This is a genomic window from Nitrospira lenta (assembly GCF_900403705.1).
GTDB lineage: Bacteria > Nitrospirota > Nitrospiria > Nitrospirales > Nitrospiraceae > Nitrospira_D > Nitrospira_D lenta.
The window spans coordinates 115,343-230,685 of the sequence record NZ_OUNR01000018.1 but is presented as its reverse complement, the minus strand read 5'-3'; the positions used below and the strand labels follow the sequence as shown (position 1 = coordinate 230,685).

General features: G+C 56.4%; 98 protein-coding genes and 1 pseudogene (2 of these 99 running past the window's edge). 85 read left to right on the top strand and 14 right to left on the bottom strand.

Going from position 1 to position 115,343, the window contains the following annotated elements; translation table 11 throughout:
• From NITLEN_RS14625 to NITLEN_RS18585, 37 genes are all read left to right on the top strand, one after another.
• Positions 1-263, top strand: the end of a protein-coding gene (locus NITLEN_RS14625) for an SGNH/GDSL hydrolase family protein (RefSeq protein ID WP_121990370.1). The gene continues 1,216 nt to the left of window position 1, outside the view; 263 of the gene's 1,479 nt are visible here — the last part of the coding sequence; the start codon falls outside the window, past its left edge; the stop codon is at positions 261-263.
• Between the two features lie 163 nt (positions 264-426).
• Positions 427-1,368, top strand: a complete 942-nt coding sequence (locus NITLEN_RS14620) for a phytanoyl-CoA dioxygenase family protein (RefSeq protein ID WP_121990369.1) — start codon at positions 427-429, stop codon at positions 1,366-1,368.
• Between the two features lie 27 nt (positions 1,369-1,395).
• Positions 1,396-2,331: an NAD-dependent epimerase/dehydratase family protein gene (locus tag NITLEN_RS14615; protein ID WP_121990368.1), complete on the top strand. Its 936-nt coding sequence runs from the start codon at positions 1,396-1,398 to the stop codon at positions 2,329-2,331.
• Complete coding sequence (locus tag NITLEN_RS14610; RefSeq protein ID WP_121990367.1) at positions 2,328-3,293, top strand: glucosamine inositolphosphorylceramide transferase family protein; 966 nt, start codon at positions 2,328-2,330, stop codon at positions 3,291-3,293. The genes NITLEN_RS14615 and NITLEN_RS14610 overlap by 4 nt, the downstream gene beginning before the upstream one ends.
• 28 nt (positions 3,294-3,321) lie before the next feature.
• The gene (locus tag NITLEN_RS14605) at positions 3,322-4,770 is read left to right on the top strand and encodes an SGNH/GDSL hydrolase family protein (RefSeq protein ID WP_121990366.1); all 1,449 of its coding nucleotides are present in this window, start codon (positions 3,322-3,324) and stop codon (positions 4,768-4,770) included.
• 56 nt (positions 4,771-4,826) lie between these two features.
• Positions 4,827-5,666, top strand: a complete 840-nt coding sequence (locus tag NITLEN_RS14600) for a nucleotidyltransferase family protein (RefSeq protein WP_121990365.1) — start codon at positions 4,827-4,829, stop codon at positions 5,664-5,666.
• 100 nt (positions 5,667-5,766) lie between these two features.
• The gene (locus NITLEN_RS14595) at positions 5,767-6,720 is read left to right on the top strand and encodes a glucosamine inositolphosphorylceramide transferase family protein (protein ID WP_146216209.1); all 954 of its coding nucleotides are present in this window, start codon (positions 5,767-5,769) and stop codon (positions 6,718-6,720) included.
• A complete protein-coding gene (locus NITLEN_RS14590) occupies positions 6,717-8,000 on the top strand; it encodes a glycosyltransferase family protein (RefSeq protein ID WP_219999466.1) in 1,284 nt (427 codons plus the stop codon). The genes NITLEN_RS14595 and NITLEN_RS14590 overlap by 4 nt, the downstream gene beginning before the upstream one ends.
• A gap of 133 nt (positions 8,001-8,133) precedes the next feature.
• Entirely contained in the window at positions 8,134-8,670 is a 537-nt protein-coding gene (locus NITLEN_RS14585; RefSeq protein WP_121990363.1) for a serine O-acetyltransferase, read from the top strand.
• Between the two features lie 62 nt (positions 8,671-8,732).
• A complete protein-coding gene (locus tag NITLEN_RS14580; protein WP_121990362.1) occupies positions 8,733-10,727 on the top strand; it encodes an HAD-IIIC family phosphatase in 1,995 nt (664 codons plus the stop codon).
• Complete coding sequence (locus tag NITLEN_RS14575; protein ID WP_121990361.1) at positions 10,714-10,950, top strand: acyl carrier protein; 237 nt, start codon at positions 10,714-10,716, stop codon at positions 10,948-10,950. Before NITLEN_RS14580 ends, NITLEN_RS14575 begins: the two co-directional genes overlap by 14 nt.
• Positions 10,951-11,021: 71 nt before the next feature.
• On the top strand, positions 11,022-12,122 hold the full coding sequence (locus tag NITLEN_RS14570; RefSeq protein WP_121990360.1) for a glycosyltransferase family 2 protein: 1,101 nt from the start codon (positions 11,022-11,024) through the stop codon (positions 12,120-12,122).
• A gap of 129 nt (positions 12,123-12,251) precedes the next feature.
• Positions 12,252-14,222 (top strand): asparagine synthase (glutamine-hydrolyzing), encoded by a 1,971-nt coding sequence (asnB, locus tag NITLEN_RS14565; protein WP_121990359.1) that lies wholly within the window; start codon positions 12,252-12,254, stop codon positions 14,220-14,222.
• A 13-nt stretch (positions 14,223-14,235) separates the two neighbouring features.
• Positions 14,236-15,552: a glycosyltransferase family 4 protein gene (locus NITLEN_RS14560; RefSeq protein ID WP_219999465.1), complete on the top strand. Its 1,317-nt coding sequence runs from the start codon at positions 14,236-14,238 to the stop codon at positions 15,550-15,552.
• A 39-nt stretch (positions 15,553-15,591) separates the two neighbouring features.
• Positions 15,592-16,848, top strand: coding sequence for a glycosyltransferase family 4 protein (locus NITLEN_RS14555; protein ID WP_121990358.1), 1,257 nt, complete (start codon positions 15,592-15,594; stop codon positions 16,846-16,848).
• 494 nt (positions 16,849-17,342) lie between these two features.
• The gene (locus NITLEN_RS14550) at positions 17,343-18,518 is read left to right on the top strand and encodes a glycosyltransferase (RefSeq protein WP_181416887.1); all 1,176 of its coding nucleotides are present in this window, start codon (positions 17,343-17,345) and stop codon (positions 18,516-18,518) included.
• A 16-nt stretch (positions 18,519-18,534) separates the two neighbouring features.
• On the top strand, positions 18,535-19,854 hold the full coding sequence (locus NITLEN_RS14545) for a glycosyltransferase family 4 protein (protein ID WP_121990356.1): 1,320 nt from the start codon (positions 18,535-18,537) through the stop codon (positions 19,852-19,854).
• Positions 19,851-21,017 carry a glycosyltransferase family 4 protein gene (locus NITLEN_RS14540; RefSeq protein WP_121990355.1) on the top strand — a complete coding sequence of 389 codons (1,167 nt, stop codon included), beginning with the start codon at positions 19,851-19,853 and terminating at the stop codon, positions 21,015-21,017. Before NITLEN_RS14545 ends, NITLEN_RS14540 begins: the two co-directional genes overlap by 4 nt.
• 41 nt (positions 21,018-21,058) lie before the next feature.
• Entirely contained in the window at positions 21,059-22,906 is a 1,848-nt protein-coding gene (locus NITLEN_RS14535; RefSeq protein ID WP_121990354.1) for a carbamoyltransferase family protein, read from the top strand.
• 319 nt (positions 22,907-23,225) lie between these two features.
• Entirely contained in the window at positions 23,226-24,230 is a 1,005-nt protein-coding gene (locus NITLEN_RS14530; RefSeq protein WP_121990353.1) for a UDP-glucuronic acid decarboxylase family protein, read from the top strand.
• 56 nt (positions 24,231-24,286) lie between these two features.
• The gene (locus tag NITLEN_RS14525) at positions 24,287-25,606 is read left to right on the top strand and encodes a nucleotide sugar dehydrogenase (protein ID WP_121990352.1); all 1,320 of its coding nucleotides are present in this window, start codon (positions 24,287-24,289) and stop codon (positions 25,604-25,606) included.
• 39 nt (positions 25,607-25,645) lie between these two features.
• Positions 25,646-26,881 carry a glycosyltransferase gene (locus NITLEN_RS14520; protein WP_121990351.1) on the top strand — a complete coding sequence of 412 codons (1,236 nt, stop codon included), beginning with the start codon at positions 25,646-25,648 and terminating at the stop codon, positions 26,879-26,881.
• Positions 26,882-26,922: 41 nt separating this feature from the next.
• Entirely contained in the window at positions 26,923-27,957 is a 1,035-nt protein-coding gene (locus NITLEN_RS14515) for a FemAB family XrtA/PEP-CTERM system-associated protein (protein ID WP_121990350.1), read from the top strand.
• On the top strand, positions 27,954-29,207 hold the full coding sequence (locus NITLEN_RS14510; protein WP_121990349.1) for a DegT/DnrJ/EryC1/StrS family aminotransferase: 1,254 nt from the start codon (positions 27,954-27,956) through the stop codon (positions 29,205-29,207). The genes NITLEN_RS14515 and NITLEN_RS14510 overlap by 4 nt, the downstream gene beginning before the upstream one ends.
• Positions 29,208-29,213: 6 nt before the next feature.
• Complete coding sequence (locus NITLEN_RS14505; protein WP_245924501.1) at positions 29,214-30,362, top strand: glycosyltransferase family 2 protein; 1,149 nt, start codon at positions 29,214-29,216, stop codon at positions 30,360-30,362.
• A gap of 31 nt (positions 30,363-30,393) precedes the next feature.
• Positions 30,394-30,792 carry an SxtJ family membrane protein gene (locus NITLEN_RS14500; RefSeq protein ID WP_121990347.1) on the top strand — a complete coding sequence of 133 codons (399 nt, stop codon included), beginning with the start codon at positions 30,394-30,396 and terminating at the stop codon, positions 30,790-30,792.
• A gap of 27 nt (positions 30,793-30,819) precedes the next feature.
• The gene (locus tag NITLEN_RS18190) at positions 30,820-30,972 is read left to right on the top strand and encodes a DUF5989 family protein (RefSeq protein ID WP_181416886.1); all 153 of its coding nucleotides are present in this window, start codon (positions 30,820-30,822) and stop codon (positions 30,970-30,972) included.
• Between the two features lie 68 nt (positions 30,973-31,040).
• Positions 31,041-32,090: a polysaccharide deacetylase family protein gene (locus tag NITLEN_RS14495; protein ID WP_121990346.1), complete on the top strand. Its 1,050-nt coding sequence runs from the start codon at positions 31,041-31,043 to the stop codon at positions 32,088-32,090.
• A 132-nt stretch (positions 32,091-32,222) separates the two neighbouring features.
• Positions 32,223-33,347, top strand: a complete 1,125-nt coding sequence (locus NITLEN_RS14490; protein ID WP_146216208.1) for a carboxylate--amine ligase — start codon at positions 32,223-32,225, stop codon at positions 33,345-33,347.
• Positions 33,344-33,994: a low molecular weight protein-tyrosine-phosphatase gene (locus tag NITLEN_RS14485; RefSeq protein ID WP_121990344.1), complete on the top strand. Its 651-nt coding sequence runs from the start codon at positions 33,344-33,346 to the stop codon at positions 33,992-33,994. Before NITLEN_RS14490 ends, NITLEN_RS14485 begins: the two co-directional genes overlap by 4 nt.
• Entirely contained in the window at positions 33,991-35,136 is a 1,146-nt protein-coding gene (locus NITLEN_RS14480) for a glycosyltransferase (protein ID WP_121990343.1), read from the top strand. Before NITLEN_RS14485 ends, NITLEN_RS14480 begins: the two co-directional genes overlap by 4 nt.
• Entirely contained in the window at positions 35,123-36,505 is a 1,383-nt protein-coding gene (locus NITLEN_RS14475) for an O-antigen ligase family protein (protein WP_121990342.1), read from the top strand. Before NITLEN_RS14480 ends, NITLEN_RS14475 begins: the two co-directional genes overlap by 14 nt.
• A gap of 120 nt (positions 36,506-36,625) precedes the next feature.
• Entirely contained in the window at positions 36,626-37,789 is a 1,164-nt protein-coding gene (locus NITLEN_RS14470; RefSeq protein WP_146216207.1) for a glycosyltransferase, read from the top strand.
• 94 nt (positions 37,790-37,883) lie between these two features.
• Entirely contained in the window at positions 37,884-39,917 is a 2,034-nt protein-coding gene (locus NITLEN_RS14465; RefSeq protein WP_121990340.1) for a Gfo/Idh/MocA family oxidoreductase, read from the top strand.
• Positions 39,918-39,928: 11 nt separating this feature from the next.
• Complete coding sequence (locus tag NITLEN_RS14460; RefSeq protein ID WP_121990339.1) at positions 39,929-41,146, top strand: glycosyltransferase family 2 protein; 1,218 nt, start codon at positions 39,929-39,931, stop codon at positions 41,144-41,146.
• Complete coding sequence (gene asnB / locus NITLEN_RS14455) at positions 41,082-43,085, top strand: asparagine synthase (glutamine-hydrolyzing) (RefSeq protein WP_121990338.1); 2,004 nt, start codon at positions 41,082-41,084, stop codon at positions 43,083-43,085. The genes NITLEN_RS14460 and asnB (NITLEN_RS14455) overlap by 65 nt, the downstream gene beginning before the upstream one ends.
• Positions 43,086-43,100: 15 nt before the next feature.
• The gene (locus NITLEN_RS18585) at positions 43,101-43,646 is read left to right on the top strand and encodes a DapH/DapD/GlmU-related protein (RefSeq protein WP_121990337.1); all 546 of its coding nucleotides are present in this window, start codon (positions 43,101-43,103) and stop codon (positions 43,644-43,646) included.
• Between the two features lie 390 nt (positions 43,647-44,036).
• On the opposite strand, the gene NITLEN_RS14445 is transcribed toward NITLEN_RS18585, so the two are convergent.
• Positions 44,037-44,243, bottom strand: a complete 207-nt coding sequence (locus tag NITLEN_RS14445; protein WP_121990336.1) for a transposase — start codon at positions 44,241-44,243, stop codon at positions 44,037-44,039.
• 194 nt (positions 44,244-44,437) lie between these two features.
• Between NITLEN_RS14445 and NITLEN_RS17930 the strand changes: the two genes are divergently transcribed.
• The 3 genes and pseudogenes from NITLEN_RS17930 to NITLEN_RS18915 all read left to right on the top strand — a co-directional run bounded on the left by NITLEN_RS17930 (position 44,438) and on the right by NITLEN_RS18915 (position 46,813).
• Positions 44,438-45,064: a hypothetical protein gene (locus NITLEN_RS17930; RefSeq protein ID WP_146216206.1), complete on the top strand. Its 627-nt coding sequence runs from the start codon at positions 44,438-44,440 to the stop codon at positions 45,062-45,064.
• Positions 45,065-45,280: 216 nt separating this feature from the next.
• On the top strand, positions 45,281-45,763 hold the full coding sequence (locus tag NITLEN_RS18920) for a glycosyltransferase (RefSeq protein ID WP_121990335.1): 483 nt from the start codon (positions 45,281-45,283) through the stop codon (positions 45,761-45,763).
• A gap of 85 nt (positions 45,764-45,848) precedes the next feature.
• Positions 45,849-46,813, top strand: a pseudogene (locus tag NITLEN_RS18915) (IS3 family transposase).
• Positions 46,814-47,054: 241 nt separating this feature from the next.
• Here the strand turns inward: NITLEN_RS18915 and NITLEN_RS18335 are convergent.
• The 4 genes from NITLEN_RS18335 to NITLEN_RS18910 all read right to left on the bottom strand — a co-directional run bounded on the left by NITLEN_RS18335 (position 47,055) and on the right by NITLEN_RS18910 (position 50,695).
• On the bottom strand, positions 47,055-47,186 hold the full coding sequence (locus NITLEN_RS18335) for a transposase (RefSeq protein WP_219999464.1): 132 nt from the start codon (positions 47,184-47,186) through the stop codon (positions 47,055-47,057).
• Between the two features lie 133 nt (positions 47,187-47,319).
• The gene (locus tag NITLEN_RS14430; RefSeq protein WP_146216205.1) at positions 47,320-47,850 is read right to left on the bottom strand and encodes a polysaccharide lyase; all 531 of its coding nucleotides are present in this window, start codon (positions 47,848-47,850) and stop codon (positions 47,320-47,322) included.
• Positions 47,851-48,151: 301 nt separating this feature from the next.
• A complete protein-coding gene (locus tag NITLEN_RS17925; RefSeq protein WP_146216204.1) occupies positions 48,152-49,036 on the bottom strand; it encodes a heparin lyase I family protein in 885 nt (294 codons plus the stop codon).
• A gap of 93 nt (positions 49,037-49,129) precedes the next feature.
• The gene (locus tag NITLEN_RS18910; RefSeq protein ID WP_425464146.1) at positions 49,130-50,695 is read right to left on the bottom strand and encodes a BACON domain-containing protein; all 1,566 of its coding nucleotides are present in this window, start codon (positions 50,693-50,695) and stop codon (positions 49,130-49,132) included.
• A gap of 1,166 nt (positions 50,696-51,861) precedes the next feature.
• On the opposite strand from NITLEN_RS18910, the gene NITLEN_RS14415 reads away from it, so the two are divergent.
• From NITLEN_RS14415 to NITLEN_RS14340, 16 genes are all read left to right on the top strand, one after another.
• Positions 51,862-53,157, top strand: coding sequence for a nucleotide sugar dehydrogenase (locus NITLEN_RS14415; RefSeq protein WP_121990330.1), 1,296 nt, complete (start codon positions 51,862-51,864; stop codon positions 53,155-53,157).
• A 419-nt stretch (positions 53,158-53,576) separates the two neighbouring features.
• Positions 53,577-55,745, top strand: a complete 2,169-nt coding sequence (locus NITLEN_RS14410; protein WP_181416883.1) for a secretin N-terminal domain-containing protein — start codon at positions 53,577-53,579, stop codon at positions 55,743-55,745.
• Positions 55,742-56,248, top strand: coding sequence for a type II secretion system protein (locus NITLEN_RS14405; protein ID WP_181416882.1), 507 nt, complete (start codon positions 55,742-55,744; stop codon positions 56,246-56,248). The genes NITLEN_RS14410 and NITLEN_RS14405 overlap by 4 nt, the downstream gene beginning before the upstream one ends.
• Entirely contained in the window at positions 56,223-56,624 is a 402-nt protein-coding gene (locus NITLEN_RS18720) for a prepilin-type N-terminal cleavage/methylation domain-containing protein (RefSeq protein ID WP_121990327.1), read from the top strand. The genes NITLEN_RS14405 and NITLEN_RS18720 overlap by 26 nt, the downstream gene beginning before the upstream one ends.
• A gap of 8 nt (positions 56,625-56,632) precedes the next feature.
• Positions 56,633-57,478, top strand: coding sequence for a LysM peptidoglycan-binding domain-containing protein (locus NITLEN_RS18325; protein WP_219999462.1), 846 nt, complete (start codon positions 56,633-56,635; stop codon positions 57,476-57,478).
• Positions 57,479-57,516: 38 nt separating this feature from the next.
• The gene (locus NITLEN_RS14390; RefSeq protein WP_121990326.1) at positions 57,517-58,731 is read left to right on the top strand and encodes a type II secretion system F family protein; all 1,215 of its coding nucleotides are present in this window, start codon (positions 57,517-57,519) and stop codon (positions 58,729-58,731) included.
• 61 nt (positions 58,732-58,792) lie between these two features.
• The gene (locus NITLEN_RS14385) at positions 58,793-60,517 is read left to right on the top strand and encodes a GspE/PulE family protein (RefSeq protein ID WP_245924499.1); all 1,725 of its coding nucleotides are present in this window, start codon (positions 58,793-58,795) and stop codon (positions 60,515-60,517) included.
• Positions 60,518-60,520: 3 nt separating this feature from the next.
• On the top strand, positions 60,521-61,510 hold the full coding sequence (locus tag NITLEN_RS14380; protein WP_121990325.1) for a type IV pilus biogenesis protein PilM: 990 nt from the start codon (positions 60,521-60,523) through the stop codon (positions 61,508-61,510).
• Positions 61,507-62,130, top strand: coding sequence for a PilN domain-containing protein (locus NITLEN_RS14375; RefSeq protein ID WP_121990324.1), 624 nt, complete (start codon positions 61,507-61,509; stop codon positions 62,128-62,130). Before NITLEN_RS14380 ends, NITLEN_RS14375 begins: the two co-directional genes overlap by 4 nt.
• The gene (gene pilO / locus NITLEN_RS14370) at positions 62,131-62,700 is read left to right on the top strand and encodes a type 4a pilus biogenesis protein PilO (RefSeq protein ID WP_121990323.1); all 570 of its coding nucleotides are present in this window, start codon (positions 62,131-62,133) and stop codon (positions 62,698-62,700) included. It abuts the gene before it with no gap.
• Positions 62,701-63,291 (top strand): hypothetical protein, encoded by a 591-nt coding sequence (locus NITLEN_RS14365; protein ID WP_121990322.1) that lies wholly within the window; start codon positions 62,701-62,703, stop codon positions 63,289-63,291.
• Positions 63,292-63,295: 4 nt separating this feature from the next.
• Positions 63,296-63,925, top strand: coding sequence for a hypothetical protein (locus NITLEN_RS14360; protein WP_121990321.1), 630 nt, complete (start codon positions 63,296-63,298; stop codon positions 63,923-63,925).
• A gap of 156 nt (positions 63,926-64,081) precedes the next feature.
• A complete protein-coding gene (locus tag NITLEN_RS14355) occupies positions 64,082-65,416 on the top strand; it encodes a glutamate-5-semialdehyde dehydrogenase (RefSeq protein ID WP_121990320.1) in 1,335 nt (444 codons plus the stop codon).
• Entirely contained in the window at positions 65,417-67,189 is a 1,773-nt protein-coding gene (locus tag NITLEN_RS14350; protein WP_121990319.1) for a hypothetical protein, read from the top strand. It begins immediately after the preceding gene.
• A 54-nt stretch (positions 67,190-67,243) separates the two neighbouring features.
• Positions 67,244-67,936 carry a hypothetical protein gene (locus NITLEN_RS14345; protein ID WP_146216203.1) on the top strand — a complete coding sequence of 231 codons (693 nt, stop codon included), beginning with the start codon at positions 67,244-67,246 and terminating at the stop codon, positions 67,934-67,936.
• 82 nt (positions 67,937-68,018) lie between these two features.
• Positions 68,019-69,215 (top strand): response regulator, encoded by a 1,197-nt coding sequence (locus NITLEN_RS14340; protein ID WP_181416881.1) that lies wholly within the window; start codon positions 68,019-68,021, stop codon positions 69,213-69,215.
• A gap of 120 nt (positions 69,216-69,335) precedes the next feature.
• Here the strand turns inward: NITLEN_RS14340 and NITLEN_RS14335 are convergent, their stop codons facing one another.
• On the bottom strand, positions 69,336-70,103 hold the full coding sequence (locus tag NITLEN_RS14335; RefSeq protein ID WP_146216202.1) for a hypothetical protein: 768 nt from the start codon (positions 70,101-70,103) through the stop codon (positions 69,336-69,338).
• A gap of 286 nt (positions 70,104-70,389) precedes the next feature.
• Between NITLEN_RS14335 and NITLEN_RS17920 the strand changes: the two genes are divergently transcribed.
• From NITLEN_RS17920 to NITLEN_RS14285, 11 genes are all read left to right on the top strand, one after another.
• Positions 70,390-70,836, top strand: coding sequence for a hypothetical protein (locus tag NITLEN_RS17920; protein WP_146216201.1), 447 nt, complete (start codon positions 70,390-70,392; stop codon positions 70,834-70,836).
• 406 nt (positions 70,837-71,242) lie between these two features.
• Complete coding sequence (pyrR, locus tag NITLEN_RS14330; protein ID WP_121990315.1) at positions 71,243-71,785, top strand: bifunctional pyr operon transcriptional regulator/uracil phosphoribosyltransferase PyrR; 543 nt, start codon at positions 71,243-71,245, stop codon at positions 71,783-71,785.
• 13 nt (positions 71,786-71,798) lie between these two features.
• Positions 71,799-72,719, top strand: coding sequence for an aspartate carbamoyltransferase catalytic subunit (locus tag NITLEN_RS14325; protein ID WP_121990314.1), 921 nt, complete (start codon positions 71,799-71,801; stop codon positions 72,717-72,719).
• 3 nt (positions 72,720-72,722) lie between these two features.
• Positions 72,723-74,009: a dihydroorotase gene (locus NITLEN_RS14320; protein ID WP_121990313.1), complete on the top strand. Its 1,287-nt coding sequence runs from the start codon at positions 72,723-72,725 to the stop codon at positions 74,007-74,009.
• A 3-nt stretch (positions 74,010-74,012) separates the two neighbouring features.
• Positions 74,013-74,549, top strand: a complete 537-nt coding sequence (locus NITLEN_RS14315) for a DUF4149 domain-containing protein (RefSeq protein ID WP_121990312.1) — start codon at positions 74,013-74,015, stop codon at positions 74,547-74,549.
• On the top strand, positions 74,546-75,724 hold the full coding sequence (carA, locus tag NITLEN_RS14310; RefSeq protein WP_121990311.1) for a glutamine-hydrolyzing carbamoyl-phosphate synthase small subunit: 1,179 nt from the start codon (positions 74,546-74,548) through the stop codon (positions 75,722-75,724). The genes NITLEN_RS14315 and carA overlap by 4 nt, the downstream gene beginning before the upstream one ends.
• Complete coding sequence (sppA, locus tag NITLEN_RS14305) at positions 75,717-76,682, top strand: signal peptide peptidase SppA (protein ID WP_245924497.1); 966 nt, start codon at positions 75,717-75,719, stop codon at positions 76,680-76,682. Before carA ends, sppA begins: the two co-directional genes overlap by 8 nt.
• Positions 76,683-76,725: 43 nt before the next feature.
• Positions 76,726-77,688 carry a M48 family metallopeptidase gene (locus tag NITLEN_RS14300; RefSeq protein WP_121990309.1) on the top strand — a complete coding sequence of 321 codons (963 nt, stop codon included), beginning with the start codon at positions 76,726-76,728 and terminating at the stop codon, positions 77,686-77,688.
• Between the two features lie 27 nt (positions 77,689-77,715).
• Entirely contained in the window at positions 77,716-80,997 is a 3,282-nt protein-coding gene (carB, locus tag NITLEN_RS14295) for a carbamoyl-phosphate synthase large subunit (protein WP_121990308.1), read from the top strand.
• A gap of 15 nt (positions 80,998-81,012) precedes the next feature.
• Positions 81,013-81,489: a transcription elongation factor GreA gene (greA, locus tag NITLEN_RS14290; RefSeq protein WP_121990307.1), complete on the top strand. Its 477-nt coding sequence runs from the start codon at positions 81,013-81,015 to the stop codon at positions 81,487-81,489.
• A 1-nt stretch (position 81,490) separates the two neighbouring features.
• Positions 81,491-82,282: an SAM hydrolase/SAM-dependent halogenase family protein gene (locus NITLEN_RS14285; RefSeq protein ID WP_121990306.1), complete on the top strand. Its 792-nt coding sequence runs from the start codon at positions 81,491-81,493 to the stop codon at positions 82,280-82,282.
• Between the two features lie 7 nt (positions 82,283-82,289).
• Here the strand turns inward: NITLEN_RS14285 and lhgO are convergent, their stop codons facing one another.
• Together lhgO and bioA are read right to left on the bottom strand one after the other, a co-directional pair.
• Positions 82,290-83,489, bottom strand: a complete 1,200-nt coding sequence (gene lhgO / locus NITLEN_RS14280; RefSeq protein WP_121990305.1) for an L-2-hydroxyglutarate oxidase — start codon at positions 83,487-83,489, stop codon at positions 82,290-82,292.
• Between the two features lie 25 nt (positions 83,490-83,514).
• On the bottom strand, positions 83,515-84,918 hold the full coding sequence (gene bioA, locus NITLEN_RS14275; RefSeq protein WP_121990304.1) for an adenosylmethionine--8-amino-7-oxononanoate transaminase: 1,404 nt from the start codon (positions 84,916-84,918) through the stop codon (positions 83,515-83,517).
• Between the two features lie 155 nt (positions 84,919-85,073).
• On the opposite strand from bioA, the gene lepA reads away from it, so the two are divergent.
• The 9 genes from lepA to plsY all read left to right on the top strand — a co-directional run bounded on the left by lepA (position 85,074) and on the right by plsY (position 94,608).
• Positions 85,074-86,873: a translation elongation factor 4 gene (gene lepA / locus NITLEN_RS14270; protein ID WP_121990303.1), complete on the top strand. Its 1,800-nt coding sequence runs from the start codon at positions 85,074-85,076 to the stop codon at positions 86,871-86,873.
• The gene (lepB, locus tag NITLEN_RS14265; protein ID WP_121990302.1) at positions 86,870-87,628 is read left to right on the top strand and encodes a signal peptidase I; all 759 of its coding nucleotides are present in this window, start codon (positions 86,870-86,872) and stop codon (positions 87,626-87,628) included. The genes lepA and lepB overlap by 4 nt, the downstream gene beginning before the upstream one ends.
• Positions 87,629-87,749: 121 nt before the next feature.
• Positions 87,750-88,760 (top strand): D-glycero-beta-D-manno-heptose-7-phosphate kinase, encoded by a 1,011-nt coding sequence (gene rfaE1, locus NITLEN_RS14260; protein ID WP_121990301.1) that lies wholly within the window; start codon positions 87,750-87,752, stop codon positions 88,758-88,760.
• Entirely contained in the window at positions 88,753-89,553 is an 801-nt protein-coding gene (kdsB, locus tag NITLEN_RS14255) for a 3-deoxy-manno-octulosonate cytidylyltransferase (protein ID WP_121990300.1), read from the top strand. The genes rfaE1 and kdsB overlap by 8 nt, the downstream gene beginning before the upstream one ends.
• 11 nt (positions 89,554-89,564) lie before the next feature.
• Entirely contained in the window at positions 89,565-91,166 is a 1,602-nt protein-coding gene (locus tag NITLEN_RS14250; protein ID WP_121990393.1) for a CTP synthase, read from the top strand.
• A 187-nt stretch (positions 91,167-91,353) separates the two neighbouring features.
• Positions 91,354-92,181 carry a 3-deoxy-8-phosphooctulonate synthase gene (kdsA, locus tag NITLEN_RS14245; protein ID WP_121990299.1) on the top strand — a complete coding sequence of 276 codons (828 nt, stop codon included), beginning with the start codon at positions 91,354-91,356 and terminating at the stop codon, positions 92,179-92,181.
• Entirely contained in the window at positions 92,154-93,188 is a 1,035-nt protein-coding gene (locus tag NITLEN_RS14240) for a KpsF/GutQ family sugar-phosphate isomerase (protein WP_121990298.1), read from the top strand. The genes kdsA and NITLEN_RS14240 overlap by 28 nt, the downstream gene beginning before the upstream one ends.
• Positions 93,189-93,339: 151 nt before the next feature.
• Positions 93,340-93,936, top strand: a complete 597-nt coding sequence (pgsA, locus tag NITLEN_RS14235) for a CDP-diacylglycerol--glycerol-3-phosphate 3-phosphatidyltransferase (protein WP_181416880.1) — start codon at positions 93,340-93,342, stop codon at positions 93,934-93,936.
• Between the two features lie 66 nt (positions 93,937-94,002).
• On the top strand, positions 94,003-94,608 hold the full coding sequence (plsY, locus tag NITLEN_RS14230; protein WP_219999461.1) for a glycerol-3-phosphate 1-O-acyltransferase PlsY: 606 nt from the start codon (positions 94,003-94,005) through the stop codon (positions 94,606-94,608).
• 142 nt (positions 94,609-94,750) lie between these two features.
• Here the strand turns inward: plsY and NITLEN_RS14225 are convergent, their stop codons facing one another.
• On the bottom strand, positions 94,751-101,011 hold the full coding sequence (locus NITLEN_RS14225) for an AAA family ATPase (protein WP_146216200.1): 6,261 nt from the start codon (positions 101,009-101,011) through the stop codon (positions 94,751-94,753).
• Between the two features lie 333 nt (positions 101,012-101,344).
• Here NITLEN_RS14225 and NITLEN_RS14220 point away from each other — a divergent pair, with 333 nt between their 5' ends.
• The 8 genes from NITLEN_RS14220 (at position 101,345) to amrB (ending at position 109,738) form a co-directional block, all read left to right on the top strand.
• Complete coding sequence (locus tag NITLEN_RS14220) at positions 101,345-101,605, top strand: hypothetical protein (RefSeq protein WP_146216199.1); 261 nt, start codon at positions 101,345-101,347, stop codon at positions 101,603-101,605.
• Positions 101,602-103,437, top strand: coding sequence for a glutamate mutase L (locus tag NITLEN_RS14215; protein ID WP_121990295.1), 1,836 nt, complete (start codon positions 101,602-101,604; stop codon positions 103,435-103,437). Before NITLEN_RS14220 ends, NITLEN_RS14215 begins: the two co-directional genes overlap by 4 nt.
• Before the next feature lie 139 nt (positions 103,438-103,576).
• Positions 103,577-104,707: a hypothetical protein gene (locus NITLEN_RS14210; protein ID WP_121990294.1), complete on the top strand. Its 1,131-nt coding sequence runs from the start codon at positions 103,577-103,579 to the stop codon at positions 104,705-104,707.
• A gap of 223 nt (positions 104,708-104,930) precedes the next feature.
• Positions 104,931-106,094: a DUF6754 domain-containing protein gene (locus tag NITLEN_RS14205; protein WP_181416879.1), complete on the top strand. Its 1,164-nt coding sequence runs from the start codon at positions 104,931-104,933 to the stop codon at positions 106,092-106,094.
• Entirely contained in the window at positions 106,091-106,741 is a 651-nt protein-coding gene (locus NITLEN_RS14200) for a hypothetical protein (protein ID WP_121990293.1), read from the top strand. Before NITLEN_RS14205 ends, NITLEN_RS14200 begins: the two co-directional genes overlap by 4 nt.
• Before the next feature lie 19 nt (positions 106,742-106,760).
• On the top strand, positions 106,761-107,606 hold the full coding sequence (locus tag NITLEN_RS14195; protein WP_245924495.1) for a hypothetical protein: 846 nt from the start codon (positions 106,761-106,763) through the stop codon (positions 107,604-107,606).
• Positions 107,607-107,621: 15 nt separating this feature from the next.
• Positions 107,622-108,371, top strand: coding sequence for a hypothetical protein (locus NITLEN_RS14190; RefSeq protein WP_245924494.1), 750 nt, complete (start codon positions 107,622-107,624; stop codon positions 108,369-108,371).
• A gap of 125 nt (positions 108,372-108,496) precedes the next feature.
• A complete protein-coding gene (gene amrB / locus NITLEN_RS14185) occupies positions 108,497-109,738 on the top strand; it encodes an AmmeMemoRadiSam system protein B (RefSeq protein WP_121990291.1) in 1,242 nt (413 codons plus the stop codon).
• A 207-nt stretch (positions 109,739-109,945) separates the two neighbouring features.
• Here the strand turns inward: amrB and NITLEN_RS14180 are convergent, their stop codons facing one another.
• The 5 genes from NITLEN_RS14180 to modA all read right to left on the bottom strand — a co-directional run bounded on the left by NITLEN_RS14180 (position 109,946) and on the right by modA (position 113,365).
• Positions 109,946-110,362, bottom strand: a complete 417-nt coding sequence (locus NITLEN_RS14180) for a response regulator (RefSeq protein ID WP_121990290.1) — start codon at positions 110,360-110,362, stop codon at positions 109,946-109,948.
• Positions 110,359-110,757, bottom strand: coding sequence for a hypothetical protein (locus NITLEN_RS14175; RefSeq protein WP_121990289.1), 399 nt, complete (start codon positions 110,755-110,757; stop codon positions 110,359-110,361). The genes NITLEN_RS14180 and NITLEN_RS14175 overlap by 4 nt, the downstream gene beginning before the upstream one ends.
• 4 nt (positions 110,758-110,761) lie before the next feature.
• The gene (locus NITLEN_RS14170) at positions 110,762-111,007 is read right to left on the bottom strand and encodes a hypothetical protein (protein ID WP_121990288.1); all 246 of its coding nucleotides are present in this window, start codon (positions 111,005-111,007) and stop codon (positions 110,762-110,764) included.
• Positions 111,008-111,352: 345 nt separating this feature from the next.
• A complete protein-coding gene (locus NITLEN_RS14165; protein WP_181416878.1) occupies positions 111,353-111,805 on the bottom strand; it encodes a CBS domain-containing protein in 453 nt (150 codons plus the stop codon).
• Between the two features lie 723 nt (positions 111,806-112,528).
• Positions 112,529-113,365, bottom strand: a complete 837-nt coding sequence (gene modA, locus NITLEN_RS14160) for a molybdate ABC transporter substrate-binding protein (RefSeq protein ID WP_181416877.1) — start codon at positions 113,363-113,365, stop codon at positions 112,529-112,531.
• A gap of 391 nt (positions 113,366-113,756) precedes the next feature.
• Between modA and NITLEN_RS14155 the strand changes: the two genes are divergently transcribed.
• A protein-coding gene (locus tag NITLEN_RS14155; RefSeq protein WP_121990285.1) for an efflux RND transporter permease subunit crosses the window boundary here: on the top strand, positions 113,757-115,343 show its start. The gene runs 1,593 nt beyond the window's last position; the window shows 1,587 of its 3,180 coding nt (coding positions 1-1,587); the start codon lies at positions 113,757-113,759; its stop codon lies beyond the right edge, outside the window.

The following is a 115,343-nucleotide window of genomic DNA, read 5'->3' as shown; positions in this document are numbered from 1 at the left end:
GAGGCACTATGACATTTGTTTATCTGCCTCAATGGGAACGGTATGCGGATGTCCAGTATGCGAGCAAGGATAGGGATCGTATCATAGAGGTAGTGAAGCAACTGGGTATTTTCGTCGTTGACCTCCATCCGGCCTTCATCAAGCATGGGGATCCTGTCAGTCTCTTCCCGTTCCGTCGTTATGGACACTATACCGAAGAGGGCAATCGACTGGTTGCGGAAGAAATCCTAAAGGCGCTTGCCGGCGTAAATCATGAGGCGTGATCGGTTCAGATGACCGTAAGTTGAGGAGTGCGCCGTTACTTGATGGCATTGATTCGCGGGGGTTGCTGGAGTGCTGGTGCGTATAGGGGAGTAGTGAGTAAATGACGTTAGTAATGTCACCTGAAATCTTGTCCCAGGCAGGCCGGAGAACCGGAGGAAACTCATGAACAACACCGTGTATTTTGACCTCACGTGCGACGACGAATACCGACGACAGTTGTTGTTTGAGGGGCAACTGTTGGTGTATTCGCCCAGGAAGAGTACGCTGGCCTTCGTGGGTTTTGCCAGGCAGCTCATTCAGGAGGCGTTTGCGCCGCTGGACCCAGAAACGGCGCAGTATCATCTGTCCGTTGAGCAATACGCCGACATTCTGTTGAAGCTGAAACCGGGATTTATCCATCACCCGGAATCCAAGCGCTTGATCCGCGCTATGTTCGAGGACTTGGGGTGCGATTTGGACAAGACATATTTCGACGTACCGAAAATGCGCAGTTCGACGAGCGACAACTATCTGACGACCGGGATCGCGTATGCCTGGCATCCCCACCGCGACACCTGGTATTCGGCGCCTCCCTGTCAGATCAATTGGTGGTTGCCGATCTATGACATTCAGGCGGACAACGCGATGGCGTTTCACCCCCAGTACTGGAATCGCCCCGTTAAAAATAGTTCCAAAGGCTACAACTATTATCTGTGGAACCAACAGAATCGGGGGGCGCATGTCGCCAAATTTTTAAAAGAGGATCCCAGGCCGTTGCCGAAGCCGACGGAGCCCTTGGAACTGGATTCCCAGATCCGACTCATCGTTCCAGCCGGCGGGATTGTCTTTTTCTCCGGAGCGCAGATGCACTCCAGTGTGCCGAATACGTCGGGGAAGACCAGGTTCAGTATTGATTTTAGGGTGGTGCATCTGGACGATGTGAAGGGAAGAAAAGGGGCCCCGACTGTGGATGAGGAATGTACTGGAACGACCATGCGCGACTATCTGCGCGGAACGGACTTTTCCCATATTCCCGATGAACTCGTGGCTCTCTATGACGATGGAACGGGCGAGGCCGGGGAGCTTTTGTACAAGCCGAAAGATCTTGATCCAACTTCGCGGTAATGGCGAAGCGAAACGAACGACATAACCATGACGTTTTGGAATAACCAGAGGGTATTAGTGACCGGCGGAAGCGGGTTTCTTGGAAGCCATCTCTGCCGCCGTTTGAAGGAACAGGGCGCGCAGGTGCATGCCACCTCGCGGGCGCCGAAGCCAGAGCCAGATAGCGGGATTCGCTGGTGGCGAACGGATTTGGGTGACATGAACGCTTTTCGAGACCTGTTGGACTCCGTGAAGCCGGAAGTCATCTATCATTTGGCCGGAGCTGTTGGCGCCAGCCCGGCCCGAGAGTTAGTACTGCCGACATTTCATAGCCTTCTCGAAAGCACGGTCAATCTGCTGACGGCGATCACGGAAACGGGGTGTCGCCGGCTGGTCTTGACCGGGTCGTTGACCGAGCCGAGAACGGGCGGGCGCGAGGCTACGCCGGTTTCCCCTTATGCTGCGGCGAAATGGGCGGCGAGCGGGTACGGCAGAATGTTTCATGCGCTCTATCAGACGCCGGTGGTGATTCTAAAGCCATTCATGACCTATGGGCCGGCCCAGGATACCCGCAAGCTCATTCCTTCCATCATTCTGTCTCTGCTGGAAGGGAAGGCACCTCAATTATCCAGTGGGCAGTGGCAAGCAGACTGGATTTTTGTCGACGACGTGATCGACGGATTTTTGGCGGCCGCGGAGCGTCCGGGGATCGAAGGCCAGACACTTGATCTGGGATCCGGGTCGTTGGTGTCGGTGCGGGCATTGGTCGAGCAGTTGGTTACCATCATGCGCCCTTCGGCGCAGCCGATGTTCGGCGCACTGCCGGACCGGCCTATGGAGCCGGTGTGTGTGGCTGATGTGATTCGATCGGAATCGCAATTGGGATGGTGCGCGTCGACGCCCCTTGAGCGTGGCTTGCACCAGACGGTCGAATGGTACCGGAGCACGCTGAATGCACCAAACGGAAGCGGAGGAAGAGGATGAGACGCCTCAAGACTTCGTTCAAGGACTTGGTCTCACGACTCACTCGCTCCGGCAACCATCTTTTGTTCGAGGCCGAACACTTCGAGCATCTCTGGTCGATCGGGATCTATACGGGGACTTCTCCACTTGCACTCGCGCCGGTACCAGGGCTCACCCAGCCGGTGCTCACGCGTGACGATGTGACGGATGTGTGCGCCTTGATGGTGGCTGATCCGTTTATGATCAATGCCGGCGGCATGTGGTACATGTTTTTTGAATTGTACAACCGGGCTAGCCACGGAGAAATTGGTTATGCGACCAGCTTGGACGGACTGACGTGGACCTATCAGCGCGTTGTACTGGCCGAGCCGTTCCATCTGTCTTATCCCTACGTGTTTGAATGGGCGGGGGAGTATTACATGATTCCGGAGTCGCATCTGACAGGAGAGGTGCGGCTGTATCGAGCTCGCCGATTTCCGGACCAGTGGGAGCAGGCGGGAGTATTGCTCAAAGGCCATGCCTATTCCGATAGTTCGATCATCCGTCACGAGGGCCGGTGGTGGATGTGGACGGAATCCAGTCAGGGACGCTTTGACACACTGCGGCTTTATATGGCGGAAGAGCTGTTGGGACCCTGGGAGGCGCATCCGAGAAATCCGATCATTGAATTGAATGCGCAGAGAGCCCGACCGGCCGGACGGGTGATACAGGTGGGAGCTAGGTTGATCCGGTTTTCGCAGAACTGCTATCCGACGTATGGTGTGGATGTGCGGGCCTTCGAAATTACAGAGTTGAGTCCCACGGCCTACCAGTCGGAGGCAACGTCAGACGGCCCGGTCCTCGGGCCGAGCGGAAGCGGGTGGAACAAATGTGGCATGCATCACATTGATGCGCATCTCCAGGAGGACGGGCAGTGGTTGGCCTGTGTCGACGGATGGACGGCTGTCCCCAGTTTACTTGAGAATTTGAAACCAATGAGATGATCTCATGCGCGACGGAAAGGATATCTAGATGAAACAGCTGACGTGTTTGGCCGACTGGACCCTTGCATGCCTTGGAACCGGCATGCTGCTGTTGCTAGTTTACCTTGTCGCCACTCATGGGATGGCGACAAGGTATGTCGTTCTGGCGGGGGTTGCATTGGGGTTGTTTGCCGCGCGCTGGCTGCCTCCTATCGTAAAGCTCAATCTTGTGCTCGTTGTCGTCTCGACCGTCGTGGCTCTCTACGTTGGGGAGATCGCGCTCTCGCTAGTGGCGTCGGCCCGCGCAGACTTTGCCGCAACCCAGTGGCTCACGTTTCCCAGCGATGATACGCTAGAATCGACGCAAGAGAGGCTGGCGGCGAATGCGAAAGAGAAGCCGACGTTTGATCGTCGGAATAAAATGCAGGTTATTCAGGATTTCGAACGACAGGGCATTGCCGCCTATCCAGCCGTGTTCCCACACGCCACGCTGAGACCTGTTTCGCTCGATACGAAGCATTTACAAGCGTTGTCCGTCAAGGGAATCGAAACTCTGCCACTTGGAGGCATTTCCAATGTGCACACGGTTTTCTGCAATGAGAGTGGGGAGTATGTCACGTATCAGAGCGACGAACATGGGTTTCACAACCCGCCGGGCATCTGGAACCTGCCGCAATTTGACATCCTGGCGATAGGAGATTCCTTCACCCATGGTGCCTGTGTTCCATCGAGCGAGAATTATGTGGGCGTAATCCGTGAGCAGCTTTCTGGGACCGTCACGCTCGGAATGGACTCAAACGGTCCCATCACCATGTTGGCCTCCTTGAAGGAGTATGGGCCGCAACGCCGACCCAAGGTGGTCCTGTGGTTCTACTACGAAGGCAATGATTTGCAGGATATGGAGCATGAGCAGCTGAGTCCTTTGTTGATGCAATACGTCAACCGTCCTTTCTCTCAGGGGTTGTTCGATCGGCAGCCAGAGCTCGACCGAATTCTGCGGGAGTATGTCAGCGTGGCTCGGCAAACGCGCGGCGAACGGGCGGGATGGGAAGATATGCTCAAGCTACATCATCTTCAGAAAGCCGTGGCGGCTTGGTACGCTGGGCAGACCCGCGAGGATGCGGAGCGTGTCCGGTTGACCTATTGGTCTCACGAGGTGAGTCCGGAGAGCATGAAGCTCTTTCGAGACATTTTAACCGAGGCGGACTCTATGGTGCATGGATGGGGCGGGCAACTGTATTTCGTGTATTTGCCGCAGTGGGAGCGTTACGCCAAGCCCGAGTTTGCCAACAAGAATCGCGAGTCTGTCCTCCGATTGATCAATGATTTGAAGCTGCCGTTCATCGATCTCCATCCGGCTTTTTCCCAGCATCCGGATCCCGTCGGGCTATTCCCATTCCGGCAGTCCAATCATTACAACACCGCCGGCCATCGGCTGGTTGGCGAGCAGGTGCTTCGAGTGGTGCGAGGGACTCCTCTCCCTCTCCGCACTCAGTAACGGTATTGCGGCCGTCAATCAGGTTGTGTCCCGCATCCGAGGGATTTAACTGATTCATGCGCGATTCAACTCAACATACCCGCGTCATCGTAGGCGTCATCCCCGCGGCTGGCCAAGGGGCCAGGATTGCGCCCTTGCCCTGCAGTAAAGAGGTCTATCCGATCGGGTATCAGCCGGCAGAGTCCGGGAACGGGGTACGGCCGAAAGCGGTCTCCCAGTATTTGCTTGAAAAGATGTGCCGGGCGGGGATTCGGACAGCCTACGTCATTCTGCGTGACGGGAAGTGGGACATTCCCCGATACTTTGGCGACGGAACGTCGGTGGGGATGCATCTCGGCTATTTGATGATGGGGCGACCATTCGGGACCCCGTACACACTCGATCAAGCCTTTCCGTTTGTCGGGGAGGCGATTGTCGCGTTCGGGTTCCCCGATATTCTCTTCGAAGGTGAGGAGGCGTTTAGCCGTCTTTTGGAATGCCAGGCTGCCACTGGGACAGATGTGGTCTTGGGCCTGTTTCGAGTCGATCGTCCAGAGACGATGGATATGGTGGAGTGCGATGTTGATGGAGCGGTCCGGTCGATCCACATCAAGCCTGCGGTGACGTCACTCGAATATGGCTGGATCCTGGCGGTATGGAGGCCGTCATTTACGGAATTTCTCCACGAGTATCTAGCTCTGTCGGGACGCTCTGACCAGACGGCTGGGCCGGATGCCGTTGCGGATGCGCCCGAGTTGTCGGTCGGACACGTGTTTCAAGCCGCACTCAGGCATGGGTTGCGATTTCACTCCGTCTGTTTTGCCGATCAGGCGTATGTGGATATCGGGACGCCCTTGGGATTGCAGCAAGCCTTGCAGGATCCACGATTCACAGGAATGGCGACCGGAAGCCGATGAGGTGATGGGGAAGGCGGGGCGCGGTCGCGCATCGAAAACGTTGTCTGGTCGGGTAAACCCTGTGGCGATGCCGACGTAATATTGTCAGGAGAAAGATGTGATGCTGACTCGGGTATTCACACGAATGGCCCATGGGCTTCAGAATTTCAGGCAGCGGGATAGCTATGCCCGGATCGCTGGGGAGCATAAGTGGTCGATCGGCATGCTCGCCGGGCCGTCCCCATTGCAGCTTGGGCCGGCAGGGTTTGCCAACCCCGTGTTGGAGGCTCAGGATGTCATGGATTGCCGTGCGGCGTATTTGGCTGATCCCTTCATGCTCAAGGCCGCCGGGCAATGGCATATGCTATTCGAAGTTCTCAACCTGGATTCCACCAAGGGCGAGATCGGATGGGCGACGAGTGAGGATGCGAAAACCTGGACCTATCGTCAGATTGTGCTGGCCGAATCTTTTCACCTGTCTTATCCCTATCTGTTCGAATGGAACCACGAATTCTACATGATCCCGGAGAGCACCGGGGCAGGAACGCTTCGACTGTATAAAGCCTTTGAGTTTCCTCTCCGGTGGTCGCTGGTCGGGATTCTCTTACGTGGATATTTTGCCGATCCCTCAATCGTTCATCACAATGGGAAGTGGTGGCTTTTCGCGGAAACTGCCAGCGGCGGGCAATGCGACACGCTCCGTCTCTACTGGGCCGACGATCTGTTGGGTCCCTGGCAGGAGCATCCGCGCAGTCCGCTCATCGCAGGCGATTCGCATATCGCGCGGCCTGCCGGACGAATCGTGCCGGTTGACGGTTGCCTGATGCGCTTCGCTCAGGATTGTTATCCCGAATACGGCACGGCGGTGCGGGCGTTTGCCATTTCGGAGCTCACTCCCACGGGTTATGCCGAATCCGCATGCTGCCAGGGCGCTCTCCTTGCCGGCAGCGGGGTAGGTTGGAATCGGTTGGGGATGCATCATATTGATGCGCACTGTATTGGAGATCAGCAGTGGATCGCCTGTGTCGACGGGTTTCGCCGAATTGCCGGGGCGCCCCAGGAGGTTGGAGCATGAGACCCGTTCATGCGAGAGCGAGCTGGATCCAGGCACTGAAATCATCCAAGCCCTATGTCCTTGCAAGCGTCATGAAGAGCGCCCTGGCGCGGAGCCGACAGGATTTGGGACAGGAGATGGTCGACCGCGTGGTTGTATCGCTCGAACCGGACGGCCCTTCCAAGGGCACAGTTTTGCTGTCGCATGTCGTTCGAGCGTTCTTGTTGGACCCGGGACAGCCGATTCCGATGGAGCACCACAACTATTGGGTGGCGCTTCAGATGGCCAAGACATTCTTGGACCTCGGGTACGGTGTCGACGTGATCAATTTCAATAACTCGAACTTTTGGCCTCGGAAACCGTATGCACTGTTTGTCGATACGCGGTGGAACTTCGAACGACTGGCCACAGTGATGAATCCGGATTGTATTAAGGTATTGCATATCGATACAGCCCATCCCCTGTTCCACAATGCGGCGGAGGCTCGTCGCCTGCTGGAGCTCCAGCAACGCCGGGGCGTGACCCTGAAGCCCTGGAGGTTCATGATGCCGCATCTTGGAATCGAGCATGCCGACTATGCAACGATGAATGGCAATCAATTTAGTATTGATACCTTCGCCTATGCAAAAAAGCGGATATTTCCGGTCCCTGTAGCGGCTCCTGTGCTATATCCATGGCCAGGCGGGAAAGATTGGGAAGGCTGCCGCAACCACTTTCTGTGGCTCAACAGCGGGGGGCTTGTACACAAGGGGCTCGACCTGATCTTGGAAGCGTTTGCGGATATGCCGGAATGCCATCTGACTATTTGCGGGCCTGTGAAGGGCGAAAAGGATTTCGAGCGTGTGTATCACAAGGAGCTGTACGAGACAGCTAACATCCATACGGTCGGCTGGATCAAGGTCGATAGCGCTCGGTTTGTGGAGTTGGCTGACCGCTGTGCCGGGATTCTTTCCGCCTCCTGTTCAGAATCGAGGAGCGGATCGGTGATCGGTGGCATGCATGCAGGGTTGATTCCGATCGTCAGCTATGAAAGCGGGGTCGACGTTGATGATTTCGGCGTCGAGTTATCACGTTCTTCGGTAGACGACATTAAGAGTGCGGTACGAAGGGTTGCCGGTCTTTCTGGAAGTGAACTGCAAGGGATGGCCCGACGTGCCTGGGAGTCGGCGCGGGCCCACCATACACGAGATCGGTGGACCCATGTCTACCGCAATGCGATTGAGACTATTCTTGACCTGCATCGGGAGCAAGGGCGGATCGGAGAATCTTCAAGGTTGCCGAGGACATTTCCGGTCCAATAAGCCATGGGGGCTCCGGCCGTCGGGAGTGCGTTTCTTCGACCCCGTACGGTGGTTACGATGTCCCGATTCAACTGATGCGTTCGAGGTTGCGTCACTCCAGTAAGGGGGTGAGCGTGTGTGAGGTAAAATCCGGATGAAACAATATGAATTGATTAAGCGTCTTCTCCTTCAGATCCAAGAGGACTGGATCGCGAATAACCGGGACTGGACCGAACCGGGTTTCCGCGCGCTGACGGTTCATCGGGTTGGGTTCTGGGCCTGGGAGCGTAGCGAAGGCGTGTTCCGGTCGAGCTTGTTGTTCTTGTACAGGATCGTGTGGCGATATATCCGGAATCATTATGGAATTGAAATCCCTCACACGACTGTCATCGGCAGGCGGTTTCGAATTGCGCATCAGAGCGGGATCGTCATCCATCCCATGACCGAGATCGGGGACGACTGTATCATCCGCCAGAATGTGACAATCGGCGCGGTGACCTGGGAGCGTTTCAAAGACGGCCCCAAGCTGGGGCATCGCGTCGACGTCGGTGCCGGTGCGGTTATCCTAGGCAAGGTCACGATCGGCGAGGGCGCCAAAATCGGTCCCAATACCGTCATTATGACGAATGTTCCTGCCGGTGCGACGGTGTTTGTGGAAGCGCCTAGGATGATTCAGATGAAACGGCCGTAGTGGCGGGGAAAGCCTCTGCGAACATTCACCAGTGAGAAGGACGCGGTTACGCGAGGAGGATGATGGCTGAATATCCACATGCCCGGATGGGCGACGGAACGGCATGTATTGTCCGCGCTGATGAGTTGCGGAAGTCGGGCAAGGTCGAGGAGGCGATAGCGCTTTATTTGGATGCGCTGTCAGAACCTCCGCAGGCGGCGCTATGTTTGAAGCTCGCACGGAGTTATGAAGAACTGGGGAATATCTCTGAAGCCTGCCGCTGGGCTTTAATGGTGGTGGATGCTGAGGATGATTTCACGTCATGGCAGGCGGCTGCCAGGCTGGTTCACCGATATGCGAAGACCCCCGGCCAGAAGCTCCGTTCTGCCAAGGTCGCAATTCTGGGAAGTTATACGACGGCTCAATTGGGGCAGATGTTGACGCTGGCCGCAGGCCGGCGTGGGATACATCTAGAGGTTCTCGAGAGTCAGTATGGCCAGTATGAACAGGATATTATCGATCCGAACAGTCGACTCTATGCGTTCGATCCTGATTTCATCGTGCTGGCGGTACATGAGGGAGATCTTCGGCTTCCGGAATTTAGTGCCGCACCGCAGGCGTTGGTTCGCGCGGAGGTCGCGCGTTGGACCTCGCTCTGGCGAGTTGTGAGGGAACGTTCTAGAGCGCGGGTCGTGCAGCACAATTTTGCGCTCCCTTGTGAAGTGCCGACGGGTCATCTTGCGGTACGTCTTCCGGGGTCTCGCTACATGATGGCGCAGGCTGTGAACATACGGCTGGGCGAAGAAGCGGGCAACACGGTGTCAATCGTCGACTGCGAGCGCCTCTCTTCATTTGTGGGAAAGTCACGATGGTTCGATCCCCGCTACTGGCATCTGGCCAAACAAGCCGTCGCGCTTCAAGTGGTCCCGCTGCTTGCTCGCCATACGGCTGCAGTCATTGGAGCCGATCTGGGGTTGAGCCGGAAGTGCCTCGTCCTTGATCTGGATAATACCCTCTGGGGCGGAGTGATTGCGGAGGATGGCCTTGCCGGCATCAAATTGGGGAACGGTGTCGATGGTGAGGCGTTCGTCGCATTTCAGGAGTACATTCTCAAGTTGAAGAACAAGGGTGTAATTCTAGCGGTCTGTTCGAAAAACAATCATGCCGACGCGATGCAGCCATTCGAAAAACATCCCGAGATGCGTTTGAAACGTGATGATTTTGCGGTGTTTGTTGCCAACTGGGAACCAAAGCCCCAGAATATCCGCATGATTGCCCGGGAGCTTGGTATAGGTGTGGATGCGCTGGTATTCGTGGATGATAACCCGGTTGAACGTGCAGCCATGAGGCAGTTCGCTCCTGAAGTCGAAGTGATCCCGCTTTCCGAAGATCCTTCCTACTATGTCAGGGCATTGTCGCAGTGTCTCTCGTTTGAAACTAGTTCGTATACGCAGGAAGATATTGCGCGAGCTGAACAATACCAGGCACGGGCGCAAATTCGGGAACTCGAATCGACGACCGGATCAATTGAGGAGTTCTATCAGAGCCTGCACATGCAAGCGATTGTGGCTCCGTTCGATGCGTTTCATCTTCCTCGGATCGCGCAGCTGATTGGTAAGACAAATCAGTTCAATCTCACCACGAAGCGCCATGGGATGCCGCAGTTGGAGAGCTTCATCCGTGATCCGAAGTGTGTTCATTTGTACCTGCGACTGCGTGATCGGTTCGTCGATCATGGATTGGTGGCCTTGATCATTGCCCTACAAGAGGGAGAGGTGCTTGATATCGATACCTGGCTGATGAGCTGTCGGGTGATCGGACGGACTGTCGAGGCGACACTGATGGAACATCTCTGCCGGCGGGCTATGGAGGCAGGGTGCACGTCGCTTAGGGGAACGTATGTTCAGACCGAGAAGAATGCCATGGCCGAAGATGCCTACGCGAAGCTGGGGTTTGACTTGGCAAGCAAGAGTGACGGACGCGTTAGGTGGACATATGACATGCGGGTTAACGGCCCTATCGTCAACAAGTTCATCAAGACTGTCGATGGGTGGGAGGCGACGAATGGAGCTGCATGAGCGGTTAGAAGCATTGTTTCGAGAAGTCTTTGATGATGAGCGGTTGGTTCTTACCGATGAGACTACCGCTCGTGATATTTCGAAGTGGGACTCCCTGGCGCACATCAATCTGATGTTCAGCCTTGAGCAAGCCTTCGGGGTGCGATTTAAGGGCAATGAGCTCGCAGACATGAAGAATATTGGGGAGCTCAAGGCGTTTCTCCAGGCACAGCAGCTCCGATGAGGGAAAAGCTTTGTGTGGCAGAGGGGGTGCGTCGGTAGTCTGCATGAGAGGAGGCGAACCGGTGACAGGGAATGGTGGCAGTTCATGCGGTTTTGCCGGCTGAGCAGAGTAACGGATGGTTTATGGGTGGGAAGTCGATATATCGTGATGGGAGTCGTGTCATGATGCCGCTGGTGACAGTCGGTATTCCGGTATATAAGCGGCTCAATTTTTTGCCGCTCTCTCTGGCGTCTGTTGAGGCGCAGGACTATCCACACATTGAGTGTCTCATTTCCGACAACGGCCTCAATGGTACGCAGGTTGAGGACATCGCCACACGACATTACGCCAAGCTGTTCCGTGTCAGAAAGAATTGTGTCACGGTGGGGCAGAGCGAACACTACAATCAGATTGCGAAGGATGCCTCGGGGAAGTATTTTCTTCTTCTGAACGACGATGACGAGATCAGTCCTAGCCTGGTGTCCGAATTAGTTAGTCTTCTCGAACGGTATCCTGCCGCGGCTGTGGCCATTCCGAAGGAAGAAACCATGGATTTGTCTGGACGCACAATGCGAGGCTCTGCAGATATCGTTCCGGAGCTGATGTCGGGGGAGGAGTTTGTGCGAGCGTGGTGTCGCGGCATTTATCGGTACGAAACTTTTACCACAATTCTGACGCGGAGAGAGGCCGTCGTGGCTTGCGGGGGCTATCCGTCGTTTCCGACTGGAAACGGAATCGATGACGCTTTGTTGGCCAAGTTGTGCCTTGGGAATCAGGTCGCCCTCACAGCGAAATGTGTTTTCCGGAAGCGTACGGATGAAGGGAGCCTAGGATTTTCCTGCGACTACCGCGCGCTCACGAAGGCGGCGAGAGGGTTTCTTTCATTTCTTCGCGTCGATCCAACGATTCAGCGTTATGCCATCGCGTATCCGACTCGGTGGCAGGAAGTCAACGACCTCCTGGTCAAAATGATCTGGAAAACCTGCTTTGAGCGATGGAATGGAATGTATAGGGCGAGGCTTTCGGTTATCGGATGGGTACGCGCCGCGTTTACGATGCCCTACATTCCAGACTATTACGCAGCCGTGGGCGGGACTTTGGTGGACGCATTCAAAGCCGCCGTGTTTGATGCGGGGAAGAAGTTGTTCCCCTGGGCCCATCGCTTCTGCTCACGGAACCGCAACGCGCCATAATCGCCTGCCAGGGTTCCGTCGAATTGCCGCACGGTAGTGTGCCTGCAAACGGGCTCGGGGTCGGCGGCAGGAATCAGGAATGAACGGGGATGAGAGGGCTGACAAGGTCCTCAGGGAGGCGAATAGAATATGTGCGGGATCGTTGGTGTTGCAGGGCCTCATACGGTGGCTTGGGTTCAGAACATGAACGATATGATCGTTCATCGGGGCCCCGATGACCAGGGGATTTATACCAGTCCGGACGAAAACGTCTCTCTTGCCATGCGCCGGCTTAGCATCCTCGATCTCGAGGGCGGCCATCAGCCCATGAGCAGCCAGGACCGGTCTGTCTGGATCGTCTTCAACGGTGAGATCTACAATGCGCCCCAGTTAAGAGCGGAGCTCGAGTCCCGCGGCCATACGTTTGTCACAGCCCATTCTGATACGGAGGTGCTGCTTCACCTATACGACGAGAAAGGCGACCGTATGGTCGACGACTTGAACGGCATGTTCGCGTTCGTCATTCACGACCAGCGTCGCAACCGGCTGTTCGGCGCCCGCGATCGCATGGGGATCAAGCCATTGTATTACACACGGGAGAAGACCTCCTTCGCGTTCGCGTCGGAGTTGAAGAGTCTGCTTGCAGCTCCCCCGATTTCCTCGCGGCGCGTGAACCAGCAGGCTCTCAGCCACTATACAACCTTGTTGTATGTGCCGGGTCCGGAAACCATTGTCGACAATGTGCTGCGGGTTCCTCCAGGACATTCGTTTGTTTACGATCTGACGCAGCATCGGTTTACGCTCAGCCGGTACTGGCGGATTGATGGCACACAGTTTGAAGACTATGACCTTCAGGAGTGGACGGAGCGGTTGCGCTCAGAGCTCCGGTCGGCTGTGAGTCGTTGGACACTGAGCGACGTCCCGATTGCCTGTTCGTTGTCCGGAGGTATTGATTCTTCGGCCATTATCGGGCTGTTGGCTGAGCAGGGATTTCCTCAGGTGCGAACGTATTCCCTCGGATTTGCGGGCGAGGAAGAGCAGGCCTGGAACGAGTTGCATCTGGCGCGTCAGGTCGCTGAGCGATGGGGTACGCGTCACCACGAGCTTATCCTCAATCCCGAGGATCTCCTCAACGATCTGGTCGAGATGGTGTGGCATCTGGACGAACCGTATGGAGGCGGCCTCCCTGCTTGGTATGTATATCGGGAGATGAGTAAGGATGTGAAGGTCGGGCTCAACGGGATGGGTGGCGATGAGTTATTTGGAAATTATCAAAAATTCCTCCGCTACGAAGAGGATCCGGTTGTCTATGCGGCAGTGACTCTTCGTCAGCATTTCCGGACAGGGGCCTCGGCATTGGCGGCATGCGCCCAGCCGCTGGCTTCCATCAGCAACAGTCTCCCTGCCTCGATTCCCATGGCTGGAAGAGGCCGGTTGCTGTCAAAGTTGCCCGAGCTACTGCGTACCCCCTTCGGCTCGTACTACCAGGCCAACCAGGATTTTTGCTCTAGTGGGGAAAAGCACCAGTTTGTGCTCCAGGATGGTAGGGGGCACAAGTGCCAAGAAACAACTGAGTATCTGCAGGCGATATTCGACAATTCTAAAACCACGGATCTCCGGACCGGTCTGGCCGTGGTGGATTTTCAGACGCAATTGGCTGAAGAGTTTCTGTTCATGACGGATCGGTTTTCTATGGCACATAGTCTTGAAGCCAGGACCCCGTTTCTAGATCATCACCTGGTGGAGTTTGTGTTTCGAATCCCCCCCTCGGTGCGGACAAAGCCGCGCGATCCTAAATATCTGCTCAAGCGGGCCGTCAGCGACTTGCTTCCCCCCGATCTGTTGACGGCCAGAAAGCGTGGATTTTCCATTCCGATCGGACCGTGGTTACGAGGGCCGCTTCGACCCTTAGCCGAACGACTGCTGTCGCCGGATCGGTTGGCCAAACAGGGCCTGTTCAAACGGGAGTTTTACCAGCGATATGTCGTGACGCATCTGGAAGGGCGGGCTGATTTTACTCTGCAGGTTTGGGCTGCACTGATGTTTCAGCTCTGGCACCTGGTCTATATCGAAGAGGCCTGCACGAGGAAACCCACGTTCACCTGGAAAGACTTGTGTTGACCAGGGTCGTTGAATGGGGCAAGCGTCTGGGGTTGGCATGAAGATCGTCCATGTGAGTACGGAGGACATCAGTGGCGGTGCCGCTCGCGCGGCCCACCGTCTTCATACCGGTCTCCGAACGATGGGGCACGATTCATCCATGTTCGTGGTGAACAGGCGGAGCAAGGATCCGTATGTAACGGCCTTTGATGCTTCGATGGATTGGGGGAGCCGCATCAGACGGAGAATCCGCCGTGAGCAGGTGAGGCGCGATTTTGTGCGCTATGCTGCATCCCGGCCTGCGGGAATCGAAATTTTCAGCGATGATCGTAGTGAATTCGGCAGTGACGTGGCCAAGCATCTGCCGTCTTGCGATGTGCTGAACCTGCATTGGGTTGCACGGTATGTGGACTACGAGGGGTTTTTCTCGACGGTGCCGGAACGGACGCCGGTGGTATGGCGAATCGCTGATATGAACCCCATTACGGGCGGGTGTCATGTCGATGAGGGGTGCGGTCGGTTTCTCAGCGGGTGTGGGGCGTGTCCCCAGCTCGGATCTACTCAGGCGGATGATCTGTCCTCCCAAGTGTGGGGGCGCAAGCGGAAAACGTTTGAAGCGGTCGATGCCCATCGATTGCATCTAGTGGCGCTCAATCGGTGGATGAAGGGGAATCTGGCCGATCACCCGTTCTTGCGGAAGTTTCCCGTTACGATCATCCCCAACGGTGTCGATACGGAAATGTTTGCACCGCGGGATCGTCGGTTTGCCCGAGAGATACTTGGCCTCCCGCAGGATGCGACGATTCTGCTTTTCATCGCAGTCATGGCCGAAATGCCGTACAAAGGGTTTTCAATGTTGGCTCAAGCCCTGGCCGGACTCTCTGACGTGAAGAACCTCTGTGTCGTGTCGGTGGGAATCGGGAAACCCGAGCTCGGCATCCCGATTCCGCACGTACATTTAGGATATGTGACTGACGATCGGGTCCTTGTGCTTGCATACAATGCTGCCGATGTGTTCGTCGTTCCTGCCTTGTACGATAACTCACCGAATACCATTCTTGAGGCGATGGCCTGCGGTATTCCTGTTGCGGCCTTTGCAACCGGAGGAATTCCGGATATGGTGCGAGAGGGTACCACGGGATTGCTGTCGCCGCGGTACGATGTGGAGGCGCTCCGTGCCGCGATCAAGGATCTACTTGTTCGTCCTGACAAGCGGCAGGGGATGGGAGCTCGCAGTCGGGAGGTTGCTGTGCAGGACTATACCCTCCCGCTTCAAACAAGCCGATATGTTGAATTGTATCGGTCGCTTCTATCGCCTGTTAAGTGGAGTACGGATAATGTTTCCGGGTAGTACAAGACCGGTAAATCGGTCGGGTCTGGAGCACGAGACATGAAGCTGCTTTTCATTTCAGCGGCGTTTCCTCCGATGCGGGCAGGTGAGTCCGAGCATGCGTATCATCAATGCACTCGGCTTGCGGCACGCGGGGTGGAGGTGCATCTGTTGACGGGGCAGGTGAATGCCGGCTCACTTCCAGTGCCATTCACGGTCCATCCGACGATGAAGAATTGGTCGTGGAGCGATTTGCCACGATTCGTGCGGATCATGCGCAAGCTCAAGCCTGATGCAGTGATGTTGATGTATAGCGGCTGGATTTACAATGCACACCCGATGATCACCTTTGCTCCTTCGATCGTTCGGCGCGTATTGCCGGGGGTGCCGTTTGTGACGCAAATGGAAATTGAAGTCGGAGAAAACTGGCGGTCGCCGAGCACACGCGCTGTGCGGAAGGTCGCTCAATATCTGGTGGGCGCCTCAGGCGTGGATTATTCGTTTGGCACGCTGTTGCGCGACAGCACCCATGTCATATGTCTGAGCGAACATCATCAGGCGACACACGCGTCTCTATTGCCGGGGCTGTTGGAGAAGAGCGTCGTCATCCCGCCGCCACCGCTATTGCCCTTCTGCGCTGATGGCCCGATAGCGGCCAGGGAAAGGGGTCGGGCAGCGCTGGGGCTGAAGCCGGAGGATTTGCTCCTGGTGTTCTTCGGTTATGCAGACAAGAACAAGGGGATTGAGACCCTGTTTAAAGCCGTGCAGATTGCGAGAAAGGCAACGCCACATATCAAGCTGGCTATGATCGGTGGTGGTCGGGGGGCTACGACTCAGGGCACAGATGATCGAGCGCAGAGTATTTCAAAGTATGAGAAGGAGATACTGGCCCTTCCTGATCACCTGGGAATCGCTAATGCCGTGAGCTGGCTAAGTGGATATGATTCCAACAGCGATGCGGCCTCCATGTATCTGTATGCTGCGGATGCCTGTGTTCTGCCATTTGATCAGGGTGTGACGCTCAGCCGAAGTTCTCTGGCGGCCGCCTTGGGTCATGGAATTCCGGTGATCACAACCCGAGGGGCTTCTTTGGAGTCACCCTTCCGGCATGGCGAAAATGTATTCCTCTGCCCTCCGAAAGATCCGGAGGCGCTGGCAGAGGCAATTAGCTATGTCATGAGGAGCCCTGATATTCGTCTGAAGTTGAAGGAAGGGGCTCAGCGGTTGGCCTGCGCATGGTTTTCCTGGGATATGGCCGTCGAGCGTATCATGGAGGCCGTCCGGCCCTCTTCGTCAGGAGTGGCTCGACAGATTTGAGTTGGGCAAAGAGCCTTTAAGGCATTCCAGGGGTGATAGAGGGTATTCGGTGTAGTGTGTCATTGAGCGGATGTGGAAATGGTCGAAGTAAGGGCCTCTCGATCGGGGAAGATCATCAGAGGGCTCACAAGAGTTTGGATATTGATGGGTTGTTACTTGGCTTGCACTATCCATATGAGCCTTCTCTGCTTCTTGTCTTGCTGACGTCATATGTGACGGTACTGAACCCAATGTTCATGTGTTTTCTGCTCAATCGGCCAGGGTATTTGATGGATTTGTATTTCTGAGGACATTGTGGCTCCAATCTATTGGGGCGCTTTTGAATGGAAGCAGTCATCTCCGATAGGATCAACTTCTCGCTTGTTGAGTTAGGTTCTGAGTAAATAATGGCTCACCCAGTTTCTACAGCCTCTTGTCAGATTCCCCTCCTTCGGGTCGGAATTTTTGATCATGTTTCACTTCGTCTCGGTGGAAGCCAGCTAGTGGTGGCTGCTATGGCTGCTCGATTGTCGCAACACTATGCGGTCGATGTGATCCACAGTGGAAAGGGCTACACAGTGGCCGGGTTAGCTAAAGCTTTCGGACTCGATTTGAGCCGGGTCAACGAACGGATCGTGTCGAATTCGTTAGGGACCTTCTCGCTGCCAGGGCTCACCCCCAGCTATGTGCGGGAAAGGCTGGAGTTTGATCGCCGACTCACCGAGCCTTACGACTTGTTCATCTATTCAGGACACGGAACTCCGCCATTTTGTGCTGCCAAGCATGGGATGGTCTACTGCCACTTTCCTTTTGAATGGCATCCAAGCGAGGAACTTTCCCGCACGGAGGGATGGGCCGCGCGAAGCGCGCTTAGTCGCTGGGCCAGGACACAGGGCTATTCGGCTCTCTGGCATTGGCGCATGCGAGGCTATCGCACGGTGATCGGCAATTCTCAGTTTACTTCGTCGTGGGTTCAGCGGCGGTGGAAGCGGTCGGCCGAGGTGCTCTATCCCCCTGTCGCGGTGACAACGGTCTCGTTGCCGAAAGAAAACATCATCGTGTCGCTCGGACGATTCATCGTGACCGATGGGAAGAATCATGGGCTGCAATTGGAAACGTTCCGGAAGTTTGTGTCCATGAATGGAGGGGCTTGGCGCTTGTGCTTGATCGGGTTCTGTACCGACTTGCCGCAAGATCTGGCGTATCTCGATAAGCTCAAATCCCTCGCCGCAGATCTCCCCGTGAGCTTTGTTGTGAATGCCTCCCGGGAGACGGTATGGACATATTTGGCGAGGGCCAAGCTCTATTGGCATGCGACGGCTCTTGGCGGTGATTCCAATGTCCCCCCGGAACGGATGGAGCACTTCGGAATTGCGACCGTCGAGGCCATGGGGGCAGGTTGTGTCCCTCTGGTACCGATGAGTGGAGGGCAGCCGGAGATTGTTGAGCATGAGAAGAGCGGGTTTCTTTGCCGGGATGCCGAATCGTTGCTTCAGTATACAAACCGCGTGGCCAGCAGTGAATCACTGTGCCAAAGCATGGGGCGAGCAGCCCGTGAGCGGAGTGCGGCGTTCTGCCCGGAGATCTTCAATCAACGGTTAAGTCAATTAGCTGCGGAGTTGTTGCACGATGGTCGGCTCACGTCTCAGTTAGGAGCCAACGCGGTTGGGGCAGGCGAGACTTCCGTATGACGGGATTGAGGACGATATGAAAATTCTGATGGTCAGTAATTTCTACCCGCCCCACTATCGAGGTGGGTACGAGGTCCGGTGCAAGCAGGTCGCTGAAACCATGCAGCAGCGTGGTCATGAGGTTCGTGTGCTCACGAGTGTTTATGGTTTGCCGATGGATTTCTCGGGGGGATTTCATCGGGCTACCGAAGAGATTGAGGGAGTGCGGGTGGATCGGTGGCTCGATATCTATGCGTATGGACCACAGCCTCCCAGTCGGCCTTGGACGCTTGTGCATGCGAGACGGCAACTTGCGGATGCTCGTCGGTTTGCCAAAATTTTGTCTGGATTCAAGCCGGACATTGTGAACTGGTGGAGTATGAACGGGCTCTCAATGAACTTGCTGCCGATGCCAGCAGAAAAGCATATCCCGGATATTCATTGGATCGAACATCCGTGGATGATCAACGAGTATGGAGTGGCAGGTGAAAAGGTGGCGCCGTTTTGGGAGGGCCTATGGGATGGGAGTTGGGGGGCGAAGCCGATACAGCCGTTGTTGAGATGGTTCGGACGTAGGTGGGAACGACAGATTGCCTCCGAAGGGATTCCGACAAGGCAGTTCCCGAACCAACCTCGTCACATGGTGTTTGTCAGCGAATTCCTTCGGACGCTGTATCGTGATGCTGGTCTCACGTTCCTCTCTTCTGAAGTCATTTTTGGCGGTGTGCCGATTGACCATTTTCTAGCCCCCGTGCGTCGCCATGGCATGGAAGGCCCGATACGACTTCTCTATGCGGGGCAAATTACTCTAGACCGTGGGTTGCATACGGCTGTGGAAGCATTTGGGCAAGTACCTCCGCAGCTCCGTTCCCGCCTGACGCTCTCAATTGCCGGGGATAATCCCGGTGAGTATCTTGACGGCATCCGAAGGCGTGTTCAGGAATTGGGCTTGACCGAGGCTGTCACGTTTCTTGGAAAGGTTCCGCACGATCGCATGCCAGAAGTGTACAAATGTCATGACATTCTGGTTTTTGTGAGTACCAGAGAAGAAGGTCTTCCCCTTGTGATGGTTGAGGCGATGTTGGCCGGTTGTGCGGTTCTGACCACGGGGAGTGGCGGTGCAATCGAGGTCGCCAAGCTTGCCGATTTGCCACTCATTCCCAAAGCAGACTCTGGCACGCTCGCGCGCCGTCTCACGGAGTTTATTAGCAACCCTGCAGTATTGGATGACGTTGCCTTACGCGGGCAGGAGGTTGCTCGCAAGGAGTTCGGTTTGGATGTGATGATCCAACGGTGGGAGTCAACGATTGCAGAGGTAAAACGGTCTCCGATAAATCCGCGCGGAGAGTGCCGATGAATGTGCTGCTGGTCGTGCCATGGGATCAAGAGGTTGGCGGCGTGGCCTCGGTCGTGGGGAATGTGGCTCGTCAGCTGCAGAAGGCCGGGCACCATATCTGGTTTCTTCATCCCGGGGAAGCGTCTTCGTTGAAAGCGACTGTTACAAAGTGGAATTTCCCGGGATACGAACTCAATCTTCGGAATCCCTTTGTTCCTGAATCTCCAGTAAAATCTGTTTTGGGATTTGCATTCTATCTCTTCCATACCCTCCATCAACTGAGGACGTTACTGGCTCGACATGATATCGATATCGTAAATATTCACTACCCTATTGGGTCCGGGGTCTACTTCTCGTTGCTTCGCCATTTTTGCCGGTTCAAGCTTGTGATCTCGGTACATGGTGGTGATCTTTTCCCGAGGGGAGCGCCGGAAAGGCGGTATCCAAAGGCACTTGAGATCCTGATCACTTCCGCTGATTGGCTTGTCGCTCCATCCAAGAGCACTCTGGATGCTGCGTTGGCAAGGTTTCCTGGATTCCGTACCAAGTCTTCTGCCATTCATAATGCGGTGGACCTCACTGAATTTGGCACGGAGGAGTGGGATGTGTTGCAGAGCGGGCGTTTTGTTTTGTGTATTGCTCTGCTGCAGCCAAGAAAAGCGGTGGACGTGCTGATCAAAGCGTTCCAGCTGCTTGGCCAGGCTCATCCTGAGATGGAATTGTGGCTGGCCGGAGATGGTCCTCTTCGAGGGCAGCTTGAGGATTTAGTTTCTCGGTTAAACCTGACGCAGAAGGTGAAATTTCTGGGCTCGCAAGACCGAATCGGTGTCAAGAAGCTGTTACGCCAATGTACGCTTCTGGTATTGCCGTCTCGCGCGGAACCCTTTGGGATTGCCATATTGGAGGCGTTCTCCAGTATGAAACCGGTTGTGGCATCCGCCGTTGGTGGGATTCCTGAAATTATTGAAGACGGCCGTAACGGGATTCTGGTAGAACCCGAAAACCCTCAAGCCTTGCGTGATGCAATCAGTAAGGTCTGGATTGATCCTGTTCTGGCAGAACAGCTGGGCCGTGCAGGTTATGAAACCGTGAGAAAGCATTTTCAATGGGAAGTGGCTTCTGCCCGCTACGAAGCAATTTTCCTGAATCTGCTTGGGCGAAATGATCGACCCACCGTAGGATAGGACAATTCCCGGCTTCAATCGGTAATTCTTGGAGAAAACACATGGCATGCATTCTTGGGGTATCAGCTTACTATCACGATAGTGCCGCGTGTTTGGTTCGTGACGGCGAGATAGTCGCCGCGGCACAAGAGGAGCGATTCACTAGGAAGAAGCATGATCCTGGATTTCCTCACCGTGCCATCGACTATTGTTTGCGCGAAGGCGGGATTCGCTTCGGAGATATCACGCATCTGGTGTTTTATGACAAGCCGCTGGTGAAGTTCGAGCGTCTGTTGGAAACCTATTTGGCGTTCGCTCCGGCCGGCCTCCAATCGTTTCTTGCGGCGATGCCGGTGTGGATGAAAGAAAAGCTTTTACTGAAAACTCTTCTGCGGGATGAGTTCCTCAAGCATGGGGAGGGAATGGCGAAGAGCGATCTGCCTCAGCTGTTGTTCTCCGAGCATCACGAGTCCCATGCAGCGTCTGCATTCTTTGCCTCCCCCTATGACTCGGCCGTGGTGTTGTGCATGGATGGAGTGGGGGAATGGGCGACGACATCTGCCTGGCAAGGTCAAGGGAACACCCTTACGCCTTTGTGGGAGATTCCGTTCCCGCATTCCTTAGGTCTGTTGTACTCCGCGTTCACCTATTACACCGGATTCAAGGTCAATTCGGGTGAGTATAAAGTGATGGGGCTTGCCCCGTATGGCGAGCCGAAGTATGTGAAGGCTATCTATGAGCATTTGATCGATGTGAAGCCCGACGGGACGTTTCGGTTGAACATGGAGTATTTCAACTACTGTACTGGGCTGACGATGACGAGCCGGAAGTTCGACCATGTGTTCGGTGGTCCTCCGCGCACGCCTGAAGCCAAGTTGGGGCAACGTGAGATGGATTTGGCGCGATCTGTCCAAGAGGTGACGGAAGAGGTCATGCTCCGATTGGCCCGGACGCTTCATCGAGAGACGGGTGTGGAAAACTTGTGCCTTGCCGGAGGGGTTGCGCTCAACTGTGTGGGAAACGGCCGAATCTTGCGAGAAGGGCCGCACAAAGGACTCTGGATTCAGCCAGCGGCCGGTGATGCAGGAGGCGCGCTCGGCGCGGCCTTATCTGTGTGGCACCAGTTTGAGGGCAAGCCCCGGGTTTCAGACGGCAAGCGCGATAAGATGAAGGGGACCTATCTAGGCCCAGCATTCACCAATGCCGAGATTGAGGAGTTTTTACGGGCGAAAGACGCGCCGTATATCCGGCTTGATGATGCAGCGCTGGCCGAGCAGGTGGCAAAAGATCTTGCGGCAGAAAAGGTTGTGGGATGGCTGCAAGGCCGTATGGAGTTCGGTCCGCGATCCCTCGGTGGGCGGAGTATCCTAGGAGATGCCCGCAGTACCAAGATGCAGTCAGTGATGAACCTGAAGATCAAGTACCGCGAGTCGTTTCGACCCTTCGCTCCTTCAGTGCTTCGGGAGCGGGTTGCGGACTACTTTGACTTGCACTCTGATAGTCCCTACATGCTCATTGTGGCCCCGGTTAACGAAAAACGGCGTTGTCCCAAGACGATCGCGCAAAAAGATTTATGGGGTATCGATCTCTTGAACGTTCAGCGCTCAGACATTCCCTCGGTTACGCACCTGGATTATTCGGCGAGAGTCCAAACGGTCCATGAGGAGACCAACCCTCGCTATCATAGTCTGCTGAAAGCCTTTGAAGCGCAAACCGGCTATGCCGTGCTGGTGAATACCTCATTCAATGTTCGAGGTGAGCCGATTGTCCATACTCCTGAAGATGCGTATCGCTGTTTTATGCGAACAGAGATGGATGTGCTCGTGCTGGAGAACTGTGTGCTGTACAAGACGGATCAGAAACCGCTCGAAGGGGATTCTGATTGGAAGAATGAGTTCGAACTCGACTAGAGGGATTGTGCGGGGCGAGTATTGGCGTATCCCTTCAGCCCGAGACTCCAGCCGGACTTTTTATGCCAGGTCTGTTAGAAGCAAGTTAAAAACGGCGGCTTCCAAATCCCTTGGCTCTGTCCCGGGGAGCACCTCAGTAAAGGCTATCCGCAAATAGGGTTGCGAGAATCGGGCTGGCTTTCGAAAATGCAGAATAGAATGGTGCATCCGCTGCCACGCGTGTAGATTGTTCACAAGCTAGCGATCTCTGTGATTGAGCCTATCGTGGCTGCTTATCGAACATAACTGAAGACGCTTCCAGAAGAAGGAGTGTAGCTGTATGCGCATACTGATTACGGGCGGAGCGGGATTTCTGGGAAGCCACTTAAGCGATTTGCTGATCGGCAAAGGTCATGAAGTTGTGGCCATGGACAACTTGATTACCGGTCGTGTCGAAAATATCTCTCATTTAATGGGGAACCCAAAGTTCAGTTTCATTAAGTACAACATTTGTGACTATATCCACATAGACGGTAAATTAGACGCTATCCTGCACTTCGCTTCTCCGGCGAGTCCGCAAGACTATCTTGAGATGCCTATTGCTACGCTCAAAGTGGGAGCTCTGGGTACCCACAAGGCATTGGGTTTGGCTAAAGCCAAGGGAGCTCGTCTGCTCTTAGCCAGTACCTCTGAGGTCTATGGCGATCCCTTGCTTAATCCGCAGCCGGAGTCCTACTGGGGGAATGTAAATCCGATCGGCGCGCGCGGTGTGTATGATGAAGCAAAGCGCTTTGCCGAAGCCATGACGATGGCCTACCACCGTTACCATGGTGTGGATACCAGGATTGTACGTATCTTCAATACCTATGGTCCGCGGATGCGGCCGCACGATGGCCGGGTCGTTTCGAATTTCGTCGTGCAAGCGCTCCAAGGGAAAGCGTTGACCATTTTTGGTGACGGAAACCAGACGCGAAGCTTCTGCTATGTCGATGATCTTGTGCGTGGCATTACGGAGCTCCTACTCATCGATTCGGACAAGTCTGTGGCTGAACGGACGGACCGATCAAGCTTTCTGACCAAGTCAGACCAGCCTCTGAAGGAAACGATGCACGACCCTGTGAATATCGGCAATCCACGGGAGTTGACCGTCAAGCAGATTGCTGAGTTGGTACTTAAGCTTACGGAGTCGAAGAGCCAGATCGAGCATAGACCCTTACCTGTGGATGATCCGAAAGTGCGTCGGCCGGACATCCGTCGCGCTAAGGAATTTCTCAGATGGGAACCGAAGGTTGAGCTGGAGGACGGTTTGCGAAAGACGATCGAATACTTCCGTCAGGTGATCTGATCGCACCCTGTCGGCGTAGAGAAACGAATGAGTGAGTCTAGAGTGAGGAGAGAGTGATGGCGAAGAAAATCAGTGTCTTCGGTCTGGGCTATGTGGGGACGGTTTCGGCAGGCTGTTTGGCTTCCAGTGGGCACACGGTCTGGGGTGTCGACGTCAATGCCGACAAGGTGGCCTCGATTAATTCAGGAGCCGCTCCGATCGTCGAGCCTGATATCTCTGAGTTCATTGCCAAGGCTCAGAAGCAAGGGCTGTTAAAAGCCACGGTGTCGTCAGCCGAAGGAATTCAGAACACGGATGTCTCATTTATTTGTGTGGGGACGCCGAGTCAAGCCAATGGCAGTCTTGATCTGACCCATATGAAGCGGGTGTGTGAAGATATCGGCGTGGCTCTGCGCGATAAAAAGACTCCGCACACCGTGGTGTTCCGCAGTACGACGTTGCCGGGAACAACGGAGGACGTGGCTATTCCGATCCTTGAAAAGCATTCAGGAAAGACGGTCGGGGACGGATTATTTGTCTGTTACAATCCTGAGTTTCTTCGAGAAGGCACTTCGGTGAAAGATTATTATCATCCTCCGAAGATCGTGATTGGTGAGCGGCAAGCCGGCGAGGGGGATGTGGTGGAAGAAATCTATGCCGGCATCGTCGCGCCGACGATTCGGACATCGATTCGCGCTGCGGAGATGGTGAAGTATTCCGACAATGCGTTTCATGCTTTGAAAGTGACGTTTGCGAACGAGATTGGAAATATCTGCAAGCGGCTTGGTATCGACAGTCATGCCGTTATGGACATCTTTTGCCAAGATACAAAGTTGAATTTGTCAAAAGTGTATTTGAAGCCTGGTTTTGCATTTGGAGGATCCTGCCTTCCCAAGGATCTTCGCGCCCTCTCTTATCAGGCAAAACGGACGGATGTTGAGGTGCCGGTGTTGAACGCGATTCTTCAGAGCAATGGGGTCCATATTAAAGGTGTTATTCAGCGAATCGTGGGTCTGGGAAAGAGGAAAGTCGGATTTCTCGGCATGACATTTAAGCCGGATACCGACGATCTTCGAGAAAGTCCATTGGTTGAGGTTATCGAGACGCTTCTTGGAAAAGGCTTTCAGGTAAAAATCTACGATAAGAATGTCGCGACCAGTCGTTTGATCGGCGCGAATAAGCGGTTCATTGAAGAGCACATTCCACATCTTTCTTCTTTGTTGGTCGAGCGGGCGGAAGATCTCGTGGATGCAGCCCAAGTCGTTGTCGTCGGATATGCCTCGGCCGAGTTTCTGCCAGCGTTGAAACGCATGCGCCAGGACCAGCTCATTATCGATTTGGCTCGGATTGAAGGCCGGGAAGGTCTAACCGCGTCCTATGATGGTATTTGCTGGTAATGAGGCGAGGGCGGCGCGTTGTTCGGCAAGTAGTTTGCGATGAAAATACTAGTACTGGCTCCAGATATTCCCGCGACGTCGAAGATGCCCGGGTCTCCGCGTCTCTTCAATCTCTGCCGGGAGCTCTCTCGGCAGCATGAGTTGTATCTACTTACCTATTGTTCTTCCGGCGAGCGACATCAGTCTTTTCTGAACGATCCAACGGCAGCCAAGGTGTTTTCAGCGATTGAGGTATTGGCTGATCCTCCGGCCATGACTTGGTGGGGCCAACAGTGGCACAGGCTGCATTTGGCCGCTAGTTTTGAAACCCGCTTCCGATTCCCGGAGTATTACCGGGCGATTTGCAGCAAGGTTCACGAGATGTATGTGCGGAATCGCTGCGATCTCATCTATGTCGACTTGCTTCCAATGGGTCAGTACGTTGACCAGGGACTCGCGGTCCCCGCCATGATCGATCTGCATGATTCGATGACGCTCATGGCCAGGAGAGTGCTCACGACCACCCGAGGCTGGCGGGGGCGTCTCTCGATCTACAGTCACCTAATGCGAATACAGCAGCTTGAAGGCGCGCTTGGACGGAAGTTCGACCTTGTCGTCACGAATTCTTCCGTGGATGAGCAAGTGATCCGCGAAGTCTCGTCGGCAAGCAATGCCATGACCATTACGAATGGCGTTGACATGGGATACTTTGCCCCGGACCATTCACGGGTCGATGCCGATAAGCTGGTTTTTACCGGGGTGATGGGGTACGGCCCCAATGAAGACGCCGCCGTATTCTTTGCCCGAGAGATCTTTCCGCGCGTGCGGAAAGAACGCCCCAACGCAGAGTTCTGGATTGTCGGCAGTGAACCGACGGATCGAGTCAAAGAGTTGGGGGCCATCGCCGGCATCTATGTGACCGGGCAGGTTGAAGATGTGCGGCCTTATCTGAGCCAAGCTTCAGTGTTTGTGTGCCCGCTACGGTATGGCACGGGCGTGAAGAACAAGCTGCTCGCCGCCATGGCCATGCAGAAACCGATCGTGGCGACGTCGCTGAGCATCGACGGATTGGATCTCGCCGACAATCGCGAGGTGCTCCTTGCCGATGAACCTCAGATATTTGCAGAGAAAGTTGTAGGATTGCTTGCAGATCAGGAAGCAGTCAGCCGGATCGCGGGCAATGGATTGGCCCGTGTTCAAAATCAGTATTCGTGGGCTGCGATGGGTCAGGCATTAGAGAAGTCTATTCAGACAATCATGGAGTCTCGCAAGGCCCGTGGGCGGCAGGCGATCTAGTTTTTCTTCACGTTTCAGAATACGCGACAAGGCAGGATCTCGTGAACATCGCATTCATCCAGGACTCCTATGACGAAGCCTTGTGGGATCAGTACGTAATAAATCACCCGCAGTCGTCAGGCTATCATCTGCTTGCTTGGCGGAGTGTCATTCAGAATGTCTTTAGCCATCCCACGCCTTACCTAATGGCCAAGGATGAAGAGGGAAAAATCCGCGGCGTCCTCCCTCTTATCTTCACGAAGAGTCCGATGTTTGGGAGATTTCTCACGTCGATGGCATTCTTCAACTATGGCGGAGTGTTGGCTGATGATGCGGATACGGCTCGCGCGCTGCTGAGCGCCGCAGCGGTTGCGGCTCAGGAGATGGGAGCGGCTCATATCGAATTGAGACAGGATGAGCCGCTTGCAACTGAGTGGCCCGTCCGATCGAAGAAAGTATCGATGCGACTGGCGTTACCACCGGACTATGAAACCTTATTAACGGCATTTCCCTCCAAGCTACGCAGCCAGGTGCGGCGGGCGCAGAAAGAGGGCATGGACGTCAAGGTCGGCGGAACGGAATTGCTTGGTGACTATTATCGTGTATTTGCTCGATGTATGCGGGACCTCGGTACGCCGGTGTACGAGAAGGGTTTCTTTGAAGCCATTCTTGAGACGTTTCCCAAAGAAGCGCGATTGTGCGTAGTCTATCTCAAAGGAAATCCACTTGCGTCAGGGTTCCTGTACGGCTTTCGGAATAGACTTGAAATCCCCTGGGCTGCGTCAGACAAGCGCTTTAGCCGACTGTCTCCCAACATGCTTTTGTACGGGGCTGTCCTGGAGTTTGCCTGTCGAGAGGGATTTCGAGAGTTTGATTTTGGCCGATCCTCTATCGACAGTGGAACGTATCGTTTCAAAGCGCAATGGGGCGCGCAGCCGCACCAGTTGTACTGGTATTACTGGCTCTCTGAGGGACGCGCGCTTCCGGAATTGAATCCGGACAACCCCAAGTACAAGGCGGTTATTGCCCTGTGGAAACGACTTCCGATACCCATCGCAAATCTGGTTGGTCCACATGTGGTGAAGTATTTGCCATGACACCGCAGCGAACTATTCCACCGACAGCAGCTCCACTTCCGTTTGGGAATCTCCTGTGTTCCGTCGGTAGTCTCTGGGGTGGCAAGAAGTACCGAGCGCGTCTGGTCAGTGAGCTGAAGGCCCATTATGCCGTGCGCGCGGCCTTTCTTGTGTCGTCCGGGAAAGCGGCTCTGACGGTCATTCTCAAATCGCTGGCTGGCGTGAGTGAAAGGCGGCAGGTGATCATTCCTGCCTATACGTGTTTTTCCGTTCCGTCCGCGGTTGTAAAAGCCGAATTGGAGGTCGTGCTGTGCGATGTGGATCCGAATACGCTCGACTTCAACTTTACCGAGCTTGAGGGATTACTCAACGCAAACGTTCTCTGTGTCGTATCGACCCATCTGTTTGGCCGTCCCGCGGACACCGAGCGAGTGAAGCAATTGTGTGGAGAGAAAGGCATCCTTGTGGTTGAAGATGCCGCCCAGGCGATGGGGGGGCAGGCAGGCGACCGGTTGCTTGGAACGATCGGGGATGTCGGATTTTACAGTCTGGGGCGGGGAAAGAATATGACCTGTGGCACAGGAGGCATCATTCTGACCAGCTCTGCCCCGATTGCGGAGGCGATCGAAGCGGAATACGCGAATTTGCCAGAAACTCCTTGGTTTGATGTCTTTCGCAATTGGCTAGAACTTCTCGTGATGCGCATTTTTATCCATCCGGTGCTGTACTGGTTTCCCGTAGGGCTTCCCTTCCTTGGGTTGGGGGAGACCAAGTTTTACACGGACTTTCAGATGTTTCGAATGGATGATGTTCGAGCACATTTGCTCGATGGTTGGCAACGGAGATTGGGGCAAGCCAATCAGGACCGGTCTTCTCGTGCGCGATGGCTCGTTGAAGGGCTGGATTTCGTCCGGAAGGGTGTACAGCCGATCATGGGAAAGGGCTCGCTCTATCTCCGGCTGCCTGTGCTAGTGAGAGACCGAAAAGCCAAAGAGGTGGTCTGTCGGCTAAGTCGTGAGCAGGGGGCGGGGTTAAGTCCTAACTATCCGGCTACCGTTCAGGACATACTGGAATTGGCCGGACAATTGGCCGGGCGGAGGTACCCCGGGGCTCAGGAAGTCGTTGATCGATTGGTGACTTTGCCCACGCACCAGTTTGTGTCGGCGCAGGACCGTCTAAAGATCGAACAGGTACTGGCGGCCCAGGTGGAGCCCTCAGTTTCAAGTGGTACGGTGAAGGCAGGTCCTCCTCACGCCCAGGCCAAACACTAGCGTCTCATGACACTATTTAATTGCATGCTCTCGATATTCTGGGTGTCGGTCACATTCGTATTCTATGCCTATGTGGGATATCCGCTGCTGCTGATGGCGATTGGAATCTTGCGTGATCGTCCTGTGCGCAAAGCTCCGAGCCATCCGATGGTCTCCTTGATTATCACGGCCTACAATGAGGAGAAACGGATTCGGGAAAAATTGGAGAATACCCTTCGGCAAGATTATCCCCGCGAGCGCCTCGACATTGTCGTGGCCTCCGACTGCTCCACGGACGGAACCGATGATCTAGTCCGCTCGTATGGGCCGTCTGGAGTTCGACTTGTTCGGTCGGTTGTGAAGGGCGGGAAGGAGGCGGCGCAGAAACACGCCGTCGAGTCGACGACCGGAGCGATTCTGATATTTTCTGATACGGCCACGATGCTCGAACCGCAGGCCATTTCCACGATCGTGCGGAACTTCGCGGACTCAACGGTCGGTTGCGTCAGCAGCGTGGATCGGTTTGTCGATGTGGACGGATCGGTGAGTGGAGAAGGCGCGTATGTGCGTTACGAGATGTTTCTCCGGAATCTCGAAACGCGGGTCAACACGTTGGTGGGGTTGAGCGGGTCTTTCTTTGCTGCTCGTCGAACCGTGTGCCAGAATTGGGCGCCGGATCTCCAAAGTGACTTCAATACCCTGCTCAATAGTGTCAGGCTAGGGCTTCGTGGGGTAGCGGACCCGGAGAGTATCGGGTTCTATAAGAATTTGGTAGACCCAAAGAAAGAATATGAGCGCAAGGTCCGCACGGTAGTCCGAGGGATCTCCGTATTTATGAAGAGTTTGTCTCTTCTCAATCCGTTTCGGTATCACCTGTTCGCTTGGCAACTGATCAGTCATAAACTATGTCGGTGGCTGGTGCCTTTCGCAATGATTGGGGCGTTGGGAGCCAACGCCGTGCTGGCGTCATCATCTCGGTTCTATCAAGGAACATTGATAGCCCAAGCGGGGTTTTATGCTGTGGCGGTTGCCTATCTTGTCACCACGCGCTTGCCGAGTGTAGGTATACTGCGGATTCCGTCATTTTTCGTGATGGTGAATGTCTCGATACTCGATGCCTGGGTCCGCTATTGTCGTGGGGAGCGTATCGTGTCGTGGACTCCATCTAAGCGATAACGTGTTTTGGCTGTACAGAAAGGGATAACCAATGGAAAATGTTGAAGTAACGAACAAAACGCTCCGCCAGTTCGGTCTCATGGTCGGCGGGGTCTTTCTCGTGATCGGGTTGTGGCCCTTTCTCTGGCGACAGGAGGCAATGCGAGAGTGGGCCGTTGTGCTGGGTGCGCTCTTGTCTGTGGTGGGACTCGTTGCCCCAGCCATCCTGAAGTATCTGTATCAAGGGTGGATGTGGATCGGGCATGTGATGGGCTGGATCAACACCCGCATTATATTGGGCATCCTATTTTACGGGATTGTGACGCCAATGGGATTGGTGATGAAGCTAACAGGGCGTGACCCCATGTGCCGTGGATTTGAACCCGATGCCCCAACGTACCGAGTGATTCGTAACCCTAGACCGGCCACGCATATGAAGAACATGTTCTGAACAGATCTACTTTCAGGAGGATGACCGATGGGCGATTTTATTCAAGAGTTGTGGGCCTTCATGAAAGAGCGGAAAAAGTTCTGGCTCCTGCCGATTATTCTCGTGCTTGTTTTGCTCGGCAGCCTGATTGTCTTGACCCAGGGGTCGGCCGTCGCCCCCTTTATCTATACGCTGTTCTAAGCCTGGGAGTCTGTCAACAATGTGGAACCCTGGGAAGAATGATCTGATGGCGCAGCGAGGGTGATGGTGTGATCGCACGTCTCAAGGCCGCAACCTGGAGGGCATTAGGCGGATTCTATTCTGTTTCCGGGCTTTCACGGTTCCGGCATCAGGGGCGCGTGATTGTGCTGACCTATCACCGGGTAGTGCCTCAGAAGGTGGTTGAGCGTCAGCACATTCAGCCTGGCATGTATATGCTGGAGGAGTCGTTTGCTGCTCACATCGCCTATTTTCGTGAGCACTTTACCATTCTCTCCTTGGATGAGCTGCTGGAGCTATGGCGGACGAACCAGTTCAAGCGCGATGAGCCCTACTGTGTCATCACGTTTGATGATGGATGGAGGGATAACTATCAGTTCGCCTTTCCCATCCTGAGAAGGTATGCGGTTCCGGCGACGATCTTTCTTGCGACCGATTTCATTGGAACAACTCGATGGTTTTGGCCCGATCGAATGATGTTGGTTTTGGAGCGGGCCAGAGTGCAGACGAGTGGCTCGACTATCCGTGATGAAGTATCAGCGATGTTGGCCGATGCAGTCGGAGTCCGTCTGTCCGCTGATGAGGGGAGTTTTCTGTCTCTGCAGTCAGGCCGGCCGATTGACTCCGGTGCGATCATTGAACTCTGTAAAGCAGTAGAGGTCGAGGAGATTGAAGCTCTCATCGACCGTCTCGGTCATGTCCTTGGTATGGACCTTCTTTCGGAGCGGGTCCTTCTTGATTGGACTGAGGTGCGCGAGATGGCCGCTCAGGGCGTGTCCTTCGGATCGCATTCCTGCTCGCACAGGATTTTGACTGCCATTCCGTTGCCGGAGGTCAGTCGCGAGTTAATCGAGTCACGAAATACGATGCTTCAACATGGAGTCACGCCATCCTCGGCATTTTGCTACCCCAATGGGAATTTCAATCCGAGCATTCAGAAGCTGGTTGGGGAGAGCGGGTATCGCGCGGCTGTTGGTTGTGAAATTGGCCTGGAGGGTGTTTGCCCAGAGGATCCGTACGCATTGAAAAGGGTCAGCCTGCATGAGGACAGTAGCTCATCAGACTCATTACTCGCGTTGGCGCTGTCCGGTATTCGCTAAGCCGATGGCGGAGTCACGGATTTGTAGAGGACCAAAATCGTAATGGAGTCGAAGTCTTGCGTACTAGTAACAGATGGTCAGGAGCGTGCCGCTCTTGCGGTGACCCGAAGCTTGGGGCGGGCAGGCATCCCGGTGGTAGTTGGATCAGAAACGCTGAAGTCCTTGGCAGGGGTTTCGAAATACTGTCATCGGACCTGGCAGTATCCGTCGCCGCTGGGAGATCCTTTCGGGTTTGTGGCGAGCTTGATCGATGCGGTCGGCCGGTTAGGCATTACCGCTATTATGCCGGTAACGGACTCCACAACTCAGGTACTCGCAGCCAAACGAGATCAATTTCCTGCTGCTGTCTTAAATGCTGTCCCTCCGCTGGAAAGTTACGAATTAGTATCTGACAAATACCGGTTGATGAAAGTTGCCCAAGCGTTAGGCGTGCCGATTCCCACAACGGTCTATGTCCCCGACGGGGATCTCTCGTCCGTGCTCGATCAGGTGACATCATTCCCTGTAGTGGTCAAGCCGGGGCGATCGCTGTTGATGACCGACCGTGGATGGGGCAAGACCAGCGTGCATTTTGTGTCATCTGCGGAAGAGTTGATTGATCTGTATCGACGGGTGCCCTATTTGAAGAATCCCTCGCTCATTCAGCAACGGGTTGAGGGGGAGGGCCAGGGAGTATTCGGGCTTTTTGATCATGGACGGCCCTGCGCGCTCTTTGCGCATCGGCGAATCAGGGAAAAGCCGCCGGCTGGTGGAGTGAGCGTGTTGAGAGAAAGCATCGAACTCCCCAAGCCCATGACCGACTACGCGGTCAAGTTATTGGAACATGTGAAATGGCATGGAGTGGCAATGGTCGAGTTCAAGGTTGACAAAGCATCCAAGATCCCGAGACTCATGGAGATCAACGGGCGATTCTGGGGATCCTTGCAGTTAGCGATTGATGCGGGACTCAACCTTCCCTATCTCCTCCATCAGATCCTGAGCGGATCGCCGGTGGCTGTACCGAATAATGCCTATCATGTCGGGACGCGATCCCGCTGGCTCCTGGGAGATCTTGATCACCTGTTGCTGCGGTTGACACGGTCGAATACGGCTCTCCATCTGGGGTCAGAGGCCCCATCCCGGTGGCGTTGCTTGGCTGATTTTTCGAGGCTGTTTCAGAGAAATTTGCACTATGAAGTGGAATCGCTAAGCGATCCTCGCCCGGCATTGATGGAATATCGTGCGTGGATTAGCCAGTTAGTAGAAGGAGCTCGATGACCATGGGTGACACGCCAAGTGTAGGAGCGCATTGCTGGACTTTTCTGCGGGCGCTTCGTGCGACGGGGGGATATATCGTCGGCAAGCTGAACTTCATTCGTCATCCGTATGAGCGGTGGGCGACGGTCCGCTTGCCGGACTCCGTGCAGTCTGTCCTCTTTGTCTGCAAAGGCAATATCTGCCGGAGCCCCTTGGGCGAGGTGTGTCTGCGTGCGCTTGCCTTGCAAGCGGGGCGACCACTCACCATCAGTTCGGCGGGACTTGAAACAACTCCTGGGAAACCCGCCCATCTTAAAGCTCAAGCCACGGCGCTCGAACACGGGCTATCGCTTGAGAAGCATACGACGACCCAAGTGCACGCGGAATTACTCGAGAAGTCAGACCTGATTGTCGTTATGGAGGTGGCTCAAAAAGATCGGATTCATGGGCTGTACCCAAAGGCGATCGGGAAGGTTGTCTTATTGGGTCGCTTTGATTCTACCGGTCCTCTTGAAATTGCAGATCCCTACAGTGGGACCAATGAAGATTTTCGGTCCTGTTATCAGCAAGTAAAGCGATGCTGCCAGGCTCTGGCTGTCCGATTGGATATGAGAGCCGGCGATCAGAAAGCACGCCCGCTATTTTCAGATACCTCGGCAGTTAAATGACAGTCGGCACACATAGGACGACGGTGCTGCATCTGTCGACCAGCAGTGGCCCCGGCGGAGCCGAACGAATGATCAGCACGCTTGCGGCGGCGTTGAATCAGGGCCAAGTGCGAGTCATTGTCGGACTGTTTCGAGCAGGCTGGTTGCAGACGGAGTGTGAGCGCTTCGGGGTTAGAACCATCGTCATCCCAATTGCGGGAGTCTTAGGTCTGCAATGGTTCTTGGGATATTGGGAGCTGATCCGTAAGGAACGGGTGGCGCTCATTCATGCGCATGAGTTCAGCGCGATCATGTGCGGTTGGATTCTGGCTAAGATGGCAGGTGTGCCGCTTGTTGCGACGGTGCATGGGAAGAATTATTTCTGGGAGAAGTGGCGCCGGCGAGTGGCCTATCGACTCGTCAGCCGGTACGGCAGCCTGGTGGCGGTGTCGGCAGACTTGAAGCGGTTTATCTGTGACAAGGTGGGTATTGAGGAGGGGCGGGTTCACGTTATCTATAACGGTGTTGCTGCGGCCCAGCCGGTTGCAGATGAAGAGGCTCACACGTGCAAGGCGGAGCTTGCGATTGTCGGACGCTACCCTGTGTTGGGGGTTGTCGGCAGTCTCTATCCGGTCAAGGGGCATCGGTTTCTCGTCTCGGCGATGCCGGAGATCATTCGGCGATGGCCCCGCGCGGTCTTGTTGGTGATTGGGCGAGGGGAGCTGGAAGCCTCGCTTAAGGCGCAAGCAGAGCAGCTGGGCATTGCGGACAATATTCGTTTCTTGGGGATGAGATCGGACGTTCCGAGACTCCTGTCAGTGTTGGATGTGTTTGTCTTGCCCTCATTATCTGAGGGGTTGTCCTTGGCGTTGCTTGAGGCGATGGCATCCGGACAACCGGTGGTGGCGACCGCCGTCGGTGGGAATCCCGAGTTAGTCGATCAAGGCCAGACGGGATTTTTGGTTGCTCCTGAAGATGCCGGAAGTTTGGCCATCAAGCTGGTTGAGCTCTTAGAGGATCCTCTCATGATGCACCGCTTCTCTGCGCAGGGAGCAACACGGGTTCGTGAATTGTTTAGTTTGGAACAGATGGTGATTCAGTATCGAGCGCTATACGCGAGTCTTTCGCCTGGTAACGGTGAGGGGAGTCATGAAGGGGTTTGAGGCTGGCGGAGCATCACTTACTGCAACGCCCAAATGGAAACCGAAGGGGCTCGCACCTCTGCGTCAAGCTCAGGAGAGCAAGGCCGGATTTTACCTTGTGCTGGCGTACCTCCTCTTTGAGTTCGGTCGTCCGCAAGAAATAATTCCTGGGCTACGGGCCATTCCATTCGGAACGGGCCTCTCCGTCTTAATCCTTTTGAATGTGGTGATGTCTGGGAAGCTGGACTTTTCTAGAGTGCAGACCAAATTATGGATCCCACTATTTGCGGTTATGGTGGTTCACGTGCCGCTCGCGGTGAATAACTATTGGGCGCTGATGACCTTTAAGGACATGTTTCTTTTGTTTTGTGTCTATCTCGGTATCGTGATCTTCGTCAACTCTCTCGAAAGAATGATGACGGTGATGAAGTTGTGGATGGGAATTCATACCTTTCTCGCCATCATGGGGATTGCCAAGGGCGGAGTCGGTATTGGGGCATGGATGGGTGACGAGAATGATTTCTGCATGGTCATGGATATGGCCGCGCCGTTCGGGTATTTCCTGTTTTTCGGTGCGGAGGGAATGTCGCAAAAGCTGAAGTATTTGGGGATGCTGGGAACATTTATTCTTGCTGCAATGGCCAGCTTGTCGCGCGGTGGGTTTATCGGATTGGCTTCAGTGGGAGCGTATTGCTGGTATCGGTCACCGAAGAAACTGAACGCATTAATCTTAGTGGTCGTCGCAGTTGTGTTTATGTTGATTCTGGCGCCTGACAAATATTGGGATGAAATGAGCTCGGCAACCAGCGAAGAGACGATGGCAATAGGGACAGGCGCTGAACGGCTGTATACCTGGGGGATTGGGGTGGAGATGTTCTTCTCGAATCCGATTATAGGAATCGGACAGAGTAATTTCCCGTGGACCTTCAATCAGTATGAGGCTGGCCGGACATTCAATACGAAGTCGATCGCGGGCCGCCAAGCCCACTCTGCCTGGGTTACCCTTCTTTCAGAATTGGGACTCGCGGGGATTCTGATTATCGGCGGAATGTTGCTCCAGTGCTACAAGGATCTGAAGTTTGTAAGGACTAAGTTTACGCCTGCGTTGTCCAGGCAAAAGCATGGCCAAACAATTGGTGCAAAAGAAGACATTCGTGTGTATCTGGCCATGGCCATGGAAGGAAGCTTGATTGGGTTTATCGTGAGCGGGGTGTTTATTTCGACTCTCTGGTATCCCAGCTTGTGGATTATGATGGGGTTGGTAGTAGCCCTCAGGAATATTGCTGATGGCAAACCTTCAGATCCGTCGGTGCCAGTTCTACAGCGTGGGGGTGTAAGCGGAAACCGCTTGGCCACAATAGGTCAGGGACATATCTCCCGTCCATGGTGAGCGCATCAAAATTTCGAGTGTTTTCGTGATGTTCCTATCCGTGGGCAGCCCATTCCGGTCCTCAGTTGGGGGAAAGGGGAAGTGCTCAATGTACTGTACCATTTGTATGTATAGGATTAGTTGCTCGTCCTCACTACGAATATGTCTCAAGTAAATCGTATTTCGGTCTGTCATGTGGCGGTAGGAGATCTCTGGGCGGGAGCTGAAGTGCAGCTCAAGGTGCTGCTCTCGAAGCTTGTGCTGAGGCCGGAGTTGAACCTATCCGTCATTCTGTTTAATGGCGGGAGACTGTGCAAAGAAATTGAGGCACTTGGTGTTCCGGTTACAGTCTTTCCTGAGGCTGAATGGGGAAGTGGCAAGTTATTCCTGGAGTTGGCCCGCAAGTTCAAGCAGTCGAATGCGAAGATCATTCACACGCATAAATACAAGGATACGATTCTCGCAGCACCGGCTGCTAAGTTGTGCGGTATCCCGTACGTTGTTCGAACGGTGCATGGGCTCCGCGAACCATTTGAAGGCCTACGGGCCTTCAAAATGAGTCTCTATGAGTCGATTGAGCGCACGGTTCATCGATGGTGTGTGAATTCCATTATCGGTGTGTCATCGCAAATCGAACGCAGATACAGGGCTGAAGGAGCCGTTTCCAGAGTTGTCTGTATTCGAAACGGCATCGATCTAGACGGGAGGCCAACCCCAGTTGACCGGAACCGCATACGCAGGGATTTGGGCGTCGATACGGGGAGTTGCCTAATCGGCACAGTTGGCCGGCTTACGCCGGTGAAAGGCCTCTCTTACCTGCTTCAATCGATTTCCATTCTCCTTCGCCAGCGGGCGAATGTGAGATTGTTGATCGTGGGGGATGGAGTAATCCGCAAGGATCTTGAGGCGCAGGCGCGCGACTTGGGAATTAGCGAAAACGTTGTCTTTTTAGGACATCGAGAGGATACTGAAGAACTATTGCAGGCCTTGGATATTTTCGTTCTTCCTTCTTTGAACGAGGGCATTCCCATGGCGCTTCTCGAAGCAATGGCAGCGTCCCGGGCTGTCGTGGCAAGTCGAGTAGGAGGGATTCCTGAAATTGTTGAGGATGGAGTCGAGGGAATTCTCGTTGAGCCGATGGATGTGAACCAACTTGCTGAGAACTGCAGACGATTGATCGAGTTCCCAGAGACCGCCATGAAAATGGGTGAGCAGGCTCGGAAGAGAGTGGTGCAGGAATTTTCCGCGGCGGCCATGGCGGATCGGGTCGCAGGGCTCTATAAAGAACTGGTGATGTCTCGATGAGAGCGATAGATAGACTCAATAGTTTAGCGCGGAAAGATCGCGCCGATCTAGGTCTAACGCTGGCCGAACTCTATTCTTATCGGTTAGGTATCTTGTGACATCTTCTAATCCTAAAGCGTCACCGTCAAGTTCACTTCGCATAGCGCTGTTCGGCGCTGGCCGCCATGCTCAGCATCATGCCCGTGCCATCTTGAGATGCGCTGGTGTCGAACTGGTTGCGGTGGCCGATCCTTCTGATATTGCCCAGGCGGCGATGCGAAGCATTGTCCCCGGGATCAAGAGTTATGGCACCCCTGAAGAGTTACTAGCTGCTGAACGACCTGACGTGGTGCACATCTGTACGCCTCCGGCTTCCCATGGGCCGCTCGCGCTCTCAGCGCTGAAAGCTGGTAGCCATATCTACGTAGAGAAACCATTTACGGAGCGAGTCGAGGATGCACAACAGATTCTAGACGAAGCCCGGGCAAAGAATCTTCTGGTCTGTGCCGGTCATCAATTACTCTATGAGTTTCCGACTGCAGTCCTTACCCAATACCTGCCTTCCATCGGCCGGGTCGTGCATGTCGAGAGCTATTTTTCCTTTCGCACGGTTCGACATGCGCCGGGCGGGCGCACCGTGCTCCGTGCGGATCATCAATTGCTCGATATCTTGCCCCATCCGGTCTATCTGCTGCTGCGGGTCCTCGAACAGTCGGGGGATGGACGCATTGAGCTGGTTTCGCTTGAAGTGAGTCAAGCCGGGACGGTGCACGCACTGGTCCGGCGTGGTGGAGTGACCGGGACGTTGGTCGTGACACTCGAAGGCCGCCCTGTTGAAAGCTATCTGCGGGTGATCGGGAAAAACGGCTCACTCTTCGCTGACTACGTCCGGAGTACCACGCAGCGGGCTATCGGTCCGGGCTCATCGGGCGTCGACAAGCTCTTGGCTCCCTACCGACAGGCCTGGCAACTCCTGACGGGGACTACGTCGGCCATGGCGCGCCGGTTTCTCAAGAGCCAGCGCAGCTACCCGGGATTGGCCGAACTCTTTGCTGCCTTCTACGAGTCTGTGCGGACAAAAACCCCTTCCCCGCTCTCTCCTGAAAGTCTGCTTGAAACCGTTCGCATATGTGAGCGGGTGGCAGAGGCTCTCAAGGTCGGAGAGGCAAGGGCTTTGGCGTTGGCAGCCCCGAGGCCTGTCGATAGCCGGGGTGTGCTTGTGACAGGCGGAACCGGGTTTCTCGGGAAGGAGATCGTCCGTGCCTTGCTGGGGCGCGGTCGTCCTGTTCGTGTGGTGGCGCGACGCGAGCCTTCGCCATGGGAGCGGATTGCCGGCGCTGAATATGTTGTGGCGGATGTGGCAACAGGCGCGGGCGCGCATTTGTTCAAAGGAGTTGATACGGTCATTCATGCAGCAGCAGAGACTGCCGGCGGGTGGCCTGAACACCAGCGAAATTCCCTTGATGCCACTTCCCATATGGTCAGGGGAGCGGCTGCTGCCGGCATCGCGCATTTCATTCATGTGAGCAGTCTGGCGGTGTTGGCACAGGGGCAGGGAGGACCGATCGGCGATCATCATCCATTGGAGCTGAACAGCAAGGGGTCGGGGCCCTATGTGTGGGGCAAGCTGGAATCGGAACGGCGTGCCGTTGATTTGGGAGAGGAGCTTGGCTTGTCGGTCAAGGTGATTCGTCCTGGCGCCTTGGTGGACTATCGGGATTTCGATCCTCCAGGCCGTCTCGGCAAGCGGCTGGGAAATTTCTTTGTGGCGGTTGGTTCCCCGCGCGATAGGCTGGGTGTTGTAGATGTGGGATTTTCAGGTCGGTTCTTGGCTTGGATGACTGACATGTGGGAGAGCGTGCCGAGTCCGTTGAATCTGCTCGACCCCGTCTCGCCGACCAAACGCGAGTTGTTGGATCATCTTCGCAAAGCCAACCCGGATCTCACTGTGATCTGGCTCCCGACATTCGTGTTGGTGCCGCTCTCGTGGGTGGCGACTGTATTGCAAAAACTTCTTCGTCCCGGCAAACCTGCGATGAATGTGGCTAAAGTGTTCAGCGCGTTGCCATATGACACCTCAGCGATCGCCATACTGGCAAAACGCATGGATGGCGTGACGGACGCGCTCCCTAGTTCCCAGCTTCGGTAACTGTATAGTTCATGGCTACTATCATCGGGATATTGGTTCTTCTGGTATTGCTCCCTCTCACGCTGCTGGTCCTGTATCAGTGGTTCCTGGCCGTGAGTTCTTTTTTCTATCGTCCTCCCGCGAGTCATTCCGGGGACAGACAAGCCCGGTTTCTCATCTTGATCCCTGCCCACAATGAAGAAGTGGGAATCGCGAGTACATTGGAGAGTCTGCGCAATCTGAATTACCCATCCTTGCAGTATCGAATATTGGTTGTCGCTGATCGCTGCACTGACGGGACAGCAGCCGTTGCCAAACGTTGGGGGGCTGAGTGTTTTGAACGAGTCGACGGGCAGCCTGGAAAAGGGGCTGCGCTTGCCTGGGGTATCCAGCAAGCGCGGAGCGCTCGGATTGCTTTTGAAGCGGTGGTCATTGTTGATGCCGACACCCTTGCGGATCGGGACCTTCTCTTGGCGTTTAACGCGGAGCTTCAGGCTGGTCGACAGGTGCAGCAGGGCTATAACTACATCTCCAATCCCTGGGCCAGTCCATTTACCCGAATTATTGCTGTGACGGGTGTGCTGCGAAACGGCCGCTATTATGCGGGGAAGACGGCTCTCGGCCTCCAGGGAATGCTGACCGGTACTGGGATGTGTTTGAGCGCAGGGGTGCTTGAACGACGCGGGTGGACGGCTTTTTCAGTCGGAGAAGACTGGGAATTCTCGGTTGAGCTTTTGCTGGGTGGGGATAAGATTTACTTTAATCCTATGGCGAGGACCTTTGCCAAGGAATCCCAGTCCTTCAAGCAGGCTTCCCATCAACGATTGCGCTGGGCCAGCGGTCGCTATGCCGTCATGGGCAGCAAGGTCTGGTCGCTGATTAGGCGGGGGATCGCTGCAAGATCCTTTTCGTTGTTCGACTCCGCCGTGACGCTGGTCGCCCCCAATTACTCAAGCCAGGCTTCGCTCACGCTGTTGTGCCTCGTGGGAAGCGTTGTCAATTCGAGTGATCTGGTCTGGGGATTTTCCTTCTACTGGGCCGCGGGGCTTCTTGCAGCGATCGCTGGTTATTTTCTGCTGGGAGTATTCTCCACGGAATCACCGGGGAAAGCGCTGGCAGGGCTGGCGCTGGTTCCGGTCTTTTTGCCGTGGCGTCTAGTCATCGAGTTACTGGGAATGCTGGGGTATGGTCGGCGATCTTGGGGGCGAATCGCCCGCGCCGATGATTCTTCCCGGCACGTCAATCACTGAGGGATTGCTCATGTGCGGGATTGTCGGCAGTGTTCATGCAGAGCGCGGACAGATCGATCAGCAATTGGTCCGTCGGATGTGCGCGCTGATCCGGCGGCGCGGTCCTGACGACGACGGATTCTTCTTCGACGGGCAGGTCGGGTTGGGCATGCGCCGACTGGCGATCATCGACGTCAACAGCGGCCGGCAACCGGTCTTTAATGAAGATCGTACGGTGGCGGTGGTCTTCAACGGAGAGATCTACAATTACCAAGAGCTTCGGGAGGGCCTCTTAAAACGAGGGCATGTTCTGACTAGTCACTCGGATACGGAATGTATCGTCCATCTGTATGAAGACTTCGGTGAAGATTATGTCACGCATTTGCGTGGGATGTTTGCGATTGCCCTTTGGGATCTGCGCCAAAAAAAGCTGTTGCTCGCCAGAGATCGTTTCGGGATTAAGCCTCTGTATTATTGGCAGGATGGGCGAGATCTCTATTTCGGATCTGAGCTAAAGTGTCTGCTGGCAGTCGATCGCTATGAACGGCAGATGGATCTCCAGTCTGTCTCAGACTTTTTCACCTTCAAGTATGTGCCAGGGCCGCGAACTATCTATCGGGGCATCGCGGAGTTGCCACCCGGGCATACCGCGGTGTGGAAAAACGGAGAGCTGACGACACGGCGATACTGGCAGCTGAAGTATTCTACGGATCCCAATAAATCGATCGACTATTATCGTGAAGGTCTGCTGCATCATCTCGAAGAAGCAGTGCGTTTGCACCTGGTAAGTGAGGTGCCCCTCGGCTCGTTTTTGAGCGGCGGCATTGATTCTAGCGCCATCGTGGCGTTGATGGCCAAGATTTGCCCGGGAAATGTGAAGACGTTTACTGTGGGGTTTGGGGAGGGCCAGCCGGGAGCTGATGAGCGCCCCTATGCAAGAGCGGTTGCCGAGCTGTTCAAGACAGATCATTCAGAGTGTGTCTACGACAATCCTCAGACGCAAGTTGAATCGATTCTCCCCTTGATGCTTGAGGCTTTTGATGAGCCGTTTGCAGACTCTTCGATGATCCCCAACTATCTCGTATGTCAGGCGGCCCGGCAGTGGGTCACCGTCGCGATGTCCGGGATCGGAGGGGATGAGTTATTTGCCGGATATGAGCGATATAGGGGTGCCCTTGCGGCCAATACCTACCAGCGATTGCCCGGGGTGCTCAGGCATAGCCTTCGCGCGCTGATTCACTCGCTGCCGCAGTGGGATATGGCGGGGCTCTGGATTGATCGGATGAAGCGATTTGTCGATGGTGCGGCTCTGCCTCTGCCCGAACGGTATCAACAGTACCTCTCGGCGTTTACGGAGCCGGACAAGGCCAGCCTTTTTAGTCAGGATTTCTTGAATGAGCTGAGGAAGGCTCATGTGGGCAGCGCAGAGCTGGCGATGCATAAGGTCGAGCAATGCCGAGATCCGCTTGAATGGATCTTGCTTACGGATATGGAGACCTATCTGCCGGATGATGAGTTGCGGAAGGCAGACCGAATGAGTATGTGGCATTCGTTGGAAGTACGAGTGCCTTTTCTCGATCACAAGCTTGTCGAATTCGTCTCGACAATTCCCTCTGGGCTGAAGTTGAAGGGGTGGGAGAAAAAACATATCCTCATCAAATCGTTGGAAGGGATTCTTCCAGACTCGATCTTGCGTCGTCGGAAACAAGGATTCTCAATTCCACTCGGGGCCTGGTTGCGTGGGCCTCTACGTGAATTGTTATGGGCAAACCTTACTGGTGATGCGTTGCGAGACCTAGGGCTGTTTAACTTGCAGGCAGTTGAGCGTATGCTCGACGAGCATGATCGTGGTGTGAGAAATCATGAGACGCAGCTGTGGGCAGCAATGATGTTTGCTATCTGGCACCGGACATACATGAAGGTGGACGGATCACGTGCTGCTAACGCGACGGTTCTTTAGTAGCTAGGGGGGAGCATGCGTGAACTTCTGGCGTGGGTGCTAGCGAAGTATCATCGACGAGATCCAGTCGCTTGGTTGGTGAAGCAGGGGTTGGTGGTCGGTCATAATTTCGCCATGTTGGAGGATGTCTTCATTGATCCTAGCCACCCATGGCACATTGTAATCGGCAATGATGTGACGTTGGGGCCACGAGTGCAGATTTTGGTGCATGACGCAAGCACCAAGCGGCACCTCGGCCGGACACGAATTGGGAAAGTGGTGATCGGGGACAAGGTGTTTGTCGGAGCATCGAGCATCATCCTTCCCGGAGTCACCATAGGTTCAGACGTCATCATCGGAGCTGGAAGTATTGTCACCAGGGATATTCCTGTTGGGGTAGTTGCGGCGGGGAATCCAGCCAGAGTGCTGTGTCCTCTCAGCGAGTTTCTTGAGCGGCGGAGTGCGGAGGTGGCCTCTTCGCCTAACTTTGGAATAGAGTACACAATCCGAGGCAATATCACGGAGCAGAGGAAAGATGAAATGAATGCCATGATGAAGAATCGATTTGGATACGTTGTCTAAGCTGTATGTCTTTCACCTAACATTCCCCCAATTCCGTGGACACCTGGTTAAGCAACTGCCGTTCTCGCTTCATGCTGGTCGGGGAGTGATAGCCGAGGGATGGCCCTGTTTGACCAGTGCGTTCCAGATGCGGGGGATTGCCGTAGGTTTCCCGCGACTCCTGGTGGATCACTCGAATGGCCGAGAGCAGTGTATGCGTCTGGATGGACCTGGCACTCTCAGGTCGTGTCGCTACGCGCAATAGCCCGCCGTCGAAACGGTCAGGGCGCGGTACATCAGGCAGATCGGATAGCGACGGTCGTGCTCCTGGATCGCCCGGTATCTTATTGCGATTCCCTCGCGAAGAACGCTGCCGCACGTTCTGGAAAATCCCGCTCCTTCTTCAGGGGCTCATTTCCCCCGCTTCAGCCGGGCCAGTTCGTCTTTCGCGGCGCGCATCGACTGGCCCGTGCCGCCTTGGGATTCGACCTGCTGCTGTTCACTCCGCCACCGATACAGCACATTGTCTGAGATCCACAGGTCCCGCGCCATCTGTGCCACAGGCCGCCCCGATTCCCGCGTGAGGCGAACGGCCTCGGACTTGACGCGTCGGTAAATTGACGTCGTGTGGGTGTTGCCATGCGACCTCCCATTTCACCATTTTCCCACTTGTGGAGGTGTCTGTGAAATCAGGGGAAGGTCAGCCCCCTCTTAAGGCGGGCTGTGTTGTGACGCGTAAGCGTGTATCCTTCCCTCACTCATCGCATGTCAAATGTTGAACCTGCCTGTTTCTTTTCCTTACGATTCTCAAGATGAAAGTTCTTTGGCTTGGACATAATCTTGCCTTTCCTCCCAAAGGCGGGGCGCTGCAGCGCAACTATAATCTACTCTTAGAGGTTTCAAAGCAGTGCGAGGTACATGTCCTTGCATTTGATCAACCAGCCACGCGCCCCTCGACGGTAACCGCCGACGATTGCGTGAAGGCACTGACCAAATTTTGCGCCACGGTTGAATGGGTACAATTGTCTAGTCCATCATCAAGATGGCGGACTAGTTGCCGCATCTTGGGATCATGGTTTGGTTCCGATCCCTATGAAACACGTTGGCTCAGGCATTCAGAAATGGCTGACCGACTATATTCATTTCTATCTCATGTGTCCATTGACGGGATTCATTTTAACACCATTGGGCTTGCGCAGTATCTCCCTATCGTGAGACGGCTCGGGGTTAACAAACGTATGGCAGCCGTATTGAACCATCATGATGTTCAGTCCGCACAATTATTGCGACGAGCAGCCCATGAAACTAACTATCTGTCTCAGGCTTTATTGAAACGAGAGGCACGGAATGTACGTCGCGCCGAGCAGTTTTGGTGTCCCCTTATGGATCTCAATTTGACGGTTTCAGAGGAGGAAAAATCCCTCTGGATGACGCTGTGAATCATAGGGCAAAAGTAGAAGTTGTTCCCAATGGGGTGGACCCTACCTACTTCGCGACAAGGAGTGATCCCCAAGGAAAGACAATCATTTTTGCGGGAAATTAGACAAGTATTCAAATAAGTCAGGAATCAAGTACTTCTTCCAGAAAATATGGCCATTGTTGACAATCCTTGATCCGCGCATTGAGATCGCAGTCATGGGCAGAGATCCTCCCCTTTGGCTCAAGAAGTTAGGCAAGCTGATGGCCGTATCCATGTAACCGGCTTTGTCGATGACGTGCGGCCTTATTTCAAGAAAGCCGTAGCTTTCGTATGTCCGGTGTTTGACGGAGGTGGAACCCAACTTAAAGTTTTAGATGCTCTCGCTATGGGAGTTCCTACTGTGGCTACAACCTTTTCTGTGATGGGCTTGAATCTTAAACATGAAATCCATGTGCTCTTAGGTGATACACCCGAAGAATTTGCCCGTCACGTTATGTCTGTAATAAGTGATGTTGAGTTGCGATGCCGCCTTACGGCAGCAAGCGCACTGCTCGTTCACGAAGCGTTTTCGTGGTCACAGATTGGCCCAAAGATTAACGCTGCATATCAACAGGCGTTTGACAGCGTCCAACCGTGCGAAAGCGTTCCGGGGTACAAATTCGCAAACGATTCGGACGTGATTTTTTCGAGGCAGCCTAGGCTTATTAGGTGGGATTAGGCCAGAACTTCCATGCAAGCATTCCTGAGCGAGGCTCAAAAAAGTGGGCGCCTTCAACCGATGATCTGAGGTTGAAAGGTGTGGGATGGAACGGTTACCGCGGCAGAAGTATACGAAGGAGTTCCTGGAGCAAGCTGTGGGGGTGGTGCTCGATCAGGAGCTGACAATTCCCGAGGAGACAAGACGACAGACGATGTTAGAAAGACGCTCGCGAACTGGGGTGTTTCTGGCGTGGCAGGGGCGGCTGGCGGGGAAGTGTCCCGAAGCGGCTACGATGCCTGGCAGCACTAGTGTCCCTCGATACGCGCCCAGGAGAGTGCGCGGCTGGAAGTGGCGATCCAGGCTGCGCATGTGTGCACGCGTCAGACGTATGGCCCCGGAACGGCTGCAAGCCGAACTGCGTGAGGACGGTTTCCCGGCGGGTGTCGGCCGCATTAAGCGGCTGTGCAAGAAACTCGGGCGGCGCTGTTCCTGGTGCGCCGGTTCAAAACCACCACAAATTCGAATCCCGCGCTACCCGTTGTGGACAACCGGTTGGCTCAAACGTTTGCGACCATGCGACCGAATGAGACCTGGGTCACCGATATCACGCATGTTCTCACAGCGGAAGGGTGATTGTATGTAGCCGGGATCAAGGATCTGAGGTGATCGGCCATGCGAGGGAGGGCCGGATGACGACGGACTTGGTGAGTCAGGCCCTGGCATGGCGGTGGGGCGAAACGTCCGCGACCGGGACTGATTCACCACTCCGATCGCGGCTCGCAGTATTGTGCCCAAAAGTATCAAGATCGATTACGCCTGTTCGGCATGACCGCGTCCATGAGTCAGAGAGGCAATTGCTACGACAATGCCCCGATGGAAAGTGTTTGGGGCACGCTGAAGAACGAACTGGTACATCACCGGTGCTATGGAACGCGGGAATAGGCCCGACGGGAGATCGCGAAGTACATTGAGGTCTTCTACAACCGTCAGCGGCGCCATTCGAGACTGAGGAATCGCTCGCTGGAGGCATTGGCCCAACAGTGGGCCCGTCAACAGCCTGCGGCATGAGGCTGCAACGTATGGCGTCTACTATTGACGACCGAGCTCAATTTGCGAAGTCTGGCCCCTAGCGTCCTTGAAATAGCAAAGCCATATCGGGGGAACGCCGAAGAGTTCAATGTCTAGGGTATGCGGTTACCGGCCGAGTACAAGATCATGGGCACATTTGCCACCAGCCGTTTGAGCCGGGCATTTTCCTCTTTCACCGTGAGCGAGTTCAGCCGGTTGCGTACGTCCAGATGCGCATACGTCATTTTTCGGTGTAGAAGGTTACTTCGCCGATGCCGAGCTGCCGGCAGAGGTCGTCGATCGGAGTACTGCTTTTGGCTGGCCGGATGTCATAATCGATAATCTGCTCCTCGGAGAATTTCGACCGATTCATCGGTCCACTCCGTTAGTCGAGGACCGCCGAAGCCGTCATTCTACCCTGGTTGCAAGAGGCAGTCGTTTCCCAAGTAGACATCAATGGGAGCTGTAGTTGCCTACAGGCCACTTCCCCAGGGGGATCCCCGCTACTACCGGGCTGTAAAACCACTGGGAGTTGCCGGGGGGGTAGTATCGTTTGAAGGCGGCGGTGTTCCTGAGCAGCCGATGCGGGTGTCACCGACGGCCACGCGATCAAACCAAATTGAGCCTAGTCCAGTCTGTCGATACAGCCGATTGTTGTAGTAGAGAGCATTGTCCCCGGAAGCTCTGAATGGAATGCCTGTCTGATTGAGGACTTGCGTACCATTCACCCACGCTTGCTGCACGCCGTTTGCTATACCGGGAGTATTGAGTTGTTCATAGGTCTCGACGCAATACCAGGTTGCGTCTGACATCGTGAAATTCGCGTAGTAGACCGAGGTCGTGCCCACCGGCACATTTTGGTCGTGCACTTCGAGCTGCTTGCTGCCGCAACATCCCAGCGTCCACCAGTTGCTTGTCTGCCCATTGGTATCCGACCGCATCAGCTTCGTAAATACGTCAGACACAGTAAATCCTGAACTTAACCGGATATAGAAACGGCGGTAGAACGTCCCCGTCGGGGTGAACGTGCGATCCATGTATCCACCGCAGTTGTTCTGTGCACTGGAATCCGGATAGCAGACGGACGGATAATCTAACCGGACGGATCCGTTACCACTGAACTTCACGGAAGTATCAAATGACATGGCCCCAGAGATAAGGTTGTAGCCGGTGTTGCCGGACTCCATCTCATCATCCCAGAAGACGGCGGAATAAGAGATTATGGGGTGCCCTAGGATCAGCCCCGCAAGCAGAACCGTGAGGCCTGTGATTCTGAGATTGCTTGGCGATGGAAGTTTGTACGCTATCATGTGTTTCTCCTCACTGAACGCGAATTGGTTACCTTATAAACAGCCCATTAGGGGTTGGTGGTGGGACTAAGGATGGGACAGTGGGTTGGGGAGCCGGTGGAGCTGGAGCTGGCGGAGTGGGTACCAGCGGAGCGGGCGGCGGCGGTTCAACCTGTGGGGGTGTGCCCGAACAGCCGATTCGCTGATTTCCGACGGCCATACTATCAAAATACATTTCTCCCTGTCCGTATTGTGCGTACAGACGATTGATGGTGAATTTCCGGTTGGGGTCATGATTGCCGATCTGAGTTGCTTCTCGCAATTTCAAATTGGGGTAGTAGAGAACTTGCTGACCGTCTTTCCAGGCTTCGATGAGTCCGTCTGCGACACCTGGAGTATTGTGCTGGATATGGAGTTCCACGCAATACCACTGGCCATTCTGAAAGCGAGCGTTGCCTTGATTTGGATAGAAGACTTTCGTTCCGAGGGTGCCATCGGGCAGTAAGACAAGTTGAGCGTGAACATTAAGTTCTGGGTTGCCATTGGACATGTTCCACCAGTAGCTAGGGCCTGAGCCCGTTGCATAATCTGTGAATTCCACGATTTTGGTCTGATTCGCAACCGTAAAGTTGTCTAACCGAAAATAGAATCGACTATAAATATTGGTGGTAGATGGGAATTCGCGGTCGGTGAAAGTCCCTGCTTGCACATTTATCGAAGGGAAAAAAAGTCGCAGTGAATGGGAGCCATATGCCACGACACTGTTGGAAAAGTTCATCCCTCCAACTGCCGTATATCCTGTATTCCCTGGCTCGAGCCCATCTTCCCAAAATACAGCTGCATTCGACCATGATGGCGATACCGCCATACAGCTTAGGAGCAGGCAGGCAACTAGGCCTACAGTTTCTAAACGGCTGCTGCGAACACTTTCCATTCTCATATACCTTTCCTACGCTGTGAATTTTGCCCGAGTCCACCAGAGACATGGAAAGTTCTACCACACCTAACCTGGCTCTCAGAACGGTTATTAATAGACGCTCTTACTTGTTTCGCTCGAGTAGGGACTTTCATTCCCTGCCTCGTCATAGGCTGTGATCACGAAAAAGTAGGTGAATCCTTTCGCCAGACCGCTCGATACATATTGATTTGTTCCTGCTGTCAAAGTGGCGATGGGTGCGCCATATCCCCCCGAGGATGTCGCACGATACACTTTATATCCTGCGAGATCTGATTCGCTATTGGGAACCCAGGATAGTGTAACCGTTCCGGTCGTCGGTTGTGTAGCCGCCGCTATGGTCAATGTCACTGGCACCGCTTGAGGAGTGTTGGTAGCCCCGGATGCAGACACGGTAATGATGCCGCTATAGCTTCCTACCGCCAGTCCAGCAATATTGATACTCGCTACCACTGAGTTGCCTGATTGGGTTGCCGTGAGCCAGTTGGCGTTGTCTGTGACGGTCCATGTCAGGGTTCCTGTGCCGGTATTGGTTATTGCGAGGCTCTGCGTCGAGGGGTTGCTCCCTCCAGCGGTGGCATTAAACGAGAGATTTGTGGGGCTCATGCCGATGGTTGCTCGAGCTGCTGGAGCAGTTATCGTAAAGGTGATTGGCACATTTACGGTTGTGGATCCGGTAGCGTAGAGGGTAATTATGCCGTTGTAGGTGCCGGCAGTTAGGCTTCCGGTGATAGGACTAATCGTCACCACGCTATTTCCAGTACCGGAGGTTGGGGAATGCGACAGCCACGCCGAGTTGTTGCTGACGGTCCAAGTCAAGGTGCCGCCTCCAGTGTTTCTGATGGCCAGTGACTGTGGCGTTGGGTTTCCGCCTCCCTGCTGTGCGGTGAAGGTCAAGCTCCCAGGAGTGACCCCTATAGCCGGAGGAACCGCGGCCGCTGTGATAGTGAGCGAGACGGTCACGGTTTGGGGTGTGTTTGTAGATCCGGAAGCGGCAATCGTAATGGGAGAGCTGACAGTACCAGCGGATAAACCAGACGTATTGACCGCGACTGATATCGTTCCGGATCCGGCTCCCGAAGCAGGGCTCAGGCTGAGCCAGCTAGCGTTTTCAGTTGCCGTCCAGTTTAAGGTCCCACTCCCGGAGTTGGAAACGGAGATCGTCTTGTTTGCCGGGTTGCTCCCTCCCTGAATGGCCGAGAACGATAACGTTGTCGCGCTTAGGCCGATGGTGGGAGTGGGGGCAGCCGTGACGTCAAAGCTCACACTGACTGTCTGCGGAGAGTTGGTCGCACCGGTTCCGACGATGGTGATCAGGCCACTATGAGTTCCAACAGAGAGGCCGGCAGGATTTACTCGTACGCTTATCGAGCCGAGATTGGTCCCCGAGGTTGATGTGGCGCCATTCAATGTCAGCCAGGCGCTATTTGCGGATGCGATCCATGTCAGCGTTCCGGGCCCTGTGTTGGTTACTGTGAGGGCCTGGGCTCCCGGACTGGATCCGTTCTGAATAGCGGAAAATGATAAGACGCTTGGATTGCGAGTGAGTGTGGGGGTAACCACAGTTGGGTCAGGATCTTCTTCTTGATAGGCAACGATTTGTGCTGCCCCTGGGAGCTCGGACAGAAGCCGCTGCATTCGGCCAGGAGGGTTTGGTCCACGCGCTCCGGACGGAGTTGCCGCAGCAACTCTCGTCGATGGCTGCGCGCTTCCCATCAGTGCGGAAGGTGCTGCTGCTGCAGCGGTTACCGGTGTGGTCTGCATGAGTGCAAGCGGCCCTGCAATCGGTGCCGCGAAGCTGATCTGGGGAGTCTGCTTTTCTGATGCTACCCCTCTGGTCGATGTTGTTCCTGGCTCTGGGGGCACCGTCTTTACAGAGGGGGGGGTGTTGATAGCAGGTGTCGATGGGGCTTGATTCAGGGTAGCTGTGCCAATTGTCCCGGCCTCGCTGCTCCCCAAGAGGGCCGGGCGGCGGACCAGACGATGCGACTTTCGTGTCCCTGCCGGTGAAGATTTTACAGTAGGGGAGAGAGCTTTCGTTGACGAGTTGTGGGGCTGCAATGATGAATTCTCTTGAGTTATAGCGGCTGCGCCGGTGGCCATTGGTATCTGAGTCTCTATTGATATCAAACTAGCCAAAGTGATGCCGAGTAGTAACCGTTTCGATATCTTGGCGCTCAAAGGTTTCGTTGGAGAGTACATGGTAAGGGGCCTCCGTGTTGCTCGACCGCCCTGCGCGCCGACCATCTATCTCACGGTGGATGCTCGGCAACCGTAGGGAGTTAAAGCAAGATGGGTGCCCTGTTGAGGTGATTCAAGTGTTGTATTGATATCTTGTAGAGTCGGCGTGCTTTCAAATGGTTAGCCTCTCTGATCGAGGCAGGTGCTGAGCAGGGTGTTGCACTTATAAGGGCAGATGCGTAGGGAGGAGAGGACATACTTGAGCTTGTATTAGGAGAGAGGCTCTTTGGGTACGAGATCGCACGGAAGCTCCTTACGACCTCTACTGTCGGTTCGATTTTCCCTCTGTCCTCGTGTGGTTATCTCTGATTCAGTTGGAGGGTGGCTCCGTGGTGGTAGTAAGAAGGGGGGATCTGTTGTGTGGATCTTTCTTATTTAGGTGGAGGTTACGCAGATGTCCTGTTGTCTGGTGTTATACGTGAGCACAGTAACCGGCTGTGGTTTTCTGGACGTCTTCACGGCGTGTGGCCTGAAGGTATATCTAACCTTTGGAAAGAACCGCGTACTTTCTTGACTGGTTTTAGGGCTTCTGCCATGTTGCTTGAATATATTGGGGGGGATGTATGGGTAAAGAGCGGACTCGGTCAATTGCTGTCGTAGGGTTGGGGTATGTAGGACTTCCCATTGCCGTGGCATTTGGCAAGCAAGGGCCGGTGGTTGGCTTCGACATTAATAAGGCCAAGATTGATGAATTACGCCGTGGGGTTGATCGAACAGGGGAAGTTTCATCTGCTGACCTCAAGGCTTCGCAGGTGCAGTATACGTGGGAGCCGGCGGAGCTCAAGGCTGCTGATTTTATTATTGTCGCGGTCCCGACGCCTATCAATGAGGCGCTTCAGCCTGATTTTACAGCCTTGCAGAAGTCATCTGAGCTGATTGGCTCGAATTTGGCTCCAGGGACCATTGTTGTGTATGAGTCGACGGTCTATCCCGGGGCCACGGAAGAAGTGTGTTTGCCCATCCTCGAAAAAATGTCTGGGATGAAGGCCGGAGTCGATTTCAAGATCGGATATTCTCCGGAGCGCATCAATCCCGGAGACAAAGAGCATACGCTTGAGAAAATCATCAAGGTCGTTTCGGCTCAGGATGCTGAATCGCTGGAAGTTGTTGCAAAGACTTATGAGACAGTGGTGAAAGCTGGAATCCATCGTGCGTCAAGTATCAAAGTCGCCGAAGCTGCCAAGGTAATTGAGAATACACAACGCGACCTCAATATTGCGCTGATGAATGAGCTGGCGCTGATTTTTCATCGGTTGGGAATCGATACGAAGTCGGTCTTAGAGGCCGCAGGTACAAAATGGAATTTCCTGAGATTTTCACCTGGCCTCGTCGGTGGCCATTGTATCGGGGTTGATCCCTATTACCTGACGGCGAAGGCTGAGTCGGTGGGTTACCATCCCCAGGTGATTCTTTCAGGCCGTCGGATCAACAATGGCATGGGGAAGTTCGTCGCTGAACAGACAATGAAGCTTCTGAGTCAGCTTCCTCGGCCCGTCAATGAACTTAAAGTTGCAGTGCTTGGATTGACCTTTAAAGAGAATGTGCCTGACCTTCGCAATAGTAAAGTCCCGGATATCATCAATGAGCTTCGCGAGTATGGCGTGCAAGTGATTGTGCATGATCCGATCGCTGAATCGGAGGAAGCCGTGCATGAGTATGGGATCAAGCTGATCGATTTGAAACAGATCAAAGATGTTGATGGCGTAATTGTGGCGGTGGCTCACCGGGGTTTCCTTGAGATGGGGCTTAGTGAGCTGCTAAAGCCCTTGCGTGATCAGAAGAGTGGAGTCTTGATCGACGTGAAAAGCATTTTTGATCCTTCAAAAGTCCCTTCCTCAATAAAATACTGGCGTCTCTAGTTCAGTGGGGGGAAACCAGGGCGGCTTTCAGCCGCCCTACCCCCTCAATCATGCTTCAGCCAACGAGCGGGGATAGACCTGTAGGTTCCACCCTTCAGAGGGTCCATCAAGCTACTGCCTATTGACAAGATCTTTCTGAACTTCTCAATATGTAGTATAAGTACCGTGACGTGTCTGGTATCAAACTTCCATCATTCCGGGCTGTTCTTCTGAGGGGCTAAAGAAAGGCTGCTGGCGTTGTGATGCGAAGTCTACTGATTCGGGTCGATAGGTTTTCCCCCCACTCTGGGCAAGTTGCCTCATTGCTTCTGTCTTTTGTTCTTCTCTCAGGCTGTCTTGCCTCTCAGGATGCGAAGCGTGGTGATCAGCATCTGGCTGCCGGAAATTGGGAGGAAGCTAGTCTTGCCTACAAGGAGGCCTTGAAGAACGATCCATTTGACCCAGGGCTCACCGGCAAGTATGCGATGGCGCGGGAACGGGCAGCAGGCCTCTACCATGACCGTGGGCAGGCGTTTCTCAAAGAACGGCAAATGGATCTGGCGATTGAGCAGTTCAAGCGGGCGTTGACGATTGAGCCTGCCAATCTTGCTCATCAGGCCGGCCTGGCGGAAGCAACCAGATTGAAAGAGGCTCGCTCGCATTTTCGTGAAGCTGAACGGTTGGCCCAGCTCGGTCGAATAGACGAGGCGATGAGAGGCTATACCAGGGCTGCTGAGCTTGATCCTACGTTCAAGGATCCTCTTGAAAGCATCAGCCGATTGACGGAAGAGCAGCAAGCGTCCATGCGCAGCGATCGCTTGAAGCAGCCGGTGACGATGCGATTCAAGAATGCAGGGATCAAAGAGGTATTGGAGGGAGTGGCCAAGGTCGGCGGGTTTACTCTGATTTTCGATAAAGATGTTCGGAACGATCCGATTTCTATCGGGGTTCAGGATACGCCATTTGAGGATGCGCTGAACTTGATTCTGAACAGCAATAGCCTCTTTTCCAGGCAGGTTTCGTCCGGAGTTCTCATCATCAGCCCGAACACAAAGCAGAAGCAGGAACAGTATCAGGACCTGATGATCCGCACCTTTTATCTGTCGACGGCTAAAGCGAAGGACATGTTGGTGCTGCTCAAAAGCATGTTGGACTCCAAACGCATGCATGCCAACGAACAGCTCAATGCCATCGTGATTCGCGATCAACCGGAGAAGCTGGATTTGGCCGAGCGGATCATTCTTTCCAATGACCGGCAAGAGCCGGAAGTCCTGTTTGACCTTGAAGTGCTGGAAGTCAATCGTACCAAGAACCAGACCTACGGTTTGAATTATCCCAAGCAGGCCGGCGCCGGGCTCATTCCTCCTGGGTTTACGGGGGCCTTGGCGGCAGATCCTGTCCAAATGACGTATCGCCAATTGACGAGTCTTGGGCCGGACAGCTATCTGTTTCGTCTTCCCACAAGTGTCTTGCTCGATTTCTTCAAGCAGGAGTCTGATGCTAAGACGCTGGCTGCGCCAAAAGTGCGTGTGGTGAACAATAAGAAGGCTGAGATCAACATCGGAGACAAGCAGCCGATCCTCTTGTCGACCACCAATGTGTTGCCTGGGCAGGCGGCAACTGGGGCGGTGCCGACGACATCAACCGTCACGTCGATTGAGTTTCGGGACACCGGGGTCAAACTCACGGTGGAGCCATCCATCCGATTGGGCAATGAACTTTCCTTGAAGATGAAAGTGGAAGTGATCCGCATCGGCGATCAGGTGACCTTACAGGCCTCTCCACCGATCCAGCAATTCCGTTTCGGCAATCGTTCGGCCGAAACGACGCTCAATATGCGTGACGGCGAAACAATCGTCCTCGGTGGACTCATCCAGGAGGAGGATCGCCGGACTCGCGTGACCATGCCGTGGATCGGAGACCTCCCTCTCATCGGGAATTGGCTTAGCTCATTCAAAACGGAACGGATAACGACCGAAGTCATCTTGACGATTACTCCTCGCATCATGCAGTCCCCATTGGCGCCCGGATCAACTAACCAGGCCTTCTGGTCCGGGACTGAGACGAGTTATGCGACCACGCCGCTGTTCTCAAGCGCTCCGAAGAAGACGCTAGCGCATCTCTCCGGCAGCCAGACCGGACTCGGTTCACTCTCCTCGGTCGGTACACGTTCTAAGAATGATACCGCGTCAGCCGCCTCTCTGATGAAGGCCGCAGTCAGCGGCCCGGTTCTTTCCATTCGGCCCGGCGATACGGCGGTCCATGTCGGAAAAGAAATTAAGCTTTCGATCATGGATGGGCGTCTTCAGGCATCGGCCGATAATGTCTTCCTGTTGGAATATGATCCGCTGGTGTTGCACTTCAAACGAATTGGCGATGCGGAGTTGCTCGATGCGGCTGCTTCTGAAAACAATGGTGGGGGAGAGGATACGGGGAAGTTGACCTTTCGTCTGTCTAAGACAGACAGTCCTGCTCCTCGATCTGTGACGGTCACGTTTGCGGCTGTTGCCGTCGGGGTTTCTCCGGTGAGGGTCGAGCTCGTTGCGGGGGATCGAGAAGGTGCCGTACAAGCGACCGAAACCGGGACGGGAGTCGTGAGGGTCCGGTGAAAGAGTCGGGAGTCACGCTTCTTGAGCTTCTTGTCACCATGACGATCGTCGTGATTCTCGCCTCAATCGCAATGCCCCTGAGCAAGGTCACGACACAACGACGACAGGAAATCGAATTGCGCCAGCAGTTGCGGACTATCCGATCGGCCATTGATACGTTCAAGTTGGAATGGAATCGAGATGGCGATGCATTGCTCGGGCCTGTCTGTTTGAAGAACAAGCTGACCTGTAAAGATGTGACCAGCATCTATGGGTATCCCAAGACGTTGGATGCGCTTCTCGGGGTCAAGTTGACCGGGGAAGAAGCGACGGTTCGCGGGACGACGATGCGGCGATATCTTCGAGGCATGCCGGTCGACCCGCTCACCGGGAAGATCGACTGGATTCTCCGTTGTTATAAAGACAGTCCGAAGCCGTCCAGTTGGTGCGGCGAGGATGTTTATGATGTGGTGACCCAAAGCGAGGCCGTAGCGCTGGATGGAACGAAGTATCGAGATTGGTAGGCCTGGCGCACTCAACGCAAGAGGTTTTACCCTTATTGAGTTGATGATCGTGATTTCAATTATTGGAATTTTAGCCACGCTTGCGGTGCCGTCGTATCAGTCTTCATTAATCAAGGCGCGGGAGACCGTGTTGCGGCAGGATCTGTTCACTATGCGGGAACTTTTAGATCACCATCGGGCTGACCATGGGAAATACCCGAGCAATTTGGAAGGGCTTGTGGTGGCTGGGTATCTGCGGTCGCTACCCAAAGACCCATTTACGAGTTCCTCAACGACATGGCAAGAGATCATTGAGCCGACAGAGGGTGGCATCTTTGATGTCTATTCCGGGTCTGACCTTGTCGGAACAACCGGGACCGCCTACAATCAATGGTAATGCTGTCTATGCGTATACGATCAGTTCATAATTTGCTTGCCAGTGTTTCTGGCTTTACGTGTCGGAGAAGACTGGGTGCAGGGGCGGTCTGGTTCCTGCTCGGAGGAATAAGTCTCGCCGGGTGCGGACCGCTCGAACCCATCGTCGAGCAGGAGGTGTCGGACCTTCAGCTGACGGTGGATACGCTGAAGACCTCACTCCGTGACTCCCAGCGCATGATTGCGGAGCTTCGATCGGAACTCGAGTCTAGGCGGCAAGAGCTGGCAGATTCCCAAATCGCCCGCGCACAGATGGAAGGGCGAATTCGAGAAGCGGAACGGCGGCTGACAGAGGCCCGGCATATTATTGATCTGCAGCGCGAGGAGCTCACCTCATCTCGAACTGAGCGGCAGCGGGTTTCTCAGGCCGGGACGGCGTTGCAGAACCAGCTCAAACAACTCCAGAAACAGCTGGCGAAGATGGGAAAGCAGTTTGAGCGCGGTGGCGAAACTGGTGCCGCACCGGCCAGCCTGTCTTCGGCAACCACCCGCCCGTCCGCAGTACGTCCTGTCAACATGGATACCTCCCCTCATAACGCTGAGACGTCGCGCGCGGACGTGATTCCGACTGAGACGCTGCCATCCGATGCGATCATTGATAGCAGAGAGCCTTTGTCGGCGGAGGCCGCCCGTCCTGCCAGTCTCTCGGTGAAGCCGGGGGATACACTGTGGAGTATTGCGCAGCGATTTCGTGTCACGGTGCAGCAACTCATGGTCGCAAATGAGTTAGCCGATAGTCGAATTCTCATTGGGCAAGCCCTTCGGCTCCCCAGTCCTGTCGCATCCGGGACGTCTCCACTCGATAAGGCTGAGTAACCAAACGCCCCGTCTCTCTGGGACGCAGGTACCTATTCATGGCCATCTTCACCTACAGAGTTGCTCGATCTGACGGCTCTATCGTTGACGGACAAATCGAAGGGGTCGAAGAGGCTGCGGTGCGTGGAAGGCTAGAGTCTCAAGGCCTCTTGGTTTTCACCCTGCATCAACGAAGTGGTGCAGTCTCCGGCCAGCCTGCCCCGAGTCGATCCTGGGGAAAGCTTCCTCTGGGAGAGTTTCTGATTTTCAACCAGGAGTTTCTGGCGTTGGTGAAGTCGGGATTGCCGGTGTTGCGAGTGTGGGAGCTGCTTATCGAGCGGGCCCAGCACACGGGATTTCAACAGGCGTTACGGGAGGTACGGCAGGATATTCGGGGAGGCACGGCGTCGTCCGACGCGTTAGCCACACATCCCACCTATTTCCCCGAGTTGTATATTGCAACGGTCAAAGCGGGAGAGCAATCGGGCAATCTTCCCGAGGTGCTGCAGCGGTACATCGGGTATCTGAAGCTGATGATGGCGCTGCGCCAAAAAGTGACGAAGGCCCTGTCCTATCCGTTGTTTTTGGTGTTGATCGGAGTGGGTGTCATTGCCTTCTTGCTCACCTTTGTGATGCCGACGTTTGTGTCTGTGTATGGGGAGAATGCGAAGACACTCCCTTGGGCGACTCAATTACTCATGGATGTTGTGCGGCATGGCGAGGCGCAGCTGATTCCGGCGCTACTCATTCTCGGCGCGGGTGGATTGGCCTTGCGGGCCTACTATGCGACTCCGACCGGTCGATTGACGATCGATCGCTTCTTGCTCGCACTTCCACTCATCGGGCCGATCATGGTGAAGCACCACACGGTGCAGTTGACCAGAACCTTGGGGACCATTCTGGCCGGAGGCACGCCTCTGGTAGAGGCGCTGCATATTGCACGCGGTGCGGTCTCTAATCGCTGGGTGAGGGTAGGTCTGGATGAAGCCGAAAGCGAGATTCGTGAGGGGGCCACGCTGGCGACGGCGCTTGAGCGTCCGCGTATCTTGCCGAAACTGGCCATTGAGATGGTGTCGGTCGGTGAGGAAACCGGTTCATTGGAGAGCATGTTGCGAGATGTCGGGGATTTTTATGAAGCCGATCTCGATACGCGGTTGTCTCAAGTGACCACGTGGATTGAACCGGTCTTGTTGCTGGTCATGGGAGTGCTCGTCGGAGCCATCGTCATTGTGATGTATCTGCCGGTATTTCAGATGGCCGGCACGATTGGGTAGGGCGTCATGAAGGTCGTTGCTCCAAACATGGTGAACGGTGTCCGTAGGCGTGAGGTGCGTAGTGGCTCGTAGTGCGACCCGTCCTACATTGGTGGAGGTCTTGGTGCGCCATGGCCTTGCTCGGGAGCCGATTGAGCACACGCTTCGCCGCCTAGGTGGAGTGTCCCTCGCGCTTGGCCAAACATTGGTGAGTGAAGGGGTGCTTTCGGAAGAGCAGCTTGCCAAGGCTCTGGCTGAACAGTACGGACTTCCCTATGACCCACTCACCGAGTATCGCGTCGATCAGCAGTTCTATGAATCTATCTCCGTGAAGCTCATGCAGCGCCATCCGTTTGTGCCGATGGGGGAGCGGGCCGGCGTCCTGACCATTGCCATTGCGGATCCGCAGAATGTGTTGGGATTTGATGAATTGGAATTGCTGATCGGCAAGCCGTTGGCCCGCGTGGTGAGTTCGCGAAGCGCGATTCTCTCCGCGCTTGAGCGCAGTGAGGGGTCGAGCCAGGCGTTGCGGGAGTTGGAAGCGGAATATCGGTCCGTTCTGGTCAAAGAGGACGACCGCGGGGAGGAAGTGCTCACGGTCAATCATGTGGCCGAGGATCAAAGCCCGGCGGTGAAACTGCTGGATTCGATCTTGCTCAGTGCGATGCAGCGTCGCGCGAGCGATATTCACATTGAAGCTTCGGATCGAGCCACGAAAGTGAAGCTGCGTGTGGATGGTATTCTCGTTCCCGCCATGGAACCGTTGGATATCCGTCTGCATGCGCCCTTGGTGTCTCGGCTGAAAGTTATGTCTGAGCTGGATATTGCGGAGCGGCGAGTACCGCAGGACGGCAGTTTCCGGATGCGGCTTGATCGCAAGACCGTCGATTTTCGCGTGTCTATTCTCCCCAGCGTCTTCGGCGAATCTGTCGTCGTCCGTATTCTGGACCGTGAGGCGATTACTACTGGGGTCTCGGCCCTTCGTCTGGAGCGGTTGGGTTTCAATCCTGAAGATCTGAAGCGGTTTCGCCGGGCGATCGTCAGACCGTACGGGATGGTGTTGGTGACCGGGCCGACCGGAAGCGGGAAAACGACGACCTTGTATGCTGCGATTTCAGAAATGAATACGGCAGAAGACAAGCTGATTACCATTGAAGATCCCGTTGAGTATCAGCTGGCTGGAATCGTGCAAATTCCGGTCAATGAAAAAAAGGGGCTGACGTTCGCGCGAGGGCTTCGGTCCATCCTGCGTCATGATCCGGACAAGATCATGGTCGGAGAAATTCGTGATGCGGAGACGGCGCAGATTGCGATTCAGTCCGCGTTGACCGGGCATTTGGTGCTCACGACGGTCCATGCGAACAATGTGTTCGATGTCATCGGACGGTTCGCCTCTATGGGCATCGATGCCTACAATTTTCTCGCGGCGTTGAATTGCGTATTGGCCCAACGACTGGTGCGGATTCTCTGTCCCTCATGCCGAGTGCCGGTTGCGGCTGAACAATCGCTCTTAGAGGATTCGGGTCTCGACTATGAGCAATATAAAGATACGCCTTTCTATCAGGGGAAGGGTTGCCCGAATTGCATGGGGACCGGGTATCGCGGGCGGAAGTGTATTACTGAATTTCTGGATCTGACGGATGAAATCAAGGAGATGATCTTGGCGGAACGGCCCTTGTCGGAAATCCGGTATCGCGCCGTGACGGACGGAATGATTACGCTGCGTCAATCCGCGATCAAGAAAGTCTTGCAGGGAGAGACCTCGCTGCGTGAGATCAATCGCGTGACCTTCAGCGAGGAGGGGTGAGGGATGTGGGGATGGATAAGCGGTCGGCCGCGACAATGTCTCAAGGTCGGTGTGGAGTCCGTGGCCTGGGCGGAGACGCAGTCGGATTGGCGTGGTAGACGTGGATATCGGTGCGTAACCTCCCCGCTTCCTGAGGGCGCGGTCAAGCCGTCGCCGGCTGAACCGAATCTTGCTCAGCTGCCGGTCGTGGAAGCGAAAATTCATGGCTTAGTTGGTCCTCCACATGATGTTCGGATCTTGGGGCAGGTTGTGATGGCCAACGGTCCGCGTCCAGTGACCTTGCTGCTGCCGGATGCGGCGGTGCGGGCCGTGGTGTTGCATTTGGATCAACTGCCGGCTCGTGCGGATGAACGCGAGGCGTTGATCCGCTGGCGATTCGGCCAGGAGCAGCTGTTCCCACTCACCGGAACGACGATGATCTCGCAAGTATTTAGCGGGTCTCCGCGTGCCGCTGGCGCGGCGCAGTCGGTACTGGCCGTGGCGGTCCATCAATCGGTTTTGCGTCAGTATGAATCAGTCTGTGAAAGCGTCGGGTTGGTTCCGCGTGATGTGGGACTGACGAGCCTGCGGCTCTTTGACTTATGGGTCAAAATGGCCGGGCGGACGGGATGGCAAGGCGATGACCTGCTGTGGATCAGCCTGGTTGATCGAGCGTTGACGGCCATGGTGTTTCAGCAGGGTCGCTTATTGTTCTATCGGTGCAAGTTATTGACCGTGGATACGTTGAGTGGCGCCGATACCGGCTTGCAGAAAATTGCGGAGGAATGTGCCGCTTCGCTGGAAATGTGCCAGCAGCGCCATTCGGGAGTATCGGTGCACCGTGTCGTGTTGTGTGCTGACAATATGGTGGCGTTGCACGAAAAGCTCGAGGAGTATCTGGCGCTGTCCGTTGAGTCTCTGGGTTGGGAGGATATTGAATCGCGCGGTTGGGGGAACGGGGAGCATCGGCAGGGTGTGGATTCCCTTGCCGCATTGGCGGGAGTGTTGTCATGATGGTGGCGCTTCGAGACGGCATCAGCTGCGCCGCCGATCGCGTGGCGCGTATGATGGGGCTCCATCGATATTTTCAGATTTCTCTCGCTACCCGATTTCGGTGGTATCTGCTTCCGCTCCAGCTGGGGCTGATGGCCGGTTGTTTGGCGCTCTGCGTGGCGATCGCGTGGAGTATGGCCCGAACGGTTCTCGGGTACCAAGATCTTCTGCAAATGAGTGCCGAGCTGGAGCATGTGCGGCAGCAGGATCAGCAGCTCATAGCCGAGGCGACTCAAGAGGGGATCGATCTGTCCGAGCGGGCGCTGCTGCAGTTACCCGCAGAAGTTGCGTTGGCCAATCAACTGCTTGAGAAGCGGACATTTTCTTGGACGGCGTTTTTAGCAGGGTTGGAGCAAGCGCTTCCGCCACGCTTGGCGCTCACCAGTGTCCGGTTGGAGTCCGGAGGGTCGCTCGTTCATCTGACCGGCTCGGCGACGAGTTTGGAAGATCTCACGGCATTTACCGTCGGACTGCAAGACCATCCCAAATTCAAAGACCCGGTGTTAGCGCAGCATCGAGTTGGACCAAGCGGTTTGGTGGAGTTCGATGTAACCGTTAGGTATCGGCGGGAGGGCGTGTAAGTGACGGATCGGTTGCGGCGCATGTTGTCCGAGCCGTATGCCCCGCTGTTGCCGTGGGTTGGGCTGGCTGCGTTGTTGCTGGGAGGGCTGGTTCTGGTCAATACGGTTGGGGTTCGTGGGGTTGAAGGTCATCGGATCCAGATCGAAAAAGAGTGGGGAGCTGCGCGCCAGATGTTGGCTCAGCATCGGGAAGCGAAGAAGGCGCGAAAGGATGTGAGTCAGGTCTGGGCCGTTCTCCCGGTCGAGCGTGACTTTGCTCCGTTGGCCTTAGGGATATCCGAAGAGGCGGAGCGCGACCATGTGACGCTGCCGGCACTGTCTTACAAGACTGAGTCGACCGCGGTAACGAATACGAGTAAAGGGGTGCTTCAGGGAGCCATGACCGGGCGGTATGAGGATCTGAGGCGGTTTATCTATGATCTTGAAACTGCCGAGGAGCTGCTGTTTATTGAAGACCTAGAGTTGGCTGGTTCCTCCAGTTCACGCGATCAACAGTTGACCTTTAACATTAAGATTGTGACGTATTTGCGTGGAGAAGCTGCGAAGCCTTCATCGGACGGACAGAAATAGATGGATGCAAAACGGAAAGCGCTTATTGCAATCGGACTGGTGGCGCTCTGGGGCGGAGTGGCCTATTGGCAGTGGGGCACACTGCCTGACCCAGTGCGTGTGCCATTGGTCAATACCTCGGGCCCCGTGTCGTCGCTCGCTCGGTCGATATCCCGAACCGGTGGATTACGAGTCCATCTCGAACAGCTGGCGTCCGCGCGAACCCAGCGTGAGGCAACGTTTACCGCACCTCGAAATATCTTTGCGGCATCCGGCTTAGATGGAACGCTATCGGCGTCCGGTGACGGATCGGATAGTGGGCAGCTCAATCAAGCTTCTGAAGAGGCGTTGCAGCAACAAGCGGCGTCTCTGGAATTGGATCAATATCGGTATTTGGGATTTGTCCGGATGGGTGAGTCGACCGAGAACTCCGGCAATACGGCCGTCCTGAGTAAGAATGAAGAGGTAATGATCAGCCGGGTTGGTCAGCGCTTGGAGCGGCATCTTGTGGTGAAAGCCATCACTCCGGAAAGCGTGACGCTGCGAGATACTCAGGCGCGTGTGGACCATACGGTTCCCCTCACAGAGGATGCGGCTGAACCGCAGCCATAGCCCCATGGCAGGATCAGTCCTCAAGCACAGAGCAGCCGAGCAGGGGTTTTCCTATGTCGTGTTGATGTTTACCATCGTACTTATCGGTCTCGGAACGACCATGGCCGCACGGCAGTGGAAAGTGATGATACAGCGAGAATTAGAAGTCGATTTAATATCCAAAGGCATTGAGATTCAGAACGCGTTGGCGTTCTATTCGGCCAGCATGAAGGCGGGGCGAGTGGTTCCAGGGGAGGTGTATCCCCAAACACTGGCTGAGCTTACCCGGTCGCCAAAACCGTTTCTGCGTAAGGTCTATGGGGATCCCGTGGGGCATGGCGACTGGGAGCTAGTTCGCGCACCGACCGGAGGGATCATGGGAGTGAGGAGTAAGAGCAAGGGCAAGCCGATTTGGCAGCACAATTTCCCTCCAGCGGTTCGGCACTTTGATGGACGCAAATCACATTATGAATGGGTATTTCAGCATCCTAATCCTTCCGCGACATTCGTAGGAATGGCCGGGCCTGGAGCCATGGTTCCAGGATCAGCCGGGCCGCAGGGTGCTTCCCCAGGAGCGGCGTCGATGGCCCCTCAGAATCCCGCCGGTATGAGTCCTCCTCAGGCAGGACTTCCCGTCTATCCAACCGCTCCTTAATCTGGCACATACATCATCGCTGGCCTCCCTTCGTGACCCTAAACGGCCTGTACGGAGTTCTCGTTGGTGCAGGGGGGGCAGATGGTGTCTTGACCCCCTTCAAACCCGCGCGGTATCCTGTCGCCCGTTCACTTTTTCACAGAGAAGGCGATACGCATGATCTCCGATGAGGAACAGCAGGAGTTAGCCGCCGTTGAGTCTCCTGAGACGAAGGACGTTCAGGAAGTCCCGCCGCTGTCCATACCCGACTATGTGCATGAACTGGTCACACGGGCCAGGCAGGCGGCCGGTCGTCTGGCGACACTCTCCACGGTCGTGAAAAATAATGCCTTGATTGCCATGGCCGATGCGCTGGATGAGAAGCAGACCCTTCTCATCGAAGCCAATGAAAAAGATGTTGATGCCTTCGGTACGGATCCGGACAAAGCCGCCATGGCGGATCGTCTCAGGCTCACGGAGCAGCGGATTGCCGACATGTCGGCGGGGATCAGGGAAGTTGCGAAGCTGCCCGATCCCTTAGGCGACATGCCGAAGATGTGGACCAGGCCGAACGGAATGCAAGTGGGTCGGGTGCGTGTGCCGATCGGCGTCATTGGCATCATCTACGAATCTCGTCCGAACGTGACGGCCGACTCTGCTGCGCTTTGCTTGAAGTCCGGCAATGCCTGTGTGCTGCGCGGCGGGAGCGAGGCCATTCATTCGAATACGGCCATTGCCGCTGTGTTGGCCGAAGCCGCGGAGAAGGCTGGGATTCCTCCCGGCGCCATCAGTTTTGTCGATCGCCCGGATCGGGAACTCGTGCCGGTCTTGCTGAAGCAGGATCGCTATATCGATGTGATTATCCCGCGTGGCGGACCTTCCCTCATGAAGACGATCGCCGAAAACGCGACGATCCCGGTCGTCAAGCATGATGCGGGGATTTGTCATATCTATGTGGATGCGGATGCCGATCAGGCCATGGCCGAGGCAATTTGTGTGAATGCCAAAGCCCAGCGGCCTTCGACCTGCAATGCGATGGAAACCTTGCTGGTCCATCAAACGATTGCCAGGACGTTTCTCCCGCGCCTTATGGAAAAGCTGCAAGCTGCGAACGTGGAAGTGCGCGGATGCTCTAGGACCTGCCAATTACTGCCGGACGCGAAGCCGGCGGCCGACGATGATTTTGGAAAAGAGTTCTTAGAGTTGGTCCTTGCCGTGAGGGTCGTGAAGAACATGGACGAGGCGATGGAACATATCGCCAAGTACGGGTCGCAGCACACCGAAGCCATCATCACAACCAACTATCAGCGGGCCATGCGGTTCCTGCGGGAAGTCGATGCGGGGGCGGTGCTGGTGAATGCGTCCACGCGACTCAATGACGGCTATCAGTTCGGGCTCGGTGCCGAGATCGGTATCAGCACCTCCCGCATCCATGCTCGTGGTCCCATGGGGCTGGAAGAGCTCACCTGTTCAAAGTTCATCGTCCTGGGGAGCGGCCAGATCCGCGAGTAAATGGCTGGCGACCCTGTTCGTACCGCACTAGCGTCTTCCGACTCTCTCCGGTTTCCTGCCAATCAGACCTTGGCCCGTCAATTTGACCAGTCCGGCGGAAAGGTCGTTCGCCAATCCACCGGACATCTGATCTTCTATCGGCCCGATGGCCGGCGATTTCTCGCGACCGATCCTGCAGGCCATCCCTTGCATGAATGCGAGTGGAGCGTCGATCCTCGTGGAAGAACGGTGCTGGTTCGTGCACGCCTTTGGCTGGACTGGGGGCGGTGGGTCGGGTTGAAACCCGGCGGCCTGGTCAATGAAACTCGCCTCAATCTAGCGACGAAGCCGGGCTGGCAGCGCCTAAAAGCGGAAGATCTTCGCCACATGGCGGCGCAGGCGATGCGAGTGCCGATCGAAGAGGTTCGGTTCTTCTATGGCGACGAAGATCTGGTCATCGATGCGCATGGACAGGCGACGATCCGGCATCGGAAAGATGCGTTCTATGTGCTGGAAGACGGCACGTTCGAATCGGCGCGCTTCATGTCCTGCATGGGGGCGATGCATTGGGAGCAGATCGATTTTCTGCCCGTCGTCGAACTCTTCAAATCGCTCCTGCCGGGCACCGGGTCGGCGGCGTTTGAGCTGATTCGCGGACTCTACGATGACCAGAACGTGGGGCAACCGAGTTCGCGTCCCTTGCGCTATCGCGGCATTCCGACCTATCCATCCGAAGCGGCCTTTCGTCTCTTCAGCAGTTTCTTCACGCCGCAGGCCGACGCCGGCGGAGATCCTGTCGCGCTGTTCATGGACCCTTCCCGTTCTCATCGAGTCACGTGGCTGCCGGCGCCGGCGCCGCCACTACGCTATTTCGATGAGACGCATCGTCTGTGCGTGACGGTACAGGGAGCGGTGTTGCTGAAGGTGACGTGCGCCGACGATCCGGCGGGGCTGTCGTATGTGAATCCCAAGGGGCGGCGGATGGTGGCGTGGAATCGGTCGGCCGTCATCGTCGATGGACACCTGCATCTGAGTGATCGTGACGATAAGAAGGATGTGCCGCTCTCACAGGAATTGGCAAGGGTGACATCCTCTCCGGTCGTTCCCCCGCCGAGTTCGGTCGACTGGCGATCGGTGTTCGTGTCGGCGGTGCCCGCTGTTCAACCGGCAGAGGTATTCGGAGCGGTGCTGCTGTATCCGCAGGATGAGACCGCAGTCGGAGAATTGGCGGCTCAACCGTTTGTCGCGGACTATCTGCAAGATCTCGCCGAGCAGGATCGCGAGATCGGGCAGATCCTGATGAGAGCAGAGCGTATTCTGATTGATAACGGGGATGCGGTGATCTCAACCTGTGTGCCATTCGATCGTCCGCGCGAAGTCGTCGCGCACATCTCGCATCCGCCCTTTGCCTACAAACAGGCACAGCAGATTTGGACGGTGTGCGCTGAATTGCAGCGTTGGGAGTGGTTGCAGCGAACCAGATTCATGCTCCCGTCTGCAACGTCTCAAGGCGAGTCGTATGACCTTGTCTATGTCTGGATTCCCTATGCCGAGTTCGAGCAGGGAAATGCTCTCGCAGCGCGGGTACGCGCGCTCGCGCAAGGCATCAAGGCGGGCGGCAACGCATTTATCGTCGGGCCGGCACGGATGGGCGATGAGCTGAGCAGAGCCGGCTTGCAGCGTTGCTGGGAGGAAGCGGTTGAGCGACTGCCCACGTTTGCGATGCATAAAACAATCTTGCCGAAGGCCAAACTGCGGAGCGGGGTGACGCTGTTTCATGTACGCCGAGGATAGCGCTACCACGTGGCCCCTTGCGCCGATCCGTCTCCTTCGATTACTGTCAGACCTATGAGTGAGCCAACGACAGAGCAGGTGCCGGTTGAGGATGGCGGCGACAAGGTCGTCATCTATTGGGAGCGGGAGTATTCGACCGCTTTCGCGCCGGAGCGGCTCAAGCTGGATTTCAATCCGCATCGCCCGATGCTGAACAACATGACGCTCGATGAACAGCGCGGGCTTGCCGCTAGTGGGTACAAGGTGTTGCCGGACGACTGCGGGCCGGTACGCACCGTCGGTAGCTATGGCTGGCTGATCCGGTGCCCGGCGGATATTAAGTTGCGGCGGACAGCCGAGGGTGTGCGGTGGCAATCACCCCCGATCGAGCCCGAAGAGCGGCTGCTAGGATATAAATCGTTTTCCGGGACCTACGTCGATTTGATTCTGAACAGCGGGTATCCCAAGCTCTGTTGCGGGATTCGCTTTTACTATCCCAAGCATGTCGGGCTGATGATGAAGGACATCCCCAACCACTTTTATCATTACCCTGAGCGCACCTATGCCATCTGGGAAGGCATCAAGACTCAAGAATACAAGCGGACACCAAATCAGTACGACTGGTTGCCGGACTACGAAGCCTTCACCGCCAATTTCTTGCTCCAGCTCCACAAGCCCACCACCATCAAGCGTGGCGATCCGATCGGATTAGTGCTCCCCGTCATGCTGCCGAAGCAGTTTGCGCTCGAAGAAATCAAGCGCCCCTGAGTTTTCATTCCCTGTTCCACTCAAGTGTTTCTCTCCCAAACCGATACTGGTAATGGTTTCGTACGCCAAGAGGGAGAGGGCTATGCGGAGAGTCTTATTCGTCGATGACATGCCGGAAGTGTTGCGCATGCTGCAACGTACGCTCGACCCGATCAAGGGTGAGTGGGACATGCGCTTTGTGGAAAGCGCGCCGGATGCGTTGGCCGTACTGGAGCAGGATGCCTTCGATGTGCTGGCGACCGACATGATCATGCCGGGGATGGACGGGTTCCAACTGTTGAAGGAAGCCAAGACGCGGTATCCGCAGATGGTACGGATCGCCTTCTCCGGGCAGCAGGGGCAGAACCTGGGCCTGCGTTCGACCGATCTGGCGCATCAGTTTCTTGAAAAGCCCATTGACGCACAACTCTTGCGGTCGATCATGACTCGCGCCTGCGGGCTGCGGGTGTTACTGTCAGACGACAACGTGCGCAAGATTGTCACGAATCTCAAAAATCTGCCTAGTCTTCCGGCCCTCTACAAAGAATTGATGGATGAAATCCATTCCGGCGACGCCTCCCTCAAGAAGATCGCCAAGATCATCTCCAAAGACATGGCGATGGTGACCAAGATTCTTCAACTGGTGAACTCCGCCTTTTTCGGATTGCGCACCACGGTGTCGAATTCCGAGCAGGCGGTGGCCTTACTCGGCAGCGACACGATCCGGTCTCTCGTGCTGTCCATGCAGGCGTTCTCCCAGTTCGATGCCAAGGCGTTGCCGAGTTTTTCACTCGAGGCCTTGTGGCAACACGGCTTGAAAACCAGCGGCTACGCCAAGGCGATCGCAAAGGAAGAGCGCGCTCCGCAGACCATGATCGATGATGCGTTCACGGCGGGACTGTTGCACGATATCGGCATGCTGGTGCTGGCAAGCAACCTGCCTGACGGGTACCAACAGGTATTGGGGCTTCAGAAAGATAGGGGCCTGCTCGACTGGCAGGCGGAGCAGGAGGTCTTCGGCGTCACCCATGCCGAAGTCGGGGCCTATCTGTTGGGACTGTGGGGAGTCGGCGAAGCTATCGTCGAAGCCGTTGCCTATCACCACCGGCCATCTGCCTGCGACGAACTGGCCTTCAGTCCGCTCACCGCGGTGCATGTGGCCAATGTGCTGGTTGAGAGTGAGCAGCCTGCCGGAGAGGGGGCCACATCTCTTCCAATCGATGAAGCCTATCTGACCAAACTAGGTAAATTGGATCAGCTTGCAGCGTGGAAAGAAATGTGTGCGCAGGAGGAGCAGTAAGGCCGTCCCTCATTCAGTGAACCCGTCGAAACCAAACCTAGGTCGATCAAGTTAGCTGCATGTCGGCTCTATTGAACCCTGAAATGATTTCTTGGGCCCCTATGCCTTTAGCAGAGCTGGTCAAGGCTTGGTGCCAATAAATACGAATCCGTTCGTCCTGCCACTATTGAGCCCCGCACTGTACAGCTTCTTTGTTCCGGCATCGAAAAACGCTACTCCAGTTACAGTACTTGTTCCATTCGAGCACACGCCGCCTGCGAAGGTGATTGATACGTCATACGCATTTCCACTGCTCCGTGGGGCGAATGAGCCTGTAAAGCTGCACAGGCTCGCGCTGCTTCCCGTAATTGTTCCTGGCGCAGATACCGTCAGGGTCACAGCCTCAACTCCGCCGGTGGTCGCCGTTGAGCCTGTATAGGTTCCTGTGAGAAGGGCAGGGTTTGGGGGAATGTCATAGTCGGTATTGTAAGTAGTGGTAAAGGTGCTTTGCCCACCGTTATTCGCAATGACAATGGTGCCGTTCAGCGATTGCTTCATGACGTAGCTGCCATTGATGGAGGCATCAAGTATTCCCAGCCCCTCCAAATTGAAATCCTTGGTGTTTGACGATGTGAGTGAGCCATTTTGCGAGCTGCCGTTTCCTTGAACGACTCCAGCAACGACCGAGGGATAGCCCATCAGGGTATACAGGAACCAATAGGTTCCATCGTGTAAAACAAGTCCGGCTACTGAGCGGCCACTGTTAGTTGTGCCATTCCATAAGCCCTCCGCTGATGTGGCTGATGCCGATGCGGGCGGCGTTGGACTATCACTCCCACCGCCGCTGCAGGCCGAAAGGGAAAGAGTCAAGAAGAGGATGCTACACAGGCTGACGGTTTTCTTATGCATATTGTTTCCCCATGGATAGATGTGGGCACACTAAGCTAGGCAGCCTAATGTCATCTATAGTCATTTAGTAGGGGAAATGTATTGCGAGTGCCGCAGAGGGGGATGAGAAAATGGTTCGAGTGTGGGTTGGTGCTCCCGTGCAACGGATGCTGGTGTTGCGCGCGGCATTCTTCCCATCGATGAACCCAAATCAATATCGATCAAGTCATCTGCATGTTGGCATTGTTGAAGCCGGATGGCGTGCTGGATGTAGACCTCTCGAATAGGTAAGATGCCAGCGTAGCAGATGAAATCATTAACTCCATTGAAGACTGGAGGGTTTCGCATAGTCGTAATTGCCGTATTAAGTGCTTGTACTACGATTCACCCTGAGACAATCTCTCAGTTCCTTGGCCCAGCAGAGCAAGAGAAATTTCAACAAGACTTTGCCGAATGTTATGAGTGGGCTGAATCTAAACGGCCCAAGTTTTCCTTTAGCGATTTATATGGTCCATTGAGTGCTGCATTTCTCCTCGTAGTAGTAGGAGCCATCGTTGAGTATAAGCAGCGATTACCTGGCCAGCCACTTCCTGATGCTAGCCCTCAACATGGCGGGAAGGCTCTCATGGGATTTTCAATTGCGGGCGTTGCGGCAGCATCAGGACTCATAGTGGCAGGAATGATCTCTCGCCAGCATGATGCGGATGCTGCAATGCGATCTTGCTTATCTGCGCGCGGCTATACTCTCTCGTGAGATGCCAACGGTAAGAGTCTCTAACAGTGGTTAGGGGATAAGAAGCGACATCGGGACTCTTTGTTTTGACGAAACCGACTCAGGTTTAGTTGAAGAGCGTCAAGGTCTTGTCATTTGCGCCGGCTTTAGTGTCGGAGATGCGGCAGGTTTCAGGCGAATGAGTTTCGTTGCTTGGTTACGCATACACTCGACATGCCTTCGACGCTCGGATTGGACGTGCCGAGCTTGACAGTCGGGGCGCGCCCCAGTAAGATCCAGTTGCCTTTAATGCTCATCCTGAGAGGTGAGTAAGGAGCTTCTATGACAGCGATCTCCGGCTACGGCCGGTCCCCACAACCGAACCTTCTTGCTGAGCGCAGCGAGAGGGTTTTTTTATGTCCACAATTCAGGAATGGCGGGATCTGTAATGAATCGTGAGCAAGAGCGGTTGATTATGGATGCGGGCGATATTGCCCGGGCGCTGACCCGTGTGGCGCATGAGATTCTGGAGCGGAACAAGGGCGTGAAGGATCTGGCGTTGGTCGGGATTCGCACGGGTGGGGTGCATCTGGCCCATCGGCTAGCGAAGCGCATTCAGGAAATCGAACAGGCGCCTGTGCCGATCGGGGATCTCGACATTACGCTGTATCGGGACGACTTATCGTTGCGCAAAGAACAGCCGGTGTTGCGCACGACGTCGGTGCCGTTCGATGTTTCCGACAAGATTGTCGTGCTGGTGGATGATGTGCTGTTTACCGGGCGCACGATTCGCGCGGCGATGGACGGCTTGATGGATCTGGGACGTCCGGCGGAAATTCAATTGGCCGTCTTGGTCGATCGCGGCCATCGGCAGTTGCCGATCAAGGCTAACTATATCGGGAAGAATCTTCCCACCTCGCGAGACGAACAAGTGCAAGTACTGTTGGAAGAAGCAGGCGAAGATGATCGTGTGGTAATCCTGAAGAGCTGATGCGGAGGATGCCATGAGTCTCAAACATAAAAATCTGCTCAGCTTGGCACCGCTGTCGGTGGAAGATATTCAGCTCATTCTTGAGACGGCCGATTCGTTCAAGGAAGTGAGCGGGCGCGAGATCAAGAAGGTGCCGGCGTTGCGCGGACGGACGGTTGTGAATCTCTTCTTCGAGCCGAGCACGAGAACGCGCACGTCATTTGAATTGGCGGCCAAGCGACTGAGCGCGGATGTCATTAACTTTTCTCCTTCGTCGAGCAGCGTCGTCAAAGGCGAAACCTTGCTGGATACGGCGCGCAACATTGAAGCCATGCAGGCAGATATTATCGTGCTCCGCCATTCGTCGGCGGGCGCGGCCGAGACCTTGGCGCGCGGGGTCAAGTCCTCGGTCATCAATGCCGGCGACGGCTGGCATGAGCATCCAACCCAGGCGCTGCTCGATCTCTATACGATTCGAGAGCGGGGGATGGCCTTCAAGGGGTTGCGTGTCGCGATTGTCGGGGATGTGGCGCATAGCCGGGTGGCGCGGTCCAATATATTGGCCTTGACCAAGCTAGGCGCGGAAGTCCGTGTGGTGGGGCCGCCGACGATGATTCCGTTGGGCATTGAAAAGATGGGGGTGCGTGTCTTTCACCATCTCGACGACGGCCTGCGGGATGTGCAGGTCATCATGATGTTGCGGCTTCAGCTTGAGCGGCAGGGGCGGGCGCTGTTTCCGACGATTCGCGAGTATGCGCGTTTGTACGGTCTGACGTCGGAGCGTGTAAAGATGGCGGATCCGAAAGCGATTGTCATGCATCCCGGTCCGATCAATCGCGGAGTCGAGATCGCGCCGGAAGTGGCGGATAGTCTGTCGTCGGTCATTTTGGATCAAGTCGCGAACGGCGTCGCCGTTCGCATGGGTGTTTTATATCTCATGTCAGGAGCGAACTAAATCGTGGCGATATTGATTAAGGGCGGACAGGTCATTGATCCGGGACGCGTCAACGGTGCGGCGGATGTGTTGATCGATCAGGGAAAGATTGCGGCAGTGGGGGCGAATCTGAAGGCTCCTGCCGGCTGTACGATCATCGACGCGAAAGGGCTGCTGGTCTTGCCTGGATTTGTGGATTTGCATGTGCATTTCCGCGAGCCGGGGTTTGAGTATAAGGAAACGATTCAGAGCGGCAGCGCCGCGGCGGTGGCCGGCGGATTTACCACGGTCTGTGCCATGCCGAATACCAAGCCGGTGAACGACAATCAAGCGGTGACGGAATTCATGCTGGATCGGGCGCGCACGGCGGGGTTGGCGAATGTCTTGCCGATCGGTGCCATCACAAAAGGTTCAGAAGGCAAGGAGTTGGCGGAAATCGGCGATCTCCATCGATCCGGTTGTGTCGCGATTTCCGACGACGGCAAGCCGGTCATGAACAGCCTGGTGATGCGGCGGGCGATGGAATATGCGGTGGCCTTTGACATCCCGGTGGTGGATCACTGCGAGGATCTGCATCTTGCCGAGGGCGGTTGCATGAATGAAGGGTTGATCTCTACGGAGCTGGGGCTGCCTGGGATTCCAGCTGCGGCGGAAGATGTGATGGTCGCACGCAATCTGTCGCTGTCAGAACTCACCGGCGCGCGCTTGCATCTGGCGCATATCAGTACTGCCGGGTCGGTGCGGATGGTTCGCGAAGCGAAGGCTCGCGGGATCAAGGTAACAGCAGAGGCCTGCCCGCACCACTTTACCCTCACAGAGGATATCGTGCGCGGGTACAACACACTGGCGAAAATGAATCCGCCGTTGCGGACCGGGGAAGATGTGCAGGCGATTAAAGAGGGCTTGCGCGACGGGACGATCGATGTCATTGCCACAGACCATGCGCCGCATGCCACGCAGGAAAAGCAGCAGGACTTTACCGAGGCGCCGTTCGGCATTGTCGGGTTGGAGACGGCGCTTTCGCTGACGCTGGCTTTGGTGGAGGAAGGTGTGCTGACGTTGGAGCAGGCGGTCGATAAGCTGGCGACTGCGCCGGCGATTGCCTTCGGACTTAAGAAGGGCACATTGGCTGTCGGAGCCGATGCGGATGTGGCGATCGTCGATCCTCAGGAGCAATGGCAGGTCGATCCCAGCAAGTTTAAGTCGAAGAGCCGGAACACGCCGTTCGCCGGATGGAAGGTGAAGGGGCGGGTCAGAACGACGATTGTCGGAGGGCGGGTGGTGTTTGAAGCGACTCCGGCCGAGCAGTAGTCTATGATGGAGTCCCGGGCGTCCTTGTGGATCTCGCGCATCGGTCTGACGCTCGAATGGGTGGCGTTGGGGGTCTGGGTCGGCGGGTTAGTGATTTTGGTGACTGCTGTGATTCCGGCGGTGTTTAATACGTTCGGAGGGCAGGATTCCGGGGGATTTTTTTTGACGAGAACATTTGAAGGGTTCAATCGAGCGGTGCTGGTGGCGATCGTCGTGATGGTCGCCGGGATGGGGTGGCGGCGGTGGGTTCAGCATCCGGTGATGGCCCCCACAACGTTTGAAATGGTTTTACTCGGTGTGATGGTGCTGGTTGCCGGGATCATCATCGGTGTTTTGCATCCCCAAGCCGCCAGGCTGCAAGCTGAGGCGTTTGCGATCAAAGATGACACGGCACGGAAGGCGGCGCTGGGAGCCTTCTTCAAGCTCCATATGCCCGTGCGCGCGCTCTATATGGTGAATCTCTGTTTGGGTATCGTCTTGATGGGTGTCCGAGTCAATCACACGTTGCACACATGGCGAGTGAGCAAGGGGCAGGCATGAAGAAGGCGTTATTAGCACTGGCTGACGGCACGGTATTCGAGGGGCGCGCACTTGGCTATACAGGCGAAGCCCTTGGTGAAGTGGTGTTTAATACGGCGATGACCGGATACCAAGAGGTGTTGACGGATCCTTCCTATAAAGGCCAGATCATCACGATGACCTGTCCGCATATCGGAAACTATGGAGTGACGCCGGAGGATATCGAGTCGCAAAAAGTCTGGGCCGAAGGATTCGTGGTCATGGAGGCCAGCCGGTTGGCGAGCAACTGGCGAAGCAAGGAGTGCATTCAGGATTATCTGACCAAGGCTAAGCTTGTCGCGATCGAAGGGCTGGATACGCGCGCGCTGACACGGCATCTCCGGGAGAAGGGCTCACAGCAGGCGGTGATCACGCATCTGAGTGCCGATCGAGAGTCTGCTGTCAAGAAAGCCAAGCAGGCGCCGAGCATTCTCGGGCGCGATCTTGTTGCTGAGGTGACGTCGAAACGTTCCTATGAATGGGACAAGGGGTCGGGGGAATGGATGCCTGATGTCGTGCTAGGGCCGGCGCGATCCGAGCGACGAAAGCCCTGGCGGGTGGTGGCCTACGATTTTGGTGTGAAGGAAAATATTTTGCGGCGGCTGGTCGATGTGGGGTGCCACGTGACGGTGGTGCCGGCGTCGACGTCGGCTGCCGAGGTGCAGGCGTTGAAACCAGACGGAGTGTTTCTCTCGAACGGCCCGGGCGATCCGGAGGGCGTGCCCTATGCGATGGAAGCCGTGCGAGCCTTGATCGGTCGTTACCCGATCTTTGGCATTTGCCTCGGTCATCAAATCATCGGATTAGCCTTGGGCCTCAAGACCTACAAACTGAAATTCGGGCACCATGGGTCGAACCATCCGGTCCTCGATATCCGGACACGCAAGGTCGAGATCACTTCGCAAAATCACAATTTCGCCGTGCAGGGTCCGACTCTGATCGGTGACGTGCCGGAGCGGCCGGTGACGATCGAGACCGCGCTCGGCAAGGTGTCGATTACCCATCTGAGTCTGAACGATCAATCGATTGAAGGCCTGGTGTGCCTGGACCAGCCCGTCTTTTCCGTACAATATCATCCGGAGGCCTCACCCGGTCCGCATGATTCGGCGTATCTGTTTGAGGAGTTTGTGCAGCTCATGGAGAAACATCATGGATAGAGTCAGGTCATTCGTCGCCGGTGTGTGCATCGTGGGCTTGAGTGTGTTGCACTCGGGCTGCGTCAATATTCAGATTCCGCCGCCGCCCACTCAGTTGGAGGAGCGGCAGGTGAGTGGAACCGGCAAGGATAAGATCTTGCTCGTGGATGTATCCGGGATGATCAGTTCGGAAGACAAGGCGAGTTTCTATACGCTTCCCAGCATGATCGCGACGATCAAGGAAGAACTGACGCGGGCCTCACGCGATGAGTCGGTCAAGGCGCTGGTGTTGCGGATCAATACGCCTGGCGGCACAGTGACGGCGTCGGATATCATTCATCATGAGCTGAAGCTGTTCAAAGCATCCCGCAAGATTCCGGTCATCGCCTCGATCATGGATGTGGGGGCCTCGGGCGGGTACTACATCGCTTCATCCGCGGACCGGATCATGGCCCATCCCTCGACGGTGACGGGGAGTATCGGCGTCATCATGCTCACGGTGAATACGCACGGACTGTTGGAGAAAGTGGGGGTTGAAGCCACCGCGATCACATCCGGTCCTCGGAAGGATATGGGGTCGCCGTTTCGCGCTATGACTCCGGAAGAACGGGGCATTTTTCAAGGGTTGATCGATTCGTTCTATCAGCGGTTCCTGACGGTTGTACAAGAGGGCAGGCCGAATCTCCAGATGGAGCAGATCAAGAAGCTGGCCGACGGCCGGATCTATACCGGCGATCAAGCGAAAGCGGCGGGACTGGTTGATGAGATCGGCTATCTGGAAGATGCTATTGAAGCGGCCAAGAAAAAAGCCGGATTGACGGAGGCGAGGGTGGTGACCTATCACCGCCCGGGCGATTATTCGAACAATGTGTACACCAAGCTCATGGCGCCCGGTCCGCTGTCGGCGCTGGGCAATCTCGACGTGATGTCGTTTGTCAGGGGCGGCACGCCGCAATTCATGTATTTGTGGATGCCGTAGGCCTGGCTGAAATCCTTTCAGGCCGGCGTGAGTGAGTGATGTGATGGCGCAGACGGGCGATCATAGCGTAGACCAGTTTCTCGCCACGCCGGTCGGGCGGCGCGCCGTACTGGCGCTCGGGGTGCGGGGCGTGACCGGAATCTATGCGGCCCTTGGGGCCTGCACGGCCCTGGGGCTATTGTCGTCGTTGACCGGCTGTTATCGCGCGCCGGGAACGGCCCGCGATCAGCTCATTTTCTTTTCGGAAGAAAAGGAAATGGAGTTTGGGCTCGGCGCGTACCGGGAGGTCTTGCGGCAGGCGACGTTGAGCGACAATGTCGAAATCAATGAGCTGGTCCAGAAGGTCGGGCAGCGGATCGCCAAGGCCGCCAACAAGCCGGAGTATCAGTGGGAGTTTGCGGTCATTCAGGAAGACAAGATGGTGAACGCTTTTTGCCTGCCTGGTGGCAAGGTGGCGGTCTTTACGGGCATTCTCAAGGTGACGAAAAGCGAAGAAGGATTGGCGACGGTCATGGGGCATGAGGTCGCCCATGCGCTGCAGCGCCACGGAGTCGAGCGGATGAGCCGCAGCATCATCGATCAGATCGCTCAGCTGGGTGCGATCGGGGCCGCAGCGGCCGGGCATGCCGGCGGCGGCGCCATGCAGGGGTTGCTCGGCGCCTATGGCGTAAATGTCTCGCTGCCGTTCAACCGCAAGCAGGAGTCTGAAGCGGACTATATCGGACTGCGTTTGATGGCGGAGGCGGGGTTCGATCCCCGTGAAGCCGTGCCGTTTTGGGAGCGTATGAGCGGTTGTCCCCGGCAGATGATTGGGAAGGTGTGCTTTCGGTCACAGCAGGCGGTTCCGGAATTTCTCTCGACGCATCCGTCGGATCTTACGCGTATCAATCAGATCGAGGCCTGGTTGCCGGATGCGATGCGATATTACCATGGGCACAATGCCCCGACGGCCCCACCGGCGGCACCCTATCGGCCGCTGATCGGTCCTATGCCGCAACTGAGCTAGTTTTCAACTATCGAGTATTGAGGATCCATGCCGAAACGCACTGATATTAAGTCCATTCTGTTAATTGGGTCCGGGCCGATTGTGATCGGCCAGGCTTGTGAGTTTGACTATTCCGGCACGCAAGCCTGCAAAGCGTTGCGGGAAGAGGGGTTCAAGGTCATCCTCATCAACAGCAACCCGGCGACGATTATGACCGATCCCGAGCTGGCCGACCGCACGTATATCGAGCCGATTACGCTAGAGGTTGTCGAGAAAGTGATTGAACGTGAGCGCCCCGATGCACTCCTGCCGACGATGGGTGGGCAAACGGCGTTGAATGCGACGATGGGGTTGGTGAAGCGCGGCGTGTTGGAGAAGTACGGCGTCAAGCTGATCGGGGCTTCGGCGGAAGCTATTCACAAAGCCGAAGACCGGGAAGCCTTTAAGCAGGCCATGGAGCGGATTGGGCTGAAGGTGCCTGAAAGCGGGACTGCGCACACCCGAGAAGAGGCGACCAAGATTCTGGAGAAAGTCGGATTCCCCGCTATTATCCGGCCTTCGTTTACGATGGGCGGGACCGGCGGCAACATTGCCTATAACCGGGAGGAATTTGAAAAGCTCATCGACTGGGCGCTGGCGATGAGCCCAACCAGTCAGGTGCTGATCGAACGCTCCTTGATCGGATGGAAAGAGTACGAGTTGGAGGTCATGCGCGATCTCAAGGACAACGTGGTCATCGTCTGTCCGATCGAAAATCTGGACCCGATGGGCGTGCATACCGGCGACAGCATCACCGTGGCGCCGGCCATGACCCTGACCGACAAGGAATATCAGCGCATGCGCAATGCGGCCTTGCGGATCATTCGCGAGATCGGCGTCGATACCGGCGGCTCGAATATTCAATTCGGGTTGAACCCCGACAACGGGGAAATGATCATTATCGAGATGAACCCGCGCGTGTCGCGGAGCTCGGCGTTGGCGTCAAAGGCCACCGGTTTTCCGATTGCGAAGATCGCCGCGAAGCTGGCAATCGGGTATACGCTGGATGAGATCAGCAACGATATTACGGGTGTGACCAAAGCGTCCTTCGAGCCGACGATCGATTATGTCGTGGTCAAGATTCCTCGCTTTGCCTTTCAGAAATTCAAAGGGGCCGATCCGACGCTGACGACACAGATGAAGTCGGTGGGCGAAGTGATGTCGATCGGCCGGACCTTCAAGGAGTCGTTGCAAAAGGCGATTCGCTCGTTGGAGCTGGATTTGAACGGTCTGGCCTCGCGGGTCGGCATCGATCGGGGAATTCCCGCCGAGTTCAATCGCGCCGAGGCGGTCGAGAAGATCCGGCGTACCCTGAAAACGCCGTTACCGGAGCGGCTCTGGTATCTGGCCGACGGGATCCGACTCGGCCTCACGAATGACGAATTGTTCGCGATTACCAAGATCGACCCCTGGTTTTTGGAGCAGATTCGTGAGCTGATCCAGTTTGAACAGGTACTGATAGGCCAGGTCGACAGCGCCGCTAAGGTGCTGTCCGGCGATCTCTTGTGGGAGGCGAAGGAGTTAGGATTCTCAGACGACCGGATCGGGCAATTGCTCGGCGTCGAGGGGGCCGTTGTTCGGAAGGCGCGCATGGGATCCGGCAAGTCCGGTAAGTCCGCCAAGCCGGCCAGGGCCGTGACGTATAAGCGCGTGGATACCTGTGCCGCGGAGTTTGAAGCCAATACGCCTTATCTCTATTCGACCTACGGCAGTGAATGTGAATCGCGCCCGTCTGATCGCACGAAGGTCGTGATTCTCGGCGGCGGTCCCAACCGGATCGGGCAGGGGATCGAGTTCGACTACTGCTGTGTGCATGCGGCGATGGCGCTGCGTGAAGAGGGTGTCGAAACGATCATGGTGAATTGCAATCCCGAAACGGTGAGCACCGACTATGATACGTCGGACCGTCTCTACTTTGAGCCGCTCACCGAGGAGGATGTGCTGAACATCATCCACCGCGAGCAACCGCTTGGGGTGGTGCTGCAATTCGGCGGGCAGACTCCGCTGAAATTGGCGTTGCCGCTCTCCAGGGCCGGGGTGAAAATTCTAGGCACGAGCCCGGAGGCCATCGATCGGGCAGAGGATCGTGAGCGGTTCCGCGATCTGTTGGACAAGCTCGGATTGCGGCAGGCCGAAAGCGGCATGGCCCGCTCCGTCGACGAAGCGGTGCGGATCGCGGGGAAGATTACCTATCCCGTCATGGTGCGTCCCTCCTATGTTTTAGGCGGGCGGTCGATGCAGATTGTGTATGACGAAACCGCTTTGCTGGAGTACATGCGTTCGGCCGTGAAGGCCTCGCCCAAACATCCGGTATTGATCGACAAGTATCTTTCGGACGCGATCGAGATCGATGCCGATGCCATTTCTGACGGGAAAACGGTGGTGGTAGCCGGTATTATGGAGCACATTGAGGAAGCCGGCGTGCACTCGGGTGATTCGGCCTGTTCACTTCCGCCCTACACGTTGGATAAGGCGCTCGTGCGTGAGATCGAGCGGCAGATGACGGCCTTGGCGTTGGAGTTAGGTGTCGTGGGTCTGATGAATGCGCAGTTCGCCGTGAAGGACCAAACGGTGTACGTGCTCGAAGTGAATCCACGGGGCTCGCGCACCGTGCCGTTCGTCAGCAAAGCCATCGGTGTTCCGCTGGCCAAGCTGGCCATGAAGGTGATGCTGGGGAAGTCGCTCCAAGACCTCGGGTTTATCACGGCGCCGCAGCCTACGCATTTATCGGTGAAGGAGGCGGTGTTTCCGTTCAATAAGTTTCCGGGAGTCGATGTGCTGTTGGGGCCGGAAATGAAATCGACGGGAGAAGTCATGGGCATCGACGGCGATTTCGGCTGGGCGTTTGCCAAGTCCCAGGCCGGAGCCGGCGCCTCTCTGCCGCAATCGGGCACCGCCTTTATCAGCGTGAAAGAATCCGATCAGCTGGCGGCGTGGGATGTGGCGAAGCGGTTGCGCACCCTCGGATTCACCCTTCAGGCCACCAGCGGCACCGCCAGTTTTTTGCGAGACAAAGGGGTTGAGGTGGAGACCGTCAATAAAGTAAAAGAGGGGCGCCCCCATATCGTGGATCACATTAAAAATGGGGCTGTTGCCGTCGTCGTGAATACGGTGCGGACGGCTTCCGCCCATACGGATTCCCTGTCGATTCGTCGGGAAGCCCTGCAGCGGGGAGTGCCCTACTATACGACGATGCGGGGAGCACTGGCGGCCGTGATGGGCATTGAAGCCCTGGCCAAGAAAGAATTGTCGATTCGATCGCTGCAAGAGTATCATCGCCCCCAGGCGTAAGAGGAGTTCTGCGGTATGCCGACACCCATTACCCAAAAAGGTTTTGACGCACTCAAGGCTGAACTCGATCGCTTGCGCAAGGTCGAACGGCCGAAGAATATCGAAGCGATTGCCGAAGCCCGCGCGCATGGCGATTTGAGCGAGAATGCCGAGTATGACGCGGCCAAGGAACGGCAGGGGTTTATCGCGGCGCGTATGGCCGAACTCGAAACCAAAATTGCCGAGGCCCGGGTGGTGGACACGACCGGCCGTACGACGGACACCGCGGTCTTCGGCGCGACGGTCCTGGTGATCGAGCAGGAATCGCAGTCGAAGCGGCAATACACGCTGGTCGGGCAAGACGAAGCCGACATGAAATTCAACCGAATCTCCGTGCAGTCGCCGGTCGGGCGCGCACTCATCGGCAAGCGGGTCGGTGATTTTGTTGAAGTGACGACACCGGCAAAGGTCATTGAATACGAAATCGTGGAGATCAAATTCGAGGAATTGTGACGTGCCTCCGGCCCCCTCGCTCATTACTCTCCTGACCGATTTCGGCACCAAAGATTATTTCGTCGCCAGCATGAAAGGGGTGATCCTGACGATCCACCCTGATGCCCGCATTGAAGATGTGTCCCATCACATCACTCCGCATCGAATCGACGAAGCCGCCTATTGTCTCCAGGCCTGCTACCGGGCGTTTCCCGAAGGCACCGTGCATGTCGTGGTGGTCGATCCCGGCGTCGGCAGCCGCCGCCGGCCGATTCTGGTCAAAACGGGCCGCTATTACTTCGTGGCGCCGGACAACGGTGTACTGACGCCGGTTTTGAATATGGAAGAAGACGTTGAGGTTCGGGAAATCGAAAATCAGCAGTACCGATTGCCGTCCCCCGGAGCGACCTTCCACGGCCGAGATGTGTTTGCCCCGGCGGCGGCCTGGCTGGCCAAAGGCGCGGCGCTGTCGTCGTTCGGCCGATTGGTTCCTGATCCGGTCAGAACGAACTGGCCTCAACCCCAGGTGACGACGCGAACGATTATTGGAGAGATTGTCTACATCGACCGTTTCGGGAATCTGATCTCGAACATTTCCCGCGCGCAGATTGAGGCCGGTATGATCGGCCAGCCGGAGATCCGGGTCGGAGCGCATCGCAGTGAAACCCTGGTCGCAAACTATAGCGAAGGGCAGGGTGATGTGCTGCATGCTGTGATCAACAGCAATGGGATGCTGGAGTTATTTCTCAAAGAAAAATCGGCCAGCGAGCGCTTACAGATTGGTGTTGGAGCCGTCGTCGAGCTGAATGGTTGACGGTGAGTTAGCGCAGGCGTTGGTCGATCTGATCGCACACATGCGCGGCGAAGGGTAGTGAGCAGGTAAAGGCCGGTGAGACGGCATTGAGGACGTGCATGGAGCGGCGGTCTCCTTCCAGGACAAAATCCATTTCGAGCTTGCGCTTGGTAATATCCAGTAATTGGGCCCTGATGCCGGGCCGTCCCCACTTCTGATAGTTTGATTCCTGTACTCCTTCGGCGAGCACCGAGGCGAGTTCGACCATTTTGCTGCGGGAATATTTGGCGATCTCTTCCACGGCGAGACGCCGGTAGTCGAATTGGGCGTTGGTCAGCAGCCCGAGTCCGCGGCCCGCGACCTCCATCATCTCACCCAGCTTGAAATTACTGAGGCCCTCGTAATTTTCACGCCAGAAGGCCGGAATGGCCGTAGGGCCGATCTTCGCTTTTCCGTCGGCGGTGATGGTGAAGTGAACCCCGAGAAACGGATTCCTCAGATCAGGAACCGGGTAGATATTGGTGCGGATCGCGCCCGGCGGCTCGTTTGAATAGAGATAGAGCCCTTTGAAGGGCAGGATCCGATACTTTTCAGAGAAGCCATAATCCAGCGCGATTTTGTCCGCGTACAATCCCGCGGCATTGACGACATAGCCAGCGGCAATCGTGTCCGAGTTGGTCCGGACTCCCTGATCGGTTCGGCTGATGTAGGCGGTGCCGAATCGTATCTCGATTCCCTCCTGGGTGGCATCGCGTTGCATGGCGTCGACGACGTGCAAGGGATTCACGGTCGAGGTGCGGGGTGAGAACAGGGCGCGCTGGTAGGTTTTGACGCGAGGCTCGATGCGTTTGGCTTCTGCTTCGGTCAGCTCCTGAATCTCAATCGCGTTCGCTCGGCCGCGCTTCACCAGCTCGTCGAGGGAGGGAAGATCGCCGGCATCTTTGGCCACGACGAGCTTGCCGCAGCGATTGAGGGGAATGCCTTTCTGCTCGCAATAGGCGGTCATCCGCTTGTTCCCGAGCTTGGTGAATTTCGCTTTCAGGCTATCGGGGGAGTAGTAAAATCCTGCGTGGAGGACGCCGCTGTTGCGGCCACTGGCGTGGGCCCCGCAAGCGGATTCTTTCTCGATCAACATGATGCGGGCATCGGCATGGCGGGACTTGAGTTCTCTGGCGATACTCAACCCAATGACACCGCCGCCGATCACGAGGAAATCATAGGAACTCATCTGCGCCTCTAGTCTTCACGTGGATTCACAAGACGGGGCTTCGTGCTGCATCGGGCGCCCCGATTGGATGAGTGCAAGTGTCTATGGAATCGGCCAAGATTTCCACCATTCTCGACAATTGATCCCGGGTCGAAGAGAGCGGCGGCATCAGGACGATCACATTGCCGATCGGGCGGAGTAAGAGCCCTCGCAGGCGCGCCTCCATGGCGACTCGGTGGCCGATTCTGGCCTGTAGGGGGATGGCTTCGCGGGTGGTCTTGTTCTGAACGAGTTCGATGCTCGCCATCATGCCGCGCTGGCGGATATCTCCCACGAGCGGCAGATCGGCTAGGGGCTTAAGCAGGCGTTTCAAGAGTGCGACCTTCGGGCGAAGTCCCGCAAGGGTTTTTTCTGTGCGGAAGACCTCAAGGTTTGCCAGCGCCACTGCGCATCCCAACGGATTGCCGGTATAGCTATGGCCATGGAAGAACGTCTTGAACTCTTCGTACTTCCCAAGAAACGCGCTGTAGATGGCTTCCGTCGTCAACGTGGCGGCCAAGGGCATATAGCCGCCGGTCAGCCCCTTGCTGATGGCCATCAGATCAGGGGTGACGCCCTCATGCTGACAGGCAAACATCTTTCCCGTGCGGCCAAATCCTGTCGCCACTTCATCGGCGATGAGTAGCACATTATATTGAGTGCAGAGTTCACGGATGCGTTTCAAGTAGCCGGGCGGAGACATGATCATGCCGGCTGCGGCCTGCACGAGTGGTTCAATGACGAATCCAGCGATTTCGCGATGCCGGGTTTTGAGTAGCTGTTCGATTGGATCGAGGCAGGCCATGTGGCAGGAAGGATAGGTGAGGGCGAGCGGACAGCGGTAACAGTAGGGGGGCTCGGCGTCGAGAGTTGGAAACAGAAGAGGTTTGAAGCGGCCGTGAAACAGCTCGATATTCCCGACACTGATGGCCCCGATCGTGTCGCCGTGATAGGCCAGCTTGAGATGCAGAAAGGTATGTTTGGGTCCGGCCTCGGGATGGCGTTGCTGCCAATATTGGACCGCCATCTTGAGGGCGACTTCAACTGCCGTTGATCCGTTGTCGGAATAAAAGACTCGCTTCAGTCCCTTCGGCGCAATGCGGATCAGTTCGCGCGCGAGTTGAATAGCCGGCGGGTTTGAGAGTCCTAGAAAAGTTGAGTGGGCAATCTTGTCGAGTTGGTTTTTGATGGCGCGATCGAGCGTCGGATGCCGATGTCCATGGAGATTCACCCAGATTGATGAGGTTCCGTCGAGGTACTTTCTGCCCTGAGTATCGATCAGGTAGGCGCCCTTTCCCCGTTCGATAATGAGGGGGGCTTCCTGTTCCCATTCCTGCATTTGTGTAAAGGGATGCCAGAGATATTTCCGGTCCCAATCCGCGAGTGTGTCCGGGGGGGTGCGTGGTGCCATGCGATTCAGAGTTCCTGCGAAGCCGGGTGGAGTTGAGGTGCGTAGAAAGGCTCGAAAATCACCGTGCGGCGGCGATTATACGAGTGAGTCCTGACTTTGACAACCCGTGGGGCAGTTACTATAATGAACCGATTTTTTCTGAAAAGAGCTAGGATTTGCAAAGCCTTATACGAAACTTCTCGATTATCGCCCATATCGATCACGGCAAATCCACCCTCGCCGACCGGCTCCTGGATGCGACTGGCGCAGTGACCGCCCGAGAGGCCAAGGAGCAGATCCTTGATGCCATGGATCTTGAGCGGGAACGGGGCATTACGATCAAGGCCCATGCGGTCGCCATTCGGTACAAGGCCAAGGATGGGAAGACCTATGATTTGCACTTGATCGATACGCCGGGGCACGTCGATTTCACCTATGAAGTCTCGCGGAGTCTCGCGGCCTGCGAAGGCGCGCTCTTGCTTGTGGATGCCACGCAGGGGGTGCAGGCGCAGACTATCGCCAATGTCAATTTGGCCATGGCGAACAATCTGACCATTATCCCCGTCATCAATAAGATCGATTTGGCCAGTGCGGACGTCGAGGGGACCAAGAATTCCATTTCAGAAGTGTTGCAGCTGGATGCCAGCGATGCGATGCCGATCAGCGCGAAAGAGGGCAAGGGAGTGCCGGAGGTACTCGAAGCGATCATCGAGCGGATTCCGCCGCCGTCCGGTGATCCCAAGGCCCCGCTGAAAGCCCTCATTTTTGATTCCTGGTTCGATAACTATCAGGGGGTGATCGTCCTCATCCGCATCGTAGACGGAGAGGTCCGGCCGGGGATGAAGATTAAGGTCATGTCCAACGACCGGACATTTGAAGTGATGGAAGTCGGGAAGTTTATTCCCAAGCGCTCGAAGACGACCCAACTGCTGACCGGTGAGGTCGGCTATCTCTGTGCGAACATGCGTGAGGTGGCGGACGTCAAGATCGGTGACACGCTGACTGATGCCGTGCACCCGACGGCCACGCCGTTCCCCGGGTATAAGGAAGTGAAGCCGCTGGTCTTCTGCGGGCTCTATTCGACCGACACGGCGAAGTACGAAGATCTGCGGGATGCGCTCGTCAAGTTGCGATTGAACGACTCCTCTTTTGTCTATGAGCCGGAGAGTTCCTTGGCGTTGGGCTTTGGTTTTCGCTGCGGCTTCCTGGGCTTGCTGCATATGGAGATTATCCAGGAGCGCCTCGAGCGAGAATATGGCCTGACGTTGATTACGACCGCGCCCACTGTCGTGTATCGCGTGATGACGACCAAAGGCGAGGTGCTGGAGATCGACAATCCTGCCGATTTGCCGGAGCCCAGCAGTATCGATTCGTTCGAGGAGCCCTTTATCCTGACCACGGTGATTACCCCGGAACGGTATATGGGAGCGATCCTCAAGCTCTGCCAGGAACGCCGTGGCATTCAGCGGGACATCCACTTTCTCGATCCGACCCGCGTCGTCATCAGTTATGAGATGCCGCTCAATGAAGTCATCTTGGATTTTTATGACAAGCTCAAGTCGCGCACGCAGGGGTATGCGTCGCTGGACTATGAATTGCTCGGTTATCGCGAATCCGATCTGGTGAAGCTCGATATTCTGTTGAACGGCGAGGCTGTGGATGCGCTGTCGTTCATTACCCACAAAGAGCGATCGGTCCATCGCGGGCGGCAGATGGCGGAGAAGATGAAAGAGCTCATCCCCCGTCAGATGTTTGAAATTGCCATTCAGGCGGCGATCGGGACGAAGATCGTTGCTCGCGAGTCGATCGGCGCGATGAAGAAGAACGTTATCGCGAAGTGCTATGGCGGCGATATCTCGCGCAAACGGAAGCTGCTGGAAAAGCAGAAAGAAGGCAAGAAGCGGATGAAGTCGGTGGGAAGCGTGGAAGTGCCGCAAGAGGCTTTCCTGGCGCTGTTGAAAGTGGGGGATGAATGAGTGCTGAACCGACTCCGCCCAATCTTGAGGATGTATCAGGGGTCGCCCCGGTCGCGGCTCCGACGGAGGTCCCGGCGGCGGGCGACGCTCGGCAGAGCGGGAAGTCGATCATTCGGGAGTACGCCGAAGCCATCATCGTCGCGATGCTGCTGGCCTTCGCCATTCGGGTGTTCGTCGTGCAGGCGTTCAAGATTCCATCCGGGTCGATGATTCCCACACTGTTGATCGGCGATCATATCCTCGTCAGCAAGTTGTCCTATGGGTTGCAATGGCCGACCGATTGTAAGTTGCAATGGAACTTTCCGCCGGTGAATTGCTACACGTCTTCCAACGTGATGCCGTTCGGTAAGCCGCAGCGGGGCGATGTCATCGTCTTTCGCTTTCCGGAAGACGAAGAGAAAGATTTCATCAAGCGCATCGTCGGCACGCCCGGCGATACCGTGCAGATCCGCAATAAGCAGGTGCTCGTCAACGGTGAACTGCTCGACGACCGAGCCTTCACGCAGCGGATCGATCCGGGCATCATCGACAGCACGATCAATCCCCGCGACAACTTCGGCCCGGTGACGGTGCCGGACGGGTCCTATTTTGTCATGGGCGACAATCGCGATCAGAGCCTCGACAGCCGCTTCTGGGGCTATGTGCGGGAGGAAAAGATCCGCGGGAAGGCGTTCAGAATCTACTGGTCCTGGAGCGGTCACGGGGAGTGGACTGAGTGGGTTCGATGGGATCGGTTCGGCAAAGCGATTCAGTGAGCGGGCACGAGAAGTGTGTGAGTGAAGAATAAACCGCACGGTCACTGGATTTGAAATAGGCTCAAAGGGATCGGTTCGGCAAAGCCATTCAATGATCCGCCAATAGAGGGACGCGTACGTCATGGCTTCGCAGACCACGCAGAATCAATCTGTGTCACAGAAAGCGCTTCGTCAGTATCTCCAGCGGTTTCCTCAGGCCAGCCTCCTGGTCATCGGGGATTTGATTCTTGACCATTACGTGATGGGACGGGTGAGCCGGATTTCTCCGGAGGCGCCGGTGCCGGTCGTGCATGTCGAGTCGGAAACGCTGCGGCTGGGCGGCGCGGCCAACGTCTTCAACAACATTCTTGCGCTCGGCGGCAAAGCAGACTTGTGCGGGGTCATCGGCGCCGACGAGAGCGGACGGTTGCTGTTGAAAGAGCTGGGCCAGTCGCGTTCAGGCCGGGGTGGCGTGATTATCGACCATGATCGTCCAACCACCAGGAAGAGTCGGGTGATCGCCCACAATCAGCAGATTGTGCGCTACGATATGGAGGGCCGCCAAGAACTGAAAGGAACGCTTCAGAAACGGCTGTTGCGCTATGTCGAATCGCGGATTCGCGAGTTATCCTGCATTATCGTCTCGGATTATGCCAAAGGCGTCGTATCGGCGGCGCTCATGACCGAATTGACGCGGATGGCGGCCTTGCGCAAGATCCCCATCATCGTCGATCCGAAGGTCGAGCATTTCAGCTACTACAAGGGTGTGACGGTGATGACGCCGAACCATCTGGAAGCCACGCAGGCCGCTGGGTTGCATGGCGATGATGATCGAGCCATCAACCAGGCCGGCGCCTTGATCAGGCAACGGCTGGGGTGCCAGTCTGTACTCATCACGCGAGGCGAAAAGGGAATGAGCTTGTACGAAGGTGAGGGGACGTCCTGGCATCTTCCGACGCAGGCCCGGCAAGTGTACGATGTGACGGGAGCCGGCGATACCGTGATCGGGACCTTGGCCCTGGCGCTGGCAACCGGTGCCAGCATGCGGGAAGCCGCGACATTGGCCAATCATGCGGCCGGCATTGTCGTGGGCATGGTTGGCACGGCGACGGTCTCGCCCAAGCAGCTCCTGGAGGCGGTCGGGAATGGCTAAAACATTGTCGTCGGTCACCCTCGTCATTCCGGCCCGCTACGGGTCGTCGCGGTTTCCCGGAAAACCGCTGGTGAAGCTGGCCGGCAAACCGATGATTCAGCATGTCTATGAATGCGCGCGGGCCTGTCGCTCGGTGAATGACGTGCTGGTCGCGACGGATGATGATCGTATCAAGCAGGCTGTCGAACAGTTCGGCGGCCGGGTTGTCATGATGGGCGGCGAATATCGGACGGGGACCGATCGTGTTGCGGCGGTGGCCAGGATGTTTGCGGGAGAGTGCTTCGTTGATTTGCAAGGAGACGAAATTCCGCTGAATGCCGAGCTGCTGTCGGATCTCATCGATCCGTTCCTCCAGAGCGGCGCCGAAATGGGCACGCTGAAGCGCAAGATGGATGTGACCGACGATCTGCACAATCCGGCGATCGTCAAGGTGGCGACGGATGCCAATGGCCATGCGCTCTATTTTTCGCGCGCGCCGATCCCGCTCGTCCGCGACGATCCGAGCCGGCGTGTGGTCAGCGGGCTGCATTACATTCATCTCGGGGTCTATATTTATACGAAGGAAACGCTGTTGCGCTTTGCCGGGATGAAGACGGGTGTGCTGGAAGATGCGGAAAAGCTGGAACAGTTGCGCGCGCTCGAAAACGGAATCCGCGTGCGTGTCTGGGAGACGCCGTATGCGTCGCTGCGCATCGATGCGCCGGAGGATGTCCCGGAGGCCGAAGAAAAGTTGCGGCAGTATGAATCCCTGAAACAGGAACTCAACCTCAAACGGACCGCACCGAGCCGATGATGGGGGCAGCCATGAGCAAGTTTATTTTTGTGACAGGGGGAGTGGTCTCGTCGCTGGGGAAGGGACTGGCGTCGGCGTCGATCGGTAATCTTCTGGAGAGCCGCGGGCTCAAGATCACGTTCTTGAAGCTCGACCCCTACATCAACGTCGACCCGGGCACGATGAATCCCTATCAGCATGGCGAAGTCTTCGTCACCGAGGACGGCGCGGAAACCGATCTCGACCTGGGTCACTACGAGCGGTTCACCTCGTTGTCGCTGACGAAGGAAAGCAATTACACCACGGGGCGGATTTACAATTCCGTCATCACGAAAGAACGCCGGGGCGATTATCTTGGCGGCACCGTCCAAGTCGTGCCGCACATCACCGACGAGATCAAACAATGCATCATGCGGATCTCGCAGGGGATCGACGTCACGATCGTCGAGATCGGCGGCACTGTCGGCGACATTGAAAGTCTGCCGTTTCTCGAAGCGATTCGCCAGATGCCCTACGATGTAGGTCGCGACAATGTGTTGTATGTCCACTTGACGCTGGTCCCCTACATCGGCGCGGCTGGTGAATTGAAGACCAAGCCCACGCAGCATTCGGTGAACAAGCTTCGCGAGATCGGTATCCAGCCGCATATTCTGTTGTGCCGCACTGATCGGTACATTCCGCCGGAGATGAAGGCCAAGATCGCGATGTTCTGCAATGTCGAGAAAGATGCCGTCATCACAGCAAAGGATGTTGAGACGATCTATGAAGTGCCGATTGTCTTCCGAAAAGAAGGTCTGGATGAACTGATCGTCCGGCAACTGCATATTGAGACCGGCCCCCCGAATCTGCGCGAGTGGGATGCGATGGTGCAGAAGATCAAGCATCCGAAGCACGAGATCTCCGTCGCGCTGGTCGGGAAATACGCGGGGCTGAAGGAGTGCTACAAAAGTCTGGCCGAGGCGCTGGTGCATGGCGGGATCGATCATGAGACGAAGGTCAACATCACCTGGATTGAGTCTGAAGACGTTGAGCGTCAGGGGACCGAGCGGATCTTGCGCGAGGCGGACGGAATTCTGATTCCCGGAGGGTTTGGGACGCGCGGAGTCGAAGGGAAAATTCTCACCATCAAGTATGCGCGAGAACGCGAAGTGCCGTTCCTCGGACTGTGTTTGGGCATGCAATGCGCTACCATCGAGTTTGCGCGGAACGTGGCGGGTCTGGCGGGCGCCAATAGTTCGGAGTTCGACGGGCAATCGCCGCATCCTGTCATCCATTTGATGTCCGAACAACAGTCCGTGAGCGACAAGGGCGGGACCATGCGGCTCGGCTCCTACCTGTGCAAACTCGGAGAGGGGACGCTGGCGCAGAAGATGTACGGTGTCAACGAGATCAGCGAGCGGCATCGGCATCGGTACGAATTCAACAATGCCTATTGCGAGCAACTCGCGGCCAAGGGATTGGTGTTGAGCGGGTTGTCGCCGGACGGGCGGCTGGTCGAGATCGTGGAGCTTAAGAAGCATCCCTGGTTCCTCGCGACGCAGTTCCATCCGGAATATCGTTCGCGACCGCATCATCCACATCCGTTGTTCAGCGGATTTGTGGGGGCAGCGCTTCGAAAGAAGCTTGGGCATTAATCAGGTTCAATGAGTACACCGAGAGTAATATGGGTCATCGTTACTGCATCGGTTACTATCTTGGTATCAGCTTTTTGGTTAAAGCATTGCTGGTACATAGATAGTTGTTTGGATGCCGGAGGAGCTTGGGATTATTCGAGAAATGTTTGCAGGGGTATTCGTTAGCCCTAGAAATATAGGCTGATAGATGAGTCACGAAGTCCAAATCGGTTCGTTCAAAGTCGGAGCGGGAAATCGGCCGTTCCTGATTGCCGGTCCCTGCGTCATCGAGAGTGAACAGCTGGTGCTGGATACGGCCGGGAAAATTGCAGAGATCACCAAGTCGCTCGGTATCCCCTATGTCTTCAAGTCGTCGTTCGACAAGGCCAATCGGACCTCCATCAAGTCGTACCGTGGCCCCGGCATCGAGAATGGTTTGGCGGTCTTGAAGAAGGTGAAGGACCAATTGGGACTTCCAATTCTGACCGATGTGCATACGGAAGAACAGGCGACGGAAGCGGGGAAGGTCGTCGATGTGCTGCAGATTCCCGCATTCTTGTGTCGCCAGACGGATCTGCTCATCGCGGCGGCTAAGACCGGCAAAGTGGTGAATGTGAAGAAGGGGCAATTCCTCTCGCCGCCTGAAATGGCCAATGCCGTGAAGAAGGTCGAAGAGTGTGGAAGCCAGCGCATTGTGCTGACGGAGCGCGGATCGTCCTTCGGCTATAACAACCTCGTTGTCGATATGCGTTCCTTTCCCATTATGCGGAGCTTCGGCTATCCCGTCGTGTTCGATGCGACGCATAGCGTGCAGTTACCCGGCGGCGGGGGCACCAAATCCAGCGGTCAGCGGGAGTTTGTCGAGCCATTGGCCTGTGCGGCTGCCGGCGCCGGGGTGGACGGATTTTTCATGGAAGTGCATCCCAATCCTGACGAAGCCCTTTCTGATGGCCCGAACATGGTGCCGCTGCATCAACTGAAATCTTTGCTTGAACGGGTGATGCGGATATGCGACGCAGCCAAACCACGAAGCTAAAGTCTCCATCAAAGAGCGCTCCGGCTCCTAAAGGGGTGAAGAGCCTGGGAAGCCTGGGTGACGGGAAGCGTGTGCTTGAAATCGAAGCGCGCGCGGTGCTGGCGCTTGTCGATCGGATGGATAATAAGTTTGAAAAGGCCGTGGATCTGCTTGCTCAGTGCAAAGGCAAGGTCGTGGTCTCCGGGATGGGCAAATCCGGATTGATCGGTCAAAAGATTGCCGCGACGCTGGCCAGCACCGGCACCTCCTCGTTTTTCCTTCATCCCGCTGAAGGAGTGCATGGCGACCTGGGGATGTTGGCGCGACGCGACGCCTTGATTGCCATTTCCAATAGCGGTGAGACGGCGGAGTTACTGCAAATCCTGCCCTATGTCGAGCGCATGGGGATTCCGGTCATTGGTCTCACGGGTCGCATGACATCGACCCTGGCCAAGCAGAGTGATGTGGCGTTGGATGTCTCGGTGTCGGAGGAGGCCTGTCCCATGGGGCTCGCGCCGACGGCCAGCACGACCGCGACGTTGGCGCTGGGCGATGCGCTGGCCGTGGCCTTGTTGCAGAAGCGCGGATTCAAAGAAGAAGACTTTGCGCAATTCCATCCGGGCGGCACGCTCGGGCGGCGGTTGTTGGTGCGGGTGAAGGATCTCATGCATGCGGGGGCCGATTTGCCCAAGGTGGAGGAGTCGGTATCCGGCACCACGGCGATGTTGGAGATGACCGCGAAGAAGCTCGGGATGACCACAGTGGTCGATCAAGTGGGGAAGCTGGCCGGGATCATCACCGATGGAGATCTGCGTCGGTTCATTCAGGGCGGCGGAGACTTTACGAAGGCGACGGCGAGCGTGCTCGCATCGCGACGTCCACGGATCATCAGCCCAGACGACCTGGCGGCCAAAGCGGTCGAAATGATGGAACGTTTTTCCATTACGACGCTTGTGGTGATCGAAGGCGATCGGAATATTCGCGGGGTCATTCATTTGCATGATCTCTTGAAGAGCGGCATCGTCTAGTTAGGCTGCTGAAAAAGTCCGCCAGCGGTGTCCTCGCCTTATTGTTGTGTATCCTGTAGGTAAATATCTTGTTGTTCCAAGCGAGTAGTGGTATCAAGTGCGAGTAGATCGAGCCGGTTTTCAGTAGGTTGCAAGAGGATCGTACACAGCTATGAATCGCGTCTTAGCCGCATGGCGGGAAATCGGGCAGGATTCGCTGAACATCCCCAACCTGCTCACGCTCACCCGGATCCTGTTGATTCCGGTGTTCGTCGTGCTGTTTTCGACGCCGGATCCAGACCGATCGCTCATGGCCGCCATCGTGTTTGTCGTGGCTGCCGTGACGGATATGCTCGATGGCTATCTCGCGAGACGGTCGGGTCAGGTGACCAAGCTCGGAAAGTTGCTCGATCCCATCGCCGACAAGCTGTTGGTCTTGTCCGCGCTGATTCTGCTCGTGAACGTGGACCGGGTCAGCGCGCTGGTCGCTATTCTGATCATTGCCCGAGAGCTGGGAGTTACCGGCATTCGCGCCATCGCTGCGGGCGAAGGGATGATCATCGCCGCCGAGACGACGGGCAAGTACAAGATGGCCTTGCAGGTCGTGGCGATTGTCATGCTCATTCTCGAAGGGACCAGCCTGGCCCCGCTGGGCAATCTGCACCTGGCGGGTATCGTGACACTCTATCTGTCACTGGTGCTGGGCTATATTTCCGGCGGCCAGTATGTGTGGAGCTTCTGGAAGCAGGTCGTCGCCAAAGGACTATAGTCCATGGCAGGATGCTGAAAACGTCCTCCAGCCACGCATTATTCTTCCTGTTTCTATTTCTGAACTATGAATAACGAAGTGCTCTGGGTTCTCATGGCAATGGCCGGCTATCTGCTGGGGGCTATTCCATTCGGCATTGTCGTGTCGAAAGCGATGGGGTTGCCTGATCCGAGAACGGTCGGCAGCAAGAACGTTGGCTTCACCAATGTCCTGCGAGTTTCCGGCAAGAAGGCCGGCATCCTGACGCTGATCGGCGATATGGGAAAAGGCTGGGTCATGGGATTTGCTGCCACGCAGATGCTTCAGCAGGAATGGATGATTTTGCTGGTGGCCCTGGCGCCGTTCCTCGGCCACCTCTTCTCGCCGTTTCTCGGATTTAAGGGCGGTAAAGGCGTCGCCACGGCACTGGGCTCTGTCTTGGGCGTCGAGCCGGCGATCGGATTTCTGTTGCTGATGGCGTGGCTCGGCGCCGTCGCATTGTGGCGCTACTCTTCTGGCGGAGCACTGACTGCGTTTGGACTTTTCCCGTTGATTGCCTCGGTGGCCCGTCCGACTGTGGAGTTTGTCCTTTTCTCCGTGATCGTCAGCGGGCTCATTATGCTGAAGCACAAGGGGAACATCGAACGCCTCTTGAACGGGACGGAGAGTAAGATCGGGCAGAAGCAGGTATAAGCAAAACGGCGCGTCCAAGGGATTGAGGCGATTACGCCTGTTAGGTCTGTCTGGGGCTAGCCCGCCGTGTCACCGGCCTGCTGTAGGTGCTTGTGGTGCAATGGCTGCCGCAAAAGTGCTACGGAAGGCCGGCATTGTTTCTTCACGAGACATTTCCGGAATCGTTCACGTGGGTGTCGCGCAGGAGGGGGCGGCCGGCTTCTAAATAATATGGCGTTGTGGAGAGCTGGGCGGCAATCGAGCGCCACAGGGAGGTCAATTCATTGAGTAGGTGGCGGATTGAAAGCGCGAGATTGAGAACCTGATCGCCATCTTGAAAGAGCCTCGCGGATTGTTCGAGTGTCAGGCCGAGCGCCCGCAGTGTCGGCGCACCCAGCACCGAGCAATTTCCGCTGAGCAAATGCAGCTGATTCGCGGCAGCCGACCAGTGCCATTCGTCGATGGCTTGTTCTGTTAGCTGGGAACAGGCGAGGGCGTCCGACAGCATGACATTGAGGAGGCTCAGGTACCGATCTTCTTTGCCGGGAAGAAGACTCAGCGATTCTGTCGGACACAGGCCAGGCACCGTGCCAAGGGCCGTCACAAGCTCAGCGGCAGTTCGCGTGCGAACGCTCTTGGGCGCAGGTGTGGGCGCAGGAGGCGCGGCGCACTCGACCTGCGCGGGTGGGAGCGGCGCAAGCCATTGGGCGATGGTGTTCCACAATTGGGCGGGACGAAACGGTTTGGTCACGAGATCGCTCATGCCGGCTTCGAGACACTGCCGGCGCGTGTCCGGCAGCGCGTAGGCTGTCACCGCGATGATGGGCAGCTGTGCCCACTCGGGGCGTGTGCGGATGAGTGCCGTCGCGGCAAGCCCATCCATGACGGGCATTTGCCAATCCATCAATACTAAGACGTACGGATCCTGCTCGTTGGCCGCCAGCTCAAGCTGCGCGATCGCCTCGGTGCCGTTTTCCGCGGTTCCGGTTCTCAGTTCGGCATGTTCGAGTAAGCCGACCGCGACTTCGCGGGTTAAGGGGGAATCGTCTACCACTAAGATCCTCGCGCCGCGGACAGTTTTCAGCGGAGCCAGCGCCTCGCGACCTAACTGAGTCGGCGGCGCATAATGTTCGTCCGGCGCGTGTCCGAGACGAGCCGCGACGGCTTCCAATAAACGATAGGACAAAATCGGTTTTGTTATGGCGTGAGGCGTGTCTTCTCGAAGGCCCTCGACCGGCGTTCTGCTCTGCGGTAGCAGCAGCAGCGTGCGGTCTTCCGCGTGCCAGTGTTTGTTCTCCTGTAACAGCCGAGAGGTCTCTGGTCTTGGCGTGGAGCAGGACAAAATAAGAATGTCCGGCGGCGGGATCGTCCGCTCCGACAGTGCGGTGAGCGCGGCTTGCTCCGATGACAGTGCCAGCACATCCATGCCCCATTCGCGCAGGTTGTGCGCCAGCGATTCGCGGGCTTCGTCATGCGGTTCCAGCAAAATTGCCGAACGGCCGCGTACGGCGTCGATTGACGTACGGTCTGAGGCGGTGTCGCCGACGCCGCAGGGAACGGAGAGCCAGAAGGTCGAGCCGTGCTCCGGCGCGCTGTGAACACCGCAGCTGCCGCCCATGAGTTCTGCATAACGCTTGCTGATCGCCAGGCCTAAGCCGGTGGTGTTGAGGCGCCGGGGTAGATCTGTCGCGATCTGATGGTATTCCTCGAACAGCGTCTGTTGCAACGCCGGATCGATGCCGGGGCCGGTGTCGCGCACCGAGAACCGCATGATCGCGCGGTCCGCCTCTCGGTGTTCGACGGCTACCGCGACCGTAATTTCGCCTTGGTCGGTATACCGCAGCGCGTTATTGAGATAGTTCAACAGCACCTGGCTAATGCGCAGGGCGTCCCCCACGAGGCAGCGCGGCACATCCGGCTCCACGCGCCAGAGGAGCGTCAGCCGTTTGTTTTCCGCGCGGTCGATGGTTTGGTTGAGGAGGACGCGGAAAATGTCATCCATCAGAAACGCCGTCTGGTCGATGGGGGTTTTGCCGGACTCAAGCTGGGACAAGTTGAGACTGTCGTCCAGGACATTCATGAGGTGGTGGCCGGCCTGTTGAATTTTTTTGAGGCTGCCGCGCAGACGGTCCGGCGTGCTCTCATAGGCGGCTAGATCGGCCAGCCCAATGATGGCGCTCATAGGCGTACGAATCTCATGGCTCATCTGCGCGAGGAAGTCCATCTTGGCCTGTGCCGTTCGTTCTGCGGCGTCTCGTGCGGCCAGCAGAGCGGTTTCCCGGTCGTGCAATTGGTCGTTGGCCTCCAAGAGGGCGATCGTCCGTTCCTGTACTCGTTGTTCGAGTTGCGCGTAGAGTTCCGCGTTTTCGATGGCCGTTGCGGCTTGGAGGCTCAGCCATGTGAGCACTTCCTGCCGGGCTGGCCAAGAGGCTTTCGACAGGTGGGCATATTCCAGATAGAGCGCGCGCCGGGCCGGCCGGCGGCGGTCGATGGCCTGGCAGAGGATGGATGCCGCCAGCGCGCGTTTAAAATACGGCTCTTCGTCGAACTGGCCGCTGTCCGGTCCTGAGCAGGCGCCGAGCGCACCCGATGGACAATCCCTGGCCACGACATCGCCGGTATTCAGTACATAGTGAACTAAGTTCGACGGCAGGCGGCTGGGAGAATAGATTCCGCGAGCATATTCGATTTCAAGACGGTCATCGAGGCGGTGGACGATGGCTCCGCGGTCGGCGCCGGACAAGTCTAAAATCAGCTTGAGCAAATTTGGCAGAAGGATTGTCAGGTCAACCTGGTGACTGATTGTCCGCATGGCGCGGGTCATGGCCTGGGCATCCACCAGATCCAGCGCGCGGTCGTCTTCAAGCGCTAGCGGATCGGCGTCCAGCGTTTGTAGTCGGAGCCCAACCCGATGCTGCAGCGCATAGGCTTGCGCGAGGCCGTAGCCGTTGTGCGCGTCGAGCAGAGGTTGTCGGTACAGTGAGACTGGCGACTGCTCTTGTTCCAACCAGTCGGCCAGGCGTTCGTTGAAATAGGCCTCCTCAATGAGAAACCCGCTGCGGCTTGCCGCGACTACCGCTTGGCGGCAGGCCTGAATGGCCGCGTGAATCTGTCCATCAAGATGGGCGGACTCCGCGCGTAAAAAATACCGATAATGTGCAACGTTTTCTTCGGCGGCTGCTGAAAATGCCGCCATCTCTTCCAGGGCGAGGGCTAATCCCTCCCGGTATTGCGGGCGAGCGGGCGGGCAGGCGCTCGCCGCCAGTCCGGCGCAGGCGACTCCGCGCCAGAAGCGGATCGCCCGATGCGGGATAAAGGGAGGCGACGCGGCCAGTTCGGCGGAATCGGCGGCGTCCAGCACCTCGTGCCAGCATCCGGCCAGCCCTAGCAGCGGTATACGGGCGCCTTGCCATAAGCCTAGCACCATCGGCAGGGTTCGATAGCGTTCGATAAACACCTGTTCGTCGACAAACGCCCCGTCGAGCGAGGTGAGCGAGTTGGTCTCGCCGCGCAAGGCGGCCGCCGCCGCGGCGTAGCATTGGGTAAATCCGACGATGACCTCCATGGCGGGGAAGGGTTTGCAGTGTGCGACGACACGGGCATGCGCGGCCAGCACTTCGTGCGTGCCGCGCCCCATAGCTGCCAGAGCGATGGTGATGACGTTGAGCAGGTAGCCGCCATAGATGGGATCGTGCGCCCGGCGGGTCAGCGTGAGGGCATCCGTCGCGACCGTCAAAATTTCTTCGATATGGGTGCTCCAGTGCAAGATGAACCAGGCCTGATGGACGCGCATACGGCCGAACGTCCATCCGTCTTGTCCCTGCTGTTCCCAGAGATCTCGCGCAATGTTCGCCAGCGCGGTGGCCTCGGCATAGGCGGCTTGCCTGCGGATCAGCCCTTGGCCGAGCAGGGTATACATGAGCGGGGACAGGGAGGTGCGGCCGTGTGTCAGGCTGATATTGGCGCCAATCGCGCCCAACAGTCCCAGCAGCGGAGAGTTTGTAATCGTTGTGGCATCACCCATGGCGCCGATCAACCGGTGGATCTGTTCCGCCATCGGATCGCTCGCATTCGGCAGCGCCATCAAAAACTGGAAAGAGCGGCGAAGATCGGTGTCTCCGATGTGGGCATGGAAGCGCGACACTTCCCGGTCGAACATGGCATGGATCTGGTCGGTATCGCCGGGGGCAGGCACTAAGATGCCGGCTTCGGCTAAGGCGTGGCACCCAATCGCCAAACCCTCCGTCATCTGGCTCGACTGGCACAGATGGATGGTCTGCCGAATGCGAACGCGGATGCGGTCGAAGGGAGGCTGCGCATGAGACAGCATCAGGCGCACTTCATGCTGAAAGGGCTCTTCCTGGCTCAAGACGGAGCAGGCTTCGGCGAGCGCAAGATGATACCGGTATGCCAAGGCATAGTGGGTCGTCCAGGCGCACTTCGGCAGGCAATATTCGCCAGCGCGCAAATACAAGAGCTCGGCTTCGTAGGCTAGGGCGGCGTGGGCCCGTTCCGATGCGAGGAGATTCAAGTGGGCCACCTCCAGCCGCAGTGCGGGGTCCACGATCAGCGGCAGGGCCTGATTGAGCTGGTCTACGATACGGAATACGGCATCGCAGACGGTGTCGGGGGGGAGTTTGCGCCAGATGCTGAGGCCGATGGCGAGGTGCAGGTGCTGGGCGGCCTTCGGTCCACAGGTGGCGTAGGCGGCTTGCCGGACACGATCGTGAGCGAATCGGAATTCATGCGGCTGATCCGTATCGGCAACGGGGAGCACGAGTTCGTCTCGGAGCACCGGCGCCAGGGCAATCAAGGTTTGATCGGCCGGGAGACCCATCACTGGCGCGAGCACCGCCAGCGAGAAGCGTTTACCGATGCAGGATGCGACCTTCATGGCCTCGCGCGTCGGGAACGGATAGGTGCTCAGGCGCGTATGCATCAGCGCCACGACATCTCCCTGGCGGCTGTCCGCTTCCGCGGTTTTCGTCCAGTCCCACCGATCGTGCGCCGGGTCGTACCGCAGCTCTCGCATGCGCACCATGTGGGTGAGGAACTGCCGGGTGAAAAAGGGATTCCCGTGGGTGTGTTGTCTCACATACCGGGCCAGACCGTCCGGGTCCTCCAGCTGGTGCAGCGAATCCGCGATCATCCGGGAGAGATCGGCCTCGCCCAGCGGTCCGACGGTCAGTTCTGCAAAAAGCGATTGGTCGGCACGGAAGTCTTCAATCAACTTGGCGAGCGGATGGTGGGGGGCGACTTCATTGTCGCGATAGGTCCCGATGAGCAACAGATGAGCGCCCACGGCTTCCCGGACGAATGTGCGAATGAGAGCCAAGGAGGACAGGTCGGCCCATTGGAGATCGTCGAGGAAAAGCACCAGCGGATGCGAGGGGTTGGCAAATTCTTTGAGCAGGGCCGTAAACAGCGTATTGAATCGGGCTTTGGCCGCGGTGCCCGTCAGCTCTGGCGCCGGGGGCTGAGGTCCAACCAGTTGGGCCAGTTCCGGCAGCACATTGGTCAGCACGCTGCTTTCGCTGGCCAAGATTCCCAAGATTCGCTCGCGCCAGGCGGCGATGTCGGTCTGGGTGCCGGAGAGGATTCGGCGCAGCAAGCCGCGGAAGGCTTCGACGATGGCGGAGTAGGGCGTTTCACGCTGGTATTGATCGTATTTGCCCTCGACGATGGTGCCGCCCAGCGCGGTGACATGTGGGAGCATCGCCCACACGAGCGCCGATTTTCCGATGCCAGAGTAGCCTGACACCAGCCCGAGCACGACTTTTCCCTGCACCGCGCGCGCATAGATGTCTTTCAGCGCGGCCAGTTCGGCCTCGCGCCCATAGAGCGTCGCGCCGATCAAAAACTGCGATCCCCGCTCCAATTGTCCTAATGCAAATGGGGGCAGTGTGCCGGATTCCAGCAGCGTCCGTTCACAGCGGGCTAAATCGTGCAGGAGACTGGCGGTCGAGGCATAGCGCGCTTCCGGCGCTTTCGCCAGCAGCCGCATGACGATGTCGCTCAGCGGTTGTGGGACCGGTGTCCAGAGCGACAGCGGCTTGGGCGGCACGGCCAGATGCTGGTGCGCGAGATCCAAGGGGTCGTTATGGCGAAACGGCGGGTATCCGCTTAACAGTTCGTAGAGAATCGCGCCGAGCGAATAGAGATCGCTTCGAGCATCGATATCGGGCAGTTTGCCAAGCTGCTCCGGCGACAGATACCGCATCGCGTCAAGCCGCGCGATCGCGGTCGGCGGCATGGCGACCTCGACGGCCCCCCCGTCATGTTCATGGAAATACTGTGGATGTAATGAGCCGCGCGCGGTCGTCGCCAGGTGATACTGTTGGAGGCCCTTCGTCCAGGTGATCGCCCGGCGAGTCATGTACAAAAGCTCGGCGGGTGAGGGCTCTCGTAGAGTCTGTGCCGTCACAGATGAATACTCCACTCGTGAATCGTGTAACCGAGCACCCGCGAAATCAATGGCGCAAAATTATACCTAAGTGCGCTGAGCATTGCTAGCTTTCTGGTCGGCAAAAAGCAGCGGAACAGTGGAGGGATAGGACGTCAGGTGCGTCCGCATAAAATTGACTCTTTTCAGACCCCTTCCTATAATGCCTCTCTATAACCGTTTCGACTGCCTTTCCACACACTTATGGCTTCCTTCACCAAGGTTTCTCTGACGGAAAAATGGGACCGGGTCCGAGCGGGACTGTCTCATGCCTTTTCCACTCGCGCTGAAGCAGAAACTTTTACGAGTGAAGACTTGGCGCTGCTGCAACGCATTGCCGATGCGGTGGTGCAACGGCGGATGGCCGCTCCGGCGGTTGTGTTTCTGGAATCCCTTGGGCCGATGAGTTTTCTTGGCAGCCAGGCGATGCATTTCTTCGCGCCTATTATCGAACTCGCGTTCAGCGCGCATGAAGTATCGCAAGTCGCGGCGCTGCTTGAGCGCCGGGATACGACCGTTCGTCTCGTTGCCTTGATCGAGGTGGCGTCAACTCCTCAGGGAGCGGCGGCTCGATGAGCGCATCGATTCCTTCCTCTGAGAAGCCGAAGTTCGACCATCCGTTGAACGTCATTGTTGCCACGGACTGTGGCAGCACGACCACCAAAGCTATCCTCATAGAAAAAGTCGGCGACGAGTACCGCCAGACGTTTCGCGGCGAAGCGCCGACGACCGTTGAAGCGCCGTTCGAAGACGTGACGCGCGGGGTCTTGAACGCCATTGCCGAAATTGAAGAACTGTCGGGCCGCAAGATTCTCAATGGCGAGAAGATCCTCACGCCTTCCCGCGATGCCAAGACCGGCGTCGATATCTACATCTCGACCAGCAGTGCCGGGGGCGGATTGCAGATGATGGTGACGGGTGTCGTACAGAACATGACGGGCGAGAGTGCGCAGCGAGCCGCGCTAGGCGCCGGCGCGATTGTGATCGACGTATTGGCGTCGAATGACGGCCGGCTGCCCCACGAAAAGATCGAACGGATCCGCACGCTCCGTCCCGACATGATCCTGATGTCGGGCGGCACGGACGGCGGGGCCGTCACGCACGTCGTCGAGATGGCGGAGTATGTCGCTGCGGCGGACCCCCGCCCGCGTTTTGGGAGTACGTATAAATTGCCGCTGGTCTATGCCGGGAATAAAGAGGCGCGCAAACAGGTGGCGAACACGCTGGAGCAGAAAACTGCGCTGGTGATCGCCGAGAACATCAGGCCTGTGCTGGAGCGGGAAAATCTTGCACCGGCCAGACACAAGATTCACGATCTATTTCTAGAACACGTCATGGCTCAGGCGCCGGGCTATAAGAATCTCATCGAGATGGCGGGCGCGCCGATCATGCCGACGCCGGCGGCGGTCGGCCTCATCATGGAAACCATCGCCAAGCGGGAGCATCTGAATCTGATCGGCGTCGATATCGGCGGCGCGACGACCGACGTGTTTTCGGTATTCGACAGTGTGTTCAACCGGACGGTCAGCGCCAATCTTGGAATGTCCTACAGTATTTCCAATGTGCTGGCGGAAGCGGGGCTGGCGAATATCATGCGCTGGGTGCCGTTTGATATTGACGAACAGACGCTCCGCAATCGCATTAAGAACAAGATGGTCCGGCCCACGACGATTCCGCAGACGCTCGACGAATTGCAGATCGAGCAGGCCATTGCGCGGGAAGCGCTGCGGCTGGCGCTCATTCATCATAAGTCGCTCGCGACGGGTCTCAAGGGGATCCAACAGGAACGGACGATCTCCGACGCGTTCGAGCAGCAGGCCTCCGGCAAGAGCCTCGTCGATATGCTGAAGCTGGATCTGATCGTCGGGAGCGGCGGGATTTTGTCGCATGCCCCGCGGCGCATCCAGTCGATGCTGATGATGGTGGATGCCTATGAGCCGCTTGGGTTTACCCTGCTCTCCGTGGACAGCATTTTCATGATGCCGCATCTGGGCGTGCTGTCGACGATCAATGAGAAGGCGGCGACGGATGTCTTCGTGCGCGATTGCATGGTCTATCTCGGCACCTGTGTCGCGCCGATCGGGCAGCTGAAAGACGGCGAGCGGCTGGCGGATTACGAGGTCACGTTTCCAGACGGGAGTATTGTCAAGGATCAGTTGAAGATGGGCGAGTTGCGACTGTTTCCGCTTGGATTAAACCAGCAGGCCAAGGTGACGATGCAACCGGCGAAAACCGTGAATCTGGGGCAGGGCGCCGGCGTGCCGGTCAGCCGTGAGGTGCAGGGTGGTGTCGTCGGGCTCTTGCTGGACGGCCGCGGCCGGCCGCTACAGCTACCGGCCGATCAATCGGCGCGCGTCGCGGCGCTGACGAAATGGTTCAAGGCCGTGGATCTGTATCCGAGGTCCTAGGGTGATCCCGTTGTCTTGTTTGCCCAGGTTGCTCAAACGATCCTCCGGCGAGGCCGCAAGGAGAGGCGTACCGGTTCTGGCCGTCGAGAGAGCAGAGCGATTGAGCACGAAGCTGGAGAGGGTTTTTCAGTAACCTGTTATGGCGCACTCATATACACCAGGGCTCACCGTCACCGAGCAGACCGTCATCAGGCGGCGGCGGCAGTTGCCGTTGCCCGGCACGGTGCTCGTCGCGGTCGGTGATCGCGTGCAATCGAATCAACCGGTGGCCAGAGCCGAATTGCCGGGCAAAGTGTATCCGTTGAATCTGGCGAATCAGCTTGGCGTTGCGCCGGACGAGATCAAAGAATATCTGATCAAGAAAGAAGGCGAGCCGGTCCGGAAGGATGAAATTCTGGCCGAAAATAAGCCGCTGATTAAATGGTTCAAAACGGAGATCAAGTCTCCGATCACCGGAACGGTGGAATCGCTCTCGACGATCACGGGCCAAGTGCTGCTCCGGGAGCCGCCGCGTGTGCTGGAATTATCGGCGTATGTGGACGGGACGATTGTAGAAGTGCATCCGCGCCAGGGCGTGACGGTCGAGGCGCGGTGCAGCCTGATCCAGGGGATCTTTGGCATCGGCGGTGAAACTTCCGGCGTCTTGGTGGTTGCTGTCGCGAAGCCGGATGACGCCTTGACTCCGGCTCATCTGAAGGCCGACATGAAGGGAAAGATTGTCGTCGGCGGCTCGTTTCTGTCCGCCGAGACGATGGCCAAGGCGAAGGAAATCGGCGTCGCCGGATTAGTGGTCGGAGGGATTCACGATAAGGATCTTCGTGCCCTGCTGGGATACGATCTGGGGGTGGCCATCACTGGGACAGAGCAGGTGGGGTTCACGCTGATTCTCACGGAGGGCTTCGGCACAATCCCGATGGCGCAGAAGACCTTTGCGCTGTTCTCCGCCCATGCCGGAGAGAAGGCGGCGGTTTCAGGGGCCACGCAAATTCGCGCCGGTGTCATCCGGCCCGAGATCATTATTGCGAAGTCCGACAGTGCGGGAGGGATCGAAGCTGCGGCAGCACCGCAACGTGAAGGCATTCGGATCGGCGATCCGGTGCGCATCATTCGCGATCCGCTGTTCGGCAAGATCGGAGAGGTTTCGGCGCTGCCCACCGATCTCCAGAAGATTCCCACGGAAAGCGACGCGCGAGTGCTGGAAGTACGATTCCCGGACGGGCAGGTTGCCGTCATTCCACGAACGAATATCGAAGTGATCGAAGGGGCGTAGCAGGATGCTGAACAAGTCCGCCAACTGCGTTCTCGCCTTGAAGGCCTCCTCAACGTACCCCAGTGGATGTGCCACGGCCCTTCACTCGCTGCGGTCTTACTCGCGGCACGGCGCGTCTTGGCGCGCTGGGGTTGGGTGGGTGAGACCAGCGGGATTTTTGAACATCCTGATATTGATAATGGTCTGCGGCCTGTCATCTGCCAGTGTTTTTGCGGAAGATCAGTTGGCCGCTCCGGCTCATCTATCCGTATTCGATACGCCGAATGATGGGGGACAAAGCCTGACGGTAAACTGGGCGCCGAGCGCGTTGGAGAGTCCTGATGCCCGCTATCAGGTGTTGGTCGGCGAGGCCGGTGTCACGGATGTGGCCGCATTGAAAGTGGTCGCCGAGTTCCCGGCTCAGACTCGTCTGGTGAAGGACGCCAAGGGGGCCTGGTGGACCAGAACGGCAGAACGCAATTGGCATCAGTTCACTATCAGAAACGGAAAGGCCGTCGAACTGACAGACGGGACGGTCTATACGGTGACTGTGGCGCTGCTCAAAGGAGAGGAGCGAATCGTCGGGCCGCTTCTGCAAGCCACGCCGGCTCCGAACTGGTTCAATTGGAACTTGGTGAACAATCTTGTGTTGACGCTGATCTTCGGCGGCGTGGTGTTCTTTTCCATTGCGCAAGCCAAACGGCGTGAGATGTTTCTTCGTCGCATCCCAGGCCTCGACGCGGTGGATGAAGCCATCGGCCGCGCTACCGAATTGGGCAAGCCGATCCTCTATCTGACCGGTGCGCATGATATGAGCGATCCCTCGACGATCGCGGCGGCCGTGATTCTCGGGCGCGTGGCAAAAAAGACGGCGGCCTATGAAACGGAGCTGCTGGTGCCCCATCGCGACCCCATTACGATGGCGGTCTGTCAGGAGATCACCAAACAAGCCTATTTGGAAGCGGGGAAACCCGATCTGTTCAAAGAAGACTCGAATTTTTTCATTACCAGTGACCAGTTCAGCTACACGGCGGCGGTCGACGGCATCATGCTGCGCAAACAACCGGCGGCGAATTTCTTTATGGGATCCTATTTTGCCGAGGCGCTGCTGCTGACGGAAACTGGGGCAAGCACCGGGGCCATCCAGATCGCGGGAACCGATTCGGACCATCAGTTGCCCTTCTTCGTGACCACGTGCGACTACACATTGATCGGCGAAGAGCTGTATGCCGCGAGCGCCTATTTGTCGCGGGAGCCGGTGCAGCTGGGGACCTTGCGCGGGCAGGACATCGGGAAAGCCATGATTCTGTCGGTCATCGCAATCGGAGTGTTGCTCGCGACGGTCGGCGTCGCGACGCAGGCCGCCTGGCCGCAATATGCCCTCGATTTCTTCAAGGATGTGAAATGATCTTTTTACGCCGACAGTTGCCGCTGCTGATTACGATGATCACCGGGCTGATTTTTGCGGGTCAGTATTATGTGCCGCATCCCGCTTCCGAACAGTTGCTCACCTCCGCCACGAAATGGCTCCAGATTATCGGCGGCTTTGCGCTCGTGCTGGGAGTGACCAGTCTGTTTCAGGTCCATGCGGCCAAGATCCGCCGGAAAGAAGCCGGCTGGGGCTACAGTGTGGTGCTCTACGCCGGCATGTTGGGCACGATGGCCGTCGGCTGGTGGGCCAACGGCAAGGAGAGTGTCGAAGGTGTCTCGACGGCATTCGGGTGGGTCTACAACTTTATGATGGTCCCACTGCAAGGGACCATGTTTGCCATCCTGGCCTTCTTCATCGCCTCGGCGGCCTATCGCTCGTTCCGCGCCAGAAGCCGGGAAGCCGCGGTACTCCTGGTTGCCGCGGTGATTGTCATGATGGGCCGCGTTCCATTAGGTGAATACCTCGTGCCGGTCAGCGGGGATATTTCCCAATGGATTTTGAACGTGCTGAACGCCTCCGTGCGCCGGGCCATTTTGATCGGTGTCAGCCTGGGGGCGGTAGCGCTGTCTTTCAAGATTATCTTCGGCGTGGAACGGTCCTACCTGGGCGGGGGGAAAGAGTGACGGGGCAAGGGGTAGGGAGATGATGAGTTTCGCGGAACGCATGCTCAAGATCGACCGGCGGATCATCTTTGTGGTGATCGGCCTCTGCACGCTCTTGCCGTTGCTCTACCCGGTTGGCCTGCCCATCAAGATTTCCCAGGAAGTGCGCGGCGTCTACGATCATATTGAAAGCCTGCCCGAACATTCGGTGCTCCTCCTCTCGCTCGATTTCGATCCGGCGTCGAAGCCGGAGCTCCATCCCCAGGCGGTCGCTCTTCTCCGTCATGCCTTTAAGAAGAATCTCCGGGTCGTGTCGATGACTCTGTGGGTGTCCGGCACGGGCATGGCCGACGAGTTGCTGACCAAGGTGGCGAATGAGTTCGGCAAACAGCGCGGCACGGACTATGTTTTTCTCGGGTGGAGCCCGGGAGGGACGGCCGTCATTATCAACATGGGGCAGAATCTCTATACCGCATTCCCCAGCGATTACGGCGGCAAGCCGACCAAGGGGCAGCCGGTGCTGGAGGGGGTCAACAGTTTGAAGGACGTCACCTATGCGGTGAGCCTCGGAGCGGGGAATCCTGGTGTCGAAGCCTGGTACGTCTTCGGAAAAGATAAATACAAATTCGAGTTGGGCGGTGGCTGCACGGGCGTGATGGCGCCGGGATTGTATCCCCTGTTGCGAAGCGGCCAGATCAACGGGTTGATCGGCGGGTTGCGGGGAGCGGCGGAATACGAAAGTCTGATCGGGCAGAAGGGGCGGGCGGTGGCGGGAATGGATGCGCAATCGGCAACGCATGTCGCGATCATCATCCTGGTGGGGCTCTGTAACGTCTTTTATTTCTCGGTGCGGCGTCAGACCCGACAACAAGGGTCGCAGTCATAGGGGATAGACCAGGCAATGGATGCAACGATCATCGGCGCGTGGGTGGCCACGGGGTTAACGCTCTTTATCTTTTCCTTTTTGTATAAGGATAATCCGCTCTTCAAACTGGCGGAGAATCTCTATGTCGGCGTGTCGGTCGGTTACACGATCGTGAAGACGTACGACACGGTGATCGTGCATCTGATCTGGAAACCCATCGTTGAGAATCAGGAATGGACGCTCCTGATTCCCGTCGCCATCGGACTGCTCATGCTCACGCGCTATGTGCCGAAAGCCGCCTGGCTCTCGCGCTATGCGTTTGCGTTTATCGTCGGGGTGGGGGCGGGACTGGCGATTCCGCGTACCGTGTCGTCGTTTATCTTGAAGCAAATCGAGGACACCATTCGGCCGCTGCTCATGCTTGTGCCGGGGGAGGGCGTCACCTTCTCATGGAATCTGATGAATCCGGCCAGCAGCGTGAACGTGATTATCGTGCTGATCGGCGTGAGTTCCGTGCTGTTCTACTTTTTTTTCTCGGTGGAGCACAAGGGGCCGGGGAAGATGGTCGCCAGGACAGGCGTGATGTTCCTGATGATCGCGTTCGGCGCAGCCTTTGGCTATACGGTCATGGCCCGCATGTCCTTGTTGATCGGCCGGCTGACCGATTTGATCGAGTATTCCGATCCTTCTTATGGACGACCGGCGCTGTGGCTGACGCTCGTGACCATTGGGACTTTGTTCGTACTGAGTCGGCGGAGCCGAAGCGAGCCGCCGGACTCTCACTGATTCGAGGTGGGGGCCAAGGCTGAAGAGTCACGAGGAGCGCGTTTTCTCCACCTCGCCCTGAGCCATATCCCCGGTTGCAGCTTCTTCTTTCCCTCCTTTACAATAGCGCTCGACCAAGGAGCATTATGACCACCACGGCTGCCAAAGACCCCAAGCACTATCCCGCATTGCGGAATCTCCAGTTCTCCCCCATTAAAGAAGGGGAGGAGCAGTACATCGTGCTGTGGGATCCGACCGGCCTGAGCAAGGAACGGCTGGTGCTTCCGCTCAACTACTTTTTCATCGTTCAGCATTTCGACGGCGAGCATTCGCTCCAACAAGTGGGCGCCCTCTATCTGAAGCGGTTCGGTGAATTTCTGATGCCCGATAAGGTTGAGCAGTTGGTGACCGATCTCGACCAGAAATTGTTTTTGGAAGGGGAACGGGCGGAAGAGGCCCGCAGAGAGCAGCGCGCCCAGTATCGCGAGAGCCCGTTGCGCACGGCGGCCTTTGCCGGACGCGCCTATGAGGCGGATGGGGCAAAGTTGAAAAAGCAGATCGATGGGTTTTTCACGTCGAAAGAAGGCCCGGACTTCAAACCCTCAGAGAACGCCGGCAAACCGATCAAAGGTGTGGTCGCGCCGACCTACGATCTGAAACAGGCCGGGCCGATCTACGCCTGGGCGTACAAAGAGCTGCAGGAAGCCACGCAGCCGGATGTGTATGTCCTCATCGGGACAGCCTACGCCGGGCTCGACAATCTCTTTGCCGTCACGGACAAGGATTTTGAAACGCCGTTGGGTGTCGTGAAGGCCGATCAGCCCTTGCTGGCGAAGATCAGAGAGCGGTTCCCGGTGGCGTTCGAAGAAGATCTCTGCCACCAAGCCGAACATGCAATTGAATTCCAACTGCCGTTTCTTCAACAGATCGTCGGGGCGAAGAAGCCCTTTACCATTGTGCCGATTCTCTGTTCCTTTTCCGCGCTGAGCATGGCGGAAGCTCCGGTGCAACAATCGGTCGAGGTGTTTTTGGCCGGGCTGCGCGATATTCTCAAATCATCAGGCCGCAGTTACTGTGTTGTCGCAGCGGCGGAGCTGGCGCATCTCGGAATGCGCTATGGGGATAAAGAGCCGCCGACCGACTTTTCATTCCATCGATCGATGCAGCACGACTTGGAAATGTTGAAGCCGGTGGAAGAGCGGAAGCCCGAAGAATTTACCAAATACATCATCACCGAGAACGACAAGCGCCGCATTTCAGGTTTCGCGCCGATCTATTCTCTCTTGCGTCTCATTGAAGCCGAATCCGGCCAAGTCCTCCGCTACGATCGCGGGATCACCGATCAGTACAACTCGACGGTCACGTACGCCAGCATGGCGTTCTTCTAGTCAGGCTGCTGAAACAGATCCCCAACTTCGTTCTCGGCTCGGCGGAATCCTCAACGTACCCCAGAGGGTACGTTTCCGGTTCTGCCTAGCCTGCGGCCTTGTTGGATGACCTGTTTGAGCAGCCTCCTGAGAGAAAACAAAACAATACGATTCTCAGTGCGTCCAGTTTGGGGAAGAGCTTGCTCCCTGTCACTCGCGGCTGGGGCTCTACAGCATGGGGTGGGCGTTTCGTCCGATGACAAGTTCCTCGTGGCGATCCCGCGCGTGTTGCACAACGGTGCGAAGGCCGGCGAGCAACGATGCCGATGATCCCTTGATCAGGTATCCGGTTGCGCCCGCTGAAAATGCGGCCGCCATCACTTCCGGCTCCGTGCGGCAGGTGTGAAAGATTACGCGGCAGTTCGGCAGTGTTTTGCGGAGTTCCTGCACGGCTTCGATCCCATCCATCCGTGGCAGCTCGATGGCGGTCAGTACAAGGTCAGGTCGAAGGGCTTGGGCGGCCGCGATGAGGGCCTGTCCATCTTCTGCGGTTCCGATGACGGTGTATTCGAGTTCAAGAATCGATTGGAGCTCTGACAGCGCCGGCGCGGCATCATCGCACAGCAGTATGCGAAGGCGTTTCATGCGGCACCTTCTGAAGCAGGATACCTGTAGGAGGTGCCGGTAGCGGCATCATGCTCCAGGTGCCGACCATAAGCCCGGTTGCCATGGCTGTAGTCAGCACGCACCGGAGGCCGGTACGGCCGTTCGATGGTGGGGGAGGTTGCCGAGCGGTGAGTATCGGTTGAACCGCGCATCAGTGTGGTGACGTCTCGCTGCTGGATACGAGGCCCTCTCGGTTCCCGTTTCAGCAACGGACTTTCGGCCAGCTGTCGATTGGCCCGGATCACGTCGTCTTCAACCGCGCCGCAGTTTAGACAGCGTTCACAATCGACCCGTTCAGTCGAACTCATGCCGTTGGCTTCAAAAATGCGCTCACGCACCAGCAGGCCGCCGCATCGGATGCACACTATGGCCATAGTCTTACTCTCCCTTCGTCGCCGACGGACCATTCGTCATGAGGCGGATTTCATAGTCCCATGGGAGGGGAGTCAACTTGATGACGTGCTGTTGTTCCAGATGATTCAATGCGCGCAAGAGGTTGATCCACCGGCAGTCCGATAGTCTGGCGGTGAGGGCCGTGAACGTCAGTGTCCGCTCGCGGCCTACGAGTTCACGAACTCTGGTCACAATGGCTGCGGGAGGACCATCGAGTCTGTGTCGCTGCATAGGGATGTCTCCGTGGGCGGTGAATTCAATGATGAGGTTCCCTATGAGCAAGAACTAGTCCGTTGAGACACAGTGACGTCTTGCCGTAATTCAACTGATTTGATGGGGTGTCGTGGGGAATGTGTTGTCGCGATCGGAATATGAAGGGATTCGCACGGTGCGGTGTGTGCGATGCAGCTCGAATTACGGCGGTCTTTTAAGTGAGATGTTCAGATGAAACCAAGGATATGCGGGGAGGGAAGAGGTGCTAATCGTCTAGAGGTGAGGTTGCTCAGATGCTGAAAGGATGAGTTATCAGATCCGAGCAACCTCTTGCTAAGCAGAGGCCGTGCAGCTAATCGGGAATCAGTCTTCTCCAGTCGTGCCAAGGCCGATCACTGCGCGTAAGAGGTCGTGTCGCGTCACCGAGTAAGCGACTTTCCCCTGGTTCGTCACAGGAAGATTCAGCAGGCGCTTCTCTTCCATCAATTTCACGGCTTCCTTGATGGTTGTGTCGGTGGTGACGGCAATTGGGTCATGGGCCATGATGTGTTCGATGTTCAACGTGGAAAGATTCTTGCCGGCTTCCAACGCGTGAAGGACATCAATTTCGCTGACGAACCCGACGAACTCAGTGCGTTCATTGACGACTGGAGCCCCGGGAGTATGGGAGGACACGAGCTCCAACGCGGCGTCCATTGCATTGTGGCCGATGCGAAAGACGAGACTGTTGGTTCCTCGAATTTGACCTATCTTCTGTAATCCTCCGGCGGGAACCCCTGGTAATCCTGGTTTGGATGCGGTTGGATTTGTCGGCATCGTATGCTCCTTTGCCATCCTGGAGGGTGAGTATTGTAGAAACTTGCTTGAGTCAGTCCACGCGCCATCAGGTCGCTGTGTCAGGGAAGCGTTCAGATACTCGTTGTCCGTCCTGAGATCTTGCGAAGTGCGAGCAGTGTCATACATCCTCCAGCCCGGAAGGATAAGAGAAGAAGAAGCGGAATATTCAGTTTGTCCGGCAGCAACACGAAATTAGAATTGTGGCCGGTAGATGTCTGCACTTGAAAGCGAAACCGGCGTCGGACTGTTGAGATCGTTTCCTGTGCCGTGTCCTGCCTGTGCTCGCAGGGTATGCGTAACGCGATTCGTGGAAGTCAGGTGCCTACGACACCAATCCCCAGGTGCTCCAGAGGAGAACTCCTGCAATTGCCAGCATGGCCCAGGCCAATTCACGATCTCCGAAGGACTTTACCATGTCTTTCATCGTCAGCCTCCTTTGTGAGAGTCACTCACTGTCTACCTGTAGACTTAGCAAGGCTGGTGCCAACGCGAAAACGCTGTATTTCAGCTGTTTTCATCTTGTGCTTCGCTGAAATTGAGCGGATCCGCACGGATCGCACTGTGCGCAAAGTAGAGGGGGGGAGTAAGGACGGGATGAATAGGGCTGAAGAGTAGGGCTGAAATGAGCAGGAATGAATTGAGGGAAGGGGTGCTGCTGATCGCCGGATCGGACCGCCGAATAGGGCTATCCACGCAGTCGGATCACCCGACTGTTGGCAGGGAATCAAATCCATACTTGATCAGGAGTTTCTGTACGCGGGGAGTCATGAGGAAATCGGAGAAATCTTTGGCGATCCCCCGAGCGCCTTCCTGACAGGTCGATACCACGGCCTGGCCGAACTGCACCGGCACATAAGATTCGGCGGGAGTCTCATCGCTGATACGCACCTGCCCGCCGTTGATGGCGTCCACACGATAGACGAGCCCTACGTCGGCCTTGCCTGCGTGGATCAGATTGATGATGTCTTCGCTATGGGATGCATAAATAATGTTGGAGCGACTCTTATCCATATAGTTCGGATTGACTCTGGCGAGCACCCGGGCCGTCACATCTCCCAAGGCGGATGTCCGGGGATCTCCGAGGGCAATGCGTGTGGTGCGATTGGGGAGCGCATCGTGAAAGGATACCAGCGTAGCCAGAGTCTCCGTTGACATGACGAGGACGAGGGAGGTCTGTGCGTACGTCCGGGGCCTGCCGTTGAGCGTCAGTCCCTTCTTGTAGAGTTGCGCGACTTCATCAGTCCCCGCGGCAAGGAATACGTCAATCGGAGCCCCTTGCTCGATCTGATGGCTCAGGGTTTTTGAAGGGGCATAGACCACATTGACCGATGCGCCATACTCTCGTTCGAACATCGGCAGGATTTCGGTGAAGACCGCTCTGAGGCTCGGGGGAGCTCCGACCGTCAGCGATTCAGTCTGCGCGAATCCATTGGTTCCAAAGGCACCGGCTAGTCCGATCGCGATCGCCATGATCAGACCCACATTCCCGAACTTCATGATGGTGTGACGCTTTTTAGCGGTGCCATGGGCAGATGCCACGTGAATCTCTTGGGAAAGTCTATCGTGATGCATCGTCGCTCCCTGTGTGTCGCGTGGTATCGCAATTCCACCTCACAGCATGTGACAGCAAGATCAATACCAATAGCTGCATCATTTCCTGGCCTGTGCGCGCTCAGCACGGGCGGCCTAGATAGGCCGATTTCTTGCCGGTTTTTTATAGGTCCACATTGCAATGCAGGATCTTCCCGTCGATCGAACTCACTAAATCGAGCGCAATCGCACAATGCACTCAGTGCGAAAACCGAAAAGCCGCTGCGGTATGGGTTGCTGACGCTCGTCCCTGTTTCGCTAATACACATCAGGGGCTATCGTTTGAACGGGTTGCTTGAAAGTGGTACAAGCGTTGCGTTGCAGCACTCGGTGGTGACGTATGATGCAGCTTGTCCACATCGCCCTGCGAAAACCCTACACCTTTGTGGTGTTGGCGATTCTGATCGTTCTCTTCGGGGTTCAGACAACCGTCCACATGCCGACGGATGTGTTCCCAAACATCTTGATTCCCGTCACGTCCGTGGTCTGGGCTTACGACGGGCTGCTGCCGCAGGATGTCGAAGGGCGCATCACCTATATCTTTGAGCGTTTTCTCACCTCGACCGTGGAGGGGATTAAACGCATCGTCAGTCATTCCTATTATGGCAGCAGTATCATCAACGTGTATCTCCAGGACGGTATCGACCGCGGCGGGACCGAGGCCGATATCGCGGCGATCTCGCAAACGGTGGTCAAAGCGCTGCCGCCGGATATTTCCCCGCCCATGGTCATGCGCTTGGCCCCCTCATCGGTCCCGGTGGCCATGTTACAAGTCACCTCCGATACGCTCACGATGGCGGAGCTCTACAATCTCTGCATCATGCGAATCCGCCCCCTCTTGGTCACCATCGACGGGGCCATTCTGCCGCATCCCTACGGCGGGCAGGATATGCAGATTATGGTGTCGCTCGACCAGCAGAAATTGCTCGCCCGTCACCTGACTCCGTCAGACGTCCACCTGGCCCTCGGGAGTCAGAATCTGGTGCTGCCCGGGGGCGACATCAAGGTCAAAGCGACCGACTGGATTGTGCTGACGAACGCGTCGCCTCTGAAGGTCGATGATTTCAACAACATCCCGATCAAGCGGGAAGGGAACGCTTTCATCCATCTGCGGGACGTCGCTGATGTGCGGCTCGCCGGCCGGGTGCAAACAAATTCCGTGCTAGTGGATGGTCAGCAGTCCGTCATCATCATTGTGATGAAGAGCAGCGAGGCCTCGACATTGGATGTCGTTGACGGGATCAGAGACATGATCCCGCGCATCGAGAAGGTTGTGCCGGCCGGCGTGAATATCAAGTTGCTGAACGACGCGTCGATCTTCGTACGAGAATCGATTGTGGATGTGGTCTCTGAAATGGTGATTGCGGCCGTCCTGGTCGGCCTCATCGTCCTCCTGCTGCTCGGCTCCTGGCAGTCGACGGTCATCGTGGCGACCACCATTCCGCTCTCCATTTTGACGTCCATCATCTGCCTGCACTGGATTGGACAGTCCATCAATGTCATGACGTTGGGCGGATTGGCGCTGGCGGTGGGCGTGCTCGTCGACGATGCCACGGTGATGATTGAGAATATCGACACCCATCTCGCCATGAACAAGCCGCTGGAGGATGCCATTATGGATGCCTCCAGGCAGATTCTGCTGCCGACGTTTGTAGCCACATTGGCGATCGCGATCGTGTGGTTGCCGCTCTTTAAGTTGAGCGGGGTCTCCGGGTGGCTGTTCATGCCGATGGCAGAGGCGATCATCTTCGCAATGCTGGCGTCCTTCATCCTGTCGCGGACGCTGGTGCCGACCATGGCGAACTATATGCTGGCCGGCCATCAGGCGCCGCACGCGGGGATGGATGGGGAGGGGAGTGGTAGAACGGCACCGCCGGGCTTCTTCGCCAGATTTCAGCAGGGCTTCGAACGCGGCTTCGATCGCTTC

What these genes read in the sequence shown, in the direction of transcription:
- NITLEN_RS14620 (WP_121990369.1), top strand. Translation starts at nt 427, where the DNA reads ATGAACAACACCGTGTATTTTGACCTCACGTGCGACGACGAATACCGA.
- NITLEN_RS14615 (WP_121990368.1), top strand. Translation starts at nt 1,396, where the DNA reads ATGACGTTTTGGAATAACCAGAGGGTATTAGTGACCGGCGGAAGCGGG.
- NITLEN_RS14610 (WP_121990367.1), top strand. Translation starts at nt 2,328, where the DNA reads ATGAGACGCCTCAAGACTTCGTTCAAGGACTTGGTCTCACGACTCACT.
- NITLEN_RS14605 (WP_121990366.1), top strand. Translation starts at nt 3,322, where the DNA reads ATGAAACAGCTGACGTGTTTGGCCGACTGGACCCTTGCATGCCTTGGA.
- NITLEN_RS14600 (WP_121990365.1), top strand. Translation starts at nt 4,827, where the DNA reads ATGCGCGATTCAACTCAACATACCCGCGTCATCGTAGGCGTCATCCCC.
- NITLEN_RS14595 (WP_146216209.1), top strand. Translation starts at nt 5,767, where the DNA reads ATGCTGACTCGGGTATTCACACGAATGGCCCATGGGCTTCAGAATTTC.
- NITLEN_RS14590 (WP_219999466.1), top strand. Translation starts at nt 6,717, where the DNA reads ATGAGACCCGTTCATGCGAGAGCGAGCTGGATCCAGGCACTGAAATCA.
- NITLEN_RS14585 (WP_121990363.1), top strand. Translation starts at nt 8,134, where the DNA reads ATGAAACAATATGAATTGATTAAGCGTCTTCTCCTTCAGATCCAAGAG.
- NITLEN_RS14580 (WP_121990362.1), top strand. Translation starts at nt 8,733, where the DNA reads ATGGCTGAATATCCACATGCCCGGATGGGCGACGGAACGGCATGTATT.
- NITLEN_RS14575 (WP_121990361.1), top strand. Translation starts at nt 10,714, where the DNA reads ATGGAGCTGCATGAGCGGTTAGAAGCATTGTTTCGAGAAGTCTTTGAT.
- NITLEN_RS14570 (WP_121990360.1), top strand. Translation starts at nt 11,022, where the DNA reads ATGGTGGCAGTTCATGCGGTTTTGCCGGCTGAGCAGAGTAACGGATGG.
- asnB (WP_121990359.1), top strand. Translation starts at nt 12,252, where the DNA reads ATGTGCGGGATCGTTGGTGTTGCAGGGCCTCATACGGTGGCTTGGGTT.
- NITLEN_RS14560 (WP_219999465.1), top strand. Translation starts at nt 14,236, where the DNA reads ATGGGGCAAGCGTCTGGGGTTGGCATGAAGATCGTCCATGTGAGTACG.
- NITLEN_RS14555 (WP_121990358.1), top strand. Translation starts at nt 15,592, where the DNA reads ATGAAGCTGCTTTTCATTTCAGCGGCGTTTCCTCCGATGCGGGCAGGT.
- NITLEN_RS14550 (WP_181416887.1), top strand. Translation starts at nt 17,343, where the DNA reads ATGGCTGCTCGATTGTCGCAACACTATGCGGTCGATGTGATCCACAGT.
- NITLEN_RS14545 (WP_121990356.1), top strand. Translation starts at nt 18,535, where the DNA reads ATGAAAATTCTGATGGTCAGTAATTTCTACCCGCCCCACTATCGAGGT.
- NITLEN_RS14540 (WP_121990355.1), top strand. Translation starts at nt 19,851, where the DNA reads ATGAATGTGCTGCTGGTCGTGCCATGGGATCAAGAGGTTGGCGGCGTG.
- NITLEN_RS14535 (WP_121990354.1), top strand. Translation starts at nt 21,059, where the DNA reads ATGGCATGCATTCTTGGGGTATCAGCTTACTATCACGATAGTGCCGCG.
- NITLEN_RS14530 (WP_121990353.1), top strand. Translation starts at nt 23,226, where the DNA reads ATGCGCATACTGATTACGGGCGGAGCGGGATTTCTGGGAAGCCACTTA.
- NITLEN_RS14525 (WP_121990352.1), top strand. Translation starts at nt 24,287, where the DNA reads ATGGCGAAGAAAATCAGTGTCTTCGGTCTGGGCTATGTGGGGACGGTT.
- NITLEN_RS14520 (WP_121990351.1), top strand. Translation starts at nt 25,646, where the DNA reads ATGAAAATACTAGTACTGGCTCCAGATATTCCCGCGACGTCGAAGATG.
- NITLEN_RS14510 (WP_121990349.1), top strand. Translation starts at nt 27,954, where the DNA reads ATGACACCGCAGCGAACTATTCCACCGACAGCAGCTCCACTTCCGTTT.
- NITLEN_RS14505 (WP_245924501.1), top strand. Translation starts at nt 29,214, where the DNA reads ATGACACTATTTAATTGCATGCTCTCGATATTCTGGGTGTCGGTCACA.
- NITLEN_RS14500 (WP_121990347.1), top strand. Translation starts at nt 30,394, where the DNA reads ATGGAAAATGTTGAAGTAACGAACAAAACGCTCCGCCAGTTCGGTCTC.
- NITLEN_RS18190 (WP_181416886.1), top strand. Translation starts at nt 30,820, where the DNA reads ATGGGCGATTTTATTCAAGAGTTGTGGGCCTTCATGAAAGAGCGGAAA.
- NITLEN_RS14485 (WP_121990344.1), top strand. Translation starts at nt 33,344, where the DNA reads ATGACCATGGGTGACACGCCAAGTGTAGGAGCGCATTGCTGGACTTTT.
- NITLEN_RS14480 (WP_121990343.1), top strand. Translation starts at nt 33,991, where the DNA reads ATGACAGTCGGCACACATAGGACGACGGTGCTGCATCTGTCGACCAGC.
- NITLEN_RS14475 (WP_121990342.1), top strand. Translation starts at nt 35,123, where the DNA reads ATGAAGGGGTTTGAGGCTGGCGGAGCATCACTTACTGCAACGCCCAAA.
- NITLEN_RS14460 (WP_121990339.1), top strand. Translation starts at nt 39,929, where the DNA reads ATGGCTACTATCATCGGGATATTGGTTCTTCTGGTATTGCTCCCTCTC.
- asnB (WP_121990338.1), top strand. Translation starts at nt 41,082, where the DNA reads ATGGTCGGCGATCTTGGGGGCGAATCGCCCGCGCCGATGATTCTTCCC.
- NITLEN_RS18585 (WP_121990337.1), top strand. Translation starts at nt 43,101, where the DNA reads ATGCGTGAACTTCTGGCGTGGGTGCTAGCGAAGTATCATCGACGAGAT.
- NITLEN_RS17930 (WP_146216206.1), top strand. Translation starts at nt 44,438, where the DNA reads ATGAAAGTTCTTTGGCTTGGACATAATCTTGCCTTTCCTCCCAAAGGC.
- NITLEN_RS18335 (WP_219999464.1), bottom strand. Translation starts at nt 47,186, where the DNA reads ATGAATCGGTCGAAATTCTCCGAGGAGCAGATTATCGATTATGACATC.
- NITLEN_RS14430 (WP_146216205.1), bottom strand. Translation starts at nt 47,850, where the DNA reads ATGGATCGCACGTTCACCCCGACGGGGACGTTCTACCGCCGTTTCTAT.
- NITLEN_RS17925 (WP_146216204.1), bottom strand. Translation starts at nt 49,036, where the DNA reads ATGGAAAGTGTTCGCAGCAGCCGTTTAGAAACTGTAGGCCTAGTTGCC.
- NITLEN_RS18910 (WP_425464146.1), bottom strand. Translation starts at nt 50,695, where the DNA reads ATGCAGCGGCTTCTGTCCGAGCTCCCAGGGGCAGCACAAATCGTTGCC.
- NITLEN_RS14415 (WP_121990330.1), top strand. Translation starts at nt 51,862, where the DNA reads ATGGGTAAAGAGCGGACTCGGTCAATTGCTGTCGTAGGGTTGGGGTAT.
- NITLEN_RS18720 (WP_121990327.1), top strand. Translation starts at nt 56,223, where the DNA reads ATGGAACGAAGTATCGAGATTGGTAGGCCTGGCGCACTCAACGCAAGA.
- NITLEN_RS18325 (WP_219999462.1), top strand. Translation starts at nt 56,633, where the DNA reads ATGCGTATACGATCAGTTCATAATTTGCTTGCCAGTGTTTCTGGCTTT.
- NITLEN_RS14390 (WP_121990326.1), top strand. Translation starts at nt 57,517, where the DNA reads ATGGCCATCTTCACCTACAGAGTTGCTCGATCTGACGGCTCTATCGTT.
- NITLEN_RS14380 (WP_121990325.1), top strand. Translation starts at nt 60,521, where the DNA reads ATGTGGGGATGGATAAGCGGTCGGCCGCGACAATGTCTCAAGGTCGGT.
- NITLEN_RS14375 (WP_121990324.1), top strand. Translation starts at nt 61,507, where the DNA reads ATGATGGTGGCGCTTCGAGACGGCATCAGCTGCGCCGCCGATCGCGTG.
- NITLEN_RS14365 (WP_121990322.1), top strand. Translation starts at nt 62,701, where the DNA reads ATGGATGCAAAACGGAAAGCGCTTATTGCAATCGGACTGGTGGCGCTC.
- NITLEN_RS14360 (WP_121990321.1), top strand. Translation starts at nt 63,296, where the DNA reads ATGGCAGGATCAGTCCTCAAGCACAGAGCAGCCGAGCAGGGGTTTTCC.
- NITLEN_RS14355 (WP_121990320.1), top strand. Translation starts at nt 64,082, where the DNA reads ATGATCTCCGATGAGGAACAGCAGGAGTTAGCCGCCGTTGAGTCTCCT.
- NITLEN_RS14350 (WP_121990319.1), top strand. Translation starts at nt 65,417, where the DNA reads ATGGCTGGCGACCCTGTTCGTACCGCACTAGCGTCTTCCGACTCTCTC.
- NITLEN_RS14345 (WP_146216203.1), top strand. Translation starts at nt 67,244, where the DNA reads ATGAGTGAGCCAACGACAGAGCAGGTGCCGGTTGAGGATGGCGGCGAC.
- NITLEN_RS14340 (WP_181416881.1), top strand. Translation starts at nt 68,019, where the DNA reads ATGCGGAGAGTCTTATTCGTCGATGACATGCCGGAAGTGTTGCGCATG.
- NITLEN_RS14335 (WP_146216202.1), bottom strand. Translation starts at nt 70,103, where the DNA reads ATGCATAAGAAAACCGTCAGCCTGTGTAGCATCCTCTTCTTGACTCTT.
- NITLEN_RS17920 (WP_146216201.1), top strand. Translation starts at nt 70,390, where the DNA reads ATGAAATCATTAACTCCATTGAAGACTGGAGGGTTTCGCATAGTCGTA.
- pyrR (WP_121990315.1), top strand. Translation starts at nt 71,243, where the DNA reads ATGAATCGTGAGCAAGAGCGGTTGATTATGGATGCGGGCGATATTGCC.
- NITLEN_RS14325 (WP_121990314.1), top strand. Translation starts at nt 71,799, where the DNA reads ATGAGTCTCAAACATAAAAATCTGCTCAGCTTGGCACCGCTGTCGGTG.
- NITLEN_RS14315 (WP_121990312.1), top strand. Translation starts at nt 74,013, where the DNA reads ATGATGGAGTCCCGGGCGTCCTTGTGGATCTCGCGCATCGGTCTGACG.
- carA (WP_121990311.1), top strand. Translation starts at nt 74,546, where the DNA reads ATGAAGAAGGCGTTATTAGCACTGGCTGACGGCACGGTATTCGAGGGG.
- sppA (WP_245924497.1), top strand. Translation starts at nt 75,717, where the DNA reads ATGGATAGAGTCAGGTCATTCGTCGCCGGTGTGTGCATCGTGGGCTTG.
- NITLEN_RS14300 (WP_121990309.1), top strand. Translation starts at nt 76,726, where the DNA reads ATGGCGCAGACGGGCGATCATAGCGTAGACCAGTTTCTCGCCACGCCG.
- carB (WP_121990308.1), top strand. Translation starts at nt 77,716, where the DNA reads ATGCCGAAACGCACTGATATTAAGTCCATTCTGTTAATTGGGTCCGGG.
- greA (WP_121990307.1), top strand. Translation starts at nt 81,013, where the DNA reads ATGCCGACACCCATTACCCAAAAAGGTTTTGACGCACTCAAGGCTGAA.
- lhgO (WP_121990305.1), bottom strand. Translation starts at nt 83,489, where the DNA reads ATGAGTTCCTATGATTTCCTCGTGATCGGCGGCGGTGTCATTGGGTTG.
- bioA (WP_121990304.1), bottom strand. Translation starts at nt 84,918, where the DNA reads ATGGCACCACGCACCCCCCCGGACACACTCGCGGATTGGGACCGGAAA.
- lepB (WP_121990302.1), top strand. Translation starts at nt 86,870, where the DNA reads ATGAGTGCTGAACCGACTCCGCCCAATCTTGAGGATGTATCAGGGGTC.
- rfaE1 (WP_121990301.1), top strand. Translation starts at nt 87,750, where the DNA reads ATGGCTTCGCAGACCACGCAGAATCAATCTGTGTCACAGAAAGCGCTT.
- kdsB (WP_121990300.1), top strand. Translation starts at nt 88,753, where the DNA reads ATGGCTAAAACATTGTCGTCGGTCACCCTCGTCATTCCGGCCCGCTAC.
- NITLEN_RS14250 (WP_121990393.1), top strand. Translation starts at nt 89,565, where the DNA reads ATGAGCAAGTTTATTTTTGTGACAGGGGGAGTGGTCTCGTCGCTGGGG.
- kdsA (WP_121990299.1), top strand. Translation starts at nt 91,354, where the DNA reads ATGAGTCACGAAGTCCAAATCGGTTCGTTCAAAGTCGGAGCGGGAAAT.
- NITLEN_RS14240 (WP_121990298.1), top strand. Translation starts at nt 92,154, where the DNA reads ATGCGACGCAGCCAAACCACGAAGCTAAAGTCTCCATCAAAGAGCGCT.
- pgsA (WP_181416880.1), top strand. Translation starts at nt 93,340, where the DNA reads ATGAATCGCGTCTTAGCCGCATGGCGGGAAATCGGGCAGGATTCGCTG.
- plsY (WP_219999461.1), top strand. Translation starts at nt 94,003, where the DNA reads ATGAATAACGAAGTGCTCTGGGTTCTCATGGCAATGGCCGGCTATCTG.
- NITLEN_RS14215 (WP_121990295.1), top strand. Translation starts at nt 101,602, where the DNA reads ATGAGCGCATCGATTCCTTCCTCTGAGAAGCCGAAGTTCGACCATCCG.
- NITLEN_RS14210 (WP_121990294.1), top strand. Translation starts at nt 103,577, where the DNA reads ATGGCGCACTCATATACACCAGGGCTCACCGTCACCGAGCAGACCGTC.
- NITLEN_RS14200 (WP_121990293.1), top strand. Translation starts at nt 106,091, where the DNA reads ATGATCTTTTTACGCCGACAGTTGCCGCTGCTGATTACGATGATCACC.
- NITLEN_RS14195 (WP_245924495.1), top strand. Translation starts at nt 106,761, where the DNA reads ATGATGAGTTTCGCGGAACGCATGCTCAAGATCGACCGGCGGATCATC.
- NITLEN_RS14190 (WP_245924494.1), top strand. Translation starts at nt 107,622, where the DNA reads ATGGATGCAACGATCATCGGCGCGTGGGTGGCCACGGGGTTAACGCTC.
- amrB (WP_121990291.1), top strand. Translation starts at nt 108,497, where the DNA reads ATGACCACCACGGCTGCCAAAGACCCCAAGCACTATCCCGCATTGCGG.
- NITLEN_RS14180 (WP_121990290.1), bottom strand. Translation starts at nt 110,362, where the DNA reads ATGAAACGCCTTCGCATACTGCTGTGCGATGATGCCGCGCCGGCGCTG.
- NITLEN_RS14175 (WP_121990289.1), bottom strand. Translation starts at nt 110,757, where the DNA reads ATGGCCATAGTGTGCATCCGATGCGGCGGCCTGCTGGTGCGTGAGCGC.
- NITLEN_RS14170 (WP_121990288.1), bottom strand. Translation starts at nt 111,007, where the DNA reads ATGCAGCGACACAGACTCGATGGTCCTCCCGCAGCCATTGTGACCAGA.
- NITLEN_RS14165 (WP_181416878.1), bottom strand. Translation starts at nt 111,805, where the DNA reads ATGCCGACAAATCCAACCGCATCCAAACCAGGATTACCAGGGGTTCCC.